The 95351-nt window shown below is 44.9% G+C and carries 87 protein-coding genes and 1 tRNA gene (1 of these 88 only partly in view); 39 read left to right on the top strand and 49 right to left on the bottom strand.

Annotation, left to right across the window (positions count from 1 at the left end; all coding sequences use genetic code 11):
- Positions 1-408: 408 nt before the first annotated feature.
- On the bottom strand, positions 409-1281 hold the full coding sequence (locus R7Z41_RS15340) for a Tim44 domain-containing protein (RefSeq protein ID WP_005384268.1): 873 nt from the start codon (positions 1279-1281) through the stop codon (positions 409-411).
- Between the two features lie 392 nt (positions 1282-1673).
- Between R7Z41_RS15340 and R7Z41_RS15335 the strand changes: the two genes are divergently transcribed.
- The 3 genes from R7Z41_RS15335 to R7Z41_RS15325 all read left to right on the top strand — a co-directional run bounded on the left by R7Z41_RS15335 (position 1674) and on the right by R7Z41_RS15325 (position 5196).
- Positions 1674-2264 (top strand): TetR/AcrR family transcriptional regulator, encoded by a 591-nt coding sequence (locus R7Z41_RS15335; RefSeq protein ID WP_005382308.1) that lies wholly within the window; start codon positions 1674-1676, stop codon positions 2262-2264.
- 13 nt (positions 2265-2277) lie between these two features.
- A complete protein-coding gene (locus R7Z41_RS15330; RefSeq protein ID WP_033906874.1) occupies positions 2278-4152 on the top strand; it encodes an MFS transporter in 1875 nt (624 codons plus the stop codon).
- 114 nt (positions 4153-4266) lie between these two features.
- The gene (locus tag R7Z41_RS15325; RefSeq protein ID WP_137281813.1) at positions 4267-5196 is read left to right on the top strand and encodes a YeiH family protein; all 930 of its coding nucleotides are present in this window, start codon (positions 4267-4269) and stop codon (positions 5194-5196) included.
- Here the strand turns inward: R7Z41_RS15325 and R7Z41_RS15320 are convergent.
- The 7 genes from R7Z41_RS15320 to R7Z41_RS15290 form a co-directional block, all read right to left on the bottom strand.
- Positions 5193-5381: a hypothetical protein gene (locus R7Z41_RS15320; protein ID WP_017634658.1), complete on the bottom strand. Its 189-nt coding sequence runs from the start codon at positions 5379-5381 to the stop codon at positions 5193-5195. The genes R7Z41_RS15325 and R7Z41_RS15320 overlap by 4 nt on opposite strands.
- A 100-nt stretch (positions 5382-5481) precedes the next feature.
- A complete protein-coding gene (menE, locus tag R7Z41_RS15315; protein WP_225477740.1) occupies positions 5482-6909 on the bottom strand; it encodes an o-succinylbenzoate--CoA ligase in 1428 nt (475 codons plus the stop codon).
- On the bottom strand, positions 6894-7883 hold the full coding sequence (gene menC, locus R7Z41_RS15310; protein WP_042524032.1) for an o-succinylbenzoate synthase: 990 nt from the start codon (positions 7881-7883) through the stop codon (positions 6894-6896). Before menC ends, menE begins: the two co-directional genes overlap by 16 nt.
- A 125-nt stretch (positions 7884-8008) precedes the next feature.
- A complete protein-coding gene (gene menB, locus R7Z41_RS15305) occupies positions 8009-8875 on the bottom strand; it encodes a 1,4-dihydroxy-2-naphthoyl-CoA synthase (RefSeq protein ID WP_137281811.1) in 867 nt (288 codons plus the stop codon).
- Complete coding sequence (gene menH / locus R7Z41_RS15300; RefSeq protein WP_169628629.1) at positions 8868-9695, bottom strand: 2-succinyl-6-hydroxy-2,4-cyclohexadiene-1-carboxylate synthase; 828 nt, start codon at positions 9693-9695, stop codon at positions 8868-8870. Before menH ends, menB begins: the two co-directional genes overlap by 8 nt.
- Positions 9682-11400, bottom strand: a complete 1719-nt coding sequence (gene menD / locus R7Z41_RS15295; RefSeq protein WP_206970940.1) for a 2-succinyl-5-enolpyruvyl-6-hydroxy-3-cyclohexene-1-carboxylic-acid synthase — start codon at positions 11398-11400, stop codon at positions 9682-9684. Before menD ends, menH begins: the two co-directional genes overlap by 14 nt.
- The gene (locus R7Z41_RS15290; protein WP_017819991.1) at positions 11397-12704 is read right to left on the bottom strand and encodes an isochorismate synthase MenF; all 1308 of its coding nucleotides are present in this window, start codon (positions 12702-12704) and stop codon (positions 11397-11399) included. Before R7Z41_RS15290 ends, menD begins: the two co-directional genes overlap by 4 nt.
- 217 nt (positions 12705-12921) lie before the next feature.
- Here R7Z41_RS15290 and R7Z41_RS15285 point away from each other — a divergent pair, with 217 nt between their 5' ends.
- The 3 genes from R7Z41_RS15285 (at position 12922) to R7Z41_RS15275 (ending at position 16149) form a co-directional block, all read left to right on the top strand.
- A complete protein-coding gene (locus R7Z41_RS15285; protein WP_053303263.1) occupies positions 12922-14136 on the top strand; it encodes a pyridoxal phosphate-dependent aminotransferase in 1215 nt (404 codons plus the stop codon).
- Positions 14137-14226: 90 nt separating this feature from the next.
- Entirely contained in the window at positions 14227-14811 is a 585-nt protein-coding gene (yfbR, locus tag R7Z41_RS15280; protein ID WP_017634778.1) for a 5'-deoxynucleotidase, read from the top strand.
- A gap of 15 nt (positions 14812-14826) precedes the next feature.
- Positions 14827-16149, top strand: coding sequence for an anti-phage deoxyguanosine triphosphatase (locus tag R7Z41_RS15275; protein ID WP_206970939.1), 1323 nt, complete (start codon positions 14827-14829; stop codon positions 16147-16149).
- A gap of 6 nt (positions 16150-16155) precedes the next feature.
- Here the strand turns inward: R7Z41_RS15275 and R7Z41_RS15270 are convergent, their stop codons facing one another.
- Entirely contained in the window at positions 16156-16770 is a 615-nt protein-coding gene (locus R7Z41_RS15270; protein ID WP_206970938.1) for a tRNA-uridine aminocarboxypropyltransferase, read from the bottom strand.
- Positions 16771-16773: 3 nt separating this feature from the next.
- Between R7Z41_RS15270 and rrtA the strand changes: the two genes are divergently transcribed.
- Positions 16774-17325, top strand: a complete 552-nt coding sequence (gene rrtA / locus R7Z41_RS15265; RefSeq protein ID WP_005382331.1) for a rhombosortase — start codon at positions 16774-16776, stop codon at positions 17323-17325.
- Positions 17326-17423: 98 nt separating this feature from the next.
- Here the strand turns inward: rrtA and R7Z41_RS15260 are convergent, their stop codons facing one another.
- The 7 genes from R7Z41_RS15260 to tig form a co-directional block, all read right to left on the bottom strand.
- Positions 17424-17708: a ComEA family DNA-binding protein gene (locus R7Z41_RS15260; RefSeq protein WP_031777211.1), complete on the bottom strand. Its 285-nt coding sequence runs from the start codon at positions 17706-17708 to the stop codon at positions 17424-17426.
- A gap of 255 nt (positions 17709-17963) precedes the next feature.
- Positions 17964-19823: a peptidylprolyl isomerase gene (gene ppiD / locus R7Z41_RS15255; protein WP_206970937.1), complete on the bottom strand. Its 1860-nt coding sequence runs from the start codon at positions 19821-19823 to the stop codon at positions 17964-17966.
- 201 nt (positions 19824-20024) lie between these two features.
- Positions 20025-20297, bottom strand: a complete 273-nt coding sequence (locus tag R7Z41_RS15250; RefSeq protein WP_005382341.1) for an HU family DNA-binding protein — start codon at positions 20295-20297, stop codon at positions 20025-20027.
- A 191-nt stretch (positions 20298-20488) separates the two neighbouring features.
- On the bottom strand, positions 20489-22840 hold the full coding sequence (lon, locus tag R7Z41_RS15245) for an endopeptidase La (RefSeq protein WP_005382343.1): 2352 nt from the start codon (positions 22838-22840) through the stop codon (positions 20489-20491).
- A gap of 130 nt (positions 22841-22970) precedes the next feature.
- Complete coding sequence (gene clpX / locus R7Z41_RS15240; RefSeq protein ID WP_005382345.1) at positions 22971-24251, bottom strand: ATP-dependent protease ATP-binding subunit ClpX; 1281 nt, start codon at positions 24249-24251, stop codon at positions 22971-22973.
- Positions 24252-24321: 70 nt separating this feature from the next.
- Positions 24322-24948 (bottom strand): ATP-dependent Clp endopeptidase proteolytic subunit ClpP, encoded by a 627-nt coding sequence (clpP, locus tag R7Z41_RS15235; RefSeq protein WP_005382347.1) that lies wholly within the window; start codon positions 24946-24948, stop codon positions 24322-24324.
- Positions 24949-25053: 105 nt separating this feature from the next.
- Positions 25054-26361 (bottom strand): trigger factor, encoded by a 1308-nt coding sequence (gene tig / locus R7Z41_RS15230; protein WP_206970936.1) that lies wholly within the window; start codon positions 26359-26361, stop codon positions 25054-25056.
- Between the two features lie 527 nt (positions 26362-26888).
- On the opposite strand from tig, the gene R7Z41_RS15225 reads away from it, so the two are divergent.
- The 3 genes from R7Z41_RS15225 to R7Z41_RS15215 all read left to right on the top strand — a co-directional run bounded on the left by R7Z41_RS15225 (position 26889) and on the right by R7Z41_RS15215 (position 30297).
- Positions 26889-28694: an ATP-binding protein gene (locus tag R7Z41_RS15225; protein WP_154204737.1), complete on the top strand. Its 1806-nt coding sequence runs from the start codon at positions 26889-26891 to the stop codon at positions 28692-28694.
- A 4-nt stretch (positions 28695-28698) separates the two neighbouring features.
- Positions 28699-30036 (top strand): sigma-54-dependent transcriptional regulator, encoded by a 1338-nt coding sequence (locus tag R7Z41_RS15220; RefSeq protein ID WP_005382254.1) that lies wholly within the window; start codon positions 28699-28701, stop codon positions 30034-30036.
- Between the two features lie 78 nt (positions 30037-30114).
- On the top strand, positions 30115-30297 hold the full coding sequence (locus R7Z41_RS15215) for a hypothetical protein (RefSeq protein WP_021034161.1): 183 nt from the start codon (positions 30115-30117) through the stop codon (positions 30295-30297).
- A 33-nt stretch (positions 30298-30330) separates the two neighbouring features.
- Here R7Z41_RS15215 and R7Z41_RS15210 read toward each other — a convergent pair whose 3' ends face one another.
- The 13 genes from R7Z41_RS15210 to R7Z41_RS15150 all read right to left on the bottom strand — a co-directional run bounded on the left by R7Z41_RS15210 (position 30331) and on the right by R7Z41_RS15150 (position 46910).
- On the bottom strand, positions 30331-31692 hold the full coding sequence (locus R7Z41_RS15210; protein WP_005382255.1) for a TRAP transporter large permease: 1362 nt from the start codon (positions 31690-31692) through the stop codon (positions 30331-30333).
- A gap of 3 nt (positions 31693-31695) precedes the next feature.
- Positions 31696-32370, bottom strand: a complete 675-nt coding sequence (locus R7Z41_RS15205; RefSeq protein ID WP_005382256.1) for a TRAP transporter small permease — start codon at positions 32368-32370, stop codon at positions 31696-31698.
- A 70-nt stretch (positions 32371-32440) separates the two neighbouring features.
- Positions 32441-33439 carry a TRAP transporter substrate-binding protein gene (locus tag R7Z41_RS15200; protein WP_017634784.1) on the bottom strand — a complete coding sequence of 333 codons (999 nt, stop codon included), beginning with the start codon at positions 33437-33439 and terminating at the stop codon, positions 32441-32443.
- A gap of 212 nt (positions 33440-33651) precedes the next feature.
- On the bottom strand, positions 33652-35121 hold the full coding sequence (locus R7Z41_RS15195; protein ID WP_206970935.1) for a protein adenylyltransferase SelO: 1470 nt from the start codon (positions 35119-35121) through the stop codon (positions 33652-33654).
- A gap of 176 nt (positions 35122-35297) precedes the next feature.
- A complete protein-coding gene (locus R7Z41_RS15190) occupies positions 35298-36110 on the bottom strand; it encodes a sugar transporter (RefSeq protein ID WP_206970934.1) in 813 nt (270 codons plus the stop codon).
- 173 nt (positions 36111-36283) lie between these two features.
- Complete coding sequence (locus tag R7Z41_RS15185; RefSeq protein WP_206970933.1) at positions 36284-39268, bottom strand: M6 family metalloprotease domain-containing protein; 2985 nt, start codon at positions 39266-39268, stop codon at positions 36284-36286.
- Between the two features lie 360 nt (positions 39269-39628).
- Positions 39629-40996 carry a TrkH family potassium uptake protein gene (locus R7Z41_RS15180; protein WP_005388288.1) on the bottom strand — a complete coding sequence of 456 codons (1368 nt, stop codon included), beginning with the start codon at positions 40994-40996 and terminating at the stop codon, positions 39629-39631.
- Positions 40993-41655, bottom strand: coding sequence for a potassium channel family protein (locus R7Z41_RS15175; RefSeq protein WP_005388291.1), 663 nt, complete (start codon positions 41653-41655; stop codon positions 40993-40995). The genes R7Z41_RS15180 and R7Z41_RS15175 overlap by 4 nt, the downstream gene beginning before the upstream one ends.
- A gap of 250 nt (positions 41656-41905) precedes the next feature.
- A complete protein-coding gene (locus tag R7Z41_RS15170; protein ID WP_206970932.1) occupies positions 41906-43114 on the bottom strand; it encodes a DEAD/DEAH box helicase in 1209 nt (402 codons plus the stop codon).
- A 99-nt stretch (positions 43115-43213) separates the two neighbouring features.
- Complete coding sequence (locus R7Z41_RS15165) at positions 43214-43954, bottom strand: transglycosylase SLT domain-containing protein (RefSeq protein ID WP_206970931.1); 741 nt, start codon at positions 43952-43954, stop codon at positions 43214-43216.
- Positions 43955-44164: 210 nt separating this feature from the next.
- Complete coding sequence (locus tag R7Z41_RS15160) at positions 44165-45409, bottom strand: NAD(P)/FAD-dependent oxidoreductase (protein ID WP_206970930.1); 1245 nt, start codon at positions 45407-45409, stop codon at positions 44165-44167.
- Positions 45410-45416: 7 nt separating this feature from the next.
- Positions 45417-46484, bottom strand: coding sequence for a class I SAM-dependent methyltransferase (locus R7Z41_RS15155; protein WP_053307501.1), 1068 nt, complete (start codon positions 46482-46484; stop codon positions 45417-45419).
- A 27-nt stretch (positions 46485-46511) separates the two neighbouring features.
- The gene (locus R7Z41_RS15150) at positions 46512-46910 is read right to left on the bottom strand and encodes a hypothetical protein (protein ID WP_205390764.1); all 399 of its coding nucleotides are present in this window, start codon (positions 46908-46910) and stop codon (positions 46512-46514) included.
- A gap of 76 nt (positions 46911-46986) precedes the next feature.
- Here R7Z41_RS15150 and R7Z41_RS15145 point away from each other — a divergent pair, with 76 nt between their 5' ends.
- Genes R7Z41_RS15145 through R7Z41_RS15065 form a run of 17 tightly spaced genes read left to right on the top strand, consistent with a single transcriptional unit; the run spans position 46987 to position 62201 of the window.
- Entirely contained in the window at positions 46987-47715 is a 729-nt protein-coding gene (locus R7Z41_RS15145) for a beta-ketoacyl synthase chain length factor (RefSeq protein WP_017819930.1), read from the top strand.
- Entirely contained in the window at positions 47712-48479 is a 768-nt protein-coding gene (locus tag R7Z41_RS15140) for a lysophospholipid acyltransferase family protein (RefSeq protein WP_005388305.1), read from the top strand. The genes R7Z41_RS15145 and R7Z41_RS15140 overlap by 4 nt, the downstream gene beginning before the upstream one ends.
- A gap of 13 nt (positions 48480-48492) precedes the next feature.
- The gene (locus R7Z41_RS15135; protein WP_005382278.1) at positions 48493-48753 is read left to right on the top strand and encodes a phosphopantetheine-binding protein; all 261 of its coding nucleotides are present in this window, start codon (positions 48493-48495) and stop codon (positions 48751-48753) included.
- Positions 48754-48768: 15 nt separating this feature from the next.
- Positions 48769-49026, top strand: coding sequence for an acyl carrier protein (locus R7Z41_RS15130; protein WP_025766966.1), 258 nt, complete (start codon positions 48769-48771; stop codon positions 49024-49026).
- Entirely contained in the window at positions 49026-49586 is a 561-nt protein-coding gene (locus R7Z41_RS15125; RefSeq protein ID WP_085569951.1) for a hypothetical protein, read from the top strand. The genes R7Z41_RS15130 and R7Z41_RS15125 overlap by 1 nt, the downstream gene beginning before the upstream one ends.
- Before the next feature lie 4 nt (positions 49587-49590).
- Positions 49591-50991 carry an AMP-binding protein gene (locus R7Z41_RS15120; RefSeq protein ID WP_206970929.1) on the top strand — a complete coding sequence of 467 codons (1401 nt, stop codon included), beginning with the start codon at positions 49591-49593 and terminating at the stop codon, positions 50989-50991.
- Positions 50992-51001: 10 nt separating this feature from the next.
- A complete protein-coding gene (locus R7Z41_RS15115; protein WP_005396010.1) occupies positions 51002-51370 on the top strand; it encodes a (3R)-hydroxymyristoyl-ACP dehydratase in 369 nt (122 codons plus the stop codon).
- Complete coding sequence (locus tag R7Z41_RS15110) at positions 51363-53069, top strand: glycosyltransferase family 2 protein (protein WP_206970927.1); 1707 nt, start codon at positions 51363-51365, stop codon at positions 53067-53069. Before R7Z41_RS15115 ends, R7Z41_RS15110 begins: the two co-directional genes overlap by 8 nt.
- Positions 53053-54606: a histidine ammonia-lyase gene (gene hutH, locus R7Z41_RS15105; RefSeq protein ID WP_206970926.1), complete on the top strand. Its 1554-nt coding sequence runs from the start codon at positions 53053-53055 to the stop codon at positions 54604-54606. The genes R7Z41_RS15110 and hutH overlap by 17 nt, the downstream gene beginning before the upstream one ends.
- Positions 54606-55052, top strand: coding sequence for an acyl-CoA thioesterase (locus R7Z41_RS15100; protein ID WP_206970925.1), 447 nt, complete (start codon positions 54606-54608; stop codon positions 55050-55052). The genes hutH and R7Z41_RS15100 overlap by 1 nt, the downstream gene beginning before the upstream one ends.
- The gene (locus tag R7Z41_RS15095; protein ID WP_025534207.1) at positions 55052-55672 is read left to right on the top strand and encodes a LolA family protein; all 621 of its coding nucleotides are present in this window, start codon (positions 55052-55054) and stop codon (positions 55670-55672) included. The genes R7Z41_RS15100 and R7Z41_RS15095 overlap by 1 nt, the downstream gene beginning before the upstream one ends.
- On the top strand, positions 55644-57986 hold the full coding sequence (locus R7Z41_RS15090) for an MMPL family transporter (protein ID WP_206970924.1): 2343 nt from the start codon (positions 55644-55646) through the stop codon (positions 57984-57986). Before R7Z41_RS15095 ends, R7Z41_RS15090 begins: the two co-directional genes overlap by 29 nt.
- A complete protein-coding gene (locus tag R7Z41_RS15085; protein ID WP_225477742.1) occupies positions 57983-58594 on the top strand; it encodes a DUF3261 domain-containing protein in 612 nt (203 codons plus the stop codon). Before R7Z41_RS15090 ends, R7Z41_RS15085 begins: the two co-directional genes overlap by 4 nt.
- Positions 58595-58614: 20 nt before the next feature.
- Positions 58615-59802: a beta-ketoacyl-[acyl-carrier-protein] synthase family protein gene (locus tag R7Z41_RS15080; RefSeq protein ID WP_085569956.1), complete on the top strand. Its 1188-nt coding sequence runs from the start codon at positions 58615-58617 to the stop codon at positions 59800-59802.
- Complete coding sequence (locus R7Z41_RS15075) at positions 59795-60259, top strand: hotdog family protein (protein WP_005388322.1); 465 nt, start codon at positions 59795-59797, stop codon at positions 60257-60259. Before R7Z41_RS15080 ends, R7Z41_RS15075 begins: the two co-directional genes overlap by 8 nt.
- Positions 60256-60981: a 3-oxoacyl-ACP reductase FabG gene (fabG, locus tag R7Z41_RS15070; RefSeq protein ID WP_206970922.1), complete on the top strand. Its 726-nt coding sequence runs from the start codon at positions 60256-60258 to the stop codon at positions 60979-60981. The genes R7Z41_RS15075 and fabG overlap by 4 nt, the downstream gene beginning before the upstream one ends.
- On the top strand, positions 60978-62201 hold the full coding sequence (locus tag R7Z41_RS15065) for a beta-ketoacyl-ACP synthase (RefSeq protein WP_225477744.1): 1224 nt from the start codon (positions 60978-60980) through the stop codon (positions 62199-62201). The genes fabG and R7Z41_RS15065 overlap by 4 nt, the downstream gene beginning before the upstream one ends.
- 185 nt (positions 62202-62386) lie before the next feature.
- Here the strand turns inward: R7Z41_RS15065 and R7Z41_RS15060 are convergent.
- A tRNA-Arg gene (locus R7Z41_RS15060) sits at positions 62387-62463 on the bottom strand.
- Positions 62464-62666: 203 nt separating this feature from the next.
- On the opposite strand from R7Z41_RS15060, the gene folD reads away from it, so the two are divergent.
- The gene (gene folD, locus R7Z41_RS15055; RefSeq protein WP_005382297.1) at positions 62667-63527 is read left to right on the top strand and encodes a bifunctional methylenetetrahydrofolate dehydrogenase/methenyltetrahydrofolate cyclohydrolase FolD; all 861 of its coding nucleotides are present in this window, start codon (positions 62667-62669) and stop codon (positions 63525-63527) included.
- Positions 63528-63594: 67 nt separating this feature from the next.
- Here the strand turns inward: folD and R7Z41_RS15050 are convergent, their stop codons facing one another.
- The 4 genes from R7Z41_RS15050 to R7Z41_RS15035 form a co-directional block, all read right to left on the bottom strand.
- Positions 63595-64794 carry a NupC/NupG family nucleoside CNT transporter gene (locus R7Z41_RS15050; RefSeq protein ID WP_005382298.1) on the bottom strand — a complete coding sequence of 400 codons (1200 nt, stop codon included), beginning with the start codon at positions 64792-64794 and terminating at the stop codon, positions 63595-63597.
- 257 nt (positions 64795-65051) lie between these two features.
- Positions 65052-65996 carry a LysR family transcriptional regulator gene (locus R7Z41_RS15045; protein ID WP_005382299.1) on the bottom strand — a complete coding sequence of 315 codons (945 nt, stop codon included), beginning with the start codon at positions 65994-65996 and terminating at the stop codon, positions 65052-65054.
- Between the two features lie 88 nt (positions 65997-66084).
- Positions 66085-67056 carry a lytic transglycosylase domain-containing protein gene (locus R7Z41_RS15040; protein WP_005388330.1) on the bottom strand — a complete coding sequence of 324 codons (972 nt, stop codon included), beginning with the start codon at positions 67054-67056 and terminating at the stop codon, positions 66085-66087.
- Between the two features lie 48 nt (positions 67057-67104).
- Positions 67105-67386, bottom strand: a complete 282-nt coding sequence (locus tag R7Z41_RS15035) for a YcgL domain-containing protein (RefSeq protein WP_005382303.1) — start codon at positions 67384-67386, stop codon at positions 67105-67107.
- A gap of 197 nt (positions 67387-67583) precedes the next feature.
- On the opposite strand from R7Z41_RS15035, the gene minC reads away from it, so the two are divergent.
- Genes minC through minE form a run of 3 tightly spaced genes read left to right on the top strand, consistent with a single transcriptional unit; the run spans position 67584 to position 69342 of the window.
- The gene (minC, locus tag R7Z41_RS15030) at positions 67584-68246 is read left to right on the top strand and encodes a septum site-determining protein MinC (protein ID WP_005382304.1); all 663 of its coding nucleotides are present in this window, start codon (positions 67584-67586) and stop codon (positions 68244-68246) included.
- 17 nt (positions 68247-68263) lie between these two features.
- Positions 68264-69076 (top strand): septum site-determining protein MinD, encoded by an 813-nt coding sequence (gene minD, locus R7Z41_RS15025; RefSeq protein WP_005388331.1) that lies wholly within the window; start codon positions 68264-68266, stop codon positions 69074-69076.
- Positions 69077-69078: 2 nt separating this feature from the next.
- The gene (minE, locus tag R7Z41_RS15020) at positions 69079-69342 is read left to right on the top strand and encodes a cell division topological specificity factor MinE (RefSeq protein ID WP_005388332.1); all 264 of its coding nucleotides are present in this window, start codon (positions 69079-69081) and stop codon (positions 69340-69342) included.
- 77 nt (positions 69343-69419) lie between these two features.
- On the opposite strand, the gene rnd is transcribed toward minE, so the two are convergent.
- The 7 genes from rnd to R7Z41_RS14985 all read right to left on the bottom strand — a co-directional run bounded on the left by rnd (position 69420) and on the right by R7Z41_RS14985 (position 76913).
- A complete protein-coding gene (rnd, locus tag R7Z41_RS15015; RefSeq protein WP_206959876.1) occupies positions 69420-70538 on the bottom strand; it encodes a ribonuclease D in 1119 nt (372 codons plus the stop codon).
- A gap of 79 nt (positions 70539-70617) precedes the next feature.
- A complete protein-coding gene (gene fadD / locus R7Z41_RS15010) occupies positions 70618-72309 on the bottom strand; it encodes a long-chain-fatty-acid--CoA ligase FadD (RefSeq protein WP_005382216.1) in 1692 nt (563 codons plus the stop codon).
- Positions 72310-72415: 106 nt separating this feature from the next.
- Positions 72416-73270: an alpha/beta fold hydrolase gene (locus R7Z41_RS15005; RefSeq protein ID WP_064353714.1), complete on the bottom strand. Its 855-nt coding sequence runs from the start codon at positions 73268-73270 to the stop codon at positions 72416-72418.
- Between the two features lie 6 nt (positions 73271-73276).
- Positions 73277-73834, bottom strand: coding sequence for a Slp family lipoprotein (locus R7Z41_RS15000; RefSeq protein ID WP_005382214.1), 558 nt, complete (start codon positions 73832-73834; stop codon positions 73277-73279).
- Between the two features lie 41 nt (positions 73835-73875).
- Positions 73876-74181 (bottom strand): hypothetical protein, encoded by a 306-nt coding sequence (locus R7Z41_RS14995; protein ID WP_005382213.1) that lies wholly within the window; start codon positions 74179-74181, stop codon positions 73876-73878.
- 60 nt (positions 74182-74241) lie between these two features.
- Positions 74242-74943, bottom strand: a complete 702-nt coding sequence (gene tsaB / locus R7Z41_RS14990) for a tRNA (adenosine(37)-N6)-threonylcarbamoyltransferase complex dimerization subunit type 1 TsaB (RefSeq protein WP_017634804.1) — start codon at positions 74941-74943, stop codon at positions 74242-74244.
- A 29-nt stretch (positions 74944-74972) separates the two neighbouring features.
- Positions 74973-76913 (bottom strand): ATP-dependent DNA helicase, encoded by a 1941-nt coding sequence (locus R7Z41_RS14985; protein ID WP_005382210.1) that lies wholly within the window; start codon positions 76911-76913, stop codon positions 74973-74975.
- Positions 76914-77131: 218 nt separating this feature from the next.
- On the opposite strand from R7Z41_RS14985, the gene purU reads away from it, so the two are divergent.
- The 3 genes from purU to R7Z41_RS14970 all read left to right on the top strand — a co-directional run bounded on the left by purU (position 77132) and on the right by R7Z41_RS14970 (position 80164).
- Positions 77132-77965 (top strand): formyltetrahydrofolate deformylase, encoded by an 834-nt coding sequence (purU, locus tag R7Z41_RS14980; protein WP_005382206.1) that lies wholly within the window; start codon positions 77132-77134, stop codon positions 77963-77965.
- A gap of 206 nt (positions 77966-78171) precedes the next feature.
- The gene (locus R7Z41_RS14975; protein ID WP_005382202.1) at positions 78172-79791 is read left to right on the top strand and encodes a S1 family peptidase; all 1620 of its coding nucleotides are present in this window, start codon (positions 78172-78174) and stop codon (positions 79789-79791) included.
- A 4-nt stretch (positions 79792-79795) separates the two neighbouring features.
- Positions 79796-80164 (top strand): hypothetical protein, encoded by a 369-nt coding sequence (locus R7Z41_RS14970; RefSeq protein WP_005382200.1) that lies wholly within the window; start codon positions 79796-79798, stop codon positions 80162-80164.
- A 72-nt stretch (positions 80165-80236) separates the two neighbouring features.
- On the opposite strand, the gene R7Z41_RS14965 is transcribed toward R7Z41_RS14970, so the two are convergent.
- Positions 80237-80833: a VOC family protein gene (locus tag R7Z41_RS14965; RefSeq protein ID WP_065274265.1), complete on the bottom strand. Its 597-nt coding sequence runs from the start codon at positions 80831-80833 to the stop codon at positions 80237-80239.
- Between the two features lie 220 nt (positions 80834-81053).
- Between R7Z41_RS14965 and argS the strand changes: the two genes are divergently transcribed.
- From argS to R7Z41_RS14950, 3 genes are all read left to right on the top strand, one after another.
- Positions 81054-82787, top strand: coding sequence for an arginine--tRNA ligase (argS, locus tag R7Z41_RS14960; RefSeq protein WP_054576704.1), 1734 nt, complete (start codon positions 81054-81056; stop codon positions 82785-82787).
- 124 nt (positions 82788-82911) lie between these two features.
- On the top strand, positions 82912-83340 hold the full coding sequence (locus R7Z41_RS14955) for an HIT family protein (protein WP_005382194.1): 429 nt from the start codon (positions 82912-82914) through the stop codon (positions 83338-83340).
- Positions 83341-83490: 150 nt separating this feature from the next.
- A complete protein-coding gene (locus tag R7Z41_RS14950) occupies positions 83491-84012 on the top strand; it encodes a YqhA family protein (protein WP_042523163.1) in 522 nt (173 codons plus the stop codon).
- Between the two features lie 108 nt (positions 84013-84120).
- Here R7Z41_RS14950 and R7Z41_RS14945 read toward each other — a convergent pair whose 3' ends face one another.
- The 5 genes from R7Z41_RS14945 to znuA form a co-directional block, all read right to left on the bottom strand.
- A complete protein-coding gene (locus tag R7Z41_RS14945) occupies positions 84121-84351 on the bottom strand; it encodes a FeoC-like transcriptional regulator (protein ID WP_005382192.1) in 231 nt (76 codons plus the stop codon).
- Positions 84348-86624 (bottom strand): Fe(2+) transporter permease subunit FeoB, encoded by a 2277-nt coding sequence (gene feoB / locus R7Z41_RS14940; RefSeq protein WP_033906911.1) that lies wholly within the window; start codon positions 86622-86624, stop codon positions 84348-84350. Before feoB ends, R7Z41_RS14945 begins: the two co-directional genes overlap by 4 nt.
- Complete coding sequence (locus R7Z41_RS14935; protein WP_005382190.1) at positions 86624-86851, bottom strand: ferrous iron transport protein A; 228 nt, start codon at positions 86849-86851, stop codon at positions 86624-86626. Before R7Z41_RS14935 ends, feoB begins: the two co-directional genes overlap by 1 nt.
- An 833-nt stretch (positions 86852-87684) precedes the next feature.
- A complete protein-coding gene (locus R7Z41_RS14930) occupies positions 87685-91062 on the bottom strand; it encodes an AraC family transcriptional regulator (RefSeq protein ID WP_225477746.1) in 3378 nt (1125 codons plus the stop codon).
- Positions 91063-91264: 202 nt separating this feature from the next.
- Positions 91265-92152 carry a zinc ABC transporter substrate-binding protein ZnuA gene (gene znuA / locus R7Z41_RS14925; protein WP_033906913.1) on the bottom strand — a complete coding sequence of 296 codons (888 nt, stop codon included), beginning with the start codon at positions 92150-92152 and terminating at the stop codon, positions 91265-91267.
- Positions 92153-92230: 78 nt separating this feature from the next.
- On the opposite strand from znuA, the gene znuC reads away from it, so the two are divergent.
- Both znuC and znuB read left to right on the top strand, forming a co-directional pair.
- The gene (gene znuC, locus R7Z41_RS14920) at positions 92231-93019 is read left to right on the top strand and encodes a zinc ABC transporter ATP-binding protein ZnuC (protein WP_017634809.1); all 789 of its coding nucleotides are present in this window, start codon (positions 92231-92233) and stop codon (positions 93017-93019) included.
- Entirely contained in the window at positions 93012-93797 is a 786-nt protein-coding gene (gene znuB, locus R7Z41_RS14915; RefSeq protein ID WP_005382183.1) for a zinc ABC transporter permease subunit ZnuB, read from the top strand. Before znuC ends, znuB begins: the two co-directional genes overlap by 8 nt.
- A 119-nt stretch (positions 93798-93916) precedes the next feature.
- Here znuB and sucD read toward each other — a convergent pair whose 3' ends face one another.
- Both sucD and sucC read right to left on the bottom strand, forming a co-directional pair.
- Positions 93917-94789, bottom strand: a complete 873-nt coding sequence (gene sucD, locus R7Z41_RS14910) for a succinate--CoA ligase subunit alpha (RefSeq protein WP_005382181.1) — start codon at positions 94787-94789, stop codon at positions 93917-93919.
- Positions 94789-95351 carry the 3' portion of an ADP-forming succinate--CoA ligase subunit beta gene (gene sucC / locus R7Z41_RS14905; protein ID WP_005382179.1) on the bottom strand. Its footprint extends 604 nt past the window's final position, so the window shows 563 of its 1167 coding nt (coding positions 605-1167); its start codon lies off the right edge, out of view; its stop codon occupies positions 94789-94791. The genes sucD and sucC overlap by 1 nt, the downstream gene beginning before the upstream one ends.

The following is a 95351-nucleotide window of genomic DNA, read 5'->3' as shown; positions in this document are numbered from 1 at the left end:
CTACAATCAAAAATTGCAACGCAGTTATCGAGTATTTTAACAAGCTAGAATGACCAGTTATTTACTACGATTGGTATAACCTATACTCAATCTCACTAAAGCAACCAACCCCATGTGAAACTCCACAAACAAAAGGCTGAGGAGCAGATCTTTACCCTACAAACAATGTACTAGCTATTTTGATTTTGTTAGTTCGTATGGCCTTAATATGAATGTTCAATATAAATAGGAAAACACTTTAGGACTTACTAGAAAAAGTGGGCTCGCAAAATTAGAGCAAAAGTTATCAAGCGGACTCAATTAGTGATGTTTGTATAAAAACACGTACAAGAAATATAAATGATAGATACAAAAAATCCCGCAGGGGATGCGGGATTTTTACTAGTGACTAAATTGGTTTAAAGGTGACTAGCCTTGAATGCCAACGATTAACCATGGCGCATTAGGCGCAGTCAAGTCACGCTCTAGGTGCCAGATATCTTCGATTTCTTCTTCAACACCTTCTACTGTGTCACGGTAACGACCGCTAAACTGCAGACTAAGCTGTGCTTTATTTGCATCGTAATCAGCACGGACGATCTCCGCATCAACGTACATTACGTCAGTATGCTGCTCACCGTCGAGCTTCGCGCGCTCTGCTTTTAGGTCTTCAAACAAGCTTGGAGAAACATATTCTTCAATAGTTTCTAACTGGTTGTGATTCCACGCACCTTGCAGGATTCGATAGTGTTCACGAGAACCATTAATGAACGCTGCTTGGTCAAAACCCGGTGGGTAGTTATGTGGTACGTCTGTTTGAGCGCCAAAACCACCAAAGCCACCATTATTTGTGTTTGGTTGTTGCTCAAAGTTTTGCATGTTTGGTTGCTCAAACTTAGATGCGTTGCCACCAAATGCAGGCTGTTGACGATGCTGGTTCATACTGCCCTGCTTCGCACCTAGCATACCACGCATTAGTTTAAAGATGACAAAGGCAATCAAACCAATAATTAGGATATCCATAAACTGGATACCTTCAAAAGCACCGCCAAAGAATGCAGCAAGTAGACCACCAGCAAGAAGTCCGCCTAGCAGACCACCCATAAGGCCTTTCTTACTTGAAGACTTTGTCGTCTGATCTTTGCCGACCGTATTGGTGTTTTGTTGCTGTTGTTTCGGTGCTGGTGCAGTTTTGTAGCTCTTACCGAAAGACTTACTGCCACCAAACTTCTTCGCTTCCGCGATAGGCGTTACAGCAACAGTAAACATCAATAAAGCAACAATAGAAAATAAACGTTTCATCGTTATCCTTAAAGTTAGCTATCTAAGATAGTGCCCCATTTTCAAGACGAAACAATCGTTGTTTCAAACAGTAGCACGCCAAAGATGATTTTTAAGTCATCATACTCTGTATACCGATTGATGAAAATAGCTTATAGAAGCTGACATGTATCAGAATATTGCCAAAAATGCAGACTGCTCACACTGCTTACAATTCAGCTGAAGGCGCTTGATCAATGTAAAAAAAGTATGGAATAAGTTCACTAATACTCCAGATTGTTTTACTTGAATTAGAATCAGTGACACAGCTCAGAATCCTACACCTTGAGGGCACTTGGACACATTGCCTTGTTGACGGTTAATAGGTAGCTGACTATCATATTGAACGATGTTCAATAAAGTAGTTTGAGAGTATGGCGCGCAGAAACGATCACACCCGAGAAGAGTTAGTGAATTTGACGTTAACAACGGTCAAAAACTTTTTAGATGAGAATTCTTACCACGAACTCAGTCTTCGTAAAATCGCTAACATGATTGGTTACGTGCCAAGCACATTGGTAAATGTTTTTGGTAATTATAATTTGTTGTTGCTTCATGTTGTCGCTCAAACTTTAGATGAGTTATCTCAAGAAGCACGCAAAGCGACTAATGACAGCAAAGACTCCCATCAAGCGCTTTTTGAACTCGCTTATTGCTACCACGATTTTGCTCAAAAACACCCATACCGTTGGCAGTTAGTGTTCGAACACAACATGAATGGAGCAGAACTTCCGGAATGGCATGCCAAACGTATCGATGGTATGACGGGAATGCTAGAGTCACTATTGGCTCAAATCGCACCACATCGTACTGAATCCGAAGTGATTCAAGCGAGTCGAGTCCTTTGGTCTGGCGTACATGGCATTACTTTACTCAGTGTTGATGATAAGTTTTTCTCTAGTGAGCCGATTGATGGCAAAGAATTGATCAGTAATCTTCTTTCTAACTACCTCACGAACTGGTAACAAAGGATTATCCATGTCATCCGACAGACAGCCGTCCTTACTTACGCAGAGAAAGTTCCTGCCCTATTTCATTACTCAGTTTTTTGGCGCTTTCAACGACAATATTTTTAAAAACGTTTTGCTGTTGTTTGTCGCATTCGCTGGCTCCAGTGCACTACCTATTTCGAGCAATTTGTTCATCAACCTTGCGGCAGGCTTGTTCATTCTACCGTTCTTTCTGTTCTCTGCTTCCGCTGGCGTATTAGCCGACAAATATGAAAAGTCATGGTTTATTCGTAAGGTTAAACTATTTGAAATAGCCATCATGCTCTTGGGTGCCATCGGATTCATAACCGAAAGTTATGGTGTGCTTTTATTGCTACTGTTTTTAATGGGCACACAGTCAGCATTTTTTGGCCCAGTTAAATATGCCCTTTTGCCTCAAAAGTTAAATGCTAAAGAGTTAGTGCCCGGCAACGCTCTTGTTGAAGCTGGTACCTTTATCGCCATCCTTATTGGCACCTTAGGCGCTGGGATTATAGCCTCTGCAGACAACGCAAAATACCTTGCCGCATTTTGTGTCGTGATCTTCGCATTGTTAGGCTACTTGTCGAGCCGCTCAATCCCCTTTGCTGCAGCCAGCGCGCCCAATCTCTCTTTTCGTTGGCAACCATACAAGCAAACCAAACACACGCTCTCTATCGCCAAATCCGATCGAGTTGTTTTTCAATGCATAATGGCAATAAGCTGGTTTTGGTTTTTAGGCGCCGCATATCTAACACAATTCCCGAATTTCACTAAGATTTACCTAAATGGCACCGAGAGTGCGGTGTCTTTCTTGCTCGCTCTATTTTCCATTGGTATCGCGCTAGGGTCGCTACTTTGCAATTGGATCTCAAACCATCGTATCGAAGTCGGTATTGTGCCAATTGGTGCCTTTGGCATTACGGTATTTGGGTACCTAATGGCCACTTCCATTCCCAATGATCTACCTACTTTCCATAACTTTGTAGACTTCTTTAGATATGAGCCTTTTTGGCCATTATTTTTCTACCTATTGATGATTGGCGCTTCGGGCGGTTTGTTTATCGTGCCTCTTTACGCATTAATGCAGCATCGAGCAAAGGAAACCGAACGTGCTCAAGTCATCGCAGGGCTCAACATTTTTAACTCTCTGTTTATGGTCGGCAGCGCTGTCTTAGGTATTGTGTGCCTAAGTGTAATCAAGATGACAATTCCTCAGCTGTTTGCATTGTTAGCCGTTTTAAATTTCTTAGTCGCCGCTTACATCTTTTTGCAAATTCCTATTTTTGTAGTTCGCTTTGTCATGTGGATGCTTACGCACACCATCTATCGAGTTAAGCATAAGAATCTACACAACCTACCCGAGCATGGTGGGGCATTGATTGTATGTAATCATGTAAGCTACATGGATGCATTGCTACTTAGTGCCGTATGCCCAAGGTTGATTCGTTTTGTCATGGAGGAAGATTACGCCAACCTACCTCCATTAAGGCGCTTTTTACGTCGAACTGGGGTAATTCCAATTTCAGCGAGTAACAGAAGCTCTATCAGACGTGCATTTAACGATGTGGAAGCTGCGCTAAGCGAAGGTCATATCGTCTGTATTTTCCCTGAAGGAAGATTAACTTCAGATGGTGAAATGAATGAATTCATGCGCGGTATTGATATCATTCTACGTCGTAGCCCAGTACCCGTCATACCTGTTGCACTTAAAGGCTTATGGGGAAGCTATTTCAGCCGCGCAAAAGGTCGCGCATGCTGTGGCTTACCGACTCGATTTTGGTCAAAGCTAGAAATTGAGGCAGGACAACCGGTGCCACCAAATGAAGCAACGGCAAAAACAATGTTCGATAAAGTGCATCAACTTAGAGGCGACTGGCGATAAATACACTTGAACACATGTTTAGGATAACTGAACATGTGTTCAAATCATTAAGACAAACTGACCACACCCAGTGCGATATACTCTCCCTTTCATTCACAACAGCGAATAAAAACCTTGAATAGAAACTACCTCCTGTTTGGATTGGCGTTACTTTTTTGTCTAACCCCTCTTGCCTCCTCTCCCATTGCTCTAGTTATCGGTTTTCTACTCGCAAGTTTTGGTTTTGTGCCTTCCGAGCTGCCCATCGCTTCTTTTACTAAAAAGCTGCTGTCTTACTCGATTATTGGCTTAGGCTTTGGCATCAACTTTGAGCAAGCACTTGCAGTCACATCGGATGGTATCGGCCTGATCATCGCCACTATTACAGGCACACTGATCATGGGCACTCTCATTGCCAGGGTAATTAAATTGGAGCGAGTAACCGCTTACTTAATCTCATCAGGTACTGCAATTTGTGGTGGTAGCGCAATTGCTGCTGTGGCACCGGCGATTAAAGCGAAAGACGAGCAGATTGGATTAGCACTGGCAACGGTATTTGTCCTGAACTCCATTGCACTCTTTGTGTTTCCTGTGATTGGACATGCTTTAGGGCTAGATCAACACACGTTTGGCACATGGGCTGCGATTGCCATTCATGACACATCTTCTGTTGTCGGGGCTGCCTCGGCCTATGGGGAAGAAGCGCTAACTACGGCAACAACATTGAAACTCGCGCGCGCTTTATGGATCATTCCTGTTGCTTTGATCAGTGCCGTCATCTTTTCAAGAGGCCCAAAAGAGAATGGAAAGAAAAAACTAGCTATCCCTTATTTCATTTTTTGGTACTGTGCAGCTATCGCGTTTAGCGACTTCTTTCCTCAATTTGAAATGGTCTATCACGGCATTTTCATTGGAGCAAAGCAAGCGTTGGTTGTATGTCTGTTTTTGATAGGTTGCAGCATTTCAATTTCAAAACTAAAGTCAGCTGGAGCTAAGCCGCTGTTGTTTGGTGTGACTCTGTGGGTGCTAATTTCTACCACTTCTCTAAGTTGGTTACTGTTTTAGATATTGGTGGTCTGCTTATCGCGTTGAGGGGACGGTATTTCCCGTTTGCTATTTTTGTATATAACGACCAACGCTATAGCGATCAAAAATGCCGTTAGCTCTGCAAGAGAGCGGGCTAGCCCTTCACTACTTATCGCGATACCAATTTGTAGTGCTACTGCCGCAATTAAAACTAGCTTTGCCATCCTGAACCTTATGCATTTTCTCTCCACTAAGAAGCATAATTATGATTCAGAGTTATAAGGATACGAAATTCTCTTTATGACTAATACATAGCAAAATTGACTAATGCTGAATTGATGACAGCAGCCACTCTTTCACGGCCTTACGTGAAATTTTGATCCCACCTTCTAGTAGAGTTTGTGGCATTACATGGTATTCCACTGGCCATTTAAACTTCTCTAACTTTGATTGCAAGTGCTGGTCATACTCCGACTTGCTGCGCAATCCATTGGTCTGAATCACAGCTACTGGTCTATGACCAAACTCCGCGTCTTCGACTGGAACCACTATACTCTGCACTACACCATCAATTTGGTTCAAAGCGGCTTCAATCTCTTCACAATGGATATTCTCACCACCAGAGATAAACTGATTGTCGGCACGGCCGATTATCTTTAATTCATCACCTTGCCACTCGCCAAGATCTTTGCTGTCAAACCAGCCTTTCTCATCCAGAAATGGGGTAACATGTCCTTGATGGAAATACCCTGCCGCTAATGTCTTACCGCCAACAAAAATGCGTTGGTCAACTAATTTTATCTTACGGTGCTTCAATACATGTCCAGCATTACTGGTGCTGTCAATTCTCTTTGCGGTAACGGTAGAGGCCGCCTCCGTCATCCCATAACCTAACCACGTCTCAATGCCTTGCCCTGATGCTCGTAGTGCCAACTCATGATCAACGTGACTGCCGCCCAGTAGCACATGTGTCAATGACAAATGTGCATCATCATCCAATAACCGTTTGAGCTGAGTCGCAACCAAAGAAGCGTGTGATACGCCCTGAATATCATCAACAAGTTTCCCTGAACCGACTTTTAGTGTTGCTCCGACATATAGCCAACGATAGACAATCGCTAATCCAGAGACGTGATACAGCGGAAGCGATAACAGCCAAGCATCTTGCTGAGTGAAAATGAACTCCTGCAACAAGCCCTCTGCAGACGCAAGATGCTGTCGATGTGTATGAACCACAGCTTTAGGCTCCCCTGTAGAGCCAGAAGTAAATACTACTGAAGCTAGCCGATCATGATGATAGCTATCTTCAGTCAACGAATCACTCTCTTTCTGTGATACTACAGGCGGTGAAAGCAATGTTGCCTTGAGTTTTTGTATATCATGTTCAAAAAAGGTCGAAGCGCACTCCAGAGAAAACCAGATAAACCGAGTTTGATCAGGCCTGTAAAGTGTAGCAAGCTTACCCTGCAACTTATCTAGTGGTTGTTCCATGGTCAGCGCAGCGAGCGCGCCTAACTGTTTGGAGGCAAGATAAAACAACAGTGTTTCTACTTGCTTCTTGCCAACCAAAGTCAGCACATCCCCCCGAGTTACACCCAAGTCATTCAAATAGTGAGTGTATTGGTCAATACGCTTCGAGAGTTGTTGCCAGTTTAATACTTCTGTTGATGTCTTGAGTGCAATAGAAAAAGGGCTCGTTTGAGCCCAATATTTCCATGGTGCCTTCGCAATATTGTCTACGCAGAATGCCACACAATCTCCTGGTCTTTTAGAGGAAGAACGGGAAGTTCACACTTAGGCCAGCCCTGCTCTAGCTGAGCTTTGAATAAGCCAATCGTATCCAAACCTGGAACTTCATCAGGCAGCTGCCATTGGGCAAAGCGCGCTAATTGAGTTAAACCGAGACTGGATTCAATGCTCGAGCTAATCACTGCTTTCATCCCCAGTGACTTCGCTTTCTCTATCAGTGTAATACAAAAATCCACTGAACCAATGAGTGTGGGTTTGATGATGATCGTTTTCACACCAGTTAGATCTTCAAGACGGAAATCTTCACGACGAACCGCATCTTGCAATGTTTCATCCCAAGCGATAGCAATACCAGTATTAATCGCAAAAGAGAGACTATCGCCAGGAGAGCGGCACGGCTCTTCTAGAAACGTGATTCGTTGACGCAGAGACGGAGCAATGTACTTAGCGAACTGCTGCGCTTTTTCTGGTGTCCAAGCGCGATTGGCATCGAGTCGAAGCGTTAATTGAGGGATTGATTCAAGAAAAAGGTTCACAAGCATGCCATCGCGAATTGGCTCATAAAGTCCAACTTTCACCTTAGCGACTTTCTCACCTTCCATTTCGTTCAGCTTTGGAATGAGCTCATCTGGGTCGCCAGTGCATAGTGGCGCTGTTTGGTATTTACCTTGTTGTGGTAAGCCACCAGCTAATTCAAGCTGTGCCATCGATAAACCAAACGCAACCGACGGGTACATCTTGGCATAATCCACATCCAACTCTGCTACCCAACGCTCCGCCTGTTCTTGTAGCTGAACACCCGCATCTTCGGTGCTCTCTAAGCTAAAACCAGGAAGAGGAGCGACTTCTCCAAGCCCTGTTTTACCATCTTCGGAAAGCGCAACAACATAACCAACACGTTCGGTTAGCTTGTTGTCACGTAGGATGACACCACTATCCATGGGCAAGCTATAACGATAAATTTTCGCTTCACGCATAATTCAAGTCCTATGTAATGCCGTATATTTGAGCGTTCTGACGAGCAATCCCACCAGCCTCCCAGAGGGCGAGGCGCTCAGGAAAAAAGGAACAGAGGAGCTAACACGCTCCTCATTTAGACGGATTATGGGTTGCGAGGGAATTTATCGAAGTCTGGGCGACGCTTCTCGTTAAAGGCATTACGACCTTCTTGGCCTTCATCAGTCATGTAGAACATCATCGTTGCGTTACCCGCTAGCTCTTGCAGACCCGCTTGACCATCACAATCTGCGTTTAATGCAGCTTTCAGGCAGCGCAATGCCATTGGGCTGTGCTGTAGTACTTCACGACACCAACGAACGGTTTCTTTCTCTAGATCCGCTAGTGGTACAACTGTGTTTACTAGGCCCATGTCTACCGCTTCTTGAGCATTGTAGAAACGACATAGGAACCAAATTTCGCGAGCTTTCTTTTGGCCTACGATGCGAGCCATGTAAGATGCACCCCAACCGCCATCAAATGAACCCACTTTAGGGCCTGTTTGACCAAATTGAGCGTTGTCAGCTGCAATCGTTAGGTCACACATCATGTGCAGAACATGACCACCGCCCACAGCCCAACCCGCTACCGATGCGATCACTGGTTTTGGACAAGTACGAATATCACGTTGGAAGTCCAATACGTTTAGGTGGTGCGTACCTTGGTCGTCTTTGTAGCCGCCGTAGTCGCCACGGATCTTCTGGTCACCGCCAGAACAGAATGCGTCTTCACCTAGACCTGTCAGAATGATCACGCCAACACCAGAGTCGTAACGCGCATCTGCCAACGCATCAATCATCTCTTTTACCGTTTGAGGACGAAACGCGTTACGCACTTGAGGACGCGCAATGGTGATTTTCGCGATACCATCTTCAGACTTATGGTAATGAATGTCCTCGTATCTCTCGCCGCAATCTTTCCATTGAACCGGAGCGTAAAGTTCTTCTTCAGAAATGCCTACTGTTTTAGCCATGGTGATTCCCATTGTTCTCGTTACTCTCACCAAAGTGAGACTGAATTATTTGCTTGGTATGTATCGCAAACTGTTTGGGCTGCTCTTGATGGACGTTATGACCAGCGCTTTCAACTTGTCGATACGCCAACCCGCTACGTTGTGCCAGTTGGCTAAATTTTTGGTCTTTCTCACCACACAAGTAATACACTGGTATGTTCTGCTTTTGCAGTGAGGGCAACAAATATGCCTGTTTGGCTAACGATGTCGCCATCAACATATTCGCCACCGCTGAGCCAAGATTATCACTTCGCTTCGCAATGAATGTTTGTCTTTGCTCATGGTTTAGTGAAGAAAACACCGCTTGTTGGTACCAATCGTTCAAAACACGTTCAAGTGGTTCAGTTTTGAAACGCATTGCCCAGCGAGCATCATTCTCTAATCTCACCTGTTTCTCTGACTCAGTTTGAAGCCCGAAGTTTCCCCCTTCAACAATCGCGCCCGCAATATTGAGATCTGGAAAGCATTGATGGGCAATACCATGCATCGCAATGCGGCCGCCCATAGAGTATCCAATCAAAATAAGTGGTTGTTGTGAGGGAAATAATAAAGATAGTGTGGAACCAAGAAGTTTGCAGCAATCATTTAAATCGCAGCAAAAAATAGATTGGCTGCGTCCGTGACCAGGAAGGTCAACCGTAACACGTTCATATTCGGGTAATGCATTTAAACACGCGAGCCAATCGGCACCGCTACCGAGTAAGCCATGCAAAAACACCAAAGTGGGCAACGTTCTACTTTGGTGTTTTTCTAATACAGGGAAACGTTCAAAGTAAAGCATTCAGACTCTTATTAAATGCCTTGAGTGTCTCAGCAGCTTGATTAGGTGGGGTTTGAACCTCGACCAGCAACGTGCCTTGGCGGTGACATAAATGCTCTTTTACAGATGATTGGAATTGCTCCAGTGTAGAAACATGCAAATACGCCAAACCAAACTGCTTTGCCGCGTGTTCAAACTGATAACCATGAGGCATTTGATAATATGTCGTCCTGCGCTCTAGTGGTACTGGCAACATATCAAAAATCGCACCGCCGTCATTATTAGTAACAACAAGTACCGCCGGCAGTTTATTGTGAGAAAATAGCGCCAGAGAATTGAGATCATAAAGTGCTGCTGTGTCACCGATATACATCAGTAACGGATTACCTCTTGCCCGTTGCACGCCTGATGCCGCAGCAAACAAACCGTCAATCCCTGACGCGCCTCGATTAGTGAAAACCTCTACACCATCCAATTTTCCGTACATATCAACAAGCCGAACAAACAAGCTATTACCCAAGAAAACATCTACGTTCTTTGTGCGCTCGTTGATGTCTGCTGCCAACGCAATTTCGTCAATGGCAGACGCTGAATCAGATAGGAAGGCTTCTTCGATACGTTGATGAACTCGCTTAACGTCATTCGCTAACCTATCAGCCCACCTAGCAAATATTGACTTCTCAAAACTAATGCGAGAAACCCACGTTTTAGGAGGCTCAACCCAGTGCATTTGCGCCAGATGATTTTGGTTATTCCGGTCCATACAAGGTGAGACATACCAATACTGAACGTCTTTACTTTGTTGATTTTTCGATACTTGTTTATCAATCCATTGGTTCAAACGTTTGGAGATGATTCGGCTACCAAATTGGATAATAAGTTCACAAGATTCAAGCTCGTTTGCGAACTCGGGAAGTTGAAGCCATACATCGTAACACGCCCAATCCGAACTGAGACCACTTTGCGGGTCTGCAAGTACTGGCCATCCCATCTTTTGTGCAAATGCCTGCGCCGACTTCGCTTGTTCAAGCGGTAAGCTGCCAATCACAACCAAGCCTTTTTTGTCCGAAAAAGGCGGGATGTTCGCCTGTGACAAATGGCTAAAACGCTGAGTATAAGTGCCGCTTCCTTTTCGCCATCCGGCGACCGAATCTAAGTAGGTTTGATAATCCGCTTTTGCGCCGTTGGAATACAAAGGCTCTGGAAATGCACAATTAATATGAACAGCACTACCCTGCAATTGCTGAGTAAACATCACTTCGTCAACAGAGGTCAGCAACCAGTTAAGCGACGTTGCTAAATTTGGGCTTGGTAAATTCAAACTGGCCGAAACATGATGTGAAAAAATACCCAATTGATTTATCGCTTGGTTTGCACCACAGCCGACAAGTTCTACTGGACGATCTGCTGTCAGCAGCACCAGTTTTTCACCAGTAAGTTTGGCTTCGGCAACCGACGGTAATAGGTTCGCCACTGCCGTACCAGAGGTAACGATAATTGCCACTGGCTCCTGAGTAGCTTTCGCTAAACCAAGAGCCATAAAGCCCAGTCCACGCTCATCAAAATGAGTATGAATGGAAAAGTCGGACTGTTCTGCCGCTTCTAAAGTTAAAGGAGTAGAACGAGATCCGGGAGCGATACAAACATGCTTAACGCCAAATCGCTGAAGCTCAATCAATATGGTTTCTGACCAAACTCGATTGAGCACCGCTTGGTCATGACTCATGATGCGACTCCCAATGGCGGATGATCAGAAATCAGCGTAAGTAACGTCGACATTTTCTTATCAAGTTCTGCCCACTCATGTTCTGCCACAGAACCAGGCACAATCCCTGCGCCCGCAAACAGTTGTACTTGATCACCGAGCACAAGCGCGCTTCTGATTGCGACACAAAACTCTGCTCGTTCATGGCTTATGTAACCCATTGACCCCGCGTACCAGCCGCGTGCAAAGGGCTCATTATCAAGAATAAACTGCATGGACTCTTGTCGGGGTAAGCCGGCAACCGCCGCTGTTGGCTGAAGCGCCGATAACAACTGAACACCATTTATCCCCGCTCTTAGACTAGCGTGAATATTTCGCTTAAGGTGCTGCACTTTTCGTAGTCTGACCAAACTCGGTTCAGCTTCCACTTCAACCATTTCAGAATGCGGTGATAGACGGTCAATGATGTCGTCCACCACATACTGGTTTTCGTTGAGGTTCTTTTGGTCTTGGGATAACCAATTCGCCAACTCCATATCTTGAGTGGCATTGTCTCCCCGACCAATCGTGCCTGCCAACGCTTCAGTGTGGAGTTCATGCCCAACACGCGAATACAAACGTTCTGGCGTAGACCCCATAAAACTGTGCTTACTGTCTAAGCTCAGCATGAAATGGAAGCTATGATGGTTATTTAAGTAACTTGCTTTAAGTAGCTGTGCAGCACTTAATGTGTTATCAAGCTGCACGGTAGAACGACGCGCTAAAACCACTTTCTTAAAATCATCATTCTCTATACCAGTCAGAACTTTATGAACTAACTCATTCCATTGAGGCTGACTTGGCGTATGAACAATAGAGCGGATGTGAGACGAAATTGGAGCTAAGGCCGCGACCTCACAAACCAGTTTATTCAACCCAGCTAGAGTTTGCGCTTTGTCTTCTGAAATATTAACTGCGAGAGACCACTGTTGGTCAAAACGAATTAACTCAATTTGAGGCAAAAAGAAAAAAGAAGGCATACAGCGGCGATTCTTCTCATGCTGCCCATCAAAAGAGCGCCCGCCCCAGACTCTTTGCCCTTCACCTAGAATGGTATAAGCAGGACCTGGCTCAACAAAAGCGTGCAATTGCCCTAGTGCAACGACCTCTTCACGTGTATCGCGGGACTGCCAATAAAACTTAGGGAAAAGTGGTTGTGCATCAAGCCAATCAACAAATGAGAAATTAGGTTTCTCGCTAAGGGGCTCGACCAGACGTGTTTGATTGCCTTCCGATTGCTGAACTCGCTCGATAATTCTCTTTACGGCTTGATGGAACTGTGACAAATCAACCTCGTTGTATGTGAGGATAAATGGTAACTGACGGCTACTCTAAGTTTAGACCCAAAGCAAATCAAGGTCGTATGCGATCTTTTGCAAAATCCTGTGATAGCAAGCGAGCAAAACCTAACCAGCAGACAGATTATTTACAGATATATATTCTAATAAAAAACAAATTATTGTATTTTAATAAAGAAATTAACGAATTTTTAGGAATTAAACAATGCAAAATATCGGGATGTCGTCAAAACTCGACAATGTCTGCTACGACATTAGGGGTCCTGTACTCAAACATGCTAAGCGCATGGAGGAAGAAGGGCATAAAATCCTAAAGCTAAACATTGGTAACCCTGCCCCATTTGGTTTTGACGCCCCTGATGAGATTTTAGTCGACGTGATTCGTAATCTGCCGACTTCTCAAGGCTATTGTGATTCCAAAGGTATTTACTCTGCTCGTAAAGCTGTGGTCCAACACTATCAGCGTAAAGGTATACGCTCGCTAGATGTCGAAGATGTGTATGTAGGTAACGGCGTGTCTGAGTTGATCGTAATGGCCATGCAAGCGCTATTAAACAATGGCGACGAAATGCTGATCCCAGCACCAGACTATCCGTTATGGACAGCTTCAGTTGCACTATCTGGTGGTAAGCCGGTTCATTATCTATGTGATGAAGAAGCTGACTGGTACCCAGACCTTGAAGACATCAAAAAGAAAATCACACCAAAGACACGTGGCATTGTTCTGATCAACCCGAACAACCCGACAGGTGCGGTATACAGCCGTGACTTCCTACTTGAAGTGATTGAGATAGCACGCAAGCACAAACTGATCATTTTCGCAGATGAGATCTACGACAAAGTGTTGTACGACGGTGCAACACATACCTCAGTCGCCACACTCACTGAAGACGTGCTAGTCATGACATTCAATGGCCTTTCAAAAGCCTACCGTGTTTGTGGTTTCCGTGGTGGCTGGATGTTCCTAACGGGGCCTAAACATCTGGCTCAAGGGTACGTGAATGGCTTGGAGCTGCTTTCATCAATGCGTTTATGTGCAAACGTACCAATGCAACATGCCATTCAAACCGCGTTAGGTGGATACCAGAGTATCAATGAACTGATTTTACCTGGCGGACGCTTATTAGAGCAGCGCAACCGAGCGTATGAATTGATCAATCAGATTCCTGGTGTTTCTTGTGTCAAACCTAAGGGTGCGATGTACCTCTTCCCGAAAATCGACACTAAAATGTACAACATCAAGAACGATCAGCAGATGGTTTTAGATTTCTTAAAACAAGAGAAGGTCTTACTGGTGCAAGGTTCTGGTTTTAACTGGCCAAAACCAGACCACTTCCGCATCGTGACACTACCGCACGTTGAAGATCTAGAAATCGCCATTGGACGTTTTGAAAGATTCCTATCAACCTACAGCCAGTAATGAATCACTGGTAGTAATTAGTGCTGATCTCTCATATGCTTAGAGGAACTCCTAGTGAGTTCCTTTTTTACACCAGAAACGGAGAAAGCCATGAAAGAAAGCCATTTTTTCGCCCACCTGGCTCGAATGAAGCTGATCCAACGCTGGCCTTTAATGCGGTCCGTCTCACCAGAAAACGTTTCAGAGCATAGCTTACAAGTTGCTTTTGTCGCTCATGCCCTTGCCCTAATTAAAAACAAAAAGTTCGGCGGCAACCTTAATCCAGAACGCATCGCGATTCTGGCCATGTACCATGACTCCAGTGAAGTATTAACGGGTGATCTTCCAACTCCAGTGAAGTATTACAACCCTGAAATTGCCAAAGAATATAAGAAGATAGAATCGGCAGCGGAACAAAAATTACTCTCAATGTTACCGGAAGAGTTCCACGATGATTTTGCCCCCTATCTTCTTTCTCACTCTGCACACGAAGAGGACGCAAAAATCGTTAAGCAAGCCGATTCCATCTGTGCCTATTTAAAATGTCTTGAAGAACTAAGCGCCGGCAACCATGAGTTCGCTCTGGCAAAAAAACGCTTAGACGTCACTTTGCAAGAACGCAGAACGCCTGAAATGGATTACTTTCTCAATACCTTTGCCCCAAGTTTCGAATTATCGTTAGATGAAATCAGTTAGCTTACGGAGATAATCGTGTCGTTTGAATTACACCCGCAATGGCAAGAGCGCCATGATGATGAGCATAAAATCCGTCGAGACGACCATCGGAGCCCGTACCAACGAGACCGAGCGCGCATTCTTCACTCGGCTGCATTTCGACGCCTACAAGCAAAAACCCAAGTACACGGCAATAGCTTGGAAGACTTTCACCGCAGTCGGTTAACGCACTCCTTAGAAGCGTCGCAACTCGGGACCGGTATCGTCGCCCAGTTAAAGAAAAAACAACCAGAGTTCCGTGAACTATTACCATCAGACAGCTTAATTGATTCATTATGTTTGGCTCACGACATCGGGCATCCTCCATACGGTCATGGGGGAGAAGTCGCTCTAAACTACGTAATGCGCGAACATGGCGGCTTCGAGGGGAACGCCCAAACCTTTCGTATCGTCACTAAGTTAGAGCCTTATACCGAGCATTTCGGAATGAATTTATCACGCCGCACACTGCTTGGTTTGATTAAATACCCTGCCCTCATTAGTCAAACACGCTCCGTCAAGTTGCCTCAACCAGCCGAGCATCAACGTAAACTAAAAGCAAAAGATTGGAGCCCAGCTAAAGGCATTTATGATTGTGATAAAGACTTATTTGATTGGGTAATTGCACCGCTTTCTGACAACGACAAGGCATTGCTTAGTCTGATGCGTTCAACGCCAGAATCGGAGTTTGAGCACAGTAAAACGCGCTTTAAATCACTCGATTGCTCAATCATGGAGCTAGCAGATGATATCGCCTACGGTGTTCATGATTTAGAAGATGCAATCGTACTTGGTATGGTGACACGTCAGCAATGGCAAGAAGGCGCAGCAAGTCAATTAGCGGACTGTGGCGACCCGTGGTTCGAAGCTCATATCGATTCCATCGGACAGATGCTATTTAGCGGTAAGCACCATGAGCGGAAAGATGCTATCGGTGGTATGGTTAACGCGCTACTGACCAGCATTTCAATCAAAACGGTGGATGAGCCGTTTAATAACCCGTTACTGTCTTGGAATGCGTGTTTAGAACCACAGATGGCACGTGCACTTGACGTACTCAAGCACTTTGTCAGCACTTTTGTGATCCAAGTCCCGCAGGTCCAGATCGTTGAGTATAAGGGTCAGCAAATTATTATGGATATTTTTGAAGCGTTAACAGCAGACCCAGAGCGCTTACTTCCCGTTCATACAAAAGAGCTGTGGTGTCAGGCGAAGAGCGAGAGCAATAAGATGAGGGTCATCGCCGATTATATTTCTGCAATGACCGATGGTCACGCGCAAAAGCTACACCGCCAACTTTTCTCTTCCATCGTTCTTTAGTAACACTCAACCTTTCAAGTAATTCTTTTCAAAAACGCCCGGAGGCATCTGGGCGATTTGGAATTCGATCATATTTTCAAAGGCATGCATAAGCGGTGTAAAGTTGCGCTCGGGTTCAAGCAAGCGAAGCGAATGATAACCAGCCTCGACTGTCGATAAGCTATTCTCAGAGGGCGCCTTACGAATGGTGTAGTGCCCTTGTAGTTGCTTAGGCAACTGCACGGTTGGGAGTGGATGTAAGTTGCTTGAGAGTTGCCACATTTTGTACGCTTTTTTCCACGTACCATCGAGCAAAATCAAACGTATTTTCTTAGATACACTATGACTCGCTTGAGTGATTTCAGAAATGCATCGTGACTCTTCTGATGGGTAAAGAACAAAATGTTGATATGACTCATCCGCTAATAAGTGATTTAAGGCATCATCACAAGAAAAGTCCTCTCCTATCAAACAAATACAGTTATCTAAACTCAAATTGAGAATCCGTGCCGTACCAAGCGGACGATGTTCTTCACTCGTGTGCTGAAGAATGATAAGTTCTACCTCGCTTGCCAGCGGTACAATCCATTGGCAAATACACGCTTTTTGCGATTTTCCACAACGAGAACAATAACGAGACATAGAGTGAACCTTTATACCTTGCTGAGTATTATCAGCGTGATCTGTTTGATACTTCAATTTGAACCAATGGCAAGCCTAACCGAGTGGCACAGCTACAATATACGCCATGGTGAATGGTGGCGAATCGTAACAGGAAATCTCACACATACCAACTTTGCGCACTTAGGAATGAACCTCGCCGGATTGTGGATCATTACTTTTATTTTTCGCCCAAGCACTCGTAACTTCCTTATCGTTTTTTCAATCTTATGTGCATGTGTTGGTGCGCTGAATTTGTTTACCAACATGTCGGTATATGTGGGTTTATCCGGCGTATTACACGGATTGTTTGGATTTTGGGCGCTCAGAGAAGTCTTTGAAAGCAGAAGAAGCAGTGTGTTGTTAGTCGGAGGGCTAATCGCCAAAGTAGCATGGGAGCAGGTCTATGGCCCATCCAGCAGTACTGCTGAGCTTATCGGTGCAAACGTTGCTATTGATGCTCATATGTTTGGCGCACTCGGTGGGTTAGTAATGGCTTTACTGGAAAAAGGCCTTCGCCGTCGTTTATTCGGATAAAAAATCCCGAACCACGAAAGAGGGGCTGGTTCGGGAAAGCAGTAATAGGGAAACAGATATTGTTCTGAATTCAGACTCAATATCTGCAATACATCAAGCTACAGTAAAATGCGGTCTTCGTTTTTCTTAACTGTCGCTTCACCTATGCCTTTTACGCTCTTCAAATCTGCTGCCGTTTTAAAAGGGCCATGTTCCTCGCGGTAGTCCACTATACTCTGCGCTTTCTTCTCACCTATACCTTTCAACATGGTCGCAATTTCTTCAGCAGTGGCCGTGTTGATATTTACAGTAATTTCAATTCCTTCATATTTGTCAGTGGCTGAATCCGCAGCCATGCTAAAAGGTGCAAAAACAAATAAGCACAATGTCAAAATCCATTTCATATTGAACATACAATCTCCAAAATAGTAGGCTAAAAACAGTCGTCGAGAGCGAGTCACTATCAAGTTTGCAATGGAAAGCAATATGGTTATGCATTTAACAAACTGAGATGATCCGGAATTCACAACGGCCGCTATCACTTAAACGCGCACTAATTTAAGTAATGCCTATTGATGATTGAAGTTCATAAAGACAAAAATAAAACGGACCGCTTATGCGGTCCGTTTTATTCAACATACAAATTACACTAATTGTGCTTAGTTGCTCACAACAAAGTACTCAATGTCAGTATTTGCACGCAGTACGGCTAGTACAGATGATAAATCTTGCTGAGAAGATGCACGCTGCATTTGCATCGCAACTTGATCTTCTAACTCACTATCTAGCTCTGCGTTTACAGCATCAAGCTCGATGATAATGATGTTACCTTCAAGATCTTTAGACTGACCGTATACTGGTTTACCATCGACTGGTTTTGCCATCGCGAATACCGTTGTTGCCAACGGAGAACGACGATCTACTGTCTCTTGTTCACCAAAGGCAAGATTGTTTTCAGCAAGCACGTTCGTCTTACCTTCTTTCAATGCCGCAACGACTTGTGTTCCAAGTTCCATCGCTTCTTGCTCACCTTTAACACGAGATAGCTCTGCAACAACCTGATCTTTCACTTCTTCTAGTGGAAGAACTGTCTCGTCACGCGCATCTTCAACACGAACAACGATAATATGCTCAGGCGCAACTTCGATAGCTTCAGAGTTTAGGCCATCTTCTTTAACTTCAGGGCTTAGGATAGCTTGCATTACCGCAGGGCTACGAAGCACTTCAGGTGCATCAACCTGAGAAATAAAGTCTGTTGTCTTCACTTCTTGGTTAACCGCTTGAGAAGCATCATACAATGAGTCTGGGTATTCAAACGCTACGCGCTCAAGCTCATTTTGCAACTCGTAGAATTGATCGAGAGCTTGTTGGTCAACCATCTCTTGTTTGATTTCAGCAGCGACTTCTTCAAATGGCTTCGCCACAGAATCTTTTAGCTCTTCAAGCTTGATAATGTGATAGCCAAAGTCCGACTTTACTAGACCCGACGTATCGCCAGGATTCTTCAGTGCGAATGCCGCTTCTTCAAAAGCAGGGTCCATCACATCACGCTCGATCCAACCTAAGTCACCACCGTTTTCAGCGCTGCCAAAATCGTCAGATTTATCTTGAGCAAGCGTCGCAAAGTCTGCACCCGCGTTTAGCTCATCTAGGATAGCTTGCGCTTTTGCTTCATCGTCCCCTTCTACAAGAATGTGAGCGACACGGCGTTGCTCTTCTGAAGAGTATTTGTTTAAGTGCTCGTCGTAGTACTTTTTCACCTCAGCATCAGAAACATTAACTTGTTCCTTTAGCGCTTCAGCTGACAGTTCGATGTAAGAGACTTTAACCTGCTCTGGACGTGTAAAGTTGTCTGGGTTTGCTTTGTAGTACTCTTGAATTTCTTCGTCGGTCAATTCAATATTTTTCGCAAACTCCGCTAAGTCGATCTGAATCGTGCGAATATCACGAGTTTGAGTGAACAGCTTGCCTTCTGCTTGTACTTCACCCGGCAGAATAAATTCACTGTTTTGTAGCGCATTCAGCAGTTGCTCACGAACCAATTCACGACGCATGTACTCAGCAAAAGAGTCTGGCGAAAAGCCTGCACGACGCAAAGAAGCTTGATAGATCTCTTGATCAAACTGACCATTAGATTGGAACTGAGGCATGTCTAGAATCATGCTACGCACTTGAGTGTCGCTGATTCGCAGACCTAAAGCTTCAGCTTGTTGGTCAAGCAACACGTCATTGATCATTCGATCTAAAACGGATTTTCGGAAAGATTCAACATATGCAGGGTCAGCCAGCATTTGAGAGAAGTAGTCACCCAACTGAGCTTGCATACGGTTACGCTCATTTTGGTATGCCATCTCGAACTCACCACGAGGAATCTCAGTGTTACCGACTTTCGCTGCAGAGTTGTTGCTACCACCAACGATGTAGCTACCTACACCTGCAAATACGAAAGACAGGATGATAAGTCCAAGGATAATTTTGACCGCGATGCTATTCACGCCTTCGCGTAGTCGATCCATCATAATTTAACTGCTCTCCACAATTGAAGCCTACTGCTTCTATCTAATAGAAATAATGGCGCAATAATATCAGAAAAAGAAATGCGCATCAGTATGATGCGCATAATTTAAGAAAGTTCGGCTCGAAGTTTGTAAATTTTTGTTCGAAACTTATTGTTTGAGCAAAAGTTAAGCAAATGGCCGGTTACAGAAATAACGCCGTGATTAATTACAAGCGTCTTTCAGTGCTTTACCAGCTTTGAAAGCTGGTACTTTTGCTTCTGCGATTTGGATTTCTTCACCAGTTTTTGGGTTACGACCAGTACGTGCAGCACGAGTACGAACGCTGAATGTACCAAAGCCAACTAGAGCGACTTGATCACCAGATTGAAGAGTTCCGCTTACTGCTTCGATGAATGCATCTAGAGCACGACCCGCTGACGCTTTAGAAATATCTGCATTTTCTGCGATTTGTTCTACTAACTGAGTTTTATTCACTGTAATTTCCCCTTTGTGTCATCTGTGATTATTTTTGTGATGACTTTCGTTCCATTGTTAAGAAAATATGCTCCACCCCTTATTCATCAAGGGCTGGCAGCTATCGAAACTAACTTAGCGCCCAAAAAAAACGCTGACAAGCCTTTTTGGGCTTATCAGCGTAAACTTTTACTTATTTTTGCTACACATCACTATTTTTGAGACTCAAACTCAACGCCCGTCGGGTCTCGCTCTAGTGCGACTTTCAGTACTTCATCAATCCACTGTACAGGGATAACTTCCAGATCCGCGATAACATTATCAGGAATCTCTTCCAAATCACGCTCGTTATCTTTTGGAATTAGCACTGTCTTAATGCCACCACGGTGTGCCGCAAGTAACTTCTCTTTTAGGCCGCCGATAGGTAGAACCTCACCACGCAGTGTGATTTCACCCGTCATCGCTACTTCTGCTTTCACAGGGTTGCCTGTTAGAGAAGAAACCAATGCTGTACACATTGCTGTACCCGCACTTGGGCCATCTTTTGGTGTCGCGCCTTCCGGGACGTGTACGTGAATATCTTTCTTCTCGTAGAAGTCAGTATTAATACCTAGCTTTTCTGCACGAGAGCGAACCACTGTCATTGCTGCTTGGATAGACTCTTGCATCACATCACCAAGAGAACCCGTTTGTGTCAGCTTACCTTTACCTGGCATTGATTGAGTTTCAATCGTTAATAGATCGCCACCCACTTCGGTCCAAGCTAGGCCAGTTACTTGACCAATTCGGTTACTTTCATCCGCTTTACCGTAATCGAAACGTTGAACACCTAAGTACTCTTTTAGGTTGTCCATCGTTACCGTTACTGACTTGATGTCCTTATCCAGCAAGATGTTCTTCACCGCTTTACGGCAGATCTTAGAAATCTCACGCTCTAAGTTACGGACACCCGCTTCACGCGTGTAGTAACGAATGATGCCAATAATCGCAGAATCTTCAATGACGATCTCATCCGCTTTCAAGCCATTACGCTTCACTTGTTTATCAACAAGGTGACGTTTTGCAATGTTCAGCTTCTCGTCTTCGGTGTAACCAGATAAACGAATAACTTCCATACGGTCTAACAATGGACCCGGGATGTTCATCGAGTTCGATGTCGCAACAAACATAACGTCAGAGAGATCGTAATCCACTTCTAGGTAGTGATCGTTGAACGAGTTATTCTGTTCAGGGTCCAGTACTTCTAGTAGAGCCGATGCCGGATCACCACGCATATCTGAAGACATTTTGTCGATTTCGTCCAATAAGAACAGCGGGTTCTTCACACCAACCTTCGACATCTTCTGGATCAATTTGCCTGGTAATGAGCCGATGTAAGTACGACGGTGACCACGAATTTCCGCTTCATCACGCACACCACCCAACGCCATACGAACATACTTACGGCCTGTAGCTGAAGCAATTGAACGACCAAGAGACGTTTTACCTACACCAGGAGGACCAACAAGACAAAGGATAGGACCTTTTAGCTTGTTGATACGGTTTTGAACCGCTAGGTATTCAAGGATACGTTCTTTGACGCGTTCTAGACCGTAGTGATCTTCATTAAGAACCTCTTCTGCTTTCGCTAAGTTTTTCTTAACTTTTGAGCGCTTAGCCCAAGGAACGCTGACCATCCAATCGATGTAGCTACGAACCACTGTTGCTTCAGCAGACATTGGAGACATCATCTTAAGCTTTTGCAGCTCTTGCTCTGTCTTTTCACGTGCCTCTTGAGGCATTTTTGATTCGTCAATCTTCTTCTGTAGCGTTTCGAACTCGTCTGGTGCGTCTTCCATCTCACCAAGTTCTTTCTGAATCGCTTTCATTTGCTCATTCAGATAATACTCACGCTGAGATTTTTCCATTTGCTTTTTAACGCGACCACGAATTCGTTTTTCAACTTGCAGCAAGTCGATCTCTGATTCCATCTGGCCCATCAGGAATTCCAGACGCTCAGTGACGTCAACAATTTCAAGCACTTGCTGCTTATCCACCAACTTTAACGGCATATGAGCCGCAATGGTATCCGCTAAGCGTGCGGCTTCGTCGATACCATTAAGTGACGTTAGCACTTCTGGTGGAATCTTCTTGTTTAGCTTAATGAACCCTTCAAACTGATTAATCGCGCTGCGAACAATCACTTCTTGCTCACGCTCATCCAATTCTGGCGTAACAACAAATTCAGCTTCCGCTAGGAAAAAGTCACTCTCTTTAAAGTGATTGATTTTTGCTCGCTGCTGGCCTTCGACCAATACTTTTACTGTGCCATCCGGAAGCTTCAAGAGCTGGAGAATGGTGGCTACCGTACCTACGTCAAATAGGTCGTCAACCGTAGGCTCGTCAGTATCCGCTTGCTTTTGTGCCACAAGAAGAACTTGTTTGTTGGTTTCCATCGCCGTTTCTAGACAGCTAATCGATTTCTCACGACCAACAAACAATGGAATAACCATGTGTGGGTAGACCACTACGTCACGTAGAGGTAGTACCGGGATCTCGATACGCTCGGAACGTTCCAAGTTCATATAATTCTCTCTTCCGCTTTCACGTTTAACGTATTACTTAAGGCAGTATATGGGGGCTAATTGTTTGGATTCAATAAGAGAAATAAAAAAAGGAGGTAATTACTTACCTCCTTTTTCATTATGGCTGAATTTACTCTGCTCCAGCTGCCTGATTGTCTGCGTTACTGTAAATAAGCAGTGGCTCTGACTCGCCATTAATGACGGACTCATCAATCACGACTTTACTAACGTCTGTTGCAGATGGTAATTCGTACATGGTTTCAAGTAGCACGCCTTCAAGAATCGAGCGTAAGCCACGAGCACCTGTTTTACGCTCCATTGCTTTTTTCGCGATAGCGCGCAGCGCATCTTCACGGAATTCAAGTTCGGCGTTTTCTAGCTCAAACAATGCTGCATATTGCTTGGTCAGTGCGTTCTTCGGTTCACATAGGATCTGAATCAACGCTTCTTCATCAAGCTCAGTCAGTGTTGTTGTTACAGGTAGACGACCAATGAATTCTGGAATGAGGCCGTACTTCACTAAGTCTTCAGGTTCAACTTGAGTAAATAGCTCACCTACCGTCTTCGATTCATTCTTCGAACGAACTTCAGCACCAAAGCCAATACCTGTACCTGTTGCAACACGCTGCTCAATCACCTTGTCTAAGCCAGCAAAAGCACCACCACAAATGAACAGGATCTTAGATGTGTCCACTTGTAGGAATTCTTGCTGAGGATGCTTACGACCACCTTGAGGTGGAACCGATGCAACCGTACCTTCGATAAGTTTTAGTAGCGCCTGCTGAACACCTTCACCAGATACGTCACGCGTAATAGATGGGTTTTCAGCTTTGCGTGAAATCTTATCAATTTCATCAATGTAAACGATGCCGCGTTCCGCTTTAGCTACATCGTAATCACATTTTTGCAGAAGCTTTTGGATGATGTTTTCAACGTCTTCACCTACGTAACCGGCTTCGGTTAGTGTCGTCGCGTCTGCCATTGTAAATGGCACATCCAAGAATCGAGCTAATGTCTCCGCAAGTAGTGTTTTACCGCTACCTGTAGGACCAATTAGAAGGATGTTACTCTTACCAAGCTCCACACCTTCGCTCGTTGTATCACCATTGCGTAAACGCTTGTAGTGGTTATATACCGCAACTGCGAGCACTTTTTTCGCGTAATCTTGCCCGATCACATAGTCATCAAGGTGTTCACGGATCTGTTTTGGCGTTGGTAACGCTTCAGATTCTTTCTTAGGGAGAACATCCTTGATTTCTTCGCGAATAATATCGTTACATAAGTCGACACACTCGTCGCAAATGTACACTGACGGACCTGCGATTAGCTTGCGAACTTCGTGCTGACTTTTGCCGCAGAAAGAACAGTACAGCAATTTACCGCTGCCACTTTCTTTGCTTTTATCTGTCATTCGCTAACCTCTTAGCCTTTACTCTTCATGAATGAGTGTATATCAATTTTTGCCAAAATGCGCTGGCAAATTACTCGCCACGGTGGCTTAACACTGCATCCACGATACCGTATTCCACAGCCTGCTCTGATGACATGAAGTTATCACGATCAGTATCGCGCTCAATGACTTCAAGAGGTTGGCCTGTATGTTCTGCTAACAACTTGTTTAGCTTCTGTTTAATCGTCAGGATTTCCTGAGCATGGATTTGGATATCAGAAGCTTGACCCTGGAAACCACCCAATGGTTGGTGGATCATTACACGTGAGTTAGGCAGTACATAACGCTTACCTGGCGCACCACCTGCAAGCAGGAAGGCACCCATTGAACATGCTTGACCCATACATACTGTGCTCACATTTGGCTTAATGAACTGCATGGTATCGTAAATAGACATACCTGCTGTTACGCTGCCGCCTGGAGAGTTGATGTATAAGAAAATATCTTTATCTGGATTTTCAGATTCTAGGAAAAGTAGCTGAGCCACGACAAGGTTTGCCATGTGGTCTTCCACTTGACCCGTTAAAAAAATCACGCGCTCTTTAAGCAGACGTGAGTAGATGTCGTAAGAGCGTTCGCCTCGGGAAGTTTGTTCAACCACCATTGGTACTAGCGCGTCCATAATTGGCGACATTGCATTTTTTTCTTGGTAGCTCATATTCTTATGTCCCTAAAATAAATGGCCCGGATGATGACTATCATACGGACCATTGTTAGCAGAATAGTTAACGTTAAGTCAACCTTCTACGCAAGATATTGCTTATTAAGCAGCAGGTTGTTGTTGGTTAAGTAGCTCGTTGAAGCCTACTTCTTTCTCAGAAACCTGTGCTTTAGCGATGATCGCGTCGATTGCTTGCTCTTCTAGAGCTACGTTGCGCATGTTGTTCATCATTTCTTCGTTTTGCTCGTAGTAAGCAATAACTTCTGATGGATCTTCGTATGCAGTAGCCATTTCTTCGATTAGAGCTTTAACTTTCTCGTCGTCCGCTTTTAGCTCTTCAGATTTGATTACTTCACCTAGTAGAAGACCAACAACTACGCGACGTTTAGCTTGTTCTTCGAACAGTTCACGTGGAAGCTGAGCAGCAGCTTCTGGGTTACCACCGAAGCGTTGTGCAGCTTGTTGACGTAGAACTTGGATTTCTTGCTCGATAAGCGCTGATGGTACGTTGATGTCGTTTTGCTCAACTAGACCGTCAATCGCTTGCTCTTTGATGCGGTTCTTAACAGCTTGCTTAAGTTCGCGTTCCATGTTCTTGCGAACTTCAGCTTTAAGTGCTTCAACACCACCTTCAACAACACCGAACTTAGCAACGAACTCGTCGTTTAGTTCTGGAAGTTCACGAGCTTCAACTTTGTTCACTTTGATTGCGAACTTAGCTGCTTTACCTTTTAGGTTTTCAGCGTGGTAATCTTCTGGGAAAGTCACGTCGATGTCGAATTCCATACCAGCAGTTTTACCTGCGATACCGTCTTCGAAACCAGGGATCATGCGACCAGCACCCATTTCTAGAGGGAAGTTCTCAGCTTTACCGCCTTCGAACTCTTGACCGTCGATAGAACCAACGAAGTCGATGCTTACGCGTTTGCCATCTTCTGCTGCTTCTTCAACTTCAACCCAAGTTGCTTGTTGCTTACGTAGAGTATCGATCATCTCTTCTACGTCTGCATCTTTAACTTCTGTTAGTGGTTTTTCAACAGTGATGCTCTCTAGGCCTTTAAGCTCAACTTCTGGGTAAACTTCAAAAGTTGCAGTGAAAACTAGGTCTGAACCTTCTTTGTTCTCTACAGGAGCGAAAGTTGGAGCGCCAGCTGGGTTGATTTTCTCTTTAACGATAGCTTCGATGAAGTGGCGTTGCATTACTTCACCAAGAACGTCTTGACGTACTGCTTTGCCGTACATCTTAGCAACCATTTTTAGAGGCACTTTACCCTTACGGAAACCATCGAAACGACGGTTTTTAGCGATGTTGCGTAGTTCAGCTGTTACAGCGTCTTCGATGTTTGCAGCTGGAACAGTAATGTTTAGACGGCGCTCTAGGCCCTCTAGCGTTTCAACAGTAACTTGCATTATATATAAACCTCTAAAGTGGCTCGGTTTTCCGAGCGTATGAGCGAAACTCAGAGGAGCTTACGCTTCATCCTTGTGTAGTGTTCTGTCCGAACACCTAATTTAAAATCGAGTATCGATACTGGTTGTCAGTACCGGACTAATCAGTGATATCTTCGATAAAATAACCAAAGGTATCTCCTATTAGCCTCAGGACAGAATTTTTAGACGCGACATTCTAGCGATCTGTCGCAACCCTGTCGAGCCAATAGCCACTATGTGGACATTGTCTGCGCTAAATTCTCGAATGCTGACCCATTTTTTCTTCAAAAATGCGATTCAGACACCGTCTAAGCATCGCCAGCATATCTAGAATGGGGACAATAGCGACTTTTTCAAGAGAATCGACCGGTTTTTTTATCGAAAAGCCTAAAAAGAGATCTTGCTCTTGTTTTACTCCACAGAGTTGAAAACTAAATCCCTAATCCTTCCTACAAACTATTAACATTTTCTTACGTGACCAAAGCGAAGTTGTAAGGAGTGTAAGGATGTCGCAAAAAAAACGGATTCTGCTGACATTTTTTGCTTTCTATTTCCTGTGCGCAATTATCGGTGGCCATTGGGTTTGGCAGACCAGTTATCAATCTCTACTTGATAAACACCAATCACAGCTGGAGCAGTTTTCTGGCCATATAAAAAATAAACTCGATAAGTACGCCCATATCCCAAATCTTCTCGCTAAAGATGATCCTCTTTATCAAGCGCTTCTGCACCCCAACAACAGTGCGCAACTGGAAATCACTAATCGGTATTTAGAATCCGTTAATGGCGTGATTGAAGCAGCGGACACCTACTTAATCGATCAATGGGGTACAACGATCGCGGCCAGCAACTGGCGTAAAGAGCGCTCCTTTATCGGTCGAAATTTTGCATTTCGGCCTTATTTCAAACAAGCCATTGTAGGTAAACGAAGCCAATACTACGCACTGGGCTCAACATCTGGTAAACGTGGCTACTACTATTCTTATCCCATCGTATACGCTGGCGGTGTACTTGGTGTCGTCGTGGTGAAGATGGACCTAAGTAAGATAGAGGACAACTGGCAGCAACCTAACAGTGTTTTTGTCGCCAGCGACCCATACGGAATTGTTTTCATGAGTAGCCGAAGTGAATGGCTACTCAAAAGCTTACAACCACTGACAAAAAAAGAGAAAAAGCAAGTTTGGGCAAGCCAACAATATCTTGATGCGCCAATTGAAACGCTTGGATTAGTGGGTAGTTTGGACGAGGTGCATTCTGAGCTTAAACAGGGTTACCCATACAATAAAGGAACCTTGGTAGTCTCTTCGCTGCCCCTACCCGAACTCAAACTGACTATTCGTGTGCTGTCTCCTAAACAGTCGATCGTTTGGTTCACCATGGGTTACATCTTTGTACTCACTCTAGCATTCATGGTTTTGTTTTTAATTGGTCAGCTTATCTATCACCGTCAACAGCGTCACTTGCAACTTGAACGAATTCAACAAGAAGCAAATCAAAAATTGGAATATCAAGTCATGGCACGGACTGCCGAGTTGCAAGCGGAGATCGCACAGCGTATCGATACCGAACAAACTTTACGCGTTACTCAAGACGAATTGGTGCAAGCAGCGAAACTCGCGGTGTTAGGACAAATGTCGGCCAGTATCAGCCATGAACTGAATAATCCACTTGCGGCAATTCGTAGCTTTGCGGAGAACGGCAAGCTGTTTCTAAAAAAAGAAAAATATGAGCGAGTGGAAGATAATCTCACTCGCATTTCTGCTCTCACTGACCGTATGGCAAATATCAGTCAGCAACTTCGCTCTTTCGCCAAAAAAACCAGTGGTGACGAGTTGGCTCAATCTCGACTGTTCCCTGTTATTGCCTCTGTAAAAGAACTGATGAAGCCCGCATTTAAATCAGGGCGCGTCACGTTAGAAACAAATTTGCCAGAGCATGATGTTGAAGTGCAGATCAATATTATTCAACTGGAGCAAGTGTTGGTCAATTTACTGACTAATGCGATAGAAGCACTCAAAGAGCAACAAGACAAACAGGTAGAATTATCTGTAGAACACGATGAGCACACTGATTTGGTTTGGATTCATGTTGATGATAATGGCCCAGGGCTTGGCTCTTTCTCACTTTCTGATTTATGTGAACCGTTTCTAACCACTAAACTGAACGGTTTAGGTTTGGGTCTCTCTATCTCGCAACAAATCTTAGCCAGTATGAATGGAAAATTATGTGCCCATAATCGAGAACAAGGCGGCGCTCGATTCTCATTGTGTTTACCTATCACTTCTTACAACACTGAACCATCAAAAGGATAAGATCATGTGTCAGGTGTTTTTTATTGATGATGAGGCCGATCTCAGAATCGCTATAGAACAGACCTTTGAACTGGCGGATATCGACGCCAAGTTTTTTGTGGATGCAGAATCGGCTTTAATAGCGATGCAGCAAGGAGAAGAAGCTGGCGTCGTGGTCACTGATATCTGTTTGCCGGGCATTTCTGGTATGGATATGCTGACAACTTTGACTCAACGCGATGCAAACTTACCCGTCATCATGATCACTGGACACGGTGATATTTCCATGGCTGTGCAAGCCCTTCATCAAGGCGCTTACGACTTTATTGAGAAACCTTTTGCGCCAGAACATTTGGTTGAAACGGTTAAGCGGGCGATTGAGAAGCGCAAACTAACCAATGAAAATGAAAAACTGCGCCTGTCACTTAAAGCCAGTAAAACCCTTGGTCCACGAGTTATTGGTGAAACCTCTAGCATCCAAATATTACGAGAGACCATCACCCAAATCGCCGATACCGACGCCGATATTTTATTGTTTGGTGAAACCGGTACAGGGAAAGAGTTAATCGCTCGTTCTTTACATGAGCAAAGCTCTCGCCGGAACCAAAACTTTGTCGCCGTAAATTGTGGAGCGGTTCCAGAGAACTTAATTGAGAGTGAACTCTACGGCCATGAAAAAGGCGCATTCACTGGCGCCGAAAGCCGTCGTATCGGTAAATTTGAGTTTGCACAAGGCGGCACACTTTTCTTGGATGAGATCGAGTCGATGCCTATCCAAGCCCAAATTCGTTTATTGAGGGTATTACAAGAGCGCGTGATTGAGCGTGTCGGTTCCAATGAATTATTGCCTTTAGATATTCGAGTGATTGCCGCAACAAAGGTCGATTTAAAACACGCAGCTGAAGAAGGTACTTTCCGTCAGGATCTCTATTATCGGCTCAATGTCGTGACCCTGGATCTCCCGCCACTACGCGAACGAAAAGAAGACATTCCCGCCCTCTTTCACCACTTTCTGTTGGTAGCAGCTTCACGTTATGGCAAAAGCTCACCTAGCTTGTCACCCCAAGATCTAGCGCAACTGATGAGCCATGACTGGCCTGGCAATGTTCGAGAACTCAGAAATGCTGCAGAGCGTTTTGTGCTATTGGGTAAGTTAATTCAGTTGGGAGAATCGAACCCAGTCGCTAAGTCTTCCTCAAGCCTTGCAGAGCAAGTGGCGGAGTTTGAGAGAGCAGCCATTGAAGGCGCTTTATTAGAAAACAACGGTAGTATTAAACAGACAATGTGCCAATTGAATGTGCCAAGAAAAACCCTTTACGACAAGATGCAGCGCTACCAAATAAATAAAGACCTTTACAAATAAAACACGTTCAAATAGCTGGCATTATATTCAACTTGAATCATAATTTTTAACAACGGGTTTATCATGGTTGTTATAGATATGAACGAAAAAGTGAGAATACCGATTGTTACAGATACCGTGCTCGTAGACGGTTGCTATCAAGAAGAGAGAAGATTCGGTGAAGAGCGTCGTAAAAATAAAAAGAGGTGGCGACACTATGAACGTCGAATTAATTCAGACCCGCGCAAAACTTGTTACAAGTCAATAGACGAAGAGGTGTGAATTCTCACACCTCTTTCTACTTTCTGGCTTCCATTACTTGGTAATGATCTCCGGCCCCATCAAGGTAGTAGGCAACCAAGTCGATACCCATGGTACATATGTGACGATAATTAGGAATAAGAACATCACTCCAACCCAGGGTAATGCTGCCTTCACTACGTTCATCATCGACATTTTGGCAACACCAGCGGTCACAAATAAGTTAAGACCCACGGGCGGCGTTATCATTCCTATCTCCATATTCACCACCATCATTATGCCCAAATGAATTGGGTCTATGCCTAATGCAATCGCAATTGGGAACACGAGCGGCGCAACAATGATCAACAAGCCTGATGGCTCCATGAACTGACCACCAATCAACAACAAGACGTTCACCACAATCAAGAAAGTGATGGGTCCGAGACCAGCCGAGAGCATCGACTCGGTGATCATTTGCGGGATGCGTTCTTCCGTTAAAACATGCTTCAAAATTAAGGCATTAGCAATGATGAACAGCAGCATGATGGTGAGTTTGCCCGCTTCATACAGGGTGTGTTTGGTGTCTTTATGAACAAAGGTTTGGAAGATTTTAACGAGCGCAGGTTTAGTGTTTTTCTTGTCTGCAAATGGCCCCATGTCTTTGTATACAAAGTTAGCAATAAAGAATGAGTACACAGCAGCAACCGCAGCGGCTTCTGTCGGCGTAAAGATACCGCCATAGATACCACCAAGAATGATGACGACCAACAACAAGCCCCAGCTTGCATCCTTGGCGGCATCAAAAGTTTCTTTCCAACCGACAAAAGGTTGCTTTGGAAGGTTCTTGATTCTCGCGGCAATGTAAATCGCGATCATCAACATGACACCCGCCAGCAAACCGGGAATCACACCACCAAGGAACATACGTCCAACTGACACATCCGTTGCGGCTGCATACACCACCATCACAATCGAGGGTGGGATCAAAATCCCTAGCGTACCTGCGTTACAAATTACCCCAGAGGCAAACTCTTTTGAGTAACCGTTTTTGATCATACCTGCGATAACAATACTACCTATGGCAACAACCGTTGCAGGTGAGGAACCTGACAACGCGGCAAACATCATACACGCTACAACCGAAGCCATCGCCAAACCGCCGCGGAACCAGCCTACAATGGCAATGGCGAAACGAATGATCCGCTTTGCTACGCCACCCGTCGACATAAAGCTTGAAGCCAATATAAAGAATGGAATAGCCAATAGCGTGTAGTGGCCCGCGAATGCATTAAACAGCGTTTGAGCAACTGACGCTAAAGAGGCATCCGAATGCATTAAAAGGAAAAGAACACTGGAAAGGCCCAGCGAAATAGCAATTGGCACGCCAACCAGCATAAAGCCAATTACCATCAAAAATAGAAATAAGATATCCATGGCTTATTGCTCCTTGTTTTTAGCGTCTTGCGAGGCCTTTGGAGCCATTACGTCTTCAGCGTCACTCATCTCAGCTTTAAGAGATTCGAGCTCTTCCTCCGCTTCATGTCCTGCAATCAAGCGATCGAGCTTACCAGTAGCGATTTGCCACGTGACTTGAACAAATCTAAACGTTAGTAGCGCCATTCCAAGTGGCAAAGCGAAGTAAGGAATAAAACGTGGCAGCTTTTCATAACGCTCTCCCTCATTTAACCAGTCGGCCATGAACTGGAGCATTTCAGGCATCGGAATATCGTCCGTTTCATACCACGCTCGGTCAGTAGCGAACGGATACCAGTAGTTCCAAGCGCCAATTAACAGCAAAATAGAGAAGGCTAAGCAACACATTGCTGCAAAAAGCGCCAGGGCTTTTCGTTTACCTTCCGGAACGATGTTAATAATGACATCGACACCAATATGAAAGTGTTTTTTCACACCATAAGATGCGCCAACCAACACCATCCATGCGAACATGAAAACGGTGAGCTCAAGCGCCCAAAGAATATTGTCGTTAAAGACATAACGAAAGATGACATTGGCAAAGGTCAGCAAGGTCATAGCACCCAAGAAGAAAGCAATCAAAGTCTCTTCAATGGCATCAGTGATTCGTCCAGCCTTGGCAAAAAAAGTCTGTTCCATAATTACATCACGTCGTCTGTAGGGGGAAAGAGCCCCCTCAGTTTGAGAGGGCTAAATGTGCTAGGTGTTATTATTTTTGGTTAGACGCCAAAGCGGCTTCGATTAGGTCAGAACCAATGTCTTTTTCGAACTTCTTCCATACTGGTTGAAGTGCAGTGACCCACTCTTGGCGCTGTTCTGGCGTTAGAGTACGAACCACACCACCGGCTTCGATGATATTGTTCTTATTCGCAAGGTTTACTTTGGTTGACTCAGCATTACGCTGCGCAGTTACCTCTTGAATAATGGTATTTAACTGCTCGCGCTGATCATCTGGTAGGTTTTTCCAGAAGTCGTTTGACGTCACAACTAAGTAATCCAGAATTCCGTGGTTCGTTTCCGTAATGCCATCTTGAACTTCGAAGAATTTTTTGCCGTAAATGTTTGACCAAGTATTTTCTTGACCATCAATAACCTTAGTTTGCAAGCCGCCGTAAACTTCTTTGAACGACATTTTTTGTGGGTTAGCACCTAGCTGCTCAAACTGAGCAACGAGTACATCAGACGCTTGAACACGGAACTTAAGTCCTTCAGCATCAGTTGGAGAAATGAGCGGCTTGTTGGCTGACATTTGCTTCATGCCGTTATGCCAAAACGCAATGCCTTGTAGGCCACGACGTTTCATTGAGTTTTTCAGCTTTTCACCCGCTTCCGAGTTTTGGAAACGGTCAACCGCGTCGACATCATCGAACAAGAAAGGGAGATCGAAAAGGCGGTACTTCTTGGTGAATTTCTCAAACTTAGAAAGAGAAGGAGCAGCGAGTTGAACATCACCATTCAGTAGCGCTTCCAACACTTTGTCATCATCATAAAGAGTTGAGTTAGGAAACACCTGCATACAGACTTTACCGTTCATCTCTTCGTTGACGCGCTTTTCAAGTAACGAAGCCGCGATGCCTTTAGGGTGTTTGTCCGCATTCGTTACATGGCTAAACTTGATGACCGTTTCACCCGGGTCACAATTTGCGGCAGCATTAAAACTGGTAACAGCAAGTGCAGAGACAGATAGTAGAGTTAGAGGCTTAAACATTATTATTCTCCTTGTTGAATCACATCCCATCCCGTCCATGAGTAACTAGGTGTTAGGCGATGGGTACGGATGTTAAACAAAGAGCAATTAATGGACCATGTTAAAATTTATATATATTTCAATAAATTAACAAAGCCCGTTAACATGAATCCGAAGTGTAACGAGTGAATTCCACCCAAGAAAAAGATATAAATGGGTGGGAAATGACCCATTTATGAAGAACAGCTTATCTCCATTTTCTTCCCCCATTCCGGCGGCAATTTCGCATAATCATCAAACTCGGGTTGCTCATCAAATGGGCGTTTTAACAGTTCGGCCAATCGGTGTAATTCGCTAAAGTCCCCTTCTTCCGCTTTATCAATCGCCAACTGAGCCAAGTAGTTACGCAAGATGTATTTGGGATTGGCTTGACGCATCTGTTTGCAACGCTGTTCGGTTGAAATCAGGCCCCCTAGTTCATCAACCTCTAGCTCACACCGAGCTAAGTACAGATCAAGCCAAGCTCGCGCAGCTTCTCGGTCGAGAAATAAATCGATTACGGCTTGGGAAGGCGCATTATCAAGGTTTGAGAGTGTTCTGAAGAAGCGAGTGTAGTCCGTTTTGTTCTGGTGAAGAAGCTCAAACATAGCTTCAAACAAACGCCCGTCTTCCGCTATCTTAGTTTTTAAGCCCAACTTCTCACGCATGAGGCGGCTGAACTGCTGGCTTAAATGAACTTCAAATTGACTCAACGACGATTCTAAATCTTCTCGTTCAACGAGTGGCGATAACGCATGCGCCAGTGCTGACAGGTTCCAAAGCGCAATTCTAGGCTGTTGATCAAATGCGTAACGACCCTGGTAGTCTGAATGATTACAAATGTATCCCGGCTCATAATCATCAAGAAAGCCAAACGGACCATAATCAAAAGTTTGCCCAAGAATTGACATGTTATCGGTATTCATCACGCCATGCGCAAAACCAAAAGCTTGCCAATATGCGATCATCTCGGCTGTTTTAGTCACGATGGCGTCAAACATCGCGGCATATGGTTTCTCCGCCGATGCACAATCAGCAAAGTGCCACTCAATCACCTTATCCGCCAACAGCTTCTGCTCTGCTAACTGGTTGGTGTAAAAGAAATGCTCAAAGTGACCGAATCGAACATGGGTTTCAGCCATTCGAAGTAACAAAGCGCCCGATTCCGTTTTTTCTCGATAAACAGGTGTATCACTGACCATCATACCGAGAGCACGTGTCGTGGGAACCCCAAGGCCCGCCATGGCTTCACTGCACAGGTACTCACGGATAGTCGAGCGTAATACCGCTCGCCCATCCCCCATTCGCGAGTAAGGCGTTAGCCCTGCACCTTTGAGGTGAAGATCAAACCAAGTACCATCCTGATGCTCAATTTCTGCCAACAGTAATCCACGTCCATCGCCCAAATCTGGGTTGTAAACGCCAAACTGATGGCCTGCATATTTCATCGCAAGAGGACGAAATTGTTCGAATTCACTTAGCCCAGAAAAAACCGCCAATAACTCATCGTTTTGCTCTGCTGGTAAACCAAACTGCTGTGCAAACTCACCATTCCAAGCGACCCAGCGAGTGTTGTCCAAGGGTTGTGGCTCGACCAACGTATAGAACGCTGACGGTAATTGACTAAAGCGATGGGTGAAATTGACCCGTTGCCAAATGGACATGTAGGGTTCCTTAATAAAAAGAAGTACTGTTGTGAGTATACGTGTGAATGTCCCTGTCATTCAGCCATGAAATGGACATGGGTATTTTGCGTGAATAACGCGAAGGCGGCAGGAAGGTATCAACCTGCCGCAGACCATCTCCTAAACGGAGGTATCATGTAAAAACGATCAAAGGGTTAAGCGGAAAATTCTTCACCCGTTTTTGGTGGCTGTGATGGCGTATCAAAACGAGCGCGTTCGATATCCACTACCGTTTTATAGCTCAACGATAACAATGCCAGCTGGTACGCGCCAAAAATACCATAGGCCACACCGACGAGGCTCAACATAAAGAGATTCGTAAAGTGGCTAAAGATCAGCTGACTGAGCAAGCCCGCACCCAATGGAATTAGTCCCATCAAAATGAATACTTGTTTGTTGTATGGTCTGCTCTGGTTCCACGAACGACGCAAACTGCGCGGCTGATGATCCATTGCAGTCGCTGGCAACACAAATGACCATCGCGCCATTACCCAATAGCCAGGAATGCTTGCAATCGTTGTGATAATAGCCATAGCAACAAAGTCGGCTTCACCACTTTCTGCAATGTAGATAAACGACAACACAAAGATCGGGATACCAATAACGGGCATCATCATCAGTCCAAACAGTATCCACCAGCCTATGAAACGGAATTCTCGAGCTGACAAACGAAATACATCCAACGCGGAGTGCATGTAATCGCCGACTAAATAAATTCGATGCACACGCACAGCCGCCATAGCGGCAACAAGTGGGTACAAAATAATTGTGACGAAATAAAATCCTGAGACATTGCCTTCTTGAACGTTCGCTTGATCTTGCCCCGTCATTTCAGGATACATAAAAGCAAAAATTGAGTGCACGATAATCAACGGAATACAAGCAATAACAATTGCGAGTAGATTCCTTCTGACCATCACTGCCGCTTCTCGGCATATTTCCGAAACAGAAAAGCCCTCGATAGACATATAACATCCTTAGTTCATAAAAATCGGCCCCTAGGGTAACCGCAGAGTAGAAAAATCGCTTTAAAAATAATGAGAAACACATCTCACAAGATAATGAGAACGAAACCAAAATAAATCAGATAAAAAAATAAGCCACTCAATGTGAGTGGCTTATACCGCAATTCAATACCGTTTTAGACGCGACGTCGCCAGCCTAATGTTGCAAGTAACATCAAAGCCCAATAAGAAACACTGCCGCTACCTTCAGAGTTCTTGAATGTCGTTGTCTTCAAAGAAGCAACAACCGTCACGATAACTTCACCCGTAGCAGTGGCACCATGACCGTCTGAAACCGTATATTGCAGCTTGATGCCGTCAGTAGGGCTATCCGGTGCTTGAAAACGGATTTTGCCATTCTCTACACTCGCACTTCCCACACCCGTTACGTTCTGTACACTTTCTACAACCAGTTTATCGCCGTTCACATCCGAATCATTGCTCGCTGCATCAATCAGAATACTTTCACCAACGGCAACGGTCGCCGTATCTGCAAGCGTAAGTGGCGCTGCGTTTTTCATGGTTAAATCGACGGTAGCACTGGACGTTTCATTACTAGGATCAGTCACGGTTAAACGGAATGTCAGAACCTCACCAGCTTTTGCACCTTGAGGCACCGTAAAGCTTGTGCTAACACTGGTTGCATTACCAAGAGAAACTGAAGTGCCAGCCAACTGCTCCCATTTATAACTCAACACATCACCATCAGCATCCGTACTATTTAACGCAGACAACGTGACTCGCTGCCCAACCGTCATGTCTTTATTATCAACATCAATCACAGCCACTGGCGCTTCGTTGCTGCCAAGCACTTCCACCTGCACATTCACGATTGAAGATGAGTACGCACCATCAACCGACAACAACCGATATTGGAAAGTGTCCAGACCAACGAAGTTAGCTTCAGGTTGGTACTGGTTGCCAGAGATGGTGCCGTGCTCAGGCTTCTGCACAATGTCCACATTGAACTGATACCCTACCGCCATGAAATCATTGTCCATCAGGTTCAGTTTGATTGGCGTATTTTTATTGGTTTGTAACGAATCAGATTTCGCTTCAACCAAGTTGCTCGCATCCACATTCAATAATGCTGCAAACGGAATATAAGAGAACCCGGCTTTTTCTAGACCAAACGTGCCAATCTCACTGTAATCACCAGTCCACATTACAGGTAGAGAGGCTTTTTCAGTTTTTAGCAAGCGACCGAAATCAAAGTTTGCATCAAATTGACCGCCTTCCAATTCAACGACCAATAAATGCTGACCCGCACTCAATTGGCTTGGTTGGGGGAATAAAATTCGAGATGACTTTTGGAAGTTACCTTGCTGTAAAAGCTCAGCGTTGTTTTGATTCAATATTAATCGATAGCCAATGTTTCCAGAAAATGGGAATCGCCAAACTCGATAAGTCATGTCACTTTGAGCGCTATCTCTTTGCGCGTAAAGTTGAAGACCATCAAGCTCTGTATCACTATTCAAGTCCAGTGACACCGCCAGAGTGTTACTCCCACTCGCGTACACATAACCTTGGTGAAGAGAGTTCAGCCATGCTGATTTATTTGGTTCGTTTGTATGCTCAAGAGAAAAGCTACCGCCGTTGGTGTTGCTGGCAATGTTGGAAATACGAACCCCAGTATCAAACCCTGTGATCGCTCTCAGACCCGGGGTCGATGTATCTGAAATGACATCGCCACCATTAGGGTATAAATCGTCAGCGTCACTCCTACCATCATTTTCTAACTCATTCAGACCATCAGCCTGCATGATTTGAACCTGCATCGCGCCAACATCATTAAAGCGGTTCTGGACATTGACCGACGTCGCTAGGATACCTTCAGCCGCCAATGCTCGGTCGTAACCGCTAAAGGTGCGATTTTCCAAGTAAATACGTGGACCAAACTCTTTCAAGTACGGGTCGAGATACACCAGCTTGACATCGTCGTTGTTCACAGAAATAGGCGCTGGACTTTCATGAGTTACCGTTGGTACAACAAAACCAGCAGCGTGTTTGCTCCATGCACTCATGTTCACCGGAGTGTCACCAGCGTATGAATCTCCCGGTTTCTGCGCCCATGAACCGCCACCCATCACGCCCCAAGAGCCAATCGAGGCATCACTGTTCCTTGCGTACAAATCCGGTAAGCCAAGCATTAAGTGACCAAGCTCGTGTACGATCACGCCCAACGTCGCTTGATGATCAACTTGATAGTCAGCGAACACACAATAGTCTGTGATCTTTTTACCATCTAATGTGACATCATTGTGAGAGAATTTGTGCGGCCAAATCGCAGGACGGTTGAGAACCCCTGTTGAACGATCACCCCCCGCAAAAATAAACATGACAGAGAGTTCTGACGGTTCTACGGTACCATTTTGATTGCTGTCGTAGGCCGAAAGATTAAAGTATGGATCCAGTTTTTGATAAGCCTCGGTGAAAACCGCATTCAACTTGGCGGTGCATGTCTTATCAGTCGAACTAGAGTGACAGTTAGGGTGGCTTTGTGCCACAGTCACATCTATCACACCGTCATTGGCGGTGCCGTAACTCTCAAGTGCAGGAACAACTTTGAATTTACCTTGAGAGTTTTTATCAAAGTAATCCACAACGCTTTGACCATTGGTATTAAATACGCGTTGCTCAAAATCATGCACCATTGCTTGGTCATCAAACGAAACTTGCACAACCAATAGGGGCTGCTGCTTCACCGTTGAACTGCTCATCGCCTGGTAACCTTGCGCCGAACGCAGTAGGTTTTTTCGTGCCATCGGCTCAATGGTTTTTAGAGAAGATAATTGCGGTTTAACTTGTAAATCCGGGCGAAACTTCGCCGACTCAGGTGGCTCACTCGACTGCGTTTTCACCACACCTGTCGAGATCAATATTGGCGTGTCTGACTCGCGCTGAATCTGCGCGAAAAACCAAACGCCGTCTTCCTGAAGTAAGGCATTGCCCTGCTTATCTTCAAACCAGTGGAAATCTGCCGTTCCACGTAGAATTGCCTCACTGGAGCTACCATCGCTCAACGCAATAGTATGCCAAACCGGCGATGGCGGAGTAGTTGCCATGCTCTTCCCTGCAAGAAGCGCAGTTAGCATAGCCATGGCGAGTGTGTTGAATTTCAAAGTACGACTCCATCTTTTCGATTCGTTCATTCATACCAAGCACAACAAACACAAAGTAACCCTATGGGCATAGAGTAAGACTGAGTGACTATTGACGAAGGCTGGTATCAATTCGCTCAGATAACACGACGTAGTTTGGTGTCACACTACAAAAGCGTCGGATTCCAAAACGCTGTTATGAGCGTAGCTTCTGAGAATATAAATTGAGTGAATGAATAGTATCGAAACGAAAGGAAGAAGAAATGAACTTCTACGAATTTGTAGGTAAAACTGGGCAACATTCCACATATTCTATAAATGTACGAGCACTGCTATTAATCAATGCTCGTAATGGTCGCGCGGCCATTGTTTAACGCTATATTAACCTGTAAGAACGGCGTCTTCTGGGTATTTGACCAAGGTAGGTTCAGGACGTGCCAACATGTAGGCAAGCGTGAGCGGCCCAATACGACCAATGATCATCACCACGATCATAATGTATTTACCAGGTTCAGAAAGTTCCGCAGTCAAACCGGCGGTGAGCCCCACTGTGGCAAATGCGGAAATGGTTTCAAACATAACCTTATCAAAGCTGGCCTTCTCGGTAAGCATCAATAAAAACATTGCGCTTGTCAGGATGGCTCCGCTCACAACGATAATTGCCAATGACTTAGTCACAGTTTGCCAATTTATGGTTCGCTTAAACATAACCACATGTTTCTTTTGGCGTAAAAAGGTCCACGTAGCCATAAACGCAACAGCAAATGTGGAAACTTTAATACCGCCCCCCGTTGAGGTGGAACCCGCTCCAATTAACATCAGAACAATCATGACCAGTAAGGCTGGCTGGGTAAACAACGCCAAGTCAACACTATTAAACCCTGCCGTTCGAGCACTCGCAGATTGAAAGAATGCCGCCAACCATTGCCCTGTTGCAGGTAAAGACGCCATTGTGTTTGGGTTGCTTCGCTCAAGTAACCAAAACATCATCGTTCCGACTAAGAGCAATATCGGTGTCGCAATCAGCATGATTTTGGTGTGAAGATGCAAAAAGTGGAAACCTTTGCGCCAGTTTAGCCAGATGTCACCCACAACAGTAAAACCAAGCCCGCCAAAAATGAATAGCCCCGCCAGTGTAAAGATAACCAACGGATCATTCACAAAGCTCATCATACTGTCAGAAAACAGCGCGAACCCAGCGTTGTTAAATGCAGAAATTGCATGAAACAAGGCGTAAAACATACCAGTCTGCCAGCCCATTTCAGGGACCCAGCGGATAGAGAGAAAAATAAACCCGATCGTTTCTGCAACAAGCGCGAAAACAACAATCCGCTTTACTAGTCGGTTTAGATTGACTTGCCGATCTTGCCCTAATGCTTCTTTCGCCAGCGCTTGTTGACGCAAACTCAAACGCACGCCGAACATATAGAGTAAGACCGCCGACAACGTCATCTGCCCCAACCCACCGATTTGCATTAAAAACATCAGCAAGATTTTACCCGCAAGCGTAAAGTGTTGCCCAGTATCGACAACACCAAGCCCTGTCACACTAATAGCGGACGTTGCGGTAAACAAAGCATCCGTTATCGACAGGCCCGTAACAGAAAAAACTGGCAAGGTTAGCAATACCGCAGAAGGCAGTAAAACACCGAGAAAACTGAGCAATATAATTCGCGGTTCGTTGCCTTTCGCTTTCTCTTGTTTACCATCTGGTGCGTAAAAAACACCTTTCTGATGAAAATACGTCATAGCGATTTTAATTTATTTGCGAGCGCATCTTGAGGGCCGACCACAATAATTAGGTCACCAATTTCTAGTGTGGTATTAAGGTCAGGTGCCTTGGTAATTTCTGGGCCCCGTTTAAACCCTAGCACTTGCACGCCATCGACTTTGCACAGAGCCAAATCACTTAGTGTCTTACCCATCCAACGAGAGCCAATCACAAACTCCGTCATAGCTAAGCCACTGCCTAATGGGTGGAACTCAAGAACCCGTTTATCGAGCATTTTACGCGCGACACGTATCCCCATGTCACGCTCAGGCATGATAATGTGGTCTGCGCCAATTTTTTGCAGAACACGAGCTTGGAAGCGGTCGTTGGCTTTAACCCATACTGACTTTACTCCCGCCTCTTTAGCAATCAATGTCGCAAGAATACTGGCATTGACATCCGCTCCGATGGCAATCATCACCATGTCGTAATCATCAAGTTTGAGCTCAGCAACCGTCTCTTCGTGAGTACAGTTAGCCACAACCGCCTGACTAACAAAACTGGCGGCTTCTTTAACTCTGTCTTCGTTGATGTCAACGGCTAAAACTTGAGCGCCTGAATCTTGTAACTCTTTACACACTGCCAAACCAAATCGGCCAAGACCAATAACGGCGAATTGCTTATCACCTGTTTTCATTTGTGCCCCATCTTATGCATTCATTAGCAAGCAAAAAAGTTTGCGCCCATTCCTTACCTTGTGCAAACCTGCGGACAGATAATTGACAAAAGCTTAACGCACCTTGATTCACTTTACGTGTTAAGCGTATGACACTGATTAACTTTTTTCCTCATTACCGAATAGAAACCGTCGCGATGGCTACATAATTGGATGCTTAAAAACGCAAAAAGCCGCAAGAATGCGGCTTTTAGATCATGGGATAAACTGGCTATTTTGATTCGCGCTTATCGTGCGGTTTACGTTTATTCTTAGGCACGTAATTTAAAATTGAAATTGGTACTGGCTTTCTTGGCGCAAAACCTTCAATTTCCACTCGCTCTAGCAAGTGCCCTAAACGACTTTCAATCATGCAGAGGTTCTTAAAGTCGTCTTTTGAAACCAGTGATATCGCCTCACCTTTCGCGCCAGCACGACCTGTACGACCAATACGATGTACATACTCATCCGCTGGGTAAGGTAAATCGTAGTTGATGACAACTGGCAGATTATCAATATCAATACCGCGCGCAGCAACGCCGGTTGCGACTAAGTACTGGATTTCACCCGCTTTAAACTTTTCTATTAATTCCTGGCGAACACGCTGATTACGGCCACTGTGGAATGCTTCTGCCACAATGCCACGTTTCTCAAGTTGGCTTACCAGTTTGGCTGCGCCGTGTTTAGTTTCAATAAATACCAGTACTTGCGACCAGTCATTTTCTTTAAGCAAGTGACTTAACAGCGACGACTTCATGTCTTTATCGACGGTCGTGATCCACTGTTTAATATTTGATTTTGAGGCACTGTGCTTTGCAATCGTGATCTCTTCAGGATCAATAATCGCATTTTTCGCCAAGTCACGAACAGGGTTAGATAACGTCGCTGAGAAAAGCAAACTTTGCACATGTTCTGGCATACAGTCGACGATTTTGTCGATCGCATCGATGAATCCCATATCCAACATTTTGTCGGCTTCATCAAGCACTAGCATTTCCACTTCATCAAAGTGAATCGCGCGTTGACCGTACAGATCAATCAAGCGCCCAGGCGTGCTTACCACAATATCGACACCCTCGTTCAAGGCTTGTTTTTGTGGTGCATAATCCACACCACCAAACATCGCCATTGAGCGTAATGGTAAGTTTTTACCATAAGCTTCAATACTTTGATGAACCTGAAGCGCAAGTTCGCGTGTTGGCGTTAGGATAATCGCACGAGCGCGTTTTTTACGTTGCGTTTCGCCTCGACTAAGCTTTTCTAAGATTGGCAGAACAAAACTGGCCGTTTTACCTGTGCCCGTTTGCGCTGCTGCAATTAAATTGCGGCCACGCAATACGATTGGAATGGCTTTTTGTTGGATAGAAGTGGGTTTTTCATAACCTAGCGCTTTTACTGCATCAGCAATCGATGCGCTTAAACCAAGCTTAGAAAATGGCATAGAAAGGTCTCAACAGAGGAAATGGGCGCGTAGTGTATCAGAATCCCCGTGAAGTAACAGAAGGATTCATGCGCGAAAAACTAGGAACATGATACAATCTTAGCCCAGGAAATTGGGCTGCAAACCTTTTTCTAATTTTTTCCTCACTTTGTAGGAAACATCATTAAGCGTGATTTTCCCCGTTTTGTGGCGGTCGATACCTGCATTCTGTCGATAGGCAATTGAGCCTTGTCTGAACAAAACGAAAGACGGCGGTTTACCAATCGCAGCAGGGTAGAGAATGGCCATGTAAGCATCTTCTAAGCTATTAATTTTATTTCGATAGGGCCAATAGTACGCTTTCACATAGTCAAGTTGTTCAAGCGCGCCCATTCTCGCAAGAGTCTTTGTGTTCACTCCTAATGACTCTGCGGTAGAGGGCATAAATTGAATTAACCCTGTAGCCCCGCTTCCGGAACCATTTTTGATGCTTGGACTGAAAGTTTCAGCAGTTTCAAATGCCATGCACGCCATAAGATGATTAGGATTGATCTTTAGCTCTTTACTAATACGGATGACTTTAGATTTGAACTCTGGAGAAACTTTACCTCCCCACGCTACCGCGTTCTCGGGATCTACAATCGAAGAGACCGTTGATGCGTCATGTTCTTCGACAATTTTAGAAAGTAGAGGAAGCGTTTGGCGTAGTCGATGGCTCGAACTCACCAAGCGAATTGATTTGGTAAGAAACTTGTCTTTTTTTTGGTGTAGTTTTTGGAACTTTACTAACTTATACAGTTGCTTATAAACCGTTTTCACAACGAAGCCAGATGTAGGGAACACTCCCAGAATGTAATCCATTTCCTACAAATTTAATATAAATATCAGCAATAGGAATTCTAGATGTGATCAATGTCACCATAAGAATTCTCAAATTCGATACACACCGATGTAAGTGGTCAATGTGTCTCCAACACGCTAGAAGTAAAAGTAAAGAGGCATTAAAAAGGTCTTACCAATTTTTTGGTAAGACCTAGGTTTACTGATTCTCGGATAAGCGAATGTATATTCTTACAGTTCAGCTTCCCGAACCAGTTCTGCAAGCGTCGACAAACGCTGCTCACTTTGTTTTACGTAAGGATTATTCGTATCCCAAGCATATCCAGCCAAAATCGCACTAATCATCTGTTTAATACGTGGGTTCGGGTTTTGATAGAAAATCACATCTTGCAACATGCCGTTGTACCAGCCTTCCACATAAGTGCGGAATGTGTTCACTCCCACCATTAAGCGTTGCGAGTACTCTTCTTGCCAATCAACCTTTTCACCATTCAGCTGACGAACCACGCAGTCCGCTGCAAACTCTGCCGATTTCATGGCGATAGTGACACCCGATGAAAATACAGGATCAAGAAACTCACCTGCATTACCAAGCAACGCGTAGTGCTCTGTCGCTAAACGTTTGACGTTAGCAGAATAGCCACCCAACTCGCCTGCTGGATTCGGGTAATTCGCGTTTCGCAATAAAGCAGCCAAACCCGGCTCTTCATTGGCTAACTGCTGCAACGCTGCAATCTTATCTTCTGGGTATTGTTCGAAAAATTCTGGCTCACCCACCACACCAAACGAACAAGTACCATTAGAGAATGGGATTAGCCAGTACCATACGTCGTGATTTTCAGGATGAACTGAAATTAAAATTTTGTTGCGATCGTATTCCGGCTCTTGGGGAGAGATATGATCTTCGATATGGGTAAAGATCGCTTTTCTAGGCGGAAGACAAGAAGGTTCTTCTAGCTCCAACAAGCGTGGCAAAACACGCCCAAAGCCACTTGCATCCAGCACAAAATCTGCTTCGATTTGATAAGCCTTCTTATTTGAGTCGAGCACTTCTAATCGAGACTTTTTCCCTTCAAACACTAGGTTGAGCAGCTCATGCTGATAACGAATCTCTACGCCTTGCTCTTCAGCGCTATCTGCCAATACTTTATCAAAGTTGGCACGTTGAACCTGAAACGTCGTGCCCGGTCCTGGTGTGTATTTGTTTGTAAAGTCGAACTGGGTGTATACGCCATTACGACGAAATGCAGCACCATCTTTATACTGGAAACCAAACTGCTTTACTGCATGAGTCATTCCTGCTTGTTCAACAACTTCCATACATGCAGGGAGTAGGCTTTCTCCTATGGAAAAACGTGGAAAAGTCGCTTTTTCTAGGACAACAACATCTATGCCACGCGATTTTAATAACGCAGAAACGGTTGAACCTGATGGCCCCGCTCCTACGACAACAACTTGCTTGAGCTCTGTTTTCATTCTGAATTTAGTTTGCTTGTAGTTTTAATAATGTATGACCAAGGCCAATATTGTCGGTTCTTTCAACGACAGATAAACCTGCCGCTTCGACAATTTCTAAGAAATCATCACTGCGATAAAAGCGACTATTACCGTTAGCTAAACAGGTAAAATAAAGAGAAGTGGCATTAAGGCTATAGGAAGCTCCCGCGTATTTTTGAGCATCCCAAAACAGCTCCAATACGTAAATAGTATCTCCCTTCGTTAACTGGGCTTTAACTTTTTTAAGGATATTGAGGATCTCAATTGGGGAAAAGCAATCCAAGAACTGGCTCATCCACCAAACGTCAGCATGCTCCGGCAATGTTTGTGCTTTATCAAGCATGTTTGCAGGGTATGGACGTACACGCTCGACGAACTGGTTTTCTGAAACATTCTTCATCGCTACTTCTAATTGCTGTGGTAAATCAACAATCGTCACTTGAACGTCAGGGTCATGTTTACAACACTGAATCGCCCATTTTCCCGTATTTCCGCCAATATCCACAAGATGCTTTGGCTTGCTTGCAAATACTTCTTTAAGCAGAAGTGGGAACGAGCGATCCGAATAGAAATGATCGAACTTAAACCAGCTCTGTTTGGCTTGTTCTGGTAACGTCGATAGACCTTGATAAATGGTCTCCCAATTGCCCAACTCTTTCAAACCTGACGGTTTACCTTCTTGAATTGCTTCCGTCAAATGCATCATCGCGGCGTAACAAACATCTGCCGTAAAATCCATGTTTGCATTCGTCATACCATCATGAAGAAGGTAAAAACCAAGGTTTGCAAGCGAATAGTTAGGTCGTTCCCATAAAACAATATGCGCACTAATCGCCATATCCAACAGTACTTTAACACCATATTCTGATACTCCCGTTTTCTCGGCAATATCTGTGGCACTCATGCCTTGAGCGCCAGCGCTGTCTAAAGCGGCTAAAATACCTAAATCTCGAAGCGTTTTGGCGGTCTGGAACACGATTGGTGCAAAAGATAACTTCTGAGCTTCTGTCTTCGCTTCAAAAGCATTAAAAGGGTCATTATTTTGATTTAACACGGAAAAACCTAACTGCAATTAATAGTTTTATTGTTGAGATTGATTGCCCAACAATGCAATAGCTCGCTGAATATCAACATTCAAGTTGTTTACCCAACGATTGTAATTGCGGTGGATTTTGCCATCACTTGCTTTGAGATTTACTGAGTTGAGATAAATAATTGAGTAATATTTATTATTGTATGGGATTTTTACTTCTGCAGAGTGGTTACGAACGTGGATTTTTGCAATAAGAACACCAGGGCTTACTTCTTCGATCGTCCAGCCTCGGTTAGTTGCTGATTGCACTATGGCCATTTTTACTTGTTTATTTTGAAGATCATAAGCAACTGGAGTATCCTCCACATTCATTACAGGTTGTACTCGTCCACAACCAACAAGAAGCAAAGTTAATAATAACGAGACATACAGCTTAAAACGCGACATGATAATTTCCTTTTTATTGTGAATTTGGGTCAACCCCAATTTGTATCGAGCTGTAAAATAAACAATTTAACCCAATATGCCAAACTCGAAGATCAACATTTCGTTCAATATTGATGCGTGGACAGCGAATTCATTCGGTTTATCCGAATCCAATGAATGGAAACAATGGGCAACAGAGATAAAATGGCCAGAAGATGGCAAAATCAATGTTGCAAATATTCCTGCGATGATGCGCAGAAGAATGAGCCCACTCAGTAAACTGGCGGTACAAACTGCAATCGAAATGCTTAATCAACATCAAGTTGATTACCTTGTATTTTCAAGCCGTCATGGTGAACTGCATCGCAGCGTCGCACTAGTTGAAGATATAATTAATGGAGAAGAGGCGTCTCCGATGGCTTTTTCTCAATCGGTGCACAATACCGCCGCAGGGCTTGCCACTATCGCAACTAAACAACCCATTCCCCTAACTTCTATCGCTGCGGCAGAAAACACATTCCAAAGCGCAATATTAGAAGCATGGCTGTTTTTGTCCGACAATCCTGACAAAAAAGTACTGCTTGTTGATTTTGATGAGCCTATGCCTGACTCTTATTTAGAATATGAAAACCAACAATACCAAGGGTTTGGACTTGGCTTAATACTTTCTCATGGAGACAAGTTCGCGATACAAAGCTCCATAAACGCAGAACGTTCCGGTCATCCTCTTCCTCAAGGTTTAGTATTTTTGCAACAATACTTGTTAGATAAAAGCCAGTGGACTATTTTCGCTCCGCAACAAGCTTGGGAATGGCACAAAAAATGACTCGCTTAAATCAGTATTGGCGTGTGCTAGCAACAGGCTTTTGTTTTTCAGTATTTGGGTTAGGTGGTTTAGTACTGAGTTTCATTGTTATTCCGACCATTCGTATTTTTGTTTCAGACCAAACGGAACGCGAATATAAAGTTCAGGGTGCGATTCGATATTCATTCAACACATTTTGTAAATTGATGAAGCTAAGTGGCGCAATCGATTATCAAATTATTGGTGCCGATATTCTTCAACAAGATCGTAATTGTTTAATTGTTGCCAACCACCCTAGTTTAATCGATTACGTTCTCATTGCTTCACAATTAAATCGCTGCGACTGTTTAGTAAAATCGGCAATATGGTCGAATCCTTTTATGAAGCACATCGTAAAAGCAGCCGGATATATTCCCAATGAAGCACCGGATGATTTATTAGCACTTTGTGATGAGCGATTTAACAAAGGCAACGTGTTGCTTATATTTCCTGAAGGAACAAGAACAACACCAGGTGTAGAGCCGAAATTACAACGCGGTGCAGCACAAATTGCGGTAAGAACAGAACGAGATTTAAGAGTTGTCCATATTACGGTAACGCCAAGTTTCCTCACAAAAGAGAAAAAATGGTATCAAGTACCGGCAACAAAGCCCTTTTTCAGGGTTGAAGTTAAGGATAAAGTTGAGATTACCCCCTTTATAAAGCAAACTACGTCGCCGACAATAGCGGCGCGACGCTTACAACAGCACCTAGCTGAAAACATTTTTCCAGAAAACTTTTATTAATAAGCAGGTCCCAGTGGAACAGTTACACAACGACATTAAGCAACTTATTATTGATGCTTTAAACCTTGAAGATTTAACCGTAGATGATATTGAAACGGATGCACCACTTTTTGGTGATGGACTTGGCTTAGATTCTATCGACGCGCTTGAGCTTGGACTCGCAATAAAAAAACAATACAACATCGTTATTGATGCCGACGACTCAAATACGCGCGAACACTTTGCGTCTGTAGCAAATCTAGCGAAATACGTTTCTTCTCAAACTAATGAATAAGTTGTAGGTATATTCATGACTGATGTAAATAAAGATCAAGTATTTGAACAAGTTAAAGATGCGCTTGTTGAGCTGTTCGAAATTGATGCAGCCGACATTCAATCAGATGCGCACTTATACCAAGATCTCGATCTTGATAGCATTGACGCCGTTGATTTGGTCGTACACCTACAGAATGTCACTGGCAAAAAAATCAAGCCGGCAGAGTTTAGTACAGTAAGAACCGTCGACGATGTGGTTAACGCTGTTACTGAGTTATTGAAGGAAAGTTAATGCGCCAATTGCTGACTGGTCTGTCTGCAATTGTACTGCTTGCCTACCCCTTCGCCGTCTATTTCGGTATAGATAAATTTGGCTTGAACTTAGTTGGGGGCTTGTTAATTGCTGCGTTACTTTTGCGTGTTTTCGTCGCAAATAAGACCCCACTAAAAGAGTTTAAGTTCTTAGCGCTCGTTACGGGCGCTGTTGGCATTGTCCTAATTACGCTTGGCATGGTGTTTAAACAACATGGGTGGCTTCAGTTTTACCCTGTCGTTGTCAATGTATGTATGCTGTGTGTATTTGGACTGAGCTTAAAACAGCCGCAATCGATCATAGAGAGGCTTGCTCGCTTGCAAGAACCCGACCTTCCGGCTAGTGGCGTTGCTTACACTCGCAAAGTGACGATGGTTTGGTGCGCCTTTTTTACGCTCAACGCTGCCGTTGCACTCTATACCTGTTTCCTACCAGTAAAAATATGGACGCTTTATAACGGCCTCATCAGCTACTTACTTGCTGGTGGCTTGTTCGCTGGAGAATGGATCGTGCGCCAATTTGTTCGAAAGGAACACTAATCGTATGAATACAACGTATTCGAGCTTTACCTCCCTAGCGACCTTGTTCATCGCAGAGAGGTCTGAGCAATCCCCTGTCTCTTACGATCGCGACACGGTTATCACGTGGGGTGATTTCCAGCAGCACGTCGCAACACTTGCTCAGCAGTTAGAAACCCAACCAACGCAAAACATTGCGTTGTGTTTTGGCAGCAGCTACCTGTTTGCCGTTGGCTTTTTTGCTTGTTGTTATGCAGGAAAATCCATTGTATTACCTGGTAATTACCAACCAGAAGCACTCAAAGAGCTCAGTGAGCACTACGATTTGTTGCTGCATGATGCCGATGTCTCGGCTCCAGAACTCGTGAGCTCGCTTTTGATCGAAGCTCAATCATTGCTAGAAACCACCGTGATTAGCGAGCCAGAGGCCAAACAACCTTATTTTTGGCGTGAATTAAACCTGGCAGAAATACCAGTAACGCTATTTACTTCGGGTTCAAGCGGCACACCAAAAGCCATTGCAAAAACGCTGAAACAGCTCGATATCGAAGTTGCTATTCTAGATAACCTGTGGGGCGACACGGTTGCCAGCACACGCGTTGAAAGCACCGTTTCTCATCAACACATTTACGGCTTGCTGTTCCGCGTATTGTGGCCTTTGTGCTCCGCACGTCCATTTTCAGCACACAACCTTGAGTTCCCAGAACAAATTGTCCATCACGCTGATGCTGACACCACGCTAGTAAGCAGCCCTGCGTTACTAAAACGACTCAGTGAAGAGCACAATCCGGTTGCGATTCGGTGCGTATTTTCTTCTGGTGGTCCCTTGCCAAACCAAGCCGCGCAGCACAGCCAGTTGTTGTTTGGGTCATTTCCTATTGAAGTTTTTGGCAGCACAGAAACCGGCGGCATCGCTTACCGTCAGCAGCACGAAGCCAGTACTCCCTGGACGTTATTCCCTGGTATTGAAGCCGAGCTTAACCATGAAAATTGTTTAAAGCTCCGCTCGCCACACATTGATGAAAACACTTGGTACCAAACTGCGGATGAATGCTATTTCCATGATAGTATTTCTTTTGAATTGCGTGGACGCACTGACCGAATCGTCAAAGTCGAAGAAAAGCGTATTTCCCTTGTCGAAGTGGAAAAACGTTTAGAGCAATTGCCGTGGGTTCAAGAAAGCGTGGTGATCCCAATGGAAGAATCTGGTCGCCTCACGTTAGTCTCGATCATCGTACTTAACGATCAAGGCAGCGATGTGCTTAATGAACTTGGTAAAGGCAAATTTTGGCTTGAGCTTCGCAAGGCACTGCGCAATTGGCTAGAACCGATCGCTATCCCGAGAAAATTCCGAGTGGTCGACGAAATTCCATTGAACAGCCAAGGCAAACGCCAAGTTGCTGAAATTGAAAAACTATTCCAATAAAGCTAGTAACATGGATAAAAGAAAACCAACTATTCAGAATATTGAAGTGAGTGACCATACCGCGGAGCTGTCGCTGCGAGTGGATGCTGACATCTTAGATTTCCAAGGTCATTTCAATCACTTCCCTCTTTTACCCGGCGTCACTCAAATTGATTGGGCGCTGTTCTACGCCGTTCAATATTTGAATACTCCCAAGGTATTTAAAGGAATGGAAGTCATCAAATTTCAAGAGCCGATTCTGCCAAACGCCGACGTTTGCCTCTCACTCTCTTGGGACAATGAGCGTGAGAAATTGACCTTTAAGTACACATCGAAAAACGGTGAAACCTTGGTGACTCACTCGTCAGGAAAAATGAAACTGGGTGAGTCACGTGAGTGATTATCGCCCCTGCTTTTTAATTCCTTGCTACAACCACGGCAGCACAATTGCAGACGTGGTTGCGTCGTTATCCTCTTTCGCTTTGCCAGTGCTGGTCGTGGACGACGGCAGCAATGAAGACACCAAACAAGCGCTTTCTGCTTTGAGCAAGCAAGGACAGATAAAACTGATTAGTTTGAGCGAAAACCAAGGTAAAGGTGGCGCGGTGATGGCTGGCCTACATCAAGCTCACCAACTTGGTTTTACGCACGCCATTCAAATCGACGCAGACGGTCAACACGACCTAGAAGCATTGCCGAAATTGCTCAGCGCCAGCGAAACAAAACCAGATAACCTGATTTCGGGCCAACCGATATACGACGAGAGCGTACCTAAATCCCGTTTGTATGGTCGCTACGCTACGCACGTGTGGGTGTGGATAGAAACCTTGTCACTATCTATCAAAGACAGCATGTGCGGTTTTCGCGCCTACCCAGTGGCGAAAACGGTCGCCGTGTTGAACAAGTACAACATCGGCAAACGCATGGATTTTGATATCGAAATTCTAGTGCGAATGTATTGGGAAGGCGTCGACATTGATTTTGTTCCAACGCGCGTGATCTACCCTGAAGGTGGCATTTCCCACTTCGACGCATTGTGGGATAACGTCAAGATAAGCTGGATGCACACTCGCCTATTTTTTGGCATGTTGCCGCGCATTCCTTCGCTACTCGCCAGAAAGCGCAGTCACACAGACGACAGCAATGCCCACTGGTCGAAACGAAAAGAACAAGGCACGATTTTAGGCATCAAAACCTTGCTCGCGGTTTACCGCTTGTTCGGTAGAAAAGCGTTCGACCTGATTTTAAAATTAGTCATGCGCTACTACCACTTCACGGGTAAATCTGCCCGTGAAGCGTCTGAGATTTACCTGCAAAACTTACAGCACTACGCAGCGCAGCAGAACATCGCACTGCCAAAGCAGTTGGACAGCTATCATCATCTGCTTTCCTTTGGGCGTACCATGCTCGACAAACTGGCAGCATGGCAAGGTGACTTTAACGTCGATAACCTAACCATTCACGGCCAGCATCATTTCGAAGAGATGGCGCAGAAAAAACAAGGCGTGCTCATTTTAGGCTCGCACCTTGGCAATATCGAACTCTGCCGTGCGCTTGGTCGTCGACACTCTCATGTCAAAATCAATGCCTTGGTATTTACCCAACACGCTGAACAATTTAATGCGGTAATGAAGGCGGTAAACCCAAATTCGGAACTGAATCTGATTCAAGTCAGCTCAATGGGACCAGACACCGCGATTCTGCTTCAACAAAAAATCGAGCAAGGCGAATGGGTGGTGATCGTTGGCGATCGCACTTCCACCAGCAAAGAAAATCGTGTCGTTTGGGCAGATTTTCTTGGTAAACCAGCGCCATTTCCGCAAGGCCCATTCATGCTAGCCTCGGTATTAAAAGCGCCGGTTTACCTACTCTTCGGCCTACGCGACGACGAAGCAAACACTCCGCATTTTAATGTGTACTTTGAACACTTTAGTGACCAAATCACGCTACCGCGCAAGGAGCGTCAGCAGGCACTAGAACACGTTGTTCAACAGTACGCACAAAGATTAGAACACCACACACTGCAAGCGCCGTTACAGTGGTACAACTTTTTTAACTTCTGGACTTTAAGTAATCAGCCACATGACAAACAACAATAATCACAACATCACTTTTGGTGCCCAATCTTTAACCATCGAAGATGTCGTTGCCATTGCTCAAGGAGCAAAGGCAAACATGAACACCTCGCCAGAATTTACCGCGAAAATTGATCGTGGCGTGGCGTTTCTGGAACGATTACTGAAAGAAGAAGGCGTTATTTACGGCGTGACTACGGGTTACGGCGATTCATGTACTGTGGCGATTCCACCCGCTCTTGTGGATGAACTTCCGTTGCACCTTACGCGCTTCCATGGCTGTGGCTTAGGTCAAATCCTTTCTCATGAGCAAGCTCGCGCGGTGCTGGCAACACGTTTATGTTCATTGTCGCAAGGCGTATCTGGCGTGTCTCACGATCTGTTGAACCAAATCGTTACGCTTATCAACCACGACATTGCGCCGCGTATTCCACAGGAAGGCTCGGTGGGCGCAAGTGGCGATTTAACGCCTCTGTCGTACCTAGCGGCGACCTTGATTGGCGAGCGTGAAGTACTTTACAAAGGCGATGTGCGATCAACACAAGAAGTGTTTGCAGAGCTGGGCATTGAGCCAATTCGCCTAAAACCAAAAGAAGGTTTGGCGTTAATGAACGGTACATCCGTGATGACTGCTCTCGCCTGTCTTGCCTACAAACGCGCAGAATACCTAGCGCAGCTGTGCACCAAGATTACCGCAATGGTCTCTGTGGGTATGCAAGGTAACGATTTCCACTTTGATGAAGCGTTGTTTGCGGTAAAGCCTCACCCTGGTCAACAGCAAGTTGCGGCTTGGCTGCGTGATGATCTCAATGCTGAACGTCCGCCACGCAATAGCGACCGACTGCAAGATCGTTACTCGCTGCGTTGTGCGCCACACGTAATTGGCATGGTGCAAGACTCACTGCCTTGGCTACGTCAATTGATTGAGAATGAACTAAATAGTGCCAACGACAATCCAATTATCGATGGCGACAACGAGCGCGTTCTGCACGGCGGTCACTTCTACGGTGGTCATATCGCAATGGCGATGGATACGTTGAAAGTGAACATTGCCAACTTAGCTGATTTGCTGGACCGTCAGATGGCGCAACTGATGGATTACAAGTTCAATAACGGCCTGCCGTTTAACTTAACCGGTGCAGAAGGCGAGCGTAAACCGATCAACCACGGCTTTAAAGCGGTTCAGATTGGTATCTCAGCTTGGACGGCAGAAGCGTTGAAAAACACCATGCCAGCGAGCGTTTTTTCTCGCTCAACCGAGTGTCACAACCAAGACAAAGTGAGCATGGGCACCATTGCGGCTCGTGATTGCTTACGCGTTCTTGAGTTAACAGAGCAAGTTGCTGCGGCTTCACTCCTAGCAAGCGTTCAAGCGGTTGAGATTCGTCGCCGTCATAACGAATTGGACGAACACCACATGAGTCAGAGTTTGCGAGTAATTCGTGATGCCGTACTGAGCGAGTTTGAATTTGTGATTGAAGATCGCCCATTGGAACAAGATTTGCGTCATTTCATTGAACGCATTCAGCAACGTCATTGGCCACTCTACGCGGAGGTATAATGCAAGAGCAGGTTCTCTACCCATTAGAAGCGGAGGTGACTATGGTCACCTCATTCCAAGATGCTGACCCGATGGGCGTGATATATCACGGCAACTTCTTTCGGTATTTTGAAGAAGCGCGTCGTGTGCTGATGGAGAAGATCCAATACAGCTATCGCGATATGCAAGACTCTGGGTACATGTGGCCGATCATCGACACGCGCGTTAAATACGTCAAGGCGATTCCGTTTAATCACACCATTCGCATTACCGCGCAACTCACTGAGTGGGAAAACCGCTTACGTGTGGATTACGTGATTTACGACGCCGAAACGAATCAACGTATGTGCAAAGCGCATACAACGCAAGTCGCCGTATCCATTGAAAAGCAAGAGATGTGCTTTGTGTCTCCAGCAGTCTTTTTAGATAAAGTAGAGCAATGGCACAACCATGGGAGCCGGAACTAATGCAAAAGTGGTTACTCTCTTTTTTGTTGATATTTTCTGTTCCAGCACTGGCCACACCGACAGCAAACGTAACGGATTTGGCATCGCTTCAACAGCAGTTGTCTCAGCATGAAATCGTACGCGGAGATTTTACGCAGCAGCGTCATCTGGAAATGTTTAGTCAACCTTTAACCTCTAAAGGTCAGTTCACACTGAGCAAAACACATGGCTTGTTGTGGCAACAAACAGAACCTTTCGCAGTCAATTTGGTATTGACGGAAAACAAACTTCGTCAGACTTTTGCCGACCAAGCTCCGAAAACGATCTCTGCAGAAGAAAACCCAATGGCGTTCTACTTTAGCCATGTGTTTTTATCCGTGTTCCACGGGGATACTTCTGCACTGCAAGAACAATTCACACTCGATTTTTCAGTTGAGAACAATCAGTGGCAGCTCGTTTTAGTGCCCAAACAGTCGCCATTAAATGCGGTGTTTAAAGCCATCACCCTTTCCGGTAAAACGCACATTGATCGCCTAACCCTACAAGAGCTGCGCGGCGATAAAACCGAAATCACGTTTACGAACCAGACCTCTCTACCTCAGGAACTCACGGATGCCGAAGACGCTCAATTCCGTTTCTAAACTCAGTCTCGGCACTCACACCTTTGCTCTGGTTTGGCTCAATCTCGTTGTTTTAGCGGGCGCGTTGCTACTCAAACAATGGGTTTGGAGTGCAGAATCTCCGATTGAGACCAACATTTTAAAACTGCTGCCGAAGAACCAACAAAACCCGGTGGCTGAGCAAGCCTTTGAGTCGGTCTCGGCAAGTATGAGCGACAAAGTCATTTTCGTGATCACAGCGCCGGACAAAAATGCCCTTTTTGCAGCGGCCGCTGAATTTGATAAGGGGTTACACCAAAGTAATCATTTTCGCGATGTGGTAGGAAAAATCTCACCTCAAGAACAGCAAGCTTGGGCGAGTTACTACTTTAAGCACCGCTTCCAATTGCTGACGCCTGAACAACGAGAGCGTTTAAGCCAAAATCCAGAACAGCAAGTGCAGCATGTGATTCAGTCGCTGTACAACCCGTTTTCTGGGGTGACTGGGCAAGAGTTACAAAATGATCCTTTCTTGCTATTTCGTGATTATTTAAGCCAAGTTCCCCAGCAATCGTCCTCTTTCCGATTGGATAACGGCTATCTGTCCGTCGAAAAAGACGATGCTCAATACTTGCTTATTACTGCCGAACTAAAAGACTCGCCTTATAGCCTAACTGGGCAGCTTGCAGTCCCTGATATTCAAGCGCTAGAACAAAGCGTCGCGCAGAAATATGGCGCTGAAGTCGCACATACTGGCGTTCTATTTTACGCCGACTTTGGTACGCAAAGTGCAAAATCGGAGATCAGCACCATCGGTGTATTCTCTCTACTCGGTATCATTGCATTGTTCTTGCTGGTCTTTCGGAGTGTGATGCCGCTGTCTCTGGCACTGCTTTCCATCACCATTGGTTTGCTCGTTGCGTTGTCAGTGACAACGTGGATTTTTGGAAAAGTCCATCTGTTCAGTTTAGTGTTTGGCGCAAGTTTAATCGGCGTGTCTATCGACTACGCATTCCACTACCTAACCGAACGTCTTGCGGCGGGAAATGAATGGGATAGCGAGCAAGGATTAAAGCATATTTTCATAGCTATCACACTTGGCTTAATCACCAGCTTGATCGGCTATTTGGGCATGTTAGTGGCACCGTTTCCTGGTTTGCAGCAGCTTGCTCTGTTTTCATCCATTGGTCTGATTGCCGCTTACGTCACCGTGGTGGCTTGGTATCCGATACTGGCTCGTAACCCATCGCGATCCATTTCGACATTACCGGGACAATCACTGTTGGCGAAATGGTTAACGCTTTGGAATCAACCTCGAATTAAAGTCGGATTGCCGATGTTATGTGTGGTTGCGAGTGGCTTTTTCTTGCTGCAATTGAACTACGATGACGACATTCGTCTACTGCAAACGATGCCGAACGATCTCAAGCAGCAAGAAACCTTGATTACGACGCTTAGTGGCATGCAATCTTCGCAGCAAATGTTGGTCGTTACCGCCGACGATGACGAAAACCTAATGAAAAAGCTGGAGTCTTTGACGCCAACATTAGAAGCGTGGAAAGCGGACAGCACCATCGAAAGCTACCAAAGTCTGAGCCGCTACTTGAGCTCGGTGGAGCGTCAGCAACAAGACTATCAATTGATTCGCGATCTTTACGCGACACAATCCAGCCCACTAGCTTCCGGACTGAGCTTAAGTAAAAAGCCTAAAATGGACGCCGACTTTATCCCTGTCACGGTTGATCAGTACTTGCAAAACCCAGTATCAGCGCCTGTGCGTTTTCTCCATTTGGGTAAGATCAAAGGAAAATCGGCAACGGTAGTGGTGTTAAACCAATTGCAAGACTCCGCCGTTGTTAAGGCATTTGCCAAATCGCAGTCTGATGTTGTTTATCTAAACAAAGCTGAGGAAATATCCGCCCTATTTGGTGAATACCGAATCAAAATCATGGAACTATTGGCAGCCGCCAGTGCTGTGATCTTTCTGGTATTAATCAAGCGGTACGGTCTGCAACACAGTTGCCGAGTTTTACTGCCATCATTGATTGCTTGCGCCTGCGGTCTGGCAACGGCAGTCGCGATGGGAACAACATTAAACCTATTCAACTTGCTTGGCTTGGTGCTCATTCTTGGTATCGGGATCGATTACACTCTGTTCTTTGCCGAGAAAGCCCGCAGCGTGAGCACACTATTGGCGATCACCCTTTCGGCAATAACCACTGTGCTGTCATTTGGGTTGCTATCACTCAGCCAAACTCACGCGATTCACAGTTTCGGCATTACGGTGTTAAGTGGTATTTTTGTTGCTTGGCTGCTCTCTCCGATTGCGATTAAAACAGAGGAAACGACGTCATGATTTTTAACCATGCTTTTCGCTGCGCGACGTTAATCGTACTGAGTCTGTTTTTAAGTGCATGCAGCTTGGTCCCTCACCAATCGACGCCTCTGGTCGACATTGCCGAGCACACCCAAGTTAGCTTGCCCACTCCCGCAAGCTTGGGCTATCAGTTGTCTGCCAGTCAGTTAATTACGGCTTCTTGGGCAATAGATGGTAAAACCACATCTGAGCAACTTCCGGTACAACTGCAAGTGATCAACAACGAAGTGGTGCTGGCAGGCTTCTCATCCTGGGGGACGAGAGTACTCTCACTGTCTTACGATGGAGAACAAATTCAAACCGAAGTGCTCAACGGTTTACAAGGTTCGCTACCGCAGCCAGAACAGGTATTATTTAACCTGATGATCACGCTCTGGCCGAGTTCCGCTTGGGAAGGGTCGTTAAATGAGGTAAGGTGGCAAATTATTGATAAAAATAATTCTCGCGCCATCTTTGATAGCGACGGTGAAAAGATCATTGAGATTCAATACAGCTCTTCTAACAAGTTAGATGGTAAGATTGATTTTCACCACCTCAAGCATCAGTTTTCAATTTCTATTCAAACACTGCAACATCAGATTAATTAAGAACAATTTAGAATAACAATATGCCTATTCGCTCTTCTCAACCTTTGTATATTCAGGCCTGTGGCTTTCACTCTGCCATGGGACAAGATGATGCGCTCATCCACCAGTGTTTATCAGGAGCGAAGCCATCCAACATGGTGGTTGACCAAGATATTTTAAATTCAGGCCGCCAAACAGTAATCGGTCGAATCGCACAGGCGTTACCGCAATTACCACCCGTACTCAGCCAGTTTGATACGAGAAACAACCGCCTCGCACTTTCGGCTTTGCAGCAAATCGAAGGCGACGTGCGTGACGCCATTGCTAAATATGGTCGTGACCGTATCGCAGTCGTGATCGGCACCAGCACATCTGGCATTTCAGATGGCGAAATCGCATTTGGTGAAAAGCTGGCAAAGGGTAATTTTCCTGCCGACTACCATTACACCAAACAAGAGCTTGGCAACTGCAGCGATTTTATTGCCGCCTACTTTGATTTGAGCGGCCCACATTACTCAGTTTCAACCGCCTGCTCTTCTAGTGGTCGTGTTTTTTTAACCGCGCAACGCCTGATTCGCTCTGGCATTGTTGATGCGGTCATTGTGGGTGGTGTGGATACCATTTGTCGCCTAACACTAAACGGCTTTAACGGTTTAGAAGCTCTATCCGATACCCTTTGTAAGCCGTTTGACCAACATCGCAACGGCATCAATATCGGTGAAGCAGCAGCATTAATGTTGCTAAGCAAAACACCTGCGCCCGTTGCTCTTCTCGGAGCTGGCGACAGCTCAGACGCACACCATATTTCCGCACCACATCCAGAAGGGTTAGGCGCAGAAGAAGCGATGAAAAAAGCGTTGGCCAATGCAGGACTTACAGCGCAAGACATTGGTTACATCAACGCACATGGCACAGCAACGCCGTTAAACGATGCGATGGAAAGCAAAGCCATTCATCGCTGCTTTGGAGACTCCGTTCCCGTAAGCTCGACAAAGCCACTTACCGGACACACATTAGGCGCAGCAAGTGCTACGGAAGCCGCGATTGCTTGGCATATTCTCAAGTACAACCTTGATTTGCCAATACAACACTGCGAAACCAAAGCAGACGATATCCATATATCGTTAGTTGAGACGCCAACCAAACTGGGTAACAAAGCGATTCTCAGCAACTCTTTTGCTTTTGGTGGCAATAACATTAGTCTTATTTTTGGTTACGCTCATGACTAAACTTCCTCCCATCGAACAACTTTTGCCACACGACAAACCAATGATCTTGGTTGATCGTGCTTTGGATGTTCAACAAGATACGATTCACTGCCAGGTTGATATCGCAGAACACAACCCGTTCTTCGACTCGACCTCTCAAACCGTGCCAGCTTACGTTGGCATTGAGTTTATGGCGCAATCTGTCGCGGCGTGGTCTGGTTACCACGCATTAATGAAAGAACAAGCGCCACCGATTGGCTTTTTGCTTGGTAGCCGTCGATACACGTCTGAATGCGATACGTTTTCTCGCGGACAGGTGCTCGATGTGTATGCTGAAAAAGTTATGGAAGATAACGGTATGGCGGTTTTTTCAGCCCGTATTGAGCTACAAGGAACTGTTGTAGCGACTTGCCAATTGAACGTTTACGTTCCATCAGAAGAAAAATTACAAGAAATGAAAATCAGGAGTCAACAATGACCCGACAAGTCCTCGTTACAGGTGCCAGCAAAGGCATCGGCAAAGCCATTGCCGTTCAATTAGCCAAAGATGGTTTCCAAGTCATTGTCCATTACATGGGCGATCAACAAGGCGCGCAAGACACCCTAAACACCATCGAACAGCATGGTGGTAGCGGTCGTCTTATCCAATTCGACATCAGTGACCGTGCAGATTGTCGTGAGAAGCTAGAAGCCGATATCGCCGAACACGGCGCTTACTATGGCGTCGTAAACAACGCTGGCATCACAAAAGATACCGCTTTCCCTGCGATGACCGAAGAAGAATGGGATGGTGTGATTCATACCAACTTAGATAGCTTCTACAACGTTCTTCACCCTTGTGTTATGCCAATGGTGCAAAAGCGCAAAGGCGGCCGAATTGTTACGCTTGCATCAATCTCTGGCCTAATGGGGAATCGTGGTCAAACTAACTACAGCGCAGCGAAAGCGGGCGTAATTGGTGCAACAAAATCACTCGCGCTTGAACTGGCAAAACGCAAAATCACCGTCAACTGCGTTGCTCCAGGGCTTATCGACACAGGCATGGTAGACGAACACGTGAAAGAACACGCGATGCCGCAAATTCCTCTGCGCCGCATGGGAGAGCCAGAAGAAGTTGCTGGTTTAGTCAGTTACCTTATGTCTGACATCGCAGGCTATGTAACTCGCCAAGTCATTTCGGTAAACGGAGGCCTAGTATGAGCCGTCGAGTTGTTGTAACCGGAATGTCGGGCGTGACTGCGTTTGGTAACGATTGGCAATCTGTCGAACCAAAACTGCGTGACTGCCAGAACGCGACGCAATACATGCCTTCTTACGAACAGTATGAAGGTTTGAACACCAAGCTCGCGGCACCCATTTTAGATTTTGATCTGCCAAAGCACTACAAGCGCAAGCAAGTACGCGGCATGGGCCGTGTTTCCAAATTAGCGACCGTCGCAACAGAAAACGCACTAAGCCAAGCAGGTTTGATTGGTAACGACGTACTCACCAATGGTCAAACGGGTATCGCATACGGCTCATCAACAGGCAGTACTGACGCAATCGGCGCATTTGGTGTCATGCTGAATGAGAAAACCACTAAAGCGATCACCGCAACGACTTACGTGCAGATGATGCCACATACCACGGCGGTGAACGTTGGTCTATTTTTCGGTTTGAAAGGCCGAGTGATCCCAACCAGTAGTGCATGTACCTCCGGCAGCCAAGCAATCGGCTACGCCTACGAAGCGATCAAACACGGCTACCAAACGGTCATGGTTGCTGGTGGCGCTGAAGAATTGTGTCCAACGGAATCCGCTGTCTTCGATACCCTTTTTGCCACCAGTCTGAAGAATGAAGACCCGAAAAGCACACCAAGACCTTATGACTCCGATCGCGATGGTTTGGTGATTGGTGAAGGTGCGGGAACGCTAGTTCTGGAAGAGTACGAACACGCCGTCGCTCGTGGCGCGAAAATCTATGCAGAAATCATCGGTTTTGCCAGCAACTGTGATGCCGCACACGTCACTCAACCACAGATGGAAACCATGCAAATCTGTATGGAAATGGCTTTGCAAAACGCGAGCATTCCTGCTGAGAAGATCGACTATGTATCTGCTCACGGCACTGCCACCGACCGCGGCGATATTGCGGAAAGCAACGCAACAGCGAATGCTCTGGGCAAAGTGCCAATCAGTTCACTCAAGAGCTACTTTGGCCACACACTAGGCGCCTGTGGCGCGATTGAAGCGTGGCTAGGTTTAGAAATGATGCACACAGGTTGGTTCAACCCAACGCTCAACCTAGAAAACCTCGACGAGCAATGTGGTGATTTAGACTACATCGCCGGACAAGGCCGAGAGCTGGACGTGAAATATTTGATGAGTAACAACTTCGCCTTTGGCGGCATCAACACCTCCATCATCTTTAAAAAGATGTAATGCCCTTAATAAATGCAAAAGCGCTGGTTAACCAGCGCTTTTTTGTTGGTGGCTATCCAGATTGCTAGAAATTGCAATGGCTAGAATGCCATTCAAAAGTTGTAGATAGACTGGCAATTACAGCCAAAAACCTAAAAACGACAAAGCCCCGACAACTCAAAGGGTTATCGGGGCTTTTGAATAAATGGCACGCCCTATTGGATTCGAACCAATGACCACATCCTTAGAAGGGACGTGCTCTATCCAGCTGAGCTAAGGGCGCGCTACAGGGACAGGATTATACGAGTTCAAACGGGTAAATCAACGGGTTTTCATAACATTCTGATCTGAATGCCTAAAAAAAGTCCATTAAAACGCTTAATGTTCAAAAACACCACAAAGCAAACGTTTGCGTATGGATGTTGATAAGAAATTCTGCGACAATGCGCCGCAGATAATCTGCCTTCTTAATTTATAAGGAAAGTCATGACTGCTCAAAATATAGACGGAACTCTCATTTCCCAAACTGTTCGATCCGAAGTGGCTGCACGTGTTAAAGCACGTGTTGAAGCTGGGCTACGTGCTCCTGGTTTAGCAGTGGTTCTAGTTGGTGAAGATCCTGCTTCTCAGGTTTATGTCGGTAGCAAACGCCGCGCATGTGAAGAAGTTGGGTTTGTTTCTAAGTCTTTTGACCTTCCTGCGTCTAGCTCAGAAGAAGAGTTACTAGCGCTGATTGATGAATTAAACAACGATGATGAAATTGACGGCATTCTAGTGCAATTACCCCTTCCTGCGGGCATAGACACAACACATGTTTTAGAGCGCATTCACCCAGAGAAGGACGTGGATGGCTTCCACCCTTATAACGTTGGCCGTCTTGCGCAACGTATTCCAAAGCTTCGCTCTTGCACGCCAAAGGGCATCATTACCCTACTCGACCGTTACAACATTGAGCTACGTGGTAAACATGCGGTTGTGGTTGGCGCATCAAACATTGTTGGTCGTCCAATGACACTTGAGCTGCTGCTTGCGGGCTGCACAACAACAACATGTCACCGTTTTACCAAAGACCTAGAGAGTCATGTGCGTCAAGCTGACGTTGTCGTGGTTGCGGTTGGTAAACCTAACTTCATCCCTGGTGAGTGGATTAAAAAAGGCGCAGTTGTGGTCGATGTCGGTATTAACCGTCTTGATTCAGGCAAACTAGTTGGCGACGTGGAATACGACAAAGCACGTGAAAGTGCGAGCTTTATTACTCCTGTTCCTGGTGGCGTTGGCCCAATGACCGTCGCAAGTTTAATTGAGAACACGATGCTCGCTTGCGAACAGTTCCACACAGACAAATAACGTAAATTTCAGATACGAAAAAGGCTCCGCAAGGAGCCTTTTTGCTAATTGTTGATATCTATTTCAATTACAGACTTAAAATCACGCCCGCAATAGAAGCGCTCATTAAGTTCGCCATGACACCAGCGATAATCGCACGGAAACCATGCTTAGAAACAAATGCACGCTTTTCTGGTACCAAAGAGCCCAACCCACCAATCAGCATCGCCATGCTTGAGATATTTGCAAAGCCACACAAAGCAAACGTCACGATTGCTTGTGAGTGTTCACTAAGTTGAGACTTCACTTCTGCAAGCTGGATGAAAGCGACGAACTCATTCACCACAATCTTGTTACCAATCAGCGAGCCTGCTGTGGTTGCTTCTTGCCATGGTATACCCAACAACCAAGCGACTGGCGCAAACACAAAACCTAGGATGAGCTCAAAACTTAATGGTGTCCCAATCAGATCACCTATCCAGCCTAACATGCCGTTTAGCATTGCAATGACACTAATAAACGCCAGTAACGTACCACCGACCGATACAGCAATGCGTACACCCGCCATGGCACCATCGGCTAATGCTTCTACTACGTTGGTTGCACGTGGAATTTCAACTTGGCTAATGTCGATATCTGCTGCTTTATCCGTATCTTCTGGCATTAAAATTTTTGCCATCAACAAGCCGGCAGGTGCCGACATAAATGCAGCAGCAATAAGATAGTTGAGGTCGACACCCAGTGATGCGTAACCAACCAACGTTCCGCCAGCAACTGACGCTAAACCACCTGTCATAACTGCAAAGAACTGCGAGTCAGTCATGTGTTTTAGGTAAGGCTTTACCATTAATGGTGCTTCAATGGTGCCAACAAAGATATTCGCCGTAGCAGACAAAGACTCAGCACGACCGATACCCAGCAGCTTTTGAATACCACCACCGATAAAGTTAATGATTTTTGGCATCACACCAATGTGATAAAGACCTGAGATAAGAGAGGAGAAGAAAACGATGATACCCAGAACATTGATCGCAAAGGTGAAGCCCCCTGTCGCCAAATTACCGAATAAAAACGCAATGCCCTCTTGACCATAGTTGATCAAATTCGACACAACACTGCTCACTGAATTCAGCGCATCTCGTCCTGCTGGTACATATAAAACCAACAACGCAAACAGTACCTGCAAAGCAAACGCAAACGACACCGTTCTCAGCTTTATATTTTTTCTATTTGTAGAAAGTAGCCATGCTAGGAATAGTATGGCTACGATACCAATAATTGAGTTCATAAAATGAATCCGACAGAAGGGGGATATAGAAGGCACCGGATTGTATAGCGGACTCAAAATGCTGCAAGTTGAGGATGTTAACAGTGTGAAAAGTTTAAGCGACCAATAACTGACCAACAAAATAACCAATTGAATTTATTGAAGATAAACGTTTGCTTATTTTAATTGTTTCCATATGGAAAATATGTTTCTGATTCAGGAAAAATTTTTGTGAAGTGAATCACCTTATGTGTCGTTCTACAACGTCATTGATCCTGTTATTTAGGAATAGAGATGTAAGGCGCCAAACGTTGGTCCCAATGACAAGGGTTGCCGATCTTCTGTTTGATAAAGTTAATCACTGCGGATATTTTTTTTGGCATATGCTGGCGGCTTGGGTATACCGCATAAAACGGCATCGACTGGCTGGCTTTCCAGTCAGGTAACAGCTGTATTAACTTACCCGTTCTAAACTCATCCCCCAGCAAGTAAGTGGCAAGGTAGGCAATACCCCAACCTGCAATAGCCGCATCCCGAACGGCTTCTGCCAGATCCACTGAATAGTTACCCGAGACTTTTACGTTCAATTCTTGCTGATCTTTGGTAAACGCCCACCCCGTATAGTCACGCTCCCAGCTTCTGTATATGAGGCAGTTGTGAGCAGATAGGTCATCCGGTTCTGCTGGCGTGTCATGTTTCAATAAGTAATCTGGCGATGCCGCAACAACAAACTGGCAATCCGTCAAACGCTGCGCAATGTAACCTTCAGGCAAATGCTCGTTGTTGGTTACCCATAAATCGAGCCCTTCGGCTAACATATCGACCTTATAGTCAAACAGATGTACTTCCACTTGAAGTTGAGGATACAGTTCGCGTAACTCTTGAATCGCTGGAATAATGTGTAAGGTACCAAATGATTGCGACAACCCAAGACGTACCAAACCTGCTACTTCATCCCGCTGGGTTTCCATCTCTAATGTGGCGCTGCTCACCGCTTGTACCACTTGCTCACAGTGATGAAAAAAGGTTTTCCCTGCCTCAGTCGGCGTAAAGCTTCGCGTAGTGCGTTGAACAAGCTTGATACCAAGAGACGCTTCTAACTGACTTAACTGTTTACTCACATGAGACACCGACACGCCTAAGCTCTTTGCAGCAGCTGTGAAGCTTTTGTGTTTAAGAAGAGCGGAGAAAATCACCATTTGTGCGGCACGTTCAGATAACACGCTTTACCTCGATTTGGTTATAGAAAAAACAAAGGGCTCCGAAGAGCCCTTGTATTGAAGACTGGATGCCAAATTGTTTGATGGCAGATCAGTATTTAATGCGGTCAGCCAAGTGACTCACAGCAAGTGCGAAGTAGTAAGAGCGGTTCCACTTCATCAATACGTTGTAGTTATTGTAAACCAGATACGTACGACCATTCTCGTCGTCCGGCATGATCAACCATGCTTTGATGTCTTCATCCAGTTTTGGCAACGGGCTACCGTCATATTTTGTGATACCTAATTGGCTCCACTCTTGAAGGTATTTGCCTTTTTCAGCCGTGCGCCCTTCTAGACTGCGATCAATATTTTTAGGAACCTTAACTTGGCGACCCCAAGTATATTTATCATCCCAACCAGACTTGCTCAAATAGTTAGCGGTTGATGCAAACACGTCCGCTTCAGATTGCCATATGTCTTTTTTACCATCCCCGTTGCCGTCAGCAGCAAAACGAAGGAAAGAGCTTGGCATAAACTGGCATTGACCCATCGCACCAGCCCATGAGCCTTTAAAGTTCTCTAGCTCAATATGGCCTTGATCGAGGATCTGCAGTGCCGACATGGTCTCTTTACGGAAAAACTCTTCACGACGGCCTTCAAATGCCATTGTGGATAGTGCATCAATCACTTTAAAGTTGCCGGTAAACTTACCAAAGTTACTTTCAACTCCCCAAAGTGCCACAATAAAGCGCGGATGGACACCGTACTCATCGCCTATACGCTTTAGCTCAGTATAATGCTCTTTGTAGAGTTGTCTGGCTTGCTTCACCTTCCACTCAGGCACCGCGCGAGGAATGTACTCATCCAATGTCAGTTTCTTTTCTGGTTGGTTTCGGTCCGCTTTTACTGCTCGGGGCTTGTACTCAACATTAGCAAAAGCAGCACTAATGACCTGCTCTGAGATACCTTTATCACGAGCTTCAGCACGCAGCTTATTCAAGTATTCATCAAAACCCTCGCTACTTGCAAAAGCCGAGGTACACATACCAACGCTAAGCATGGTAGCCAGTATCTTTTTCATATTGCCCTCCTTGAGCAAGGCAGAAATCCCAGATGAAAAACGATGACGTTATTCGCCTTTCTGCTGGGCTTTTTGTTCTTTGTACTTTTCTAATAGGTTCTCCGGCGGCGGTGGAACCTGAAGAAAGAAGCCATCATTTTGTAATGAAGCCTTCACTTTTTCGATATCAACTTGTGCCAATTTACGGCCATCAAGTTTAATCGTCATGACAGCGATAGGCTTACCGAACATCTGCATTAAGGTGTCAGGAACCTGTGAAAAATCATCCTTTTTCGGAATATAGAGATAAGTACCTTCTTTTTTCGAGCTTTTATAAATAGAACAAAGCATGACACGCCTTTTATGCTGATTTAGCCGCGTTGAGTGCGGATTAGGTTGAAAACGTCAAATTCTCGCAAACTTAATAGCAAATTTGAGATTAATTCACCTATTTGCCCACGAGAGAACTTGCTGCGTCAAAGGATGAAATATAACATGACATACCTAGTTTAAGGCAACGCTCTTTCAATAAAGGCAAGAAGTCCACGATGACCCATTCACCAGACCTTAAAGGTAGCAGTTTTACATTGTCAGTTTTACACCTTTCTGACAATGAGATCGCAAAGACTGTCGAATTTTTGCAAGAAAAAGTTTCTCAAGCACCTTCTTTTTTTGCATCCGCGCCTTTGGTAATCAATATAGCAAAAGTACAAGGCGACATTGATTTCCCTAAGCTTAAACAAGGCATCTCAGATGCTGGTTTTATTCCGGTCGGTGTAACGGGCTGTAAAGACAAGCGTGTACAAAACCTTGCTTCCGAAGCTGGCTTCGCCATTATGTCGGCGAGCAAATCACCAAGCCAAGCACCTGCCAAAATGGCACCAACGAAAGTAGTTCGTACGCCTGTCCGCTCAGGACAACAGATCTACGCAAAAGATGGTGATTTGGTGGTGCTAGCGCACGTAAGTGCAGGTGCTGAAGTCATTGCTGACGGCTCTATTCATATCCATGGCACACTTCGAGGTCGTGCGATTGCAGGAGCAAGTGGTCAGCAGGAAGCGCGTATTATTTGCCACGATTTACAAGCAGAACTGGTATCCATTGCGGGTGACTACTGGTTAAGCGATCAAATTGAAAGCGAGTACTGGCAAAAGAAAGTAATGATCAGTAAAGCCGATGAATCATTACATTTAGAAGTTCTCGCGATTTAATCTAAAAAGGAAAAAAAATGGCACGCATTATTGTAGTAACGTCTGGTAAAGGTGGCGTTGGTAAAACCACTTCAAGCGCAGCCATCGCCTCTGGTCTAGCTCTTAAGGGAAAAAAGACCGCGGTGATCGATTTTGACATCGGTTTGCGTAACCTCGATCTAATCATGGGCTGTGAGCGCCGCGTCGTGTATGACTTTGTAAACGTCATTAACGGCGAAGCGACATTAAACCAAGCGCTGATCAAAGATAAGCGCACGGACAACCTATTTATTCTTCCTGCTTCTCAAACTCGTGATAAAGACGCACTGACAAAAGATGGTGTTCAGCGCGTATTCGGCGAACTTGATGAAATGGGCTTTGATTTCATTATTTGTGATTCACCAGCAGGTATCGAGCAAGGCGCGTTAATGGCCTTGTACTATGCCGATGAAGCCATTGTCACAACGAACCCAGAAGTCTCTTCTGTACGTGACTCTGACCGCATTCTCGGTATTTTAGATTCTAAGTCACTGCGTGCAGAACAAGGGCTAGAGCCAGTAAAACAGCATCTGTTACTGACTCGCTACAACCCATCTCGCGTCACTCAAGGCGAAATGCTAAGCGTTGAAGACGTAGAGGAGATCTTACATATTCCACTACTGGGCGTGATTCCAGAAAGCCAAGCCGTGCTTAACGCGTCAAACAAAGGTGTGCCAGTCACTTTTGACGATAACACCGATGCGGGTATGGCTTATTCTGACACCGTTGATCGCTTATTAGGCAATCAGGTTGAATTTCGTTTCCTTACTGAGGAGAAGAAAGGACTCTTTAAACGACTCTTTGGAGGCTAGACATGTCATTATTAGAATTTTTCCGTCCACAGAAGAAAACTTCTGCGAATCTAGCTAAAGAGCGTTTGCAAATCATTGTCGCAGAGCGCCGCAGCCAAAATGATCCTGCGCCGTCTTACTTGCCTCAATTAAAAGAAGACATCTTGAAGGTGATCAGCAAGTACGTGGCAATTGATCCAAATATGGTTGACTTAACATTTGAGCACAAAGACGACGATATCTCAGTTCTTGAGCTGAATGTGAAGCTACCAGACGAAGAAAAGTAATCAGTTTCTCTCACCAGACGAATGCTCTAATTAGAACGAAAAAGGTTGGCATAGAGGCCAACCTTTTTCATCTTTCATTACTTTAATGCTTTGTTCATCTTGTCGCCGAGTAAATCCAAACGCCACCCTTGCATCAAATCAGGCAATACTTCTGGGTCACGATCTTTTTTCCAAACCCAACTGATCAACTGATTGATCTGCTTTTTAGAGGCAAGGAACTCCGTGGCTAAACCTGACTTCTGCGAAGCCGATTTCACCAAGTCTTTCATATTTTTGAAGACCTGCTTGTAACCCGGATAGTCCATTAAACGCTCAATTTTCGCAGGATACTCTTCAGAAGGTGTTTGCTTCGCTTGTTTAACAATCGCGGCAATCTTCGCGCCATGGCGGTTAATAGCTCGGATATCAATATCTTCTGCTTCCATCTTCTTAAAGTTCGTTAAACCAAGACGAGCGACCGTTAATAGATCACCTTCTTTGAAGATAAAGTTCAGCGCTAAATCTCGTTTGATTGCTTCACGATAACGCCACGTCGCCAATGGCTTTAAAAGCGCCAGCTCAGAAGGTTTTAATTGCCAAGCGCCCTTAATATCAAGGTAGGCATTCTCTTCATTGGTTACGCGAATACGTTTCGAAACGAGTAAATCACTTTCTTGCTGTACAGCTTCCCACCAACCTGCTTGCGTCACCTTATCGAACAGCTTTTCGTATAACGGTAACAAGTAATGAACATCTGCGGCAGCATAATCTAATTGCTTTTGTGTCAGTGGACGAGCCATCCAGTCGGTACGTGATTCACTTTTGTCGAGCTCTACGCCTAAATATTCTTCCACCAGCGATGCGAAGCCTGTCGATAGGCCGTGACCGAGAAAAGCGGCCATCAGCTGCGTATCCACCATAGGGAATGGTGTACAACCAAAGCCGTTTTGGAAAACTTCTAAATCTTCACCACATGCGTGCAGCACTTTTAGCACAGAAGTATCTTTTAATAGCGCTACAAACGGCGTCATATCCGTTAATTCAGTCGGATCAATCAGCGAGAGGCGATTACCATCGAAAAGCTGAATCAGACCTAACTGCGGGTAGAAAGTGCGAATACGAACGAATTCGGTATCCAACATCACTACGTCTGCCTCTCGAGCATGAGTGCAAACCTCTTCTAGGTCTTTGTTTTTAGTAATAATTTGATAGTTCACATACTTCTCGCTATAAAAAATGCCAGCAAAACGCTGGCATTCTATCATTTTTTAAATCTCTCGACTCGACGAAATCGGCTTATGCGCTTTTCTTCGCAAGTTCAGCGTCATTCTCTTCGCGTAAAACACGACGCAAGATCTTACCGACATTGGTTTTAGGTAAGTCTTCGCGGAACTCAACCAACTTCGGAACTTTGTAGCCAGTTAAGTGTTCTCGACAATGCGCGATCACTTCGTCTTTGGTCAAGCTCGGATCGCGTTTCACGACATAAATCTTCACTAATTCACCAGACACTTCATGCGGCTGACCAATAGCAGCAACTTCAAGTACTTTGCCGTGAAGTGCTACAACGTCTTCGATTTCGTTCGGGTAAACATTAAAGCCTGATACTAAGATCATGTCTTTCTTACGGTCAACGATATGCAGGAAGCCTTCGTCATCGAACTTAACGATGTCGCCGGTTGATAGCCAGCCGTCTTCGTTAATCGTATCTTTCGTTGCTTCAGGTCGTTGCCAGTAACCTTGCATAACCTGAGGACCACGAACTTGAAGTTCGCCAGTTTCAGTATTCGCAAGAGCGTTACCTTCTTCGTCCACGATACGAACTTCTGTTGATGGCACCGGCAGACCAATAGAGCCATTGTATTCAACAAGATCATGCGGATATGCCGCCACCAACGGAGAACACTCTGTTAGACCGTAACCTTCGAGCAAATAGCAACCCGTGGTCTTTTGCCATCTTTCTGCCACTGAGCGCTGCACTGCCATGCCGCCGCCAACGGCTAAACGTAGATTACTGAAATCCAACTCGTGGAAATCTTCATTATTGACCAATGCATTAAATAAGGTATTCACGCCCGTAATCGCAGTAAACGGATGCTTTTGTAGCTCTTTCACGAACCCTGGAATATCTCTAGGGTTGGTAATAAGTAAGTTACGACCACCCATTTCAACAAACAGCAGACAGTTTACGGTAAGAGCAAATACGTGATACAGCGGTAATGCTGTCACGACTAATTCACGCCCCGGAGATAAAACCGGTCCGTACGCGCCTTTTGCCTGTAGAACGTTCGCAATCATGTTGCGGTGAGTCAGAATCGCGCCTTTCGCGACACCTGTCGTCCCCCCCGTATATTGCAGGAATGCAATGTCATCCCCAGACATAAACGGTTTAACGTATTGTAGACGACGACCTTTACGTAGAGCCTGACGCATTGAGATTGCACCAGGTAAATCGTACTTAGGCACCATGCCCTTAACGTACTTCACGACAAAATCGACAATCGTACCTTTCGCTCGTGGCAGCATTTGACCAAGACTGGTTAACACTACGTGTTTGACTGGTGTTTTATCGACAATTTGTTCTAACGTATTCGCAAAGTTAGACACAATCACAATCGTCGTCGCACCTGAGTCATTCAATTGGTGTTCAAGTTCACGAGGAGTGTAAAGTGGGTTAACGTTTACGGCGATACAACCTGCACGCAAAATACCAAACAACGCCACTGGGTATTGCAGTAGGTTTGGCATCATCAGAGCAACACGGTCACCCTTTTGCAGTTTTAACTCGTTTTGCAGATACGCTGCGAATGCGCGACTACGCTCTTCCAATTTACGGAAGGTCATAACCGAGCCCATGTTCATGAATGCTGGTTGGTCTGCATATTTTTGTACAGACTGTTCAAACATTTCTACCAAAGACTCATATTGCTCTGGATTAATGGTTTCAGGTACGTCACTTGGATAACGTGAAAGCCATGGTTTATCCACGATGTTACTCCTCGTTTATAACTGGCTAAAAAATAGCGTCCTTTTTATTTTGAAAGCTATTACAGCACAGCGAACGTGCTTGAGCACGCAACTCTCAAACACTTGTTTAAATTTTGTTAACTACACCAAGAATTCGCGTTGCGACCTCGAGTATTTGCTCTAAATGACAGTGATGACCACCCTTGACAGAAACCACTTGCGGTGGGTTCTCTCCCCAATCAGCTTGGTTATATGGTAAATTCTGAAATCCTTGATCGCCTAATACAATCAAATGAGGACAACGTATTTGGCTGGTAATCGAGTTAGCATGCGCTTGCGCCATTCGGTAAAGCGACGCACATTTTAACTTGGCGTCATGCCGCCAATACCATTTATCTCCTCGCTGCTCTGTTCCACGCTCGACTATCGGTAGAAGTTGCTCAGCGGTTAATTGGTTGGCTTGCATGCGTAATTTTAACGCCAGATCGAAGGAGGCAATGGCTCGCTCTGGCTTGTTTTGCTGTCTTATTCGACTTAAAACGCCATCGCGAAGACGAGGCAAACTGTTAGTTGGATCCTCATGAAGAGGTCCTGCTCCCTCAATTTGCACAAGAGCTTCGACCTGCTCTGGAAACGCTGCACTATAGCAACTTGCGATTAAAGCACCAAGTGAATGCCCTACTAATATCAGTCTGTTTGGTGATAATTCGTCCAAAAACTGATACAAATCGGCAATATAGTCGTGAAAGGGGTAATAATTATCGTGAGATTTATGACTCGATAAACCGTGACCAAAATGATCGATGGCGAGGAGGTGTAAGTGAGGATTAAGTTGATTCAACTGCTCCATGAGCGCTTTAAAGCTGCCCGCATTATCTAACCACCCATGAAGAAAAACGACTGACAAGTCAGCCGTTTTCTCGTTCCCTATCTCAAGGGCTGCCATTTTGCCGGCAGGAAGCTCGAATTGACGCTCATGCATCGCAGATTATTTGACCTGTTTTATCACTTTACCGTCTTGTGGGAAATCATTACGCCACATGCGGCAGTTAATCGAGTAACATGGGTAAAAGTAGGTTGGCGAGTCATACATGCGTACACGTTCTTCAATTTTCCATAAACGGTACCCTTCCCCCTTTATTACCGGGAAGATGTAACCGTGCTCACCGATCTTTCCTTCTTCTTCCCCTGCTCCTTTGCCTACAACCGTCACCAAACGGCCTTCACTAAAGGCGACAGGCTCTAAATAGCCATCAAAATAGGCGACAAAACGCCCCGTAGGCTCTTCATCGATATCAGGTTTACCAGACTTACTGATAGGAAGGTTTACAATCTCTAGACGCGTTTTATCTTTAAAGTTATCCACTTTAGCGATGATTCCACCAAGGCGAACATCTTCACTCACTTGCCCCTGAGACTCAGCAAAAGCTTTATAGTCTGTAACGACCAATTCTGTGCTTGCATTTAGCTCCTCAGGCAACGAGCTACACGCAGACAAACCAACCGTAGCAAATAATGCGAGAAAAAACCGTCCAAAAACCTTCATAAACCACCTTTCAATATTAGTAACCCCAAGCTGGGGAGATCTCACACGTAAATATCGACACCAAGTAATTGAGCCAGTTCCTCTTTTTTAGCTCGATTCATGACATCCATGTACTGCTCCATTGCTTTACGTGCGCCCCCTTCAGGAAGGTCATATTGCACTTGAGCTCGGTGAATTTGGGACTCATCCACGTGTTTTATGGAGTGCGCCACGGCGTTAGCAACCTTTGAAGGCTGACCTACAGGCTGCTTTGTTTGTGATTTATTTACCGGCTTCTTTTGACTGGCTTTATTAGTGCGATTTGCACCGGGAATCAAAGAAGGAGGCAAGCCATTAATCGACGCCATAGCACTCCATAAAAATACAGGGCAAACGCCCTGCTTTTTGTCAGGTTAATGAAAAACGGACTATTCGCGACCAGGAAGTTTTTTCCATGTCACATTATCACGTAAATAAACAGGGCTCGAATCTTCGACCGGCACGATATTACCCTTTTTAAATTCTTGTTCAGCAAGAATCACGATGTCTTGTGAATCAGGGTACAGAACGTCACCATGCGTCAAATTAAACGGTAGGCCTGCTAATACTTCTTGGTAAGCATCCCAACCAGTACCTGCTGTCGTCCACGTTTTGTCGTCTGCTTGTGCTTCTTCAACGAGACGTGCTGGTGGAATTACGCACTCTGCATCCATCCCTGCCCACTCACCGTTTGCTTGGCGAGTGTAACGTGCCCAGTAAACTTCACCCATACGTGCGTCAATAGCCACAGCGACATCGGTCACACCATGTAAGCGATAGCTACCTTGAGCCATTGCAGCCAGCGTTGAAACGCCGATCATAGGTAAGTCAGCACCGAACGCCAAACCTTGTGCGATACCAATACCGATACGAACGCCAGTAAAGCTACCTGGACCACGTCCAAACGCTAACGCATCCAGCTCTTGTAGAGTCAGGCCAGCTTCTTTGAGTACTTCATCAACCATTGGCAGTACTTTTTTGGTGTGATCGCGTGGTGCAACCGCGCTACGTGAAATCACTTGATCATTAGCCAACAACGCAACTGAACAGTTTTCAGTCGCTGTATCGATAGCAAGAATTTTTGCGCTCATTTAACTCTCTACAACTTTCATTTATTGGGTTATGCCTCAGCACTTGCGTCTGTGACAGATTGTTCTGCTTTCAGGAATGCTTTGATTCCATCTAAGTCTCGCGTCCTTGGGATAGGTGGTAGGCTTCCGAGGAAAATACCACCATAGTCTCGCGTGACGAGGCGATTATCACAAATGATCAACGCACCGTGATCCTTCTGATCTCGAATTAATCGCCCGACTCCCTGCTTTAACGTAATCACTGCATCCGGGATTTGTACTTCAGCAAATGGTTCACCGCCACGTAATCGACAATCCTCGATACGGGCTTTGAGTAACGGATCGTCAGGGGCGGTAAACGGTAATTTGTCGATAATAACACAGCTCAGCGCATCACCTCTAACATCAATCCCTTCCCAGAAGGCGCCTGTCGCCACGAGTAAAGCGTTACCCAGTTCCATAAACTCCGCCAAAGTTTTCTGCTTACTCATCTCCCCTTGCATTAACACAGGCAGCTCAAGTACTTCTCGGAACTTCTCACCTAGTTCACGCATCATGCTGTGCGAGGTACATAAAAAGAAGCAGCGACCATCATTTTCTTCAATCACCGGAGCAAGCATTCGGACTAACTTATCCGCTAAGCCGTTACTGTTTGGCTCTGGCAAATACCTTGGCACACAAAGGCGCGCTTGCTTTTGATAATCAAAGGGGGACGGCAGAGAAAATTGCTTTGTAGGCTTGAGGCCAAGGCGCTCAGTAAAGTGCTTGAAATCGCCCGATACGGCTAGGGTTGCTGACGTGAAAATCCACGCGCCTTGTTTAATCTCTATTTGCTCATGGAACTTGTCCGCGACAGAAAGAGGCGTAATGTGCAGAGCGAAATGACGAGGCGAGGTATCGTACCAGTATGAGTAACCGGTAATATCGACATCACATACCCGGTCTATACGGCCTTTGATCAAATTGGCTCGTTCAAAGGCGGTATCCAGTAATTGACTGCGCCCTAAGGCTATTTTGAGTACATCAATCGCCAATTCGAGGCTGTCAGTTAAGCGCAATAATTCTCGCTTAATAGAACCTGATTGCAACGCCTCACGCCAGTTGCCACGAAAGCCTGGCTCACCCAATACAATCCGCATGTCCATTGCGCTTTGCATGAGTTTGTCGCCCACTTTTTGCAATTGACGCATATCTTTGGCTTCGGTGCGATAGGCTATTTCAATGTCTTTGGCAAGATCGTGAATTTGGCGGCTTGAAACTGACTGGCCGAAATATTCGCTCGCAATATCTGGCAACTGATGAGCTTCATCAAAAATAAACACATCGGCTTCTGGAATCAGTTCACCGAATCCTGTTTCTTTGATCGCTAAATCAGCAAGAAACAAGTGATGGTTCACTACAACAATGTCGGAATCCATGGCTCGCTTACGCGCTTTCAATACAAAGCAATCAGTGTAGCTCGGACATTCTTTACCTAAACAGTTATCATTGGTTGAGGTGATAGTCGGAATGATCATGCTGTCTTCTGGCAGATCATCACAATCACCAAGGTCACCTGTTTTGGTTTCTGATGACCAAGCACGCACTTTAACCAGTTGAGTTAATAACGTCGGGTCAGATTCATTAGTGTGGCTTTCGACCATTTGGCGGCTCAAACGATCCAAACACAGATAATTAGAACGCCCTTTTAATAACGCCACTTGGCCATAAAAACCAAGCGCATTGACCATGAGCGGTAAGTCACGATGGTACAACTGCTCTTGCAAGTTTTTCGAGCCTGTACTGATGATCACTTTTTTACCGCTTAACAGCGCAGGGACTAAGTAGGCGAAGGTCTTACCGGTTCCGGTTCCTGCCTCCACCACCAACTGGGTTTGATCTTTGATCGCACTGCTGACGGCTTCCGCCATATCGATTTGTGGCTGACGAGCTTGAAAGCCAGGAATGGCCTTACCTAACGCGCCATCAGAGGAAAAAGTTTTTGCGATCATGCTTGGTATTGAGTTTGAAAAATTATCGAGAGTATATCAGAGGAATAGGAGTGACATCAGCCCACAATCTGACCAGCTTGCGGCGACACGCGGATATTTTGTTGAAACCAACGTAAGAATAGATTATTTATGGTGAAACATGGCAGTACAGTTACACCCGCCAGGGAATAATAACAAATTCGTACGCTAAAATATTAATGCATGGAAGTACCTGATTTATGGAAAAGAAAACACTGTTGACCCACTGTTCTGACGCCCCGGGTCTCATCTCGAAAATTACTAATATCTGTTACAAGCACCAACTCAACATCGTTCACAATAACGAATTTGTTGATAATACCAGTGGCCACTTTTTCATGAGAACGGAGTTGGAGGGGTACTTCAACGATCAAACGTTTCTTGCCGACTTGGACCAAGCTCTCCCGCAAGGTGCTAAGCGTAAATTGGTTGGCTCTCGCCGTAAGCGCATCGTCATTCTCGTCACAAAAGAAGCGCATTGTTTAGGCGATATTCTGATGAAAACCTACGATGGAAGCCTAGATGTTGAGATCGCCGCTGTGGTGGGGAATTACGACAAACTGCAAACTCTCACTGAACGCTTCGACATTCCTTACCACCATGTGACCCATGAAAACCTTAGCCGTGAAGAACACGAGCAGAAGATGCTAGAAGTGATCGATCAATACGATGCTGACTTTTTGGTGCTAGCTAAATACATGCGCGTATTAACGCCGACGTTTGTTGAGAAATATCACCACAAAATCATTAATATTCATCACAGCTTCTTACCTGCTTTTATTGGCGCGAAGCCATATCAACAAGCTTACGATCGCGGTGTGAAAATCATCGGTGCAACAGCACACTTCGTGACTAATGATTTAGATGAAGGGCCGATCATCAAGCAAGACGTAATTCCTGTCGACCATACATTCAATGCCCAAGATATGGCGCAAGCGGGACGCGATGTAGAGAAGAACGTATTGAGTAAGGCTTTGAATAAAGTGATCAATGACCACGTCTTTGTTTATGGGAATAAGACAGTGATCCTGTAATCCCTCCGTACTAGTTACAACGATAGTGAAACCCGTCCAACTTGGCGGGTTTCATCTTTTCAGAAGATCCCCCCTCCAATTCTAACCATCAAAGTTAAACCGATACGTTATAATTTTTCATTTCTCCACAACTATTTACTGAGAGAATGATTCCGTTTATCATTTGCCCTCCTTATAATAAACCACGTTAATATTACGGAATTAAAATGAAAAAAACGTTAGTGGCTTTTCTGATTGGGCTGACTTTACCAGCAACCACAATCGCAGATACTCTTGAGCCTGTTCAGAATGATGTATCCACTCGCATTATCGGCGGCGAACCTGCCAACACTTCCGACTGGAAATTTATTGCTTCACTGGTACGTAAAGGACAACCTACATCTATTGGTCACTTTTGTGGTGGCAGTTTCCTAGGTGGAAAATACGTATTAACTGCTGCGCACTGTGTGGAAGGTCTTAATGCGGACGATCTGGATATCGTTCTTGGTCTTTATGACAAAAACAGAGAGTCTCAAGCACAGCGCATCGCCATTAAAAATATCTATTCACATGATGAATATAACAACATAACAACGAACAATGACATCGCTCTTATTGAATTAGAACGCAATATCGATAGCGCAACTATTGACCTGGCAACGCCAGAACTTTTAGATAGCGTACGCGTAGGAGACAAGTTGCACGTGGCTGGATGGGGAAATACGTCCACGACAGACCGAATATACCCAACCGTTTTACAACAAGTAGATTTGGAATACGTAGATCGAGCTACCTGCCAAAACCTACCAGGAAACTACTCTAATGTATCAGATGACGGTATTTGCGCCGGATACTATTGGGGAGGTAAAGATAGCTGCCAAGGAGATAGCGGCGGTCCACTCATCGTTGATGATAACGGTATCAACAAATTGCTAGGCGTGGTCAGCTGGGGGGATGGATGTGCTCAACCAAACGCTTATGGTGTTTACGCCAACGTCGCTCATTTTCAACACAATGGATGGATAGATAGCCATCGCAATACTATCAGCTTCACTAAGTACCGAGATCTTCGTTTCGTTGAGCGAAAAGCGCAGCAAGAGACCTTTACTATTCGTAATGACGATACTATCCCATTCAACATCTACCAAAGCACAATATCATACGGAAGTACCATCGAGAAAAGCACTTGTACTGGTACCTTAAAGCCTTCGCAAAGCTGTCAAATTACCGTCGGCTACCAACCTAGCTATTCGGGATCAGAAACAACGATAGAGCTCTTTACCGATCATCCGAAACTGTCCAGACTCACAACAACTTTCGAGTATTCAGGTGTAGATAAAGCAAGCAGATCAGTGCGTAATGCCATTCCGCTAGCAGACGCAAATGTTTATACCGGTCAAAACGCTTGGACGGCTGAAAATGGTGAACTGCAATCAGCGGATATGGGAGCTTATCCTGGTGTATCTGAGCTGGTTTTGACCGATCTTCCGAAGGGCAAACTTACCATGGATCTCAAAGTAATGTCCGATGGTTTTGATTACTTGTTCATCTTAGTTAATGGTGAAATTTACGATAGCACCAACCAACTCCTCGATTATAAAGAGATCCAGATCGATCTTTACAAAGCATCTAATACGATAACGTTTGAATACGTCCAACACCCGTTTTCAAGTGGCATTTACAGCGCGCAAGCATTTGTTCGCAACATAAATATGTCAGTCAGCACAGATAATACGGGCGATGCTGGTAACGACGTTAATAAAAAGTCTAGTTCAGGCGGCAGTTTATCTATTGGCCTACTGGTGTTAATGGCTGCAGGTTCATTCGTACGACGCAAAAAAAGGTAACGAGATGAAACATAGACTCAAGATATTCCTACTTGGTTTGGGCACTATCAGTTTAACTGCATGTTCAGCAAACGCAGGACTGCAAACAAACCAGACGTCTGAGCACCAAGCAATGATGGTAGAGACTTATAGGACAAGTGAGAGTCAAATTTCATTTATCACAGAGTCTAACGGCTGCAGTAAGAACGATGATTTTAGCCTAAAAATAGAGCAAAGCTCACAGACAGAAGCTCTTATTACTATCGTTAGAGACAAGGCGGATCATTGTAAACGAATGCCGTTTGCCAAAACTTTTACACTGCCTTTAGATGAAGAGTTGAAAGGCAAAAAACTTTCCATTACCAACCCAAAAAGCAAGTCACTGGCTAAATAGTGATTCGCTTACGAAAGGGAGCCTCGGCTCCCTTTTTGCCTATCGCAACTCAGCAATTCTCACCCTAGCGTTTTACGCCTGCTCAGACTCCACAATACGCTTAAGTGAATGCGGGTGCAGTTTGATACAAATGCCTTGGTACTTAAACGCCACTGTTGGGTTATTCAAGCGTTCGCCATCCCCTTTCGGGCTCGACAGTTTGATCTTCACACCCAGCTCTTCTAACTCATTAAAGCGTGCGCCAAACGCTGGATAAGTGTGTCTCAAATCAGCAAGAAACTCATCTGCGGTTTCGGCATGAGACGGAATCACAAACTCCACATGTTCCCAGCTTTCAGTTGGGTAGATTTTGCCTTCCGCAGGGTATGGCAGCTCCAGACACTCAATCTTCCAGCCACGACTTTCCAACGCTTTATCGAACTCAATAACAATGATTGGACGACCGTTGATTTTCGCTTGTGAAATCACCTTACCGTATTGATTCCATGCTTCATGCGCGGCTTTTGCTGTTTCAGTATCATTAATTCGCAGCGCAATATGGTCAGCTTGAGCAAAGCTCAGATCCAGTTTTAACAGGGATGCAAGCTCTTCAATCTTCGCCATAAATGCATCCAGATCTTGGATCATCAATTTAGGCGCTAGGCGTTTTTCAACTAGTTGAGTCGTCATTGTGGTTCTCTTTTGGGGCGATTTATCTTATTACTCTGAGCGCAATAGTAAACGCAAACCAAACCACATTTCCATTCAATCGAAAAAGTATAAATTTCCCCAATTCCTCTCTGTATGAAAAGCAATAAAGTTGTTATCATTAGCCCCATTTTTGTGAACTCCAACAGAACTCGGCACTTACTTCGCCGAGTTCTTCGTCCTTGAATTGAAGGAAACGCGTGTGAATATCCAAGCACTTATTAATGACAAAGTATCTCAGGCTCTAGAAGCCGCTGGCGCACCTGCAGGCAGTCCTGCGGCAGTACGCCAATCAGCAAAGCCACAATTTGGTGACTACCAAGCAAACGGCGTAATGGGCGTTGCTAAAAAACTGGGTACTAACCCACGAGAATTTGCACAGAAAGTACTGGATGTTCTAGACCTAGATGGTATTGCGAGCAAGACAGAAATCGCTGGCCCTGGTTTCATCAACATTTTCCTAAGCGAAGAGTTCCTAGCAAAACAAGCGGAAGCAGCACTGGCTGACTCACGTCTTGGCGTTGCAGAAGACGAAGCTCAAACTATCGTTGCTGACTACTCTGCACCAAACGTTGCTAAAGAAATGCACGTTGGTCACCTACGTTCAACCATCATCGGTGATGCGGTAGTACGTACTCTTGAGTTCCTAGGTCACAAAGTGATCCGTGCGAACCACATCGGCGACTGGGGTACTCAGTTCGGTATGCTTATCGCAAACCTTGAGCGTGTACAACAAGAGTCTGGCGAAGTTTCTATGGAACTTGCGGACCTTGAAGGCTTCTACCGCGAATCGAAAAAGCTGTACGACGAAGATGAAGACTTCGCAGTAAAGGCGCGAAACTACGTTGTGAAACTGCAAAGCGGTGACGAGTACTGTGCAGAAATGTGGAAAAAACTCGTTGATGTAACCATGATCCAAAACCAGCGCAACTACGACCGTCTAAACGTGTCACTGACTCGTGACGACGTGATGGGCGAGAGCATGTACAACGACATGCTTCCTAAGATCGTTGCAGACCTAAAAGAACAAGGTCTTGCCGTTGAAGATGATGGCGCGCAAGTTGTATTCCTAGATGAATACAAGAACAAAGATGGCGAACCAATGGGCGTTATCGTTCAAAAACGCGATGGCGGTTTCCTATACACAACAACAGACATCGCATGTGCAAAATATCGTTATGAAGAGCTAAGCGCAGACCGTGTGCTTTACTTCATCGACTCACGTCAACACCAGCACCTAATGCAAGCTTGGACAATTGTTCGTAAAGCAGGCTACGTGCCAGAGTCAGTATCTCTTGAGCACCACGCGTTCGGCATGATGCTTGGTAAAGATGGTAAGCCATTCAAGACTCGTGCGGGTGGTACCGTTCGCCTTGCCGACCTTCTAGATGAAGCAGAAGTTCGTGCAGCACAACTGATCGAATCTAAAAACCCTGAGCTAGATGCGGAAGAAAAAGAGAAGATCTCTAAAACAGTTGCAATGGCAGCGGTTAAATACTCTGACTTATCTAAACACCGTACGACTGACTACGTGTTCGATTGGGACAACATGTTAGCGTTTGAAGGTAACACAGCACCATACATGCAATATGCATACACTCGCGTAGCTTCTATTTTCGCTAAAGCTGGTGTTGCTATGGACGCTCTCCAAGGTGACATCAAAATCACTGATGAGAAAGAGAAAGCACTTATTGCTAAGCTTATGCAGTTCGAAGAAGCGGTTCAATCTGTCGCTCGCGAAGGTCAACCACACATCATGTGTAGCTACCTATTCGAACTAGCAGGTCAGTTCTCTAGCTTCTACGAAGCGTGCCCTATCCTAGTTGCTGAAGACGAAGCTGTGAAACAAAGCCGTCTGAAACTAGCTGCGCTAACAGCGAAGACCATCAAGCAAGGTCTGTCTCTACTAGGTATTGATACTCTAGAGCGTATGTAATCCGCTTTTACGTAGGTAGCTTAAGTAGCACAAGCTAAATGATGACAAAGGTTGACGTGAAAGCGTCAACCTTTTGTTTTATCTGGCGTATACTGATGTCATTCAATTCAAATCGGACAACATAATGAGTTTTGAACTGCACCCTCAACTGGCAAAAGACACCACCGTTATCGGCCACTTCCCACTGTGTGTGGCGCTTCTGCATAAAGATAACGCCGTGCCATGGGTTATCTTGGTCCCTAAACGTGCAAACCTAAAAGAGCTTCACCACTTGCCAATGCAAGAACAGCAACAGTTTTTGCTAGAGTCTCAAGCGGTAAGCCAAGCACTGGAAGCAACATTCCGTCCAGACAAGCTAAACCTTGGTGCGCTAGGTAATATGGTGCCACAGCTGCACATTCACCATATTGCTCGCTTCAAAGATGACGTAGCATGGCCGGGACCGGTTTGGGGTAACACCAAAGGTGAATTCCGTACAGAAGAAGAGCAAAACGAATTGCTTGGTCGCATTAAAAATGTGCTGTCACTGAGTTCTATTTTCCAAAAAGCATAAGCACTGCTAGCGAAAATAATTCGCCTTTGAATACGGCTGAAATAGACAGAGAAAGATTAATACGTATTTGTAACAATCTTTCTCATTTTTCTGGGATTATCACTAAAATAAAACTTGTTTAGACTACCAGCTCAGTTAGAGAGGGTCATCATGAAACAAGTCTTCAACACATTCCGATACGTCAGCTGGATCGCCATTATCTGTTCTATGGCTGCTTCATTCTTGCTTTTTCTTATGGGTGCAGCAAAAACCTATTCGGCATTTGCGGTCTTCATTCTCAATCAAACACCCCCAGAAGCACTCGCACATTTAGATAAAGCAGACATCGCGATCGCTTATTTGATCAAGTCACTGGATACGTTTCTTGTCGCACTAGTTTTGTTCATCTTTGCTCACGGCATCTACACACTATTTATTTCCAACAAAGCTAAAGCGAAAACACAAGAGCAGTCGGTTTTGCATTGGATCAGAACCCCGAACATCGGCCATCTAAAAAACATTTTGGCTGAAGTCATCATCGTGATCTTGTTTGTGAAGTTCTTAGAGCTCGTGCTGATTAACTTCGACAGCTTAGATTGGACGATCTTAACATTACCTATTTCGATTTTAGTTTTAAGTCTTGGTTTGAAGTTCCTAGGGTTAGGCGCGACTAAACACTCTGAAGAACATTAATTTCGCTGTATTCACAAACAATAACCAGCAAAATAAAAGCCGCATCATTGCTGATGCGGCTTTGTCGTTTTTACGTGATAATTTTTAGGTGACTAATTTTGATAGTCGCTACATGGTGACTGTCAGAGACAAACCATCTTGTTTAGTCACTGAGTAGCGAACACGAGTCACGTCATGAGCTTTATTAGTGTCGACTAGGCGGCTAATTTTGCCCTTCTTAATCCACACGTTTAACATCGCGTCGGCGCCATCTTCACTCATCCCAAACTGTTTAGCCAGATCTGACTGGGAGACGGTTCCTTTGTCTGCAATGTATTGATAAAGCTCTTTTAAAATCATGCTACTTGCGCCTCTAATGCACCGTTTTGTTTCTTACCAACTTGTTTGAACACACGGTAGGTACCAAAGAAGATAGCAACGATCACAGCCATCCAAATGCCACTTGTCACTGGGCTATCTGCGAAATGCGTCAATTGGTTGTAGAACGTCGCACATAGGTAAGCCAAGCCCATTGTCCAAACCGCAATAAAGCGTGCGAACTTATGACCAAACTCACGTACGTAAGCCCCCATCGCCGCCACACAAGGTGTGTACAGTAGGATAAAGATTAGGTAAGCAAATGCGGCATTGCCAGAAGCAAACTGAGATTTAATGTTACCGAAGATAGAAGCATCGACTTCTTGTTCTTCGGCAACGGCATTTGAGTCAGTTAAGTCACCCACTTCAATGCCTAGTGGATCTGAGTAGCTCAAACCGGCTAAGTTTTCAGGGATACTCATTACTGCCTCTTCTAGGCTGCCCATTAGATCAAATTCTGCGTCTTCACCGTCGCTTGGCGTGGTGTACAGGCTGTTAAGCGTACCAACTACCGCCTCTTTTGCGAAGATACCGGTAATGATACCAACCGTCGCTGGCCAGTTATCTTCTTGAACACCGATTGGCGCGAATACTGGAGTTACAACTTGCGCAGCTTTAGAAAGCACCGAGTTTTCGCTGTCTTCATTACCAAAACTGCCATCAGTACCCAATGAGTTGAAGAAACTCAGAATAGCAACAACGATAACGATGGTTTTACCTGCACCAAGTACGAAGCGCTTTAGCTTTTGCCAAGTTTTGATCACCACGTTTTGTAGCGTCGGAAGCTCATAGTCTGGCATTTCCATTACTAGGCTATCACTGCTACCTGGGTAAAGCGTATGCTTAAGGAAAAGACCTGTGAAGATCGCTGCCACAATACCAAGTAGGTAAAGTGCGAATACAATGTTCTGGCCAGAACCTGGGAAGAATGCCGCAGCGAATAGCGCGTATACAGGCAGACGAGCACCACATGACATAAATGGCGCCATAGATGCAGCCAGTTTACGCTCACGTTCTTGGTCTAGAGTACGAGTTGCCATGATTGACGGTACGTTACAGCCAAAACCAAGAACCAACGGTACAAATGCTTTGCCCGGTAGGCCGATCTTCTGCATCACTTTATCTAGTACGAATGCTGCACGAGCCATGTAACCTGAGCTCTCAAGTACCGCTAGGAAGAGGTACAAACACGCGATAACCGGAATGAAGGTTGCAACCGTCTGGATACCACCACCGATACCATCAGCAAGAACCGTCACTAACCACACAGGCAAATGACCGTCTAACAAGTGATGCCCACCATCAACCAACAATGCGCCCACACCAATGTCAAAAAAGTCGATAAATGCACTACCGATGTTAATCGAGAACATAAACATCAGGTACATAACAACAAAGAAGAAAGGAATTCCAATCCACTTGTTCAAAATAAACTGGTCGAGTCTTTCAGTCACACTACGACTTAACTTGCCTTCGCTTCGGCGAACTTTTTTACACTGTTCATGCAGATGCGTGTACTTAGTATCCGCGACATGCAAATCGATATCCAAATCTAACGTCGTAATGACTTCCAATACTTTGCTTCTATCAATATCAGAAAGACTATTGAGCACCATTGTGTCTTTTTCAAGCGCACGAATCGCTAGTGCACGATGAGCGACGGTTTGGTCGTTAAAAAGTGCGGAAACCGTTTGAATTGCCGACTCCATCTTCTCACCGTAATGCAAAGACAATTCCTTAAGTGGCACTCCTTGAACGATGGATTTATGAAGCTTTTCTTTAAACTCTGCCACTTGAGTTTTATTGGTTGCAGATAAACTGACAACCGGACAACCTAACGTTTTCTCAAGCTCTGCAACGTTAATCATCTGACGTTCACGCTTTAGCGCATCCATCTTGTTGAGGACAACAATCATAGGGCGACCAAGTTCGCGAAGTTGCAGCGTCATATATAAGCTGCGCTCTAAACTTGTAGCATCCACCACGTTAATAATGAGATCAGCAGGATGAGTTAGAACCGCACGCGATGCGATGGATTCATCAATACTATTACTATCATTACCACTGTCTAATGAGTAAATACCCGGAAGGTCAGTGAGCAAAAACTCATCCCCAGCATGCTTGAATTGTCCTGTTTTCTTTTCAACCGTGACGCCTGCCCAGTTACCAACTTGCTGTTTTGCGCCAGTTAAACCATTAAATAGCGTCGTTTTACCACTATTAGGGTTACCTACGGTTAGCACTTGATATTGCATTACACTCGCTCCACTTCAATTTTCTGAGCAATTGTTTCTCGCAATGCGACAGACACACCACGGACTTCGACTTGTAAAGGATCGCCCATTGGCGCACGTCGAATCACTTTGACTTCTGTATTGGGAAGCAGCCCCATTACCATGAGTTTCTTTCTGATATCTGATGAAAGACCATCTAACAACCGAATCGTCACCGTATCGCCAGGATTAATCTCTGATAACTTCATAGTGGCCCTTAAGAGTATTGCTAATGAGAAATATTATTATTTAATAAGTTTAGGTTGCCAATATTACTCCCCTATACCCCTTCAATCCTTGTGTGAAATCAAAGATTCCGTAAATGTTTTCACGCTTTCAAACGTCAACTTCGTAAATTTCCTCTCGTTATTTACGTCAAAATTAACAATTAAAAATGACACCTAACGAAACAAAAATGTCACAAACCAAGATAGAAAACAAAAAATGCAAATTAAAACAGTGGGTTAATTAAAAAACAAAACGTTGTCGCTTTTCTCATATAAACATGGCGTTATTTTTATAAGAAAAATAAGTAACCTCTCGTATAGTTACTCCATCGAGAGGGCAACCTCTCTAATAAATTCCAGAGGTGGCATGGCAACATGTCACTCCGGCAGCAAGCGAAGGTGTCCTTGACACCCGTGGTATAGTCCCCCCGGCTATACCACGATATTTTTTTTCACCTCTTTCAAAACTTCTTTACCTTATTCATCTTTTCAACACAGTTTTCGTTTTCACGAATGTCGCACACCATCATTCACCCAAATGAACAACGCTCTTTTGATACAGCAATACAACTGTCATTTATTTGTTGCAACTATTAGTAAATCATTCTCTTGAAGCCATTTATGCTTATTGCTATGAACATCGCGACTAACAGATAGAACGTGATCGTGCTTACGTGTTGAGAATGGATTTGTAGGCTAGATGTGATGAAGAAACAATGAAACTCACTGCGTTAGCAACTGCAGCAATAATAGAGCACTGTATGCAGCTCCCCAGCATCTTAACTATTAACTAGGGAGCTTATAATGAAGGTTTTCTAGTTAATTTCTTGGCTTTCTTGAGTCAAAGCAAACTTGGAAGGGGGCAAACCAAAATGTAGCTTAAACTTTTGGCTAAAGTAAGATGGATCATTAAAGCCACAGTTAAAGGCGACTTCACTGATTTTCTCACCCGCCAATAACTTTTCACACGCCGTTTCCAAACGAACCTCTGTGACATAGTCTTTTAACGTTCTTGACGAGGCAGATTTAAAACGTCTCTGCAAAGAGCGTTCAGACATATACAGCATTTTAGCGGCTGACGCAGTGCCAAATTCAGGATCATGGTAATGCTCTGCCACTAATTGATAGACTTTTTGCAACCACTCTTTCTCTGGTGTGACTTGATCTTCTGCAATAGTTACAGGATTGAGTTCTTGCTGCGGTTCATCCAGATAACTCCTTTCCTTCGCAGATGGCCATGTAATCTCGACTTTGTTTTGAGCATCAGAAGAGAAGACAGCCAAATAACCACCACTCGTTGTCACTAGTTGGGCAAGGTGGTCAATACTCAACTCAGAGTGATTTAAGTTAGATGGAAGCCCAGTCGCGACTTTATTAGGTAATTGCGTCCCGTAATCAAGAAAGCTCAATGACACAATATCATGCCCCTCTTCTAGCATAATTCTAACCGTTTGACCTCGGAAAGAGCGCTTGATGATATTGGCAAAAATGCTATTGAAAATAACATCAAGATTAAAGCTTTCCAGAGCAACCCGGCTCTGCTTACTCTCATCTTCTAGCTCTACCAAAATACCCGCTTTTGCAAAGTCATCTTGCCATACATCAACCACTGACTGAGTTATCTGACTCAAGTTGTAGTTCTGACTCCCACCACTTACATCACTTGGAACGCTTTTGAGTTCATTTAACTGCCAATTCGTTTTAGCCAAATGATCCTCCGTCGCAGTATCGAGAGGCATAGGTAGTTTCGCCACAATAAAGTCGACGCTTGATTTTATGGATAGAGCTACATGGTCTACGAGTAGGTTTCTAACTTGAATCTGTTTACGTAATTGCTGGTTGCTCGTAAGCAACACTCTACTTTGATGTCTTAACTGATTCGTTTTGAGAGTCACTTGAGCTGCTAGATCACGGTTAGCCTGTACAACGTAGCGCGAGCGCCAGAATACGAGTACTGCAACGACCGTAATACTAGCTACGACAAAGCCTAAAATAGCAAATCGCGATAGATACCAAGGATGAAGGACGATAAAGTGAGATTCTAAACCAACGACTCCAGCGGCAACTTGAGACTCATTACTGACCTGCAAGTGATATTCACCGGAACTAAGGTGCTCGAGTGTCAGTTGGCCCCCCTCTAACGTTTGCCATGGGTCATCGTTGTTCAATCGATAGTACAAGTTTTGACTGTCTGGTTTTGGCATCACACCGAATAAAAAACTCAGCGAAGATCCATATGGCAGTGTGAGCCCATTCAGATCGGCACTACCAACTTGCAGAACTTCATTTTCAAGCACAACTTGGCTAACAATAAACTTAGACTCTGGGGGATTAGATACAAGCAGCTTGGATGCTTCTGCTTTTACGAGTCCGTACTTCGACCCCAGAACAAGCTCTCGCTCACCAACTTCTGTCTGCTGTATAACGCTACAAATACCAGGGAGGAACTCATTGTTCATTAAGCCTGATGACGATGAGTAATGTTTCACTAACTCACCCGAAAGGTGGTAATAGCTTAAACCGACAGAGGAAGCTAACCATACACCTTGCCTGTCTCTGATCAAGCAAGCAGGTCTGGCGTTGGGCTCACTCATTTCAACAACACGTTTTTCATCGCTTCGTGTATCAGTTTTAAACACACCATAAGATGAAGCAAACCACTGGCTGCCATCAACCGCCGTGGTCATGTCTAATGATTCACCAAACTTTTCTGAAAAACGGATAAACTGGATGTTGTCATTACTGTATTGGTATACGCCATGATCGGTGCCTATTAATAGGGCATCTTCAGTATCATATAGGCGCGTAACCTTAGCAGGCAAATACTGACTTACTAGCCACTCACTTCCAAAGTTTCGTACGCTTCGTGCAGCAGTATCAACATTGTAAAGATGGTATCCGCTTGATACCCAAAGACGGTCATCACCATCAACGGTCACATGCTCTACGGCATGTCCGGCCATAACCTGTAAATAAGGATATGTAATCTTGTTGAGACCATTTAGCTCAAATATTTCCAGCCCTTTTGAGGTCGCAAGCCAAAGCATACCGTTTTGAAACGCAAATTCATTGATCTGCGACTCCAACTCTAAGACTTGGTTAATCCCACTCTTTCCTGAACGATAAATCTTTCGGTCATCAGCAAACCAAAGCGCACCATCAGGACCTTCAATAGTTTGCCGAATTCGTCCTGATAGGGTGTGTGAGTCATAACTACTAAAGGTCACTCGTTCAAATTTTTTACTAAATAGCGAGTAATAACGAATACCTTGGTTAGTCGCAATCCACATCCCTCCCATATTGTCGCTCAACAACGAATAAATCTTCGTGTTATCTAACTCTAACTCAAGAAAACTTGCAGGCGCGACTTCGGTGACCTCACCTGAAAAAAATGAGTACAAATAAAGACCATGCTCGGTCCCCACCCAATACTCTTGATTTGTCTCTGCGAATGTCAAAACATGTGAGCCGCCAATTCTAATCACTTCTTTATCAGGCTGGTAAATGTTGAAAATTAAAGCGCCACGCAATGTACCTATCAGAATTTCTCTTCGCGTGTGTGAATAATAGACTTTCTCAATGTAGTTTTGACCTGAGGCAGCGACATGGTCAAACTTATCACCTTCAGAAAGATAGAAGCCGGAAGTCGTTGCTAGTGCCCACTTGGTTTCAACTAGCACCGCATCATTAATGTAAACGTAGCTATTATTACTATGTTGATAGAGCTGCAATAGAGAGAAAGAGTTTAACTCGCTAGTGTCGATATTGTAGGTATAGAAATGCGCGCCATCACTCACCCAAATATAGTTCTTTGAAGACCCTATTTTTCTTATTTGTGAGCCTGGATTTAAACTAAAGACTAAACGTCGTTCCTGATTTGGATAGGTTCGATAGACCTCATTTTCAATAAAGGTCCAAAAAGCACCTTTATGATAAGCCAACTGCTTAGCCGACGTTTGTAGGAAGCTACCTGATTTAGGCAATATAGTTTGACCATCGTAAAACAGGACTCGTCCGTGTACGTCATGAATCCACAAACCGCCCTTTTCACCCAAGAACAACTTTTTAGCCGCGATAAAAGTACCCTTTGCCTGAGTTGGCAAAGGGTAAAAGATTGCATTTGCATTATGAAGCGCAAATGCTTGGTAGGATAAGACAAAGCCCAACAGAGCAAGGGCTAATTGGCGTAGCAAGACGAAAACCTTTTGTATCAATTTGTGCTCTGAAAGTGACCGTTCATCGTTTGTAAAACATGGATTGATACGGTTATTTTGAGCTGATAATTATTGGTAATGATATCTCAATTACTTTCTGAGAAAAGGCTCGCCTTACCAAAGGTTGTAATTCTTACTACTGGATCACGTTAAAAAGACTACTCCTACATTACGACAGCACTTAATCTGACTTTTTGTTCAAGCATTGCTCAAAACTATTCGCCATATTGTTGAGAAAAGTAAAGTAACTGCCAGGTTTTGCTTCAATTGTACTCCCTAACGGGTCAAGCTCGCCTTTAGCGACATCACTGCCTCTCATTACGCTCTGAACGACAGCCGGGGTAAACTGAGGTTCAGAAAATACACAAGCCACATCTCCACCACTTAGCTTTTGACGAATTTGAATTAAGGTCTTCGCTCCTGGCTTGCGTTCTGGGCTCACAGTAAAATGCCCCATTTGATTTAGTTCATAACGATCTTCGAAATAACCGTAAGCATCATGGAATACAAAGTAACCTTTGTTTTTTACTGGTGCCAGCTTCTGCTTTATCTGTTGGTCAGTGTCTTTTAGCTCGAGTTCAAACTTTTTGAGGTTCGCTTGATATTGAGCTGCATTTTCCGGATCAAGTGATACAAGTTGATTCACAACAGCCTTGGCCACTTGTTGTGCTTGGCTTACACCTAGCCAAAAGTGCGGATCATGTGAGCCATGATCGTGCCCATCATGGTCATGGTTGTGCTCACTATCAAATTCACGCAATTCTAGATTTGGAATTTGACTAATAGTCAAAGTATTCGATCTATCCGAAACAACTTTCTCTAGAAACGGTTCAAGATCATGTCCGTACCAGATAACCAAATCAGCCGAAGCGACCTTTTTAACATCCGATGGACGCAAAGCATAGTCATGGGGTGATGTGTTAGACTGCAATAGCACGTCTGGTGAAGTTACTCCTTGAGTAAGCTCTGTTACTAACAGCTGAATAGGTTTGATACTCGTCAGTACCGTTACCGCCTGTGCTGGCAGTGTTAACATTGCTGAGGCAGCAAGAATTAATGCTCTTTTCATAGTTTTACTTGGGATATGGCGTGGAAAGTGAGATAATGTTACATTATAACATTATTGATTTGCAAATGAGTTTCATTCATGTCTTCCTTAGTCCATCTTGAGCAGTTATGCGTCGAGTTCGATGGCCGCAGAGTTCTCGATAACATTAGTATGGAATTAGAAAAGGGCAAAATAACTACCCTAATTGGTCCCAATGGAGCGGGAAAATCAACGTTAGTCAAAGTTATCTTAGGTCTTCAAAAGCCGACTAGCGGCAAGTTGAACCGACAAAGAAAACTGAAAATTGGTTACGTTCCTCAAAAGTTGAAGCTCAATGACTCCCTTCCATTGAATGTAACCCGCTTCCTAAATTTAGCAGGAAAATACAGTAAGCAGGAGTGCATTGATGCATTAAGGCTTGTTGGCGCTGAACATTTACTTAATAGTAATATGCATCGCTTATCCGGTGGTGAAAACCAACGAGTGTTACTGGCGCGCGCTCTGCTTCAGCGTCCTCAGCTATTAGTATTAGACGAACCAGCTCAGGGGGTGGATATCCAAGGTCAAATCGATCTCTATGACTTAATTGAGAGCATTCGTCACCGCTTTGATTGTGGCGTATTTATGGTATCGCATGACTTACATTTAGTGATGGCGAAAACGGACGATGTTATTTGTCTGCATCACCATGTTTGCTGCTCAGGTTCACCTGCCACTATTACTCAGCACCCTTCTTACATCGCACTATTTGGCAATGCAGCGAGAGAGTCTCTCGCGTTTTATCATCACGACCATGAGCACCATCATCACGATTTATCCGGAACGCCAGTAAGCGGTGATGCGATATCATGCTCCCACCATAAACACGGACATCACCATCATGATTGAGTTTCTCCTACCTTCTATTCTTGCTGGTATTGGTATCGCGATCATTGCCGGTCCACTTGGGTCATTTGTCGTTTGGCGTAAAATGGCTTACTTCGGAGATACCCTAGCTCATGCATCGTTAATGGGCCTAGCGCTGGGCTTCTTGCTCAACGTAAATCTCTACCTTGCGCTACTCGTCTGCTGTTTAGCTCTGGCCGTTTTGCTTGTCACCCTGCAAAAGCAACAACTTGTGGCTACAGACACGTTGTTAGGTATCTTGGCACACAGTGCACTCTCTATCGGTTTAGTATCGGTTAGCTTTTTGGAAAACGTGCGCGTCGATTTAATGAGCTACCTATTTGGGGACTTACTTGCCGTCTCTCCACAAGATCTGATGTTTATTTACGCAGGTGTTGTTGCGGTAAGCGCGTGTTTGTACGTCTTCTGGCGCCCACTGCTTTCTAGCACTGTCAGTGAAGAACTTGCCGCTGTTGAGGGCGTGAATACAGACTTAGTTAGATTGGTGTTAATGCTAATGGTGGGTGTAGTAATCGCAGTAGGTATGAAGTTCGTTGGCGCGTTGATCATGACTTCGCTCCTAATTATCCCAGCCGCAACAGCACGTAAAGTCTCTTCATCACCAGAGCAAATGGCATTGTTCGCATCCATTATTGGCTCTGTGGCAGTACTGATGGGGCTTAGCCTATCATGGCACTTCGATACACCGGCCGGCCCTTCCGTAGTGATCAGCGCAACATCCTTATTTATGCTGAGCCAGCTGATTAAAAGCAAAGCATAATCGCATTGAGTATTAAACGCGAAAGACCTTGCTAACAACAAACATAAATCCACGGAAACGGAAAAAGAAAAGCCTGCGAAATCGCAGGCTTTTTAATACTTATTAAGTAGTGTGGTCGATTACCAACCCGTCACTTCACGTAGACCTTGGCCAATCTCTGCTAGAGATTTCACAGTTTTAACGCCAGCCGCTTCTAGTGCAGCAAATTTGTCTTCAGCAGTACCTTTACCACCAGAGATAATCGCACCAGCATGGCCCATACGCTTACCAGGAGGCGCAGTTACACCAGCAATGTAAGAAACCACTGGCTTCGTTACATTTTCTTTAATGTATGCTGCTGCTTCTTCTTCTGCAGTACCACCGATCTCACCGATCATAACGATCGCTTCTGTCTCAGGGTCTTCTTGGAACAGTTTTAGGATATCAATGAAGTTTGAACCCGGGATTGGGTCACCACCGATACCAACACAAGTAGACTGGCCGAAACCTTCGTCAGTGGTTTGTTTAACTGCTTCGTAAGTTAGAGTACCGCTACGAGATACAATACCTACTTTGCCTTTCTTGTGGATGTGACCAGGCATGATACCGATCTTACACTCATCAGGAGTGATAACGCCCGGACAGTTAGGACCAATCATGCGAACGCCAGTTTCTTCTAGCTTCACTTTCACGTCGATCATATCTGTAGTAGGGATACCTTCAGTAATCGTTACGATTAGCTCGATACCCGCGTCAATCGCTTCTAGGATTGCATCTTTACAGAAAGGAGCTGGTACGTAGATGACTGTCGCTGTTGCACCAGTCGCTTCTACTGCTTCACGAACTGTGTTGAATACAGGAAGACCTAGGTGAGTTTGGCCACCTTTACCTGGAGACACACCGCCAACCATTTGCGTACCGTATGCGATAGCTTGCTCTGAGTGGAAAGTACCTTGACCACCAGTGAACCCCTGACAGATTACTTTAGTGTCTTTGTTAATTAATACAGACATTATTTAGCCTCCGCAGCAGCAACAACTTTCTGAGCAGCATCAGTTAGCGACTCAGCAGCAATGATATCAACATCAGAATTAGCAAGAACTTCGCGACCTAGGTCAGCGTTAGTACCTTCAAGACGAACAACAACAGGTACGCTTACGCCTACCTCTTTAACCGCACCGATAATACCTTCTGCGATCATGTCACAACGTACAATACCACCGAAGATGTTAACAAGTACCGCTTTCACATTGTCATCAGATAGGATGATCTTGAATGCTTCAGCAACACGCTCTTTCGTCGCGCCGCCACCTACATCTAAGAAGTTAGCTGGTTTGCCGCCGTGTAGGTTTACGATATCCATCGTACCCATTGCTAGGCCTGCACCGTTAACCATACAGCCAACGTTACCGTCTAGTGCTACGTAGTTCAGCTCCCACTGAGCTGCGTGTGCTTCACGCTCATCTTCTTGTGAAGGATCGTGCATTTCACGAAGCTTAGGCTGACGGTACAGTGCGTTTGAGTCGATGTTGATCTTACCGTCAAGACATAGCAAGTTGCCTTCACCAGTAATCA

Source organism: Vibrio sp. 1457 (genome assembly GCF_033340195.1).
GTDB lineage: Bacteria > Pseudomonadota > Gammaproteobacteria > Enterobacterales > Vibrionaceae > Vibrio > Vibrio alginolyticus.
The sequence above is the reverse complement of the archived record's forward strand: the minus strand, read 5'-3'. Positions and strand labels throughout refer to the sequence as shown.

Excerpts from the sequence above, each read along its gene's own strand:
- R7Z41_RS15340 (WP_005384268.1), bottom strand. The coding sequence starts at position 1,281 with ATGAAACGTTTATTTTCTATTGTTGCTTTATTGATGTTTACTGTTGCT.
- R7Z41_RS15335 (WP_005382308.1), top strand. The coding sequence starts at position 1,674 with ATGGCGCGCAGAAACGATCACACCCGAGAAGAGTTAGTGAATTTGACG.
- R7Z41_RS15330 (WP_033906874.1), top strand. The coding sequence starts at position 2,278 with ATGTCATCCGACAGACAGCCGTCCTTACTTACGCAGAGAAAGTTCCTG.
- R7Z41_RS15320 (WP_017634658.1), bottom strand. The coding sequence starts at position 5,381 with ATGGCAAAGCTAGTTTTAATTGCGGCAGTAGCACTACAAATTGGTATC.
- menC (WP_042524032.1), bottom strand. The coding sequence starts at position 7,883 with ATGCGTGAAGCGAAAATTTATCGTTATAGCTTGCCCATGGATAGTGGT.
- menB (WP_137281811.1), bottom strand. The coding sequence starts at position 8,875 with ATGGCTAAAACAGTAGGCATTTCTGAAGAAGAACTTTACGCTCCGGTT.
- menH (WP_169628629.1), bottom strand. The coding sequence starts at position 9,695 with ATGCTTTACTTTGAACGTTTCCCTGTATTAGAAAAACACCAAAGTAGA.
- menD (WP_206970940.1), bottom strand. The coding sequence starts at position 11,400 with ATGAGTCATGACCAAGCGGTGCTCAATCGAGTTTGGTCAGAAACCATA.
- R7Z41_RS15285 (WP_053303263.1), top strand. The coding sequence starts at position 12,922 with ATGCAAAATATCGGGATGTCGTCAAAACTCGACAATGTCTGCTACGAC.
- yfbR (WP_017634778.1), top strand. The coding sequence starts at position 14,227 with ATGAAAGAAAGCCATTTTTTCGCCCACCTGGCTCGAATGAAGCTGATC.
- R7Z41_RS15270 (WP_206970938.1), bottom strand. The coding sequence starts at position 16,770 with ATGTCTCGTTATTGTTCTCGTTGTGGAAAATCGCAAAAAGCGTGTATT.
- R7Z41_RS15260 (WP_031777211.1), bottom strand. The coding sequence starts at position 17,708 with ATGAAATGGATTTTGACATTGTGCTTATTTGTTTTTGCACCTTTTAGC.
- ppiD (WP_206970937.1), bottom strand. The coding sequence starts at position 19,823 with ATGATGGATCGACTACGCGAAGGCGTGAATAGCATCGCGGTCAAAATT.
- lon (WP_005382343.1), bottom strand. The coding sequence starts at position 22,840 with ATGAACTTGGAACGTTCCGAGCGTATCGAGATCCCGGTACTACCTCTA.
- clpX (WP_005382345.1), bottom strand. The coding sequence starts at position 24,251 with ATGACAGATAAAAGCAAAGAAAGTGGCAGCGGTAAATTGCTGTACTGT.
- clpP (WP_005382347.1), bottom strand. The coding sequence starts at position 24,948 with ATGAGCTACCAAGAAAAAAATGCAATGTCGCCAATTATGGACGCGCTA.
- tig (WP_206970936.1), bottom strand. The coding sequence starts at position 26,361 with ATGCAAGTTACTGTTGAAACGCTAGAGGGCCTAGAGCGCCGTCTAAAC.
- R7Z41_RS15225 (WP_154204737.1), top strand. The coding sequence starts at position 26,889 with ATGTCGCAAAAAAAACGGATTCTGCTGACATTTTTTGCTTTCTATTTC.
- R7Z41_RS15220 (WP_005382254.1), top strand. The coding sequence starts at position 28,699 with ATGTGTCAGGTGTTTTTTATTGATGATGAGGCCGATCTCAGAATCGCT.
- R7Z41_RS15215 (WP_021034161.1), top strand. The coding sequence starts at position 30,115 with ATGAACGAAAAAGTGAGAATACCGATTGTTACAGATACCGTGCTCGTA.
- R7Z41_RS15210 (WP_005382255.1), bottom strand. The coding sequence starts at position 31,692 with ATGGATATCTTATTTCTATTTTTGATGGTAATTGGCTTTATGCTGGTT.
- R7Z41_RS15205 (WP_005382256.1), bottom strand. The coding sequence starts at position 32,370 with ATGGAACAGACTTTTTTTGCCAAGGCTGGACGAATCACTGATGCCATT.
- R7Z41_RS15200 (WP_017634784.1), bottom strand. The coding sequence starts at position 33,439 with ATGTTTAAGCCTCTAACTCTACTATCTGTCTCTGCACTTGCTGTTACC.
- R7Z41_RS15195 (WP_206970935.1), bottom strand. The coding sequence starts at position 35,121 with ATGTCCATTTGGCAACGGGTCAATTTCACCCATCGCTTTAGTCAATTA.
- R7Z41_RS15190 (WP_206970934.1), bottom strand. The coding sequence starts at position 36,110 with ATGTCTATCGAGGGCTTTTCTGTTTCGGAAATATGCCGAGAAGCGGCA.
- R7Z41_RS15180 (WP_005388288.1), bottom strand. The coding sequence starts at position 40,996 with ATGACGTATTTTCATCAGAAAGGTGTTTTTTACGCACCAGATGGTAAA.
- R7Z41_RS15175 (WP_005388291.1), bottom strand. The coding sequence starts at position 41,655 with ATGAAAACAGGTGATAAGCAATTCGCCGTTATTGGTCTTGGCCGATTT.
- R7Z41_RS15170 (WP_206970932.1), bottom strand. The coding sequence starts at position 43,114 with ATGCCATTTTCTAAGCTTGGTTTAAGCGCATCGATTGCTGATGCAGTA.
- R7Z41_RS15165 (WP_206970931.1), bottom strand. The coding sequence starts at position 43,954 with ATGGATTACATTCTGGGAGTGTTCCCTACATCTGGCTTCGTTGTGAAA.
- R7Z41_RS15160 (WP_206970930.1), bottom strand. The coding sequence starts at position 45,409 with ATGAAAACAGAGCTCAAGCAAGTTGTTGTCGTAGGAGCGGGGCCATCA.
- R7Z41_RS15150 (WP_205390764.1), bottom strand. The coding sequence starts at position 46,910 with ATGTCGCGTTTTAAGCTGTATGTCTCGTTATTATTAACTTTGCTTCTT.
- R7Z41_RS15145 (WP_017819930.1), top strand. The coding sequence starts at position 46,987 with ATGCCAAACTCGAAGATCAACATTTCGTTCAATATTGATGCGTGGACA.
- R7Z41_RS15140 (WP_005388305.1), top strand. The coding sequence starts at position 47,712 with ATGACTCGCTTAAATCAGTATTGGCGTGTGCTAGCAACAGGCTTTTGT.
- R7Z41_RS15130 (WP_025766966.1), top strand. The coding sequence starts at position 48,769 with ATGACTGATGTAAATAAAGATCAAGTATTTGAACAAGTTAAAGATGCG.
- R7Z41_RS15125 (WP_085569951.1), top strand. The coding sequence starts at position 49,026 with ATGCGCCAATTGCTGACTGGTCTGTCTGCAATTGTACTGCTTGCCTAC.
- R7Z41_RS15120 (WP_206970929.1), top strand. The coding sequence starts at position 49,591 with ATGAATACAACGTATTCGAGCTTTACCTCCCTAGCGACCTTGTTCATC.
- R7Z41_RS15115 (WP_005396010.1), top strand. The coding sequence starts at position 51,002 with ATGGATAAAAGAAAACCAACTATTCAGAATATTGAAGTGAGTGACCAT.
- hutH (WP_206970926.1), top strand. The coding sequence starts at position 53,053 with ATGACAAACAACAATAATCACAACATCACTTTTGGTGCCCAATCTTTA.
- R7Z41_RS15100 (WP_206970925.1), top strand. The coding sequence starts at position 54,606 with ATGCAAGAGCAGGTTCTCTACCCATTAGAAGCGGAGGTGACTATGGTC.
- R7Z41_RS15095 (WP_025534207.1), top strand. The coding sequence starts at position 55,052 with ATGCAAAAGTGGTTACTCTCTTTTTTGTTGATATTTTCTGTTCCAGCA.
- R7Z41_RS15090 (WP_206970924.1), top strand. The coding sequence starts at position 55,644 with ATGCCGAAGACGCTCAATTCCGTTTCTAAACTCAGTCTCGGCACTCAC.
- R7Z41_RS15085 (WP_225477742.1), top strand. The coding sequence starts at position 57,983 with ATGATTTTTAACCATGCTTTTCGCTGCGCGACGTTAATCGTACTGAGT.
- R7Z41_RS15080 (WP_085569956.1), top strand. The coding sequence starts at position 58,615 with ATGCCTATTCGCTCTTCTCAACCTTTGTATATTCAGGCCTGTGGCTTT.
- R7Z41_RS15075 (WP_005388322.1), top strand. The coding sequence starts at position 59,795 with ATGACTAAACTTCCTCCCATCGAACAACTTTTGCCACACGACAAACCA.
- fabG (WP_206970922.1), top strand. The coding sequence starts at position 60,256 with ATGACCCGACAAGTCCTCGTTACAGGTGCCAGCAAAGGCATCGGCAAA.
- R7Z41_RS15065 (WP_225477744.1), top strand. The coding sequence starts at position 60,978 with ATGAGCCGTCGAGTTGTTGTAACCGGAATGTCGGGCGTGACTGCGTTT.
- folD (WP_005382297.1), top strand. The coding sequence starts at position 62,667 with ATGACTGCTCAAAATATAGACGGAACTCTCATTTCCCAAACTGTTCGA.
- R7Z41_RS15050 (WP_005382298.1), bottom strand. The coding sequence starts at position 64,794 with ATGAACTCAATTATTGGTATCGTAGCCATACTATTCCTAGCATGGCTA.
- R7Z41_RS15040 (WP_005388330.1), bottom strand. The coding sequence starts at position 67,056 with ATGAAAAAGATACTGGCTACCATGCTTAGCGTTGGTATGTGTACCTCG.
- R7Z41_RS15035 (WP_005382303.1), bottom strand. The coding sequence starts at position 67,386 with ATGCTTTGTTCTATTTATAAAAGCTCGAAAAAAGAAGGTACTTATCTC.
- minC (WP_005382304.1), top strand. The coding sequence starts at position 67,584 with ATGACCCATTCACCAGACCTTAAAGGTAGCAGTTTTACATTGTCAGTT.
- minD (WP_005388331.1), top strand. The coding sequence starts at position 68,264 with ATGGCACGCATTATTGTAGTAACGTCTGGTAAAGGTGGCGTTGGTAAA.
- minE (WP_005388332.1), top strand. The coding sequence starts at position 69,079 with ATGTCATTATTAGAATTTTTCCGTCCACAGAAGAAAACTTCTGCGAAT.
- R7Z41_RS15005 (WP_064353714.1), bottom strand. The coding sequence starts at position 73,270 with ATGCATGAGCGTCAATTCGAGCTTCCTGCCGGCAAAATGGCAGCCCTT.
- R7Z41_RS15000 (WP_005382214.1), bottom strand. The coding sequence starts at position 73,834 with ATGAAGGTTTTTGGACGGTTTTTTCTCGCATTATTTGCTACGGTTGGT.
- R7Z41_RS14995 (WP_005382213.1), bottom strand. The coding sequence starts at position 74,181 with ATGGCGTCGATTAATGGCTTGCCTCCTTCTTTGATTCCCGGTGCAAAT.
- tsaB (WP_017634804.1), bottom strand. The coding sequence starts at position 74,943 with ATGAGCGCAAAAATTCTTGCTATCGATACAGCGACTGAAAACTGTTCA.
- R7Z41_RS14985 (WP_005382210.1), bottom strand. The coding sequence starts at position 76,913 with ATGATCGCAAAAACTTTTTCCTCTGATGGCGCGTTAGGTAAGGCCATT.
- purU (WP_005382206.1), top strand. The coding sequence starts at position 77,132 with ATGGAAAAGAAAACACTGTTGACCCACTGTTCTGACGCCCCGGGTCTC.
- R7Z41_RS14975 (WP_005382202.1), top strand. The coding sequence starts at position 78,172 with ATGAAAAAAACGTTAGTGGCTTTTCTGATTGGGCTGACTTTACCAGCA.
- R7Z41_RS14970 (WP_005382200.1), top strand. The coding sequence starts at position 79,796 with ATGAAACATAGACTCAAGATATTCCTACTTGGTTTGGGCACTATCAGT.
- R7Z41_RS14965 (WP_065274265.1), bottom strand. The coding sequence starts at position 80,833 with ATGACGACTCAACTAGTTGAAAAACGCCTAGCGCCTAAATTGATGATC.
- R7Z41_RS14955 (WP_005382194.1), top strand. The coding sequence starts at position 82,912 with ATGAGTTTTGAACTGCACCCTCAACTGGCAAAAGACACCACCGTTATC.
- R7Z41_RS14950 (WP_042523163.1), top strand. The coding sequence starts at position 83,491 with ATGAAACAAGTCTTCAACACATTCCGATACGTCAGCTGGATCGCCATT.
- R7Z41_RS14945 (WP_005382192.1), bottom strand. The coding sequence starts at position 84,351 with ATGATTTTAAAAGAGCTTTATCAATACATTGCAGACAAAGGAACCGTC.
- feoB (WP_033906911.1), bottom strand. The coding sequence starts at position 86,624 with ATGCAATATCAAGTGCTAACCGTAGGTAACCCTAATAGTGGTAAAACG.
- R7Z41_RS14935 (WP_005382190.1), bottom strand. The coding sequence starts at position 86,851 with ATGAAGTTATCAGAGATTAATCCTGGCGATACGGTGACGATTCGGTTG.
- znuA (WP_033906913.1), bottom strand. The coding sequence starts at position 92,152 with ATGAAAAGAGCATTAATTCTTGCTGCCTCAGCAATGTTAACACTGCCA.
- znuC (WP_017634809.1), top strand. The coding sequence starts at position 92,231 with ATGTCTTCCTTAGTCCATCTTGAGCAGTTATGCGTCGAGTTCGATGGC.
- znuB (WP_005382183.1), top strand. The coding sequence starts at position 93,012 with ATGATTGAGTTTCTCCTACCTTCTATTCTTGCTGGTATTGGTATCGCG.
- sucD (WP_005382181.1), bottom strand. The coding sequence starts at position 94,789 with ATGTCTGTATTAATTAACAAAGACACTAAAGTAATCTGTCAGGGGTTC.